The sequence below is a fragment of the Marilutibacter spongiae genome, from assembly GCF_014145325.1.
Classification (GTDB): domain Bacteria; phylum Pseudomonadota; class Gammaproteobacteria; order Xanthomonadales; family Xanthomonadaceae; genus Marilutibacter; species Marilutibacter spongiae.
This window is the reverse complement of sequence record NZ_JACHTF010000018.1, coordinates 1-92,746: the sequence shown is the minus strand read 5'-3', so window position 1 is coordinate 92,746 and position 92,746 is coordinate 1. Positions and strand designations below refer to the sequence as shown.

Below are 92,746 nucleotides of genomic sequence, written 5' to 3'. Positions count from 1 at the left end.
TCCCAAATTACATCGCTTGCATTTGCATGCATTTGAATTGACTTGGTTCCTGTTCGGACGTCTGCGATGGACAACTATCCACCCGCCAGACGGCCGCACAAGTCACCTGCGCACACTGTCAAAGATCATCGGAACCGGCCTCAGCGCCGCGTTCCGCCCCGTCACCAAAGTGCCCGAGGGAGCCGCACATCTTACAGCAGATTTCAGGGCCGTCAACACCTTTCGAAACGACTTTTTCCCGAAATCCCCGCGCCGTTCATCCTACTCGTCCCGGCAGCGGGCCGCGCATCTTACAGCAACTCCCGGAACCGTCAACCGCTTCCCGACAACCGCCTCCAACACACCCCCGACGCCTTCACTCTTACCCGGCAGCGGGGCGCGCATTGTGCACACTCACAAACACTTTGGGAAGCTTTTTTTCACATTCCCTTACGCCGCCCACGGCGTCAGGCGAAGACGCTGCATCCGGCACCGGGCACGGGGACCGGCGGCGGCGTGGCGCGACTAGGCCGCGACCAGGCGCACGCGGGCGAAGTTGCGCTTGCCCACGGCCAGCACGGCCTCGAAACCGGGCTCGAACACGCGCTGGGGGTCCTCGACGACATCGCCGTCGATTCGCACCGCGCGCTCCTTGAGCTTGCGGCTGGCCTCGGAGTTGCTGGGCGTCAGGCCCGCGGCGGTCAGCAGCGCGGCGATGCGCAGGCCTTCGGGCGGCACCACGACGTCGTTGAGCGGCAATTGCGCGGTGTCGCCCTGGCCGCGGACGGCGGCGTTCCAGCCGGCGACAGCGAGCTCGGCGGCGGCGGCATCGTGGAAGCGCGCCGCCAGCTCGCGCGCGAGGCGAAGCTTGACGTCGCGGGGATTGAGTTGGCCGGCCTCGATGTCGCGCTTGAGCGTGGCCGCCTCGGCGACGCCGATGTCGAAGCTCAGCAGGTCGATCCACCGCCACATCAGCACGTCGTCGATCTTCATGGTCTTGGTGACGATGTCGATCGCCGGCTCGTCGATGCCGATGTAGTTGCCCAGCGACTTGCTCATCTTCTGGACGCCGTCCAGGCCTTCGAGCAGCGGCATGGTGAGGACGATCTGCGGTGCCTGCCCGTGGCTTTCCTGCAGGCCACGCCCCATCAGCAGGTTGAACTTCTGGTCGGTGCCGCCCAGTTCGACGTCGGCCTGCAGCGCGACCGAATCGTAGCCCTGCACGAGCGGATACAGGAATTCGTGGATCGCGATGGGCTGCTGGGCGGCGTAGCGCTTGGCGAAGTCGTCGCGCTCGAGCATCCGCGCCACGGTGTGCTGCGCCGCGAGCCGGATCATGTCCGCCGCGCCCATCTGGCCGAACCACTCGGAGTTGAAGCGCACTTCGGTCCGCTCGCGGTCGAGCACCTTGAACACCTGGTCGGCGTAGGTCTGCGCATTGGCGAGGACGTCCTCGCGGGTCAGCGGCTTGCGGGTGGCGTTCTTGCCGGTGGGGTCGCCGATCATCCCGGTGAAGTCGCCGATCAGGAAGACCACCTGGTGGCCGAGGTCCTGGAACTGCCGCATCTTGTTGAGCAGGACGGTGTGGCCGATGTGCAGGTCCGGCGCGGTGGGGTCGAAACCGGCCTTGACGCGGAGCGGCCGGCCCAGCTTGAGGCGGGCTTCGAGCTCGTCGCGCTTGAGGATTTCGTCGGCGCCGCGGCCGATCAGTTCGAGGGCGTCGTGGGTGGACAAGGTGGACTCTCTACGGGTGGCGGCGCCGAACCTGAATGCGACGGCCGGCACGGTTAATGGTTAAAGGGTGGTTAACCCAACTGAAGCTTCGAAAATCCATTCAGCATCAAGGGTTTGACGCGTGTTGCTCGCGTGACTATGGTACCCCCGACACGCTGCTTTCACATCTCGCACAGGGGAGATCGTTCCATGACTGTACCGGGTTCCGGTTCGAACCGGCGCAAGCGCCTCAAGGCACTCCGCGAAGCCGCCCTGCACCGCCCGGTGCTGGCACGTCACCTCTCCGATGGATTCAACGGCCGCTGGTCGCGTCGCCAGTGGATGACCGCCAGCCTGTTCGCGTCGATGGGCCTGCTGGTGGCGGCCATCGTCCCCGGCTTCAACCAGGACGTGACCACGCCGACCGCGGTGCCACGGCAGTCAATGGCACTGGCCTTGCCGCCGCTTCCGGTATCGCACCCCAGGCGGGGCGTGGAAGGCGACAGCTGGCAGATCGTCAGCGTGCGCAGCGGGCAGACCCTGGGCGAGCTGTTCGAGGAAATGGGCGTCCCGGCGAGCACCCTGCACCGCATCCTGGAGCAACCCAGCGCGAAGGCTGCGCTGGGTCGCCTGCGCCCGGGCACCGAACTGGCCTTCGACCTCCCCGTCAACGGCGCGCTGCGCGCATTCCGTTTCGACCAGGACGACATGCATCGCGTCGAGCTGACCCTGGACGGCGACGCCATCCGCGAGAACGTCATCGAGCGCCCGGTCGAAACCCGTACCGCGGTCGCCACCGGCGAGATCACCAGTTCGCTTTACGCCGCCGCGCGCAAGGCCGGCCTGTCGCCCGCGACGATCGCGGTGCTGACCGACCAGATCTTCCAGTACGACATCGATTTCAACACCGACATCCAGCGCGGCGACCGCTTCAGCGTGGTGATGGACGAGACCTGGCGCGAGGGCGAGCGCATCGGCCGCGGGAAAGTGCTGGCCGCGACCTTCACCACCGGCGGCAAGACCTATTCGGGGTTCCGCTTCGAGCACGACGGCACCGCCGAGTACTTCAGCGCCGACGGCCGCCCCCTGAAGAAGGCCTTCATCCGCATGCCGATCCCGTTCGCGCGGGTGACCTCCGGCTTCAGCCGCGCGCGCAAGCATCCGGTGCTGGGGCGCGTACGCCGCCACGACGGCGTCGACTACGGTGCGCGCAGCGGCACCCAGATCATGGCCGCGGGCGACGCCCGCGTGCAGTTCGTTGGCTGGAAGGGCGGTTACGGCCGCACGGTGATCCTCGACCATGGCCGCGGCAACACCACGCTGTACGCGCACATGTCGCGCTTCGGCAAGTACAAGGTCGGCCAGCGCGTGCCCCAGGGCGCCGTGATCGGCTATGTCGGCGCGTCGGGCCTGGCCACCGGCCCGCACCTGCATTACGAATTCCGCGTCAACGGCGTGCACCGCAACCCGCTCACGGTGACGATGCCGCCGCCCGAGCCGCTCAAGGGCGCGCAGCTGGCAGCCTTCCGTGCCCAGACGGGCCCGGCGCTCGCGCGCATCGAGCAGTTCGAGAAGCTGATCTACGCGCGCACAGGTGCCGATGCCGGACAGGTGGCCAGCGCAGAAGCGACGACGCCCGGCGGCAAGGGCTGAAGCCCCGCGCGAACGGTCCCGCGCACGCGGGACTGGCCGGCGGGGCACGCCGGCCTTAGGCTGGCGTCGGCTTTCCCCGCGAGCAGATGCACATGCCCGACCCGTTGGCTCCCGGCACCCCTGATGCCCCCGGTCTCTATGTCGGCCTGATATCGGGCACCAGCGCCGATGGCATCGATGCGGCGCTGGTCCGGTTCGACGACGCTGGCGCCTGCCAGCTGCTGGAGGGCCACACGCATGCCTGGCCGGACGCCCTGCGCCGGCGCCTGGTCGAGATCGGCCAGGGCGCGAAGGTCGAATCCCTGGACGAGATCGCCACGCTCGACGTGCAGGTCGGCGAGCACTTCGCCCTGGCCGCGCTGCAGCTGCTCGGCCAGGCCGGCGTGGAGGCGCGGTCGGTACGGGCGATCGGCTCGCACGGGCAGACGGTGCGCCACCGGCCAGCCGGCGCCGCGCACGATGGACACCACCCCTTCACCTGGCAGATCGGCGACGCGCACGTGATCGCCGAACGCACCGGCATCGCCACCGTCGCCGACTTCCGCCGCCGCGACGTCGCCGCCGGCGGGCATGGCGCGCCCTTGCTGCCCGCCCTGCACGACGCCCTGCTGCGCTCGCGCGACGAGGACCGGGCCGTACTCAACCTGGGCGGCATCGCCAACCTGACGCTGCTGCCGGCCGATCCTGCGGGCGGTGTGCGCGGCTTCGACACCGGCCCGGCGAACTGCCTGATGGACGCCTGGTGCCTGCGCCACACGGGGCAGGGGCACGACGCGGACGGTGCGCTGGCGGCCTCGGGCCGGATCGATGCGGCCCTCCTGGCGCGACTGCTCGAAGAGCCCTGGTTCGCCCTGCCGCCGCCCAAGAGCACCGGACGCGAGCAGTTCCATCTGGACTGGGTAGAGGGCCGCCTGCAGGGCGACGAATCCGTCGCCGACGTCCAGGCCACCTTGATGGAACTCAGCGCGAAGACCATTGCCGACGCCCTCCTCGCCCAGCAGCGCGACACCCGCCGCGTGCTCGCCTGCGGGGGCGGGGTACGCAACCCGCGCCTGCTCGAGCGACTGGCGGCGCACCTGCCCGGCGTGCAGGTCGAGTCCACCGCGGTCCACGGCGTGGACCCGGACCTGGTCGAAGCGATGGGGTTCGCGTGGCTGGCGCGACAGGCGTTGGCCGGTCGCGCGGGCAACCTGCCCAGTGTCAGCGGTGCGCGCGGGCCGCGCGTGCTTGGCGTGGTCCACCCGGCCTGAGCGACCGGCGCCGGGACTTCAGGCCTTCTCGGCCGAAGCCGCGTCGTCGCGCCCGTCGAACATGTCCTGCCGGATCGACTGGTCGGGCCCGGCATCGCCGGGGTGGGCGTCGGGGTCGACGCGGCCGATCATGGCGAAGCCCTGGTCGCTGGGCACCGACTCCATCGCCGCGATCGCGTCCTGCAGCGCGCGGGCGTCGGCGTCGTCGAGGCTGCGCGAAAGCTCGCCTTCGCACACGTAGAGACCCTGCTCGATGATCTGCGCGAACGCCGACTGCTGGCTCCATCCGTGGGCTTCGGCGACCCGGTTGACGCGCTCGAGGAGAACGGCGTCGAAGTCTCTCAGGATGATTTCACTCATGGTGTCGGCAAGGCACTCGCGCGGTCTAGTCGGACGTTGATGGCTCCAACCCGCCCCCCACGGGCGTCCGCGGTCGGCGGACGGTCAATAGTATGCACAACAGCAGGGCCGGTAGGCCAACGACGGCGGTGCCGACGAAGAACAGCGAATAGGCCTCCAGCAGGCTTCGGCCGGTTTCCAGGTGCTCGACCGCAACCCCGGAGAAGCCCTTGAGCACCTTTCCCAACAGGGCATAGAAGGAGCTGAGCAGCGCGTACTGGGTGGCGGTGTAGCCGATGTGGGTCAGGCTCGACATGTAGCCGATCAGCGCGACGCCGGCGTAGCCGCTACAGAAGTTGTCGATCACCATCGCGCCGGCGAACACGCCCGGATCGGCGCCGTGCAGGGCGAGGTAGGCGAACGCGAGGTTGGACCCCGGTCCCAGCACCGCGCCGGCGAGCAAGGTGGGAACGAAGCCGAAGCGCACCGCGCTCAGGCCCGCGGCGGCGATGCCGAGGATGGTCGCGACCAGGCCGATCGAGCCGCGCACGGCGCCAACGGTCTCCTTGTCGATGCCCAGGTCGGCATAGAAGGGATTGGCCATCGGCCCCATCACGAAGTCCGGCAGCCGGTACAGGCTGATCGTCAGCAGCATCAGCAGCGCCCAGCTGCCGTGCTGCCGGAAGAAGGCGACGAAGGGGCCGACCAGCGCGTCGAACAGCCCCTGCGCGGTGAACAGCGCCGGATGTGGGGTACGCGCGGCGACCACGCTGGCGGCGGGCTCGCGGGCGACCAGCACCGCGACCACGCCCACGCCCATCAGCAGCGCCATGACCTCGTAGGACACCACCCAGCCCACCTGCGCGGCCATGATCAGGATCAGCGCATCGGTGACCAGCAGCGCCCCGCGGTAGCCCAGGGTGGCGGCGGAGGTCAGCAGGCCCTGTTGTTCATTGCTGTCGGCGATCTCGATGCGCCACGCGTCGATGACGATGTCCTGCGTGGCCGAAGCAAAGGCCACCACCAGCGCCATCGCACCGAAAACGACGAGGTGGTCGACCGCCATGCCGGCCACCAGCAGCTGGCCCTCGCGCGGCTCCACGAGCGCCATGCCGACCAGGGCCGCCGCGACCACCAGTTGCGACAACAGCATCCAGCCGCGACGCCGGCCGAGCCAGCGGCCGAACAGCGGGGCATCGACCTTGTCCACCAGCGGCGCCCACAGGAACTTGAGCGAGTACGCCAGGCCGACCCAGGACAGGAAGCCGATCGTCGACAGCTCGATCGCGTTCTCGCGCATCCAGAAACCCAGGGTATTGCCCACCAGGTAGATCGGGATGCCCGAGCTGAAGCCCAGCAACAGCATGACCAGCACCTTGGGCTGGCGCAGCCGGGCCAGGACATCGCGCCAGCCCGGTCGGGCCGGTGGTGCCGGGTCGGCCTTGGCGGGCGCCTCCGGTGCCTCGCTCATCCGGCGTATTCCACGCTGAAGGGGGCATGGTCGGAGAAGCGGGGTTCGCGCGCGATCGAGCACGCCAGCATGCGTTCGCCCAGGCCCGGCGTGACCAGCTGGTAGTCCAGCCGCCAGCCCACGTCCTTGGCGTAGGCCGCGCCGCGGTTGCTCCACCAGGTGTAGTCCTCGCCCTCGGGATGCAGGCGCCGGTAGGCATCCACCCAGCCGCCCTCGCGTCCCGGCGTGCCGTCGCTGCCGCCGTCCTCGGCGATCTGCCCGCTGAGCCAGCTTCGCTCGGCCGGCAGGCAACCGGAGTTCTTCTGGTTGGACTTCCAGTTGCGGATGTCGCGGGCACTGCGCACGATGTTCCAGTCGCCGCACAGCACGTAGTCGCGCCCGCTGGCGAGCCATTCGTCCATGATCGGCCGCAGCCAGTCCATCACCTCGAACTTGAAGCCCTGACGCGCCTCGCCCGAGGAGCCGGACGGGATGTAGAAGGACACCACGCTCAGGTTGCCGAAGCGCGCCTCGATGTAGCGTCCCTCGTCGTCGAAGGGCGCCCAGCCAAGCGCGGTGCGCACCTCGTCGGGCTCGCGGCGGCTGTGGATCGCCACGCCGCTGTAGCCCTTCTTGGTGATCGCATCGCGGTAGAAGCAGTGGTGGCCATCCGGCCGGAAGCAGGCATCGGTCAGCTGGTCTTCCTGCGCCTTGGTCTCCTGCATGCACAGGATGTCGGCGTCCTGAGCGCGGAACCAGTCGAAGAAGCCCTTGTTGGCGGCGGAGCGGATGCCGTTGGCGTTGAAGCTGATGATTTTCACGGGAATCGAAAGCCGGGAACGGGATGCGGGAATCCGCCCACCTTAGTCGCTCCGCCGGGACGAAGCGAGGGCCGGAAAGGCCCTCCCGGACGGCTCGGGTATGCTTTTGCATCCCCCGACACAGACCCGTCATCCCCGTGCCCGACCACCGCACCCGCTTCCTCCAGTTGGCGCTGCGCGCCCAGGCCCTGCGTTTTGGCGAATTCACGCTGAAATCCGGCCGGCTGAGCCCCTATTTCTTCAACGCCGGCCTGTTCAACACCGGCGCCGGCCTGGCCGAGCTGGCCGTCTGCTACGCCGATGCGGTCGATGCGGACGGGGTCGACTTCGACCTGCTGTTCGGACCGGCCTACAAGGGCATCCCGCTGGCCACCGCCCTGGCCTGCGAGTACGCGCGCCGCGGCCGCGACCTGCCGGTGGCCTTCAATCGCAAGGAGGCCAAGTCCCATGGCGAGGGCGGCCACCTGATCGGGGCGCCGCTGGACGGACGCCGGGTGCTGATCGTCGACGACGTGATCACCGCCGGCACCGCCATCCGCGAGGCGCTGGGCATCATCCGGGCGGGCGGCGGCCTGCCCGCCGGCATCGTCATCGCGCTCGATCGCCAGGAAGCCGTCGACCCCGCGACATCCCGACGCTCCGCGGCAGAAAGTGTCGCAATTGAGCAGGGCCTGCCGGTGGTCCGGGTCGCGACCCTGGACGATCTCCTGGCGTTCACCGCCTCCGACAGCACGCTGGCGGGCCATCGCGAGCGCCTGCTGGCCTATCGCGAGGCTTACGGGAGCCTCACCCCGCGCTAATCCGCCCTGTTGCAGGCTCATGACGGGATTGGCCCGACTCTTGCGTTAACCCAGTGAAGAGAGAGAAACCAGGGACGAGTGGGGACGCGTCATGAACAAGGCTCATGCATTGATCGCGGTCACGGTGCTGCTTGCGCTGTCGCCGTCGCTGCTGGCGGCGCAGGGGAAGAGCGCCGGCGGCAACAAGAAGCTGTACTGCTGGAACGAGAACGGGCGCAAGGTCTGCGGCGACGCACTCCCGGCAAGCGCCGTGGACAGCGAGCGCACCGAGATCAGCGCCCGCAGCGGCATGACCACCGGGCGCATGGGCCGGGCGCTGACTGCCGAAGAGCGCGCCGAGGCCGCCGAGGCCGCCCGCCAGCAGGCCCTGGCCGACGCGGAGGCCGCCGCGGTGCTTCGCCGCGAGAAGGCGATGGCGGAGTCCTACGCGACCGAGAACGAGCTGCGCCGCGCGTACCAGAACCGCATCGTGCTGCTCGACGAGACGGTCAAGGCGTCGGAGCTGGGCATCGCCGGCCTGCGCCAGAGCCTGGTGCACCTGTTGCGCCAGGCCGGCGAGATCGAACTCAATGGCAAGCCCGTGGGCAAGGCGGTCGCCGAGACCATCCAGGGCCAGCACCAGGAGTTGCTGCGCCAGCAGGACATGCTCATCCAGCAGCGCAACGAGCGCGTCGAGGTGGAAGGCGAGTTCCAGGCCGCGCTCGAGCGCTATCGCGAACTGAAGAACCCCGCGCCCAACGAGCGCGGCTAGTCTCCCGGCGCCCTACCCGAACGCAGAAGCCCCGCTCCGGCGGGGCTTCTGCGTCATGGAACTGCCGGAGGGGCGAGGTCGCGCCGCGCCCTCAGAACGGCAGCTTCAGGTCCGGCTTCAGCGCGAGCAGCTGCTCGCGGAAGGCCGCCTGGATGCGCTTGAGCGCGTCCTTGCTGTCGGCGTCGAAGCGCATGACCAGGATCGGCGTGGTGTTCGACGCGCGCACCAGGCCCCAGCCGTCGGGCCAGTCCACGCGCAGGCCGTCGATGGTCGACAGGCGGGCCCCCTCGAAATGGGCGCTGTCGCGGAACCGGTCGACGAAGGCGTGGGGGTTGCCGTCGGGCGCTTCGACCTTGATCTCCGGCGTCGACACGCCATCGGGAAGCTCGGCCAGCGCCTGGGCCGGCCCCTCCGGGTGCATGGCCAGGATCTCCAGCAGGCGCGCGGCGGCGTAGATGCCGTCGTCGAAGCCGTACCAGCGCTCCTTGAAGAAGAAGTGGCCGCTCATCTCGCCGGCCAGCTCGGCGTCGGTCTCGCGCATCTTGCCCTTGATCAGCGAATGGCCCGTCTTCCACATCAGCGGACTGCCGCCGTGGCGCAGGATGTGCCCCGGCAAGCGTCCGGTGCACTTGACGTCGAAAATGATCACCGCGCCCGGGTTGCGCTCCAATACGTCGGTCGCGAACAGCATCAGCAGGCGGTCCGGGAAGATGTTCTGCCCGTCCCGGGTGACCACGCCGAGGCGGTCGCCGTCGCCGTCGAAAGCGATGCCCAGGTCGGCGTCCAGGCGCTGGACCATCTGGATGAGGTCGGCCAGGTTGTGCGGCTCGCTCGGGTCGGGATGGTGGTTCGGGAAGGTGCCATCGATCTCGCAGTACAGCGGCGTGACCTCGGCTCCAATGGCCTCGAGCACCCGCGGCGCGAGTTCGCCCGCGACCCCGTTGCCGGCATCGACGACGATCTTGAGCGAGCGCTCGATCTGCACGTCCGAGGACACGCGCTCGACGTAGTCGTCGTTGATGTCGCGCTGCTCCAGGCGCCCCAGGGCCGGGGAATCGTGCAGGCGGTCCTCGGCGATACGCGCATACAGGTCGGTGATCGCGTCCCCGGACAGGGTCTCGCCGCCGACCACGATCTTGAAGCCGTTGTAGTCGGGCGGATTATGGCTGCCAGTCACCGAGATGCACGAGCCCGCGCGCAGGTGGTACGCGCCGAAATAGGTGAGTGGCGTGGGCGCCAGACCGATGTCGATCACGTTGCGACCGGCCTTGCGCAGGCCCTTGACCAGGCCTTCGGTGAGCTCGGGGCCGGACAAGCGGCCATCGCGCCCGACCACGATATCCTCGTGGCCCTGCTCGTGCATCAACGATCCCACCGCGTGGCCGATCAGCTCGGCGATGCCCGCGTCCAAGGTCTGCCCGACGATGCCGCGGATGTCGTAGGCGCGGAAGATGCCGGCGTCGATCGCCACGTCGCCGATCGGGGCCTTGGCGTCCTTGTCGACCACCGGCGCCATGGGTGTTGCCTCGACCACCGGCTCGGGCGCGCCGAGCGTCGCCTGGGCCAGGGTCTGCTCGGCCTCCGGCTCTTCGGCGTCCACCGGCTTGCGCCGCAGGCGGAGCTTGTGCGCGATGCTCGCGAAGGCGGCAGCAAGCAGCAGCGCCAGGGCGACGATGAAGCAGCCCAGCGCATCGAGGCCAAAGGGGCCGCCAGCGGCGTCCGGCACGGCGGCCGCGACGCGCCATTCGCTGCCGTCGATCTTTCGCGCCAGCGACTCGGCGCCGTTGTTGAGCGCGGTATCGCCGCGCTCGATCACGCTGTGCGAGCCCTGGCGAAGCGCCAGATAGGTGGCGCCCGGCAGCGAGGCTTCCTGGAAACTGGCGTTGACCTTCGCGATCGGCAGTCGCACGGCGGCGACGGCGACCAGCGCGTCGTCGCGATGCACCGGCGCGGCGAGCTCGATGTGCGCCTTGCCGGCGTCGCCTACGATCCACGCCACCGGCTTGTTCTGCGCGATCGCCGCTTCAAGGGCGGCCAGGCGTCCGTAACCCCCGCCCTGCGCACCCTTGGCGGTCAATACGGCATAGGCGCTTTCAAGGCTCGGCGCGAACACCCGGGCGCCCTCGACGTCCTTCCAGCCCTCGGCCAGGCGAACGCCGGCATTGACCAGGTCGCCGTCGGTCACCGCGTTGCGCACGTCGGGCTTGGCCAGCTGGGTTTCCATGCGGCCGTACTCGGCCTTGAGCATCGATGCGATCGATGCGACCGTCTGGTCCCTTGCCTGCTCGATGCCCGCACGGCGGCTGTCGTCGCGATGCTGCTGCCAGCCGCTCCAGCCGAACCACGCCGCCAGCAGTACGCAGGCGCCCGCGACCAGCAGGCGCAGGAATCGCCCCTGTTCGGCCAACAACTGCGGCCGCTCGATTTTCAGATCCACCATGTCACTTCCCCTGTCAGCGCACGCCGGTATGGCCAAAGCCACCCGCCCCGCGTTCGCTGGTTTCGAATGCGTCGACGACCCGCAGGCTCGCGCGCACGATCGGCAGCACGACCAGCTGGGCGATGCGGTCCCCGGCCTCGATCGTAAAAGGCTCGCGGCCACGATTCCACACGCTGATCATCAACGGCCCCTGGTAATCGGCGTCGATCAGCCCGGTGCCATTGCCCAACACGATACCGTGCTTGTGTCCCAGGCCCGAGCGCGGCAGGATCACCGCGCACAGCGCGGGATCGCCGATGTGGATCGCCAGGCCCGAGGGCACCAGCGCCGCATCCCCGGGCGCGAGCACCAGGGGCGCATCCAGGGCCGCGCGCAAATCCAGGCCCGCGCTTGCCTCGGTCGCATAGGCCGGCAGCGGCCAGGTCTCGCCGAAGCGCGGGTCGAGTACCTTGAGTTCGAGGGTGTGTCGCATCAGGCGTCGGGCGTCCGTGGGGCGGGCTTGAATGGAGTGATGGACGCCGGGGCGGGCACGCCGGTCCGCGATGCAACGGCCCTCATGTCGCGACGGGCCCGGGCGCCGCCAGTCGCTCCACCACCAGGTCGAGCAGCTGATCGGCGAGCTCGGTCTTGGCCGCCGGCCCCAGCGCGCGCTCGTCGTCGTGCCAGAAGACGGACAGTGCGTTGTCGTCGCATTCGAAGCCGCTGCCGGCGACACCAACGCGGTTGGCGGCGATCATGTCCAGCTTCTTGTTCACCAGCTTGCCGCGGGCATAGCCCTCGACGTTGTCGGTCTCGGCGGCAAAGCCGACCACGAGGCGGGGACGCTGCGCATGCACGGCGACGTCGGCGAGGATGTCGGCGGTGCGCACCAGCTCCAGGGTCAGGGTGTCGCTGCCGGGCTTCTTCTTGATCTTGCTCGCCGACATCTCGAGGGGCGTGAAATCGGCGACCGCGGCGGCGCCGATGTAGACATCGGCCGGCAGCGCGGCCATCACCGCCTCGTGCATCTGCGCGGCGGAGCGGACGTTGACTCGGGTCACCGCGTCGGGCGAGGGCAGCGAGACCGGTCCGGCGACAAGCACCGTGTCGGCACCGCGCCGCGCGGCGGCGCAGGCGATCGCGAAACCCATCTTGCCGCTGCTGCGGTTGCCGATGAAGCGGACCGGGTCGATGTCCTCGTAGGTCGGCCCGGCGCTGACAAGCACGCGCAGGCCCGACATGTCGGCCGCGCTCATGCCCGTCTCCCGGTGGCCAGGGCCGCGACGATGGCGGCGGGCTCGCTGAGCCGGCCCGGGCCGAATTCGCCACAGGCCTGGGGGCCATCTTCCGGGCCGACCACCTGCACGCCGCGGCCACGCAGGGTCTCGATGTTCGCCTGGGTCGCCGGATGGGCCCACATGCGGTTGTTCATCGCCGGCGCCACCGCGATCGGGGCAGTGGTCGCCAGGCAAAGCGTGCTCACCAGGTCGTCGGCCATGCCATGGGCGAGCTTGGCCAGGGTATTGGCGGTCGCCGGCGCGACCACGACGCGGTCGGCCCAGCGCGCCAGTTCGATGTGGCCCATCGCCGCCTCCGCGGCGGCATCCCACAGCGAGGTGCGCACGGTGCGCCCGGAAAGGGCCTGGAACGTCGCCTCGCCGACGAAGTGGAGCGCGTCGGCGGTCATCGCCACCTGCACCTCGGCCCCGGCCTCACGCAGCCGGCGCACGAGCTCGGCGGCCTTGTAGGCCGCGATCCCGCCACAGACGCAGAGGAGGACGGAGGTGTCGTCCAGGGTGGGTGGCACAGCCGACATGGTTCAGAAATTTCCTACGGCACAACGGGCGTCTAGCTTACCTGATGCCGCGAGGAAGTCCGGTTGAGCGGCGTCCCGCCCCGGCATCAAATGAGAACCGAGGCGGGGCGGTCGGACTCCCCGGGAACTGCCCCGCGACCCTTCCCTGTCGCGTCCCGCTCCGACCCCCCGCCTCGCCCCCCTGCCCAAGGAAGGACCCGGCCCATGGATGGGCCCGTGCATGCCCCCCGACCACACCCACGACCCCTTCGCGCCCCCGGCCCTGGCCGACGCGCCCGCCCCGTCCAACGTCCCAAGGGGACCGGTCCTGCGCCTGCGCGACTGGCCGGCCGCCGAGCGCCCGCGCGAGAAGCTGCTCGCACGCGGCCCCGGCACCCTGTCGGACGCCGAATTGCTGGCGATCTTCCTGGGCTCGGGACTGCGCGGCCAGGACGCGGTGAGCACGGCGCGGCAGCTGCTCGCAAGCCACGGCCCCCTGCGGGCGCTGCTCGACCGCGGTGCCGCGGGCCTGGCGAAGCTGCCGGGCCTGGGCCCGGCACGGGCCTGCGCCCTCGCCGCCGCGCTGGAGTTGGGCCACCGCCACCTGTCGGCGGAGCTCGAGCGGGGCGAGGCCATGGGCGACCCGTTCGCCGCCGGACGCTACTTCGCGCAGCGCCTGCGTGGGCGGCCGCGGGAGGTGTTCGCCGCGCTGTTCCTCGACACCCGCCATCGCGCCCTGGCCTTCGAGGAGATGTTCACCGGCACCATCGACGGCGCGGAAGTGCATCCGCGCGAGGTGGTGCGCAGGGCGCTGGCCCACAACGCGGCGGCAGTGATCGTGGGCCACAACCATCCCAGCGGCAATCGCGAGCCCAGCGCCGCGGACCGCGCGGTGACCGCCCGCCTCAAGCAGGCACTGGCGCTGGTCGACCTGCGCCTGCTCGACCACTTCGTCATCGCCGATGGACCGCCGGTGTCGCTGGCCGCGCGCGGCTGGGTGTGACGCCGCCGGTCGCCCGCCATTCACGTCGCACGGCCCCCCCGGCACGCGCTCGCGTACAATGGACGGTTCCGCAACATCTCCGGAACCGCCCGTGAAAACCGCCCTCCGCGACCTGGTGCTGCAGGCCATCGATGCCCTGCGCGCCGCCGGCACCCTGCCCGCCGACCTCGAGACCCCCGAGTTCGTCATCGAGCGGCCGAAGAACCGCGCCCAGGGCGATTTCTCGACGAACGCGGCCATGCTGCTGGCGAAGCCGTCCCGCTCCAACCCGCGCGCGATCGCGCAGGCACTGGTGGACGCCCTGCCGGCCAACGACGACATCGCCAGCGTGGAGGTCGCCGGCCCGGGTTTCATCAATTTCCGCGTCGCCGAGACCGCCTGGCGCCGTGGCCTGGGCGAGGTCTTCACCCGCGGCGAGTCCTACGGCCGCAACGACGGCGGCAAGGGGCACGTGGCCGGCGTCGAGTACGTGTCGGCCAACCCGACCGGGCCGCTGCACGTCGGACACGGCCGCGCGGCGGTGATCGGCGACTGCGTCGCGCGGGTGCTGGCCGCCAACGGCTGGGACGTGAAGCGCGAGTTCTACTACAACGACGCCGGCGCCCAGATCAACAACCTGGCGATCTCGGTGCAGGCGCGTGCGCAGGGCAAGGGCCCGGACGACGCCGGCTGGCCTGAGGACGGCTATCGTGGCGACTACATCAAGGACGTCGCCGCCGCCTACCTGCGCGGCGACAGCGTCGAGGTCGAGGGCCATGTCGTCACCGGCACGGGCGATCCGGACGACCTCGATGCGATCCGCCACTTCGCCGTCGCCTACCTGCGCCGCGAGCAGAACCTCGACCTGGAAGCCTACGGCGTCGGCTTCGACGTGTACTTCCTGGAGTCGTCGCTGTACACCGACGGCAAGGTCGAGGAGACCGTGCGCGAGCTGGTCGCCGGTGGCCACACCTACGAAGAGGGCGGCGCGCTGTGGCTGCGCTCGACCGGCTTTGGCGACGACAAGGACCGCGTCATGCGCAAGTCCGACGGCACCTATACCTATTTCGTGCCGGACGTCGCCTATCACCTGAGCAAATGGCAGCGCGGCTACGAGCGCGCGATCACCGAACTGGGCGCCGACCACCATGGCTCGCTTGCGCGCGTGCGCGCCGGCCTGCAGGCGCTCGACAAGGGCATTCCCCTGGGCTGGCCGGAGTACGTGCTGCACCAGATGGTCACCGTCATGCGCGGTGGCGAGGAGGTCAAGCTGTCCAAGCGTGCCGGCAGCTACGTGACCCTGCGCGACCTGGTGGACGAGGTCGGCCGCGACGCCACGCGCTGGTTCCTGATCGCGCGCAAGCCCGACTCGCAGCTGACCTTCGACATCGACCTGGCGCGCAGCCAGTCGCTCGACAACCCGGTCTACTACGTCCAGGTCAGCCATGCCCGCATGTGCGGCCTGCTGCGGCAGCTGGCCGAGCGTGGCCTGTCGTTCGACCGCGAGCGTGGCCTGGCCCAGCCGCTGGCGCTGGACGATACCGCCACCCATGCCCTGGTGACGGACCTGCAGCGCTACCCGGACGTGGTGGAAAGCGCCGGGCGCGACCTGGAGCCGCACCAGGTGGCCGGCTACCTGCTGGAGCTGGCCCAGACCTTCCAGAGCTACTACAACGACCACCAGTTCCTGGTCGACGACGACGCCACGCGCGACGCGCGCCTGGTGCTGGCGATGGCGACCCGGCAAGTGCTGGCCAATGGCCTGGGACTGCTCGGCGTGGGCGCCCCCGAGGTCATGTAGGCGCCCGTGCCGGGCCTTCGTCCGCGGGGCGATTGACTTACACTGGAGCGGTACCGCATCACGTTTTCCCGCCTCGGCGCGCCCGAGGCGACCCACGCAACCAACGAGGACCGCCGCAGGTGGCAGCACGACGCAACAAGACCCAGGCCAAGCGCAACCAGGGCAACGGCCTTCCCGGCTGGGCATGGATGGTGCTCGGCATCCTGCTGACGCTGATCGTCGTGCTGGTGGCGCCGAAATACCTCAAGTCCGGCAGCGATGGCTTCTTCCGCCCGCAGCCCAACCCCGACGCGCAGCCGGCACCGGTCACGAGTGCCGACGACGAGATCCTGCCGCGGCCCGCCAGCCAGGCGGCGAAGACGGAGGCCCCGGCCGACGCGGCGGCCGGCGAGAAGGGCGACGAGTTCGCGTTCTACGACATGCTCACCGGCAAGGAAGTGCCGATGACCGATGCCGAGCTGGCCGCGACGCAGCGCGCCGAGGCCGAACGGCAGGCGGCGATCGAGCGTGCGCAGCAGACGGCCCAGGCCAGCGCGCGCACGCCCGATGCGCTGCCGCAACCGGTCGACCCGGACGCCGCCGCCCCCGCCGCGCCGGCCCCCGCGCCAAAGGCCGCCGACACCGTCGTCGCCAGCGGCAACACGCGCACCGCGGCCGGCGTCGGCGATGGCAGCCGCTACCTGCTGCAGGCCGGCGCGTTCCAGGCCTCCGGCCAGGCCGAGGAACTCAAGGCGAAGATCGCGCTGCTGGGGCTGGGCGCACGCGTCGAGTCGGCACAGATCAACGGCAAGACCATCTACCGCGTGCGCATGGGTCCATACGGCACCGCTGGCGACCTCGCCGACGCCAAGCAGAAGCTGGAAAGCAACGGCCTGGCGCCGCTCGCGATCAAGGCCCGGTAAATACACCGGGCGCCGCCGGCCCCTGGCGGCCGACCGGGCACCCCTCCGCTACGGCCGGCCATCGGAATGCCGACCGCGATCGCTGCGCGCCCCCCGTCGATTGCCTAGACTGCCCGCCGGCGGCCCCGCCCGGGTGCCTGCCGGCCTGCACGCCCGCCATCGGGCCACGGAGGGACAATGGAAAAACGCATCCTGATGGGCAGTGTTGCCGCGCTTGCGGTCATGCTCGGCTTCGAGTGGCTGCTGATCGCGACCGGTCGACCGCTCGACGTGCCGATCGATGCCGGCTTCGGCCCCATCCCGCTCGCCGGCCTGCTGGTCACGGCGGCGGCCATGGCCCTGGGCGGCCGGATCGCCACGCAGGGGTTTCGCATCTTCGCGGTGCTGCTGGCGCTGCTGGTGGCCCTGAGCGGCGCGGTGTCGGTGCAGCTCTCCTCCGCCCTGTCGCACGTGCCCGAGCCGTTCAGCCTCGGTGAGATCCTGCGTTACAACGGTGCAGCGACCGCCGCGAGCATGCTGGCCGCGTGGCTGGGCGCGGCGCTGGGTGAATGGGCGGCGCGGCGCGCTGCGCGCCCGCCGCTGTCCGCCCCGGGCGCCTGATACGCCCCGCGGCTCGCAGGGTCAGCCTTGCGGCTGGCGCTTGAGCACGATCAGCGCCGAGGTGTCGCTTTCGCCATGGCCGCGCTCGAGCAGCTCGTTGTAGTCGGCCACCGCCTGGTCGATGACCGCGGTGCGGATACCGGCGCCGCGGGCGATACCCTGGACGATGCGAAGGTCCTTGAGCATGTGCGCCGACTTGAAGCCCGGTGCGAAGGCATCGCGCAGCATGGTCTCGCCACGCTTGTCGAGGAACCAGTTGCCGGCGGCACCCGCCATCAGGGTCGGCAGCAGGCGCTCGGGATCCAGGCCGAGCTTCTCGCCCAGCGCCAGGCCCTCGCAGACCGCCTCGTTGATGCCCGCGACCAGGACCTGGTTGACCGCCTTGGTCGCCTGGCCGGCACCGGTATCGCCCATGTGGGCCAGCCGCGCCGCATAGGCCTGCAGGACCGGGCGTGCCTGCTCGAGCACGTCGGCGTCGCCGCCGGCCATCACCGACAGCTTGCCGTTGCGCGCGCCCTCGACGCCGCCCGACACCGGCGCGTCGATGAAGCCGATGCCTTCGGCGGCCAGCAACGCGGCGACCCGTTGCGCGGTCTGCACCGAGACCGTGGAGTGGTCGACGACGACCGCGCCCTTGCGCAGGACCGAGGCCAGGGCCGTCGCGTTCTCCAGCACGTCGGCATCGAGCGACACGCACATCGCGACCACGTCGCAGTCGGCGAAGTTGTCCGCGCTGCGCGCGGCGCGCACGCCCAGCTCGGCGGCCAGGGCATCGGCCTTGGACTGGGTGCGGTTACCGACCACCGCCAACAGCCCGGCCGCGTGCAGGTGGCGGGCCATCGGCGCGCCCATCGCGCCCAGGCCGATGAAACCGGTCTTCAATACGGGGGACTCAGTGCTCATGCTTCATGCGTTCCATTCGAAAACGGTCAGGCGCGAGGCGCCGGTCAGGTGCAGCGGGTCGGCATCGGCCAGGGCGCGGGCCTCGGCCAGGTCGGCCGCGCGCAGCACGTAGGCGCCGCCGCTGCTGTCGGAGAAGCCGCCGCTCAACTCCAGCTGGCCACGAGCGCGCAGCTGGCCGATGTAGGCCAGGTGGGGCTCGATGACGCCGGCGTCGAAGCCGGGCTGCCGTATCGCCATGACCAGGTAGCGCCGGGGGGCCGCCGCCATGTCAGATCGCCCGGCCGACGGCGGCACCGCCGTCGTCGAGGTAGGTGTAGCCGGTCAGCCCGGCCTCGAGCGCGGCGAGCAGGCGCGTGGACTCGTCCTCCGGCAGCGCGGCGCCGGCCACGCGCGCGGCGTAGGCATCGCGCAGGTCGTCGAGCCGGTAGCCGACGTAGTCGAGCATGACGTCGGTGGTGTCGCCCCGGCGCTGCTGGCTGATCGCGAAGCCTCGCGCATCAGAGGCGTCCACGCGCACTTCGACCGCGTCGGTGTCGCCGAAGAGGTTGTGGATGTCGCCCAGGATCTCCTGGTAGGCGCCGACCAGGAAGAAGCCCAGGCGGTAGCTCTGGCCGTGCTGCAGTCCGTGCAGCGGAAGCGAGGTGTTGAGCGTCTCGTTCTCGACGTAGGTGTCGATGCGGCCGTCGGAGTCGCAGGTCAGGTCGGCGATCACGCCGCGCCGCGAGGGCGCTTCGTCGAGGCGCTCGATCGGCACGATCGGGAACACCTGCTGGATCGCCCAGACGTCGGGCATGGATTCGAAGACGCTGAAGTTGACGAAGTACTTGTCGACCAGGCGCTGGTTCAGTTCGTCCAGGGTCGCCTGGTGGCTCTTCTCGCCGGGCTTGAGCTGGGCGCGCACGGCATGGGCGATCGCGTAGAACAGGTCGTCGATGCGCGCGCGATGCACCAGGTCGATCTGTCCGAGCGCGTACAGCGACAGGCCTTCGCTGTGGTGGTGCTGCGCCTCGTGGAACAGCTCCACCGCCGGCCGGCTGCCGAGCTCGTCGTGGACCTCGCGCAGGTGGCGGATCACGGCCGGCTCGTCCTCGTGGACGTCGGGCACGCGGCCTTCCGGCGCCTGCTCGACCTCCGAGACGTTGGCCACCAGCACGGCGTGGTGCGCGGTCATCGCGCGGCCGCACTCGGTGACCAGGCGCGGCGGCGCCAGCCCGTGCGCCTCGCAGGCCTCGGCCAGGGGCTGGACGATGGTGCTGGCGTACTGGTTGGCGCCGTAGTTGATCGAGCACTCGCTGCGCGAGCGGGTGCCTTCGTAGTCGATGCCCAGGCCGCCGCCGACGTCCATGAAGCGCACCGTCGCGCCCAGCGCGGACAGCTCGACGAGGTAGCGCACCGCCTCGCGCATGCCGTTGGCGATGTCGCGTACGTTGGAGATCTGCGAGCCCATGTGGAAGTGCAGCAGGCCCAGGCAGTCGGTCATGCCGGCGTCGCGCAACTGCTTCCACAGGTCGAGCACCTGCCGCGGCGAGAGCCCGAACTTGGCCTTGTCGCCGCCGCTGTTCTGCCACTTGCCGGCGCCGAGGCTGGCCAGGCGCATGCGCACGCCCAGGCCCGGCCTGACGCCCAGGGCCTGCGCTTCCTCCATCACCAGGGGCAACTCGGACGGCTTCTCGATGACGATCCAGGTGTCCAGGCCCAGCTTGCGGCCGATCAGGGCCAGGCGGATGTACTCGCGGTCCTTGTAGCCGTTGCAGACGATCAGGCCACCGGGGCGGGACAGCGCCATGACCGCCATCAGCTCCGGTTTGCTGCCCGCCTCCAGCCCGAAGCCGTCGCCGGCGTGCGAGGCCAGCGTGCCGGCCACGCCCTGGTGCTGGTTGACCTTGATCGGGTAGACCGCGGTATAGCCGCCCGGATAGTTCCAGTCGCCCATGGCCTGCGCGAACGCGCCCTGAAGGCGCGCCAGGCGGTCGCCGAGGATGTCCGGGAAGCGCAGCAGCAGGGGCAGCTTGGCGCCCTTGCCGCGGGCCTCGTCGACCAGTGCCGACAGGGCCACGGACGGGCCGGCGTCGCGCTGCGGGCTGACGGTGACGCAACCGGCACCGTCGACGTCGAAATACCCCTCGGCCCAGTGCGGGATCGAGTAGGTCTTGCGGGCCTGGTCGGGGGACCAGTCGGGCATCGGCGGGGACATCGGCGAAACACCAGCGGCGAAGGGGATGCGCATTCTACCGTCCGCGGCCGTGAGGACGCGTGTCCGCGGGCCGGCGGTCACGAGCCGTTGGCGGGGGTCCGCTACAATTCGCGGCCTTGGGGCGCGGGCCGGTCCGCCCGCCCCCGTTCACCGGGACCGGCGCCATGCGGCAGCGGTCCCCTGATCTCGGCACTCTTCGCGGGGCGAACCGGCAATGAACGACAACACCACCTGGCACTACGAGAACTTCGACCCGACCGGCTCGGCGATCGGCTACCGCATCACCCGCAAGCTCGACGAGGTGCAGTCCCCGTTCCAGAAGATCGAGATCTACGAGAGCACCGACTGGGGCAACCTGATGCTCATCGACGGCGCGATGATGCTGACCACGAAGGACAACTTCCTCTACCACGAGATGATGTCCCACCCGGCGCTGTTCACCCACGCGGCCCCCAAGCGTGTCGTCATCATCGGCGGCGGCGACTGCGGCACCCTGCGCGAGGTGCTGCGCCACCCCGGCGTCGAGAGCGCCACCCAGTGCGACATCGACGAGCAGGTCACGCGCATGGCCGAGAAATGGTTCCCCGAGCTGTGCGAGTCCAACGGCGATGCGCGCGCGGAACTGCTGTTCGACGATGGCGTGGCCTACATGGCCAACTGCCCGGCCGGCAGCGTCGACGTCGTCATCGTCGACTCGACCGACCCGGTCGGCCCGGCCGAAGGCCTGTTCAACAAGGCGTTCTACGAAAGCTGCTTCAGGGCGCTCAAGGACGACGGCATCCTCGTCCAGCAGTCCGAGTCGCCGCTGATGCTGGTCGAACTGATCCGCGAGATGCGCGGCGAGATGGGCAAGGCGGGGTTCAACGCTTTCGCGACCCTGCCGTTCCCGCAGCCCTGCTATCCGACCGGCTGGTGGAGCTGCACGCTGGCGCGCAAGTCCGGCGGCTTCGCGTTCCGCGAGGACGCGGCGCGCGAGCGCGGCTTCGCCACCCGGTACTACACCGCCGAGGCCCATGCCGCCGCGCTGGTACCGCCGCCCTTCCTGGCCGAAGCGCTCGCGGGCTGAGCCCGGTCTAATGGGCGCCCGGCGGCGTCGCCGTGCGCTCTGCAGCCTCGCGCTCGCGCCCGGCGACGAGGGCGGGTCCCGCCGGGGCCACCAGGGCCAGCAACTCGCGGTCGCCGATGGGGCGGAAGTCCAGGCCCCACTGGCGGCCGATGAAGTCCAGCAGAGACCCCGCCCAGCGGCCGCTGACCAGGGTCCCGGCATGGCCGTCGGCCAGCGTGGTGTGGAACGGCGCATCACCGAGCGTGTTCTCCACGCGCGTGCCGTCGACGAACTCGAGCGTCCGGTAGGCGCCGTGCCCCTGCGCGTCGCGACCGCCGAAGTGCGCGTGGAACCAGGCCCGGTCGTCGAAGAAGGCGACACGGTCGTCGGCGTCCGCCATCGCGCGCAGCGCATCGTCGAAGCGATCCAATCCCCGCCCCACATTGGCCAGCGCCGCCGGGCTCCAGGCGTGGTCGAAATGCATCGCCCAGTGGGTGTTGTCGAAGATGCCCACGAGCACGACGCGGGTGTCCGGGTGGCGCGCATGCAGCCGGGCGACCGACTCGCGCAAGGCCGACACGCAGGCGTCGATGGCGCCATTGACGCGGGCGTCGCCGGGATCGGCGCCCAGCGCCTCGAGCGCGCGCTGCGTGCCGAAGCTGTTCACCCCGATGCGGAACACGACCGCGCCGTGGCGCCAGGGCACCGGATCGGCATCCATCATCGCCAGCAACGACGGGACTTGTCGGTAGCCTTCGACCAGGTCTTCGCACCCGGCACCGGAGATGGCGAAGTTGTAGTCGTAGTCCTCCTTGCGCGGCGCGCGGGCGGGGATGCCGACGGCGCGCAGCAGCCGCGCGATGCGGCCGCGGGTGCCGCGCACGCCCCATTCGCCGACGTCGAGCTGGTCCGTGCGCAGGCGGGCGAGGATCTCGTACCAGTTGAAGGTGACTGCGCGATAGGCGCCGCCGCGCGCCGGGTCGCCCTCGGGAAAACTGATCCGGTCCTGGTAGGAGTGGCTGTCGGAGTCGCCCACCACGGCGAGCGCGAAGCGCGGCGGCGCGCCCGGGTCGGCCGGGGCCGGCGCGTCGCCACCGTTGCAGGCGGCCAGGGCGAGCAGTGCCACCGTGCAGCCCGTGCGCGACAGCGCGCGCGCGGCCCGGTTCACGGCGCGACCGGGGCCTTCAACAGGCCCGCTGCGCGGCGCCCCACGCGCCAGAGCGCCGACTTGGCGGCCACGCCCGCGGCGTCCATCGCCACCCGCCGGGGGTTCATGCCCAGGCGGGACAGATAACGCCGGGCGTAGTGGTTGAACAGCAGCGCCTGCGTCAGCCGCCGGCTCTCGGACGTCCTGAAGATGATCGACAGCGAGATCGACACGTCCTCGCTGCCGTTGCGGACGTGGTGGCCGGCGGCGAAGGGGATGTGCAGCGCCTGTCCGGGGGTGAACTGGAACCGCTCGCCCAGGGCCGCGGCGCCCTCCCGCCACTCGGGCCGGCGGCCGCTGCGCGCGAAGTAGTGCTCGGCGTCCTCGTCGGCGACCACGCGCGGGTCCCAGGGCGGATAGACCACGACCTCCTTGCACCCGCGCACCTGCATCAGGCAGGTCGAGTAGCGGTCGATATGGAACGGGGTGACGCTGTCGGGCGAGGCGATGAACAGGTACAGCATCGCGTCGTCGAAGTCGGCGCGGATGCCCGCGGCGGCGGCCATGCCCTCGACGTCCGAACACAGCGCGTCATACACGGGGCGGAAGGACGGGTGGGCCTCGGGCTGGCGCACCATGATGTAGGCATCGCTGCCGCGCAGGTCGTCCAGGGCCGCTTCCAGGCCTTGGCCGGGCCTGTGCTCCTTGTGGGCGTTGTCGAAGTCGTCGGCCATGTCCAGGCGCCCGCTGGAATGGAACACCTGTTCGCGCGGCAGGGCCGGGATCACCTCCGACAGATTGCGCAGGGACAGGGCCGGATGCGCTTCCAGGGTGTGCCCGAACACGAAGGCCCGGCGGTCCAGGCTGGCCTTGGCCTGCACCTCTTCAAGCTCACTGAAAACCCGCACGCATGCCCCCTGCCGATCCACGCCGGTCGCGATGGGTGCGCCGGCTCCAGGAGGATCAACGGGCTGGGCGATGGCGACCGGACACGTGGCCCGGTGCCCTCAGAGGGCGTCGCCGTCGAGTTCGCCGGTGCGGATGCGGACCGCGCGCTCCAGGTCGTAGACGAAGATCTTGCCGTCGCCGACCTTGCCGGTGCCCGCCGCCTTGATGATCGCCTCCACCACCAGGTCGGCCTGGTCGTCGGTCACCGCGACCTCGAGCTTGATCTTGGGCAGGAAGTCGACCACGTACTCGGCGCCGCGGTAGAGCTCGGTATGGCCCTTCTGCCGGCCGAAGCCCTTGACCTCGGTGGCGGTGACGCCGGCCACGCCGGCCTCGGCCAGTGCCTCGCGGACATCGTCGAGCTTGAACGGCTTGACCACCGCCATGATCATCTTCATCGCTTCCCCTCTGGACGCTGCGGGACCGGCGGAGATCGCCGGGCGCGCTCAGGATACCCGCTCGCCCGCCGGGCGGTCAGCCGCCGGCATGCGCTAGAATCCCCCGCCGCGCCGCCCTCCGTGTAGGACTTTTCCGACACGACATCGCGGCGCAGGCCGACTGCGCCATCACGACCGGCAGGTCATGCTGGGGCATCGCCGGAGGAACAAGATGATCGACCTGAGCCACATCGACGAACTCGCCCGCCGCCTCAGCAACCTGGTCCCCCCGGGCCTGCGCGAGAGCCGCGAGGAACTGCAGGAAAACTTCCGCACCGTGCTCCAGAGCGGCCTGACCCGGCTGGACCTGGTCACCCGCGAGGAGTTCGAGGTCCAGCGCGAAGTCCTGCTGCGCACCCGGGAGAAACTCGAGGCCCTGCAGCAGACCGTCGCCGAGCTGGAAGCCCAGCTGGGCCACGCGCCGCGCCACTGACCCGGGTCTCCCGACATGAACCTCGCCCTCGTGCACGGACGTGCGCGGTCGGGGGTGCGTGCGCCCGCGGTCCGGGTGGAAGTGCACCTGGCCGGTGGCCTGCCCGCCATGTCGATCGTCGGCCTGCCCGAGGCCGCCGTGCGCGAAGCCAAGGATCGCGTGCGCGCCGCCATCCAGTGCGCGCAGTTCGAATTCCCCGCGCGCCGCATCACCGTCAACCTGGCCCCTGCGGACCTGCCCAAGGACGGCGGCCGCTTCGACCTGCCGATCGCCCTTGGCATCCTCGCCGCCAGCGGCCAGGTCCCGCTGGACGCGCTCGACGGCCATGAATTCCTCGGCGAGCTCGGCCTGACCGGCGAGCTGCGCGCGGTGGACGGGGTGCTGCCGGCCGCGCTCGCCGCGGCCGATGCCGGCCGCATCCTGGTGGTGCCGCCGGGCAATGGCGCCGAAGCGGCGCTGTGCAGTCGTGGCGAGGTCCGCGTGGCCCGTACCCTGCTGGAGGCCTGCGCGCTGCTGCAGGGACGCAAGGCCCTGCCACGCGCCGAAGCCGCCGCGGTGGAGGCCTGCGCCGGTCCCGACCTGGCCGACGTGCGCGGCCAGCCGCACGCGCGCCGCGCGCTGGAAGTCGCCGCTGCCGGGGGCCATCACCTGCTCCTGGTCGGCCCACCCGGCTGCGGCAAGACGCTGCTCGCCTCGCGCCTGCCCGGGATCCTGCCGGAAGCCACGGAACCGGAGGCCCTGGAGGCCGCCGCGGTGGCCTCGGTGAGCGGACGCGGCCTGGACCCGGCCCGCTGGCGCCAGCGCCCCTATCGCGCGCCCCACCACACCGCCAGCGCGGTCGCCCTGGTGGGCGGCGGCGCCGAGCCCCGTCCGGGCGAAGTGTCGCTGGCCCACAACGGCGTGCTGTTCCTCGATGAATTCCCCGAGTGGAGCCGACAGGCGCTGGAGGTGCTGCGCGAACCCCTGGAGTCGGGGGTGGTGACGATCGCCCGCGCCGCGCGCAGCTCGGAGTTCCCGGCCAACTTCCAGCTGATCGCGGCGATGAACCCCTGCCCCTGCGGCTGGGCCGGCGACGCGAGCGGACGCTGCCGCTGCAGCCCCGATGCGGTCCGCCGGTACCGGGCCAAGGTCTCCGGACCCCTGCTGGACCGGATCGACCTGCACGTGGAGGTCCCGCGGCTGCCGCCTGCGGCGCTGCGCGCCGATGCCCCCGCCGGCGAGTCCTCCGCGACGGTGCGCACGCGCGTGGTGGCGGCACGGGAACGGGCGCTGGCGCGCGCGGGGCGGCCCAACGCCATGCTCGATCCGTCCCGCCTGGCCGCGAGCTGCCGCCTCGCCACGGCCGACCAGGACCTGCTCGAGCGCGCGGTCGAGGCCCTGCGGCTGTCGGCGCGTTCCATGCAGCGCATCGTGCGCGTGGCCCGCACCATCGCGGACCTGGCAGGCAGCGACGGGATCGAAACGCCCCACCTCAGCGAGGCGATCGGCTACCGGCGCATGGACCGCGCGCTGGAGTGAGCCCCGCCGGCGCCCGGGGCGCCGGCGGGGCTCGGTTCAAAGCTGGCCGCCGCAGTTCTGGCCGCAGACCTTGGGCCGCTCGAGGTAGGCGCGTGCGCCCTGCCGCGCCTGCAGGCGCTCGGCCTCGGTGCCGCAGCGGGTGGTCTTGCGCTTGGAGCCGGTCACTCGTTCGCGCCAGCACACGGTCTGCCCATCGGCCGCCGCCGCGCTGCCCTGCACGTAGGCGTTGATCTTCTGCAGCGCATTCTCGAGGGCGACCTTCTCGTTGATGTCCAGCTGGTCCAGGCGGGACTTGCCCTCGGTGATCGCGAACACCTCGGCCTGCGCGTCCCGCACGCGATTGTTCTCGCGCGTGGTCAGGCCCTCGATGCCGCCCGCGTCCAGGTGGGCGCGCAGCTCTCGCTGCTGCTCGAGGATGACCTGCAGGCCGTCGACGTCCTCGATGTCGACCGCTGGGGGATCATCGCCCGGGGGCGTTTGCGCGCACACCGGGCCGGCGATCGCCAGGCACAGCATGCAGATGGGCAGCAGGGATCGCACGAACGCTCGCATGTCCAACGCCTCCATCGTCGGCCGGCGATGCCGGCCCTTGCGGTCACGGGGCGGCGGCCCGGCCGGTGCGACCGGCACGGGACGGGCCCCGCATCGGGATCAACGCCCGGTCGCCGGCTCCAGGCCGCGGCCACTGCCGCAGTCGGAGGTGGCGCTGGCGCCGCAGCGCTGGCCGCGGTTGAGGTAGTTGCGGGTGTCCTCCTGGACGGCGCGCATCTCGGCGACGGTCGCGCAGCGGGTTTCCTTCATGGTCGTGCCCAGCTTGCGCTCGCGCCAGCAGTGCTGGCGGTCGTCTTCGTTGTCGGCCAGGACCGCCTTGACCTCTTCCAGCGCGTTGAACAGTTCCGCCTGCTGGTCGGGATGCAGCTGCTCGACCGCGCTGACGCCGTCGAGCAGGCTGAAGATCTGGTCCTGCGCGGCCTCGATCCGGGCCAGCGCCCTGGGATCGAAGCGCGCGTAGTCACCGGTCGAACCCTCGGTCTGTTCGCGGATCTCGCGCTGCTGCTCGAGGATCTGCCCCACCTTGTTCGCGCTGGCCAGGGCCAGTGTCGATGCCAATGCCAGGACCACGCCCAGGCCCACCCTGTATCCGTGTCGGTTCATCGCAGGATTCCATGCTGTGTTGGGGAATCCCGACGATACGCCCGCCCCCGGGGCGCTTCAACCACGCGCCGGACGCCCAACGACGTCGCCCGCGCAGGGCGCGGGCGACGGGTGGGCCACAGCGCGCGGGCGCTGTCGCAGGACGAGTGCGGTGCGACTCAGCCGCCGCCGCCGCAGTCCTCGCAGACACCGCTGCGCTGGAGCTGGGCGCGGGCCTGTTCACGCATCTCGCGCTGCTGGGCGACGGTCATGCAGACGCGCTCGAAGCGATTGCTGCCCAGCTTCTTGCGGCGCTCGCAGACCTGCCGGTTGTCCTCGGCGTCGCGGAGCGTGCGCTCCATCCAGGCCACGTCGTCGGCAACGGCGTCGCGCTGGGCGGCATCCAGCTCGTCCATCGACTGCTTGCCTTCGATCGCCGCGGAAATCCGCGCCTGGCGCTCCAGGACTTCCTGGCGCCTGGCCTTGGACATGTCCTCGTAGACACCGGTGCCGGCGGTGGCGCCGGCCTGGATCCGGGCCTGCTCGCTTCGCAGCGCGGCCAGGTCGATCGCGGCGGTATCCGCGGCCAGTGAAGTCACCGACAGGCCCAGGGCCAGCACGGCCGTACACGACACAACGCACCATTTGAGCATCACACGCATCCATCCGACGACGTAGGGACCTTCGACGCTACCGCAGCTTTGCCGATCCTGTCGACTGCCCCCGGTCATGCCGGTCCCATTCCGGGGGCGGCGGGAGCCCAGACCTCCCCGGCGGGGTCGAGCTCGGCGGTTTCCATGACCGGCCCGCGCCAGCCGAAGCCACAGATCGCCAACGCGCCCTGGCTGACCGGATCGAGGCCGAACGCGCGCTCGAGCTGCTTTTCGTTGATCGCGCCGGTGATGAAGGCGCCCAGGCCGGCCTCGGTCGCGGACAGGTACAGGGTCTGCGAGAGGTGGCCGCCTTCCAGCGCGACGACGCGGTAGCCCTTGGCGTGCTGGCGGTATTTCCAGAAGGTGCGGTCGAAGCGCGGCGACAGCAGGACGACCACGTGGGCGTCGGCGAACCAGTGCTGCTGCGCGACCATGTCCATGACGAAGCGGCGGAGCGCGCTGGGCTCGGCGGGGATCGCCTCGTCGCCCTCGCGGCCGTCTTCGCTGCCGCCAGCTGCATCGGTCGCGCGGAAAGGCAGCGGCTCCAGCGCGTGGTCGGTGGCGTGGTAGTGGTACAGCCCCGGCGCGACGCCCTCCACGTGCTGGACGACGAGGTAGCACTCCATCGGATGCAGGCCGCCGCCGCTGGGGACGTTCTTCTTCAGGAACACGGTGTCCTCGGAGACCCGGACCTCGGCCTGGGCGGCGAACACGCGCTGCATGACCCGGGCGAAGGCCTCGAACGGCAGGAGACGGGAGGGGTCGAAATTGCGACAGGTGGCGCGTCGCGCGAGCAGGCGGTCGAAGTCGTTCGGCGCGATCCTCGGCAGCGCCACGCGCGCATCGTCCTCGGTGCGGGTCGCGGCCTCGACCGGCGGCGCACCGAGCACCTGGCGCATCTCCACCGCGGTCTCGGTGCGGCTGTCCTTGCTGTTCTGCACCGCGTCGACCCCTTCCCAGCGGGTGAAGGCATGCAGGGTCGCGCCGAGCGGATGCCAGTGGACCTCGCGGAAGCGCGCGTCGCGCTCGCGCCAGCCGGCCCGCACGGCATCGCCATCGCTGTCGGCGACGACCAGGCCCTCGGTGAGCAGGCGTGGCAGTGCCGGGGCGAGGTCGACGTCGAGGCCGTCGGCCTCGATCCACTGCCCCGGGCTCAGCTGGCCAAGCAGTTCACGCTCGGTCCCGTCGAGCTCGACCTCCTCGCCGATATGCGGGGCCAGCGCCAGCCAGCGCCGCTCGCGCCGCAGGCCATCGCCGCCGGCAAGCAGCGATTCCAGCTCGAACGCGACGTCCTCGCGGGGTTCAAGGAACACGACGGCGCAGCGGCGGATCTTCATGCGGGCAAATCCAGGAGCGTGGGGCTGGAGTATGCGGACCCGACCCCGCCGCGGCCAGCCGCGGGCCCGCATCGGAGCCCCTCCCGGCACGCGACGCGACTGCCGTCACCGCGGCCTTGCGCGAAGGAGACGGCCCCACCATTCCACACCCCTCTGCCCGCGGGAGTGCCCGCCGCATAGCCTGCCGGGAGTACCCCGCGAATCTGTGACGGTTGCCCATTTCCAGCGGGAACGCTAGATTCTGCCGATGACGGCCTGGCCCAGGCCGCATATGGGGACCCATCGATGAGCACGAAGACCCGGACCGCGCCGCTGTCGCCGGAGATCGCCGATCGCCTGCTGGACCTGCTCGGCAGCGACGACCTGTTCCGCGAACGCTTCCAGCGCGACCACCTCGCCGCTCTGCGCTCGATCGGCCATGAATCGCCGACCCAGGGACAGATGACCGCTTGCGGGTCCCTGCCCATGGCCCAGGCCGAGCCGTTCCGTGACTGCAAAGTGCGGCAACTGGCGTCCAAGGACACCATCAACCAGGCACGCAACGAGATCCGGGCGATGCTGCTGAAGGGGCTTGCCCAGACAACGCCGAACCTCGACGTCGGCGAGATGCCTTAAGGCACTGCCTCAGCGCAGGTACGCGGGGGCGCCGTTGGGCCAAAGTTCTTCGAACTCTGCGAGCCTCGCGGCCGCCTCTTCCGGCCTTCCAAGCGCATCGAGACTGCGGGCCTCCTGCCTTACCGACAGAGTGCTGTCGAAGACGTTCAGCGCCTGCAGGCAATAACCGCATTCCAGCTCGGCATAGGCAAGTCCTCGCCGCTTCTGCAACCAGCCCGCTTCCCTGATCGCCTTTTCGTGGTCGCCGTTTGCCACGTAGGCGCGCATCAGGGTGGCTCGCGTCTGATAGCGCTCCCAGCCCGAGAGCAATCGCTCCAGTTGCTCGATGGCCGCACCCGGCTTGCCCGCGATGATCGACTGCTGGGCGCGCACGACCGTCGCAAGCTCCTCGAGTGGAGGGGTCTCCATCAGCCGGGGGTAACGTGCGACTTCCGAGACAAGGCGCTCCGCCTGCCTCCCCTTGCCTTGCCTGGCCAGCACCAGCGCTGCCGCGAGCACCGTGGCGGCGTCATCCTGGGCGTCGGCGGAACTCTTCTTCGAGAGCGCCTCCAGCGACCCGTCGGCTGCATCCAGCAATCGCTTCTCCGCTCCCGCCTGGTCTCCCGATAGCCATTCGGAAAGCGCCAGCGGAACCTGGAGATACCTGGAGTCAAGCCCACGGCTGTCGCGGAGCGACGTGAGCGCGTTGGCGGCGTGGTTGCGGGCGCCAGCCCAATCCCCTCGATCGACGGACACCGAGGCCATTTCGATGTGCGCGTAAGGATCACCAGGCTCGAGCTGTTTCAAGTACGCATCTGCCTGGGCAAACCTTCGCTGGGCCGCTTCGAGGCCAACAAGGCGACGAATGCTGCCGCCCGACATGCTGTTGGCCCTGCGAAGCGCTGCCGCGGCCTCCTCGTAGCGTTCCAGCGCAAGCAGGATGCGCCCTTCGGTGTCGAACTGGACGGCAAGCAGGGGATTCTGGCTGACGGCGGCCGCACGGACATGGGGAAGCGCCTCTTCGAACCTGTTCTCCTCGTAGAGCCAAAGCGCCGCATTCCCTTGGCCTGGATAGAAGTCCGGATACAGCCTCGCCAGCTCGGTCCATTTCCCGGTCGCATCGGCGGGCGAAAGGAATCGTGCCGCCCACGCTTCCACGTACAACGCTTCGCGCGCCGGAAGGTGTCCGACGAGTTGCTTGGCGCGAAGAAGCGCATCCAGGGCCGCATTTGCATTCACCTGGCTGAAATCGGCACGAACGATTCCCAGCCATGCCAGCGCAAATTGCTCATCCAGGACAGTGGCTCGCTCGAAGAGCCGCCTCGCCTGGTCGAAGTCCCGTGATTCGAAAGCCTCCTGCCCCAGCGCATACGCCCGCAGCGCATCCAGGTTGCCGGTGGTGACCTCCGGCAAAGGTCTGGAGTCCTTGTCGATCTGGGCGACGGCCTCGCCGAGGTCGGCGCGCAGCGCGCCGGTGACTTCGTCGATGGAGGCGAGCACCGACGCCTCGCCCTTGCCGTCGGCGGCGTGGGCGTAGACGGTGGCCTGGCTGTGCGGGTCGACGACCTCGACGCTCATGCGCAGGCGACCGCCCACCTCGGACACGGTGGGCAGGATCACCGCGCGCGCGCCGTCACGCTGGGCAATCTGGGCGGCGATGTCGCGGTCGACGACCGTGTCGGGGGCCAGGCGCATGCGCGCCAGCGTGTCGCGCACCTTGAGGTCGGACAGCACGTTGACGTGGCGCGACTGCTCCAGGCTGATGCGGAACGCCTGCTCGAGGGAGTCTTCCAGCCCGGCGTCGCCGGTGAGGTTGCGCAGGTCGCCGACCACCACCCAGTCGCGCTCGCTGAAGGCGATGGCCGGCGGCGGGCGGGTCGCGAACCAGCCGCCCACCGCGATCGCGGCGACGAGGGCGGCTTCCGCGGCCATGGCCGTCGGGCGCCGCCACAGCGGAACGGCGCGCTGGGCCTTGGCGCTCTCGATGGGCCTGCGCAGTGGCGCGATGCCGGGCTCGCCGACTTCGAACACCTCCTGGGTCTCGGGCATGCCCTTGAAGCGCCAGCGGCCATGCGACTTCCATACCAGGGCCAGGCCGCGCTCGCCCATGTCGCGCACGGCCCGGTGGGTCAGGGACTCGGCCACGGCCGACATCAGGATCTGCCCGGGTCGGGCGATGCTCATCAGGCGCGCGGCCATGGGCTTGGCGAGGCCTTCGACCTCGAGTGGCTTGGCGCCCAGGCGGACGGATTCCTCGCTGTTGCGCCAGGTCAGCAGTTCGCCCACGTGCAGGCCCGCGCGGGCCTTGAGCTCGATGTCGCGCAGCTTGCCGATCCCGGCCAGGCCCTGGCCGTAGTCCAGGGCGAAACCCAGGCCGTCCATGGGCCGCTCGAAAAGCAGCAGCAGGCCGTCGGAACGGTCGATCAGGCGGCCGCGCCAGGCCTGCTGCAGGCGCAGGACCAGGCGGTCGTGCTCGCGGAACAGCTGCGCGGTGGCGGTGTCGCCGAGGCGCTCGACGATGCCGGTCGAGTCGCAGATATCGAGCAGCAGGATGGTGCGCAGGTTGCGGCTGTGGCCGTCCTCGCCAGGCTCGCCCTGGGGCTGGCCGGTGTCGTCGTGCGCGTTGCTGGCGTCGTCCATAACGTCCCCCCTGTCAGGACAGTGGCTCGGATGCATCCTGCCATTCGACGCGATCGCCGCCCAGTCGCTTGGCACGGTAGAGCGCGGCGTCGGCGAGCGCGTACCAGGCATTCCAGTCCAGGTGGGCGTCGACCAGGCTGGCGCCGACGCTGATGGGGCAGATGATCGGCGCCTCGTCGTGGCCGTCGTCCAGCTCCAGCAGGCCCTGCGCGGTGCGCACGATGTAGTGCGCGAAGCGCAGGACCTCGTCCTCGGTTTCGGCCTTCACCACCAGGCAGAATTCGTCGCCACCCAGGCGGCAGGCGATGTCGTCCGGGCCCACCACCGCGCGCAGGATGCTGGCGATGCTCTGCAGCACGCGGTCGCCGACGAGGTGGCCATACTGGTCGTTGACCTGCTTGAAGCGGTCGCAGTCGACGATGACCAGGCCCATGGTCGGCGGCATGCCGATCGCCCGGCACTCCTGCAGGTGCAACATCAGCCCGCGCCGGTTGTAGAGGCCGGTGAGCTCGTCGGTCCGGACCAGTTCCTCGGTCTGGTTGAGCTGGTGGGTGGTCGCGTGCAGGCTGTCCAGCGCGGCCTGCAGGTCGTGGTTGCGGCGGCGCAGGCGGCGGGTCAGGGCCTGCTCGTTGAGCACGACGCGCATGATCGCGCGGCGCAGGAAGCACGACACGACCCCCGGGTCCTGGTCGACCAGGGCCTCGAATTCCTGGTGGTGCAGCTCGATCAGGGTGCAGTCGACGCTGGCGACGGCGCTCGCGCTGCGGGCGTGGTTGCCGATCAGCAGGCCGAGTTCGCCGAAGAACTCGTTCGGTCCCAGGCGCTTGACCTGCAGGTCGTCGCCGAAGTCGAGCTCGATCTCGCCGCGCTCGATCAGGAACATGCTGGTGCCCAGGTCGCCGCGCAGGAACAGGGTGTCGCCGGCCTTGACGTCGCTCAGGTGGCCGACGGCGGCGAAGAGCTCGAACTCCCCGGACGTGAGGACGCTGGAGCTCAGGTCGGCGCCGCGCAGGGCGGCGGACGCGGCGCTCGTCGCGCTACGCACCGGTCGGCCGGACTTTGCGATCACAGCGGTCCTGCGGTTCATCACCACTCCCCATGCCTTTCGCGCCACGTTCCATTTGCAAGGCCTGCGAACCTGAACGACGCAGTCTTACTGAGAATAGCATCACATTGAGCGCCTAACGGGGAAAGCGGGCGCGGGCGGACAGGCGGTCGGGACAGGCGGGCGGCACCGGGGCCGGAAAGCTCGAAAGCGGACGTGCCGCACCCGGCAAGCGCCGGGTGCGGCACGCGTGGACTCAGGCGGCGATCGCCTTCTCGTCCTGGAACTGGGCTTCCTCGGTGGAGCCCTTCAGGGCCACGGTCGAGGACTGGGCGCCCTGGATGGTCTGGGTGACGGCATCGAAGTAGCCGGTGCCGACTTCGCGCTGGTGCTTGACCGCGGTGAAGCCCTTCTCGGCGGCGGCGAACTCGGCCTCCTGCAGCTCGACGAAGGCGCTCATCTGCCGGCGCGCGTACCCGTGGGCGAGGTTGAACATGCCGTAGTTGAGCGCGTGGAAGCCGGCCAGGGTGATGAACTGGAACTTGTAGCCGTAGGACGCGATTTCCTTCTGGAACTTCGCGATGGTGGCGTCGTCGAGGTTCTTCTTCCAGTTGAAGCTGGGCGAGCAGTTGTAGGCCAGCATCTTGCCCGGGTACCTGGCGTGGATCGCCTCGGCGAACTTGCGGGCGAACTCGAGGTCGGGCTTGCCGGTCTCGCACCACACCAGGTCGGCATAGGGCGCGTAGGCCAGGCCACGGCTGATCGCCTGGTCGAGGCCGTTGCGGGTCTTGTAGAAGCCCTCCACGGTGCGCTCGCCGGTGCAGAAGTCCTTGTCGTTGTCGTCGATGTCGCTGGTGAGCAGGTCCGCGGCCTCGGCGTCGGTGCGGGCGACGATCAGGGTCGGCACGCCCATGACGTCGGCGGCCAGGCGCGCGGCGACCAGCTTGTCGACCGCCTCGCGGGTGGGCACCAGGACCTTGCCGCCGAGGTGGCCGCACTTCTTGGCCGAAGCCAGCTGGTCCTCGAAGTGCACGCCGGCCGCGCCGGCCTCGATCATGCCCTTCATCAGCTCGAAGGCGTTGAGCACGCCGCCGAACCCGGCCTCCGCATCGGCGACGATGGGCTGCAGGAAGTCGACGTCGCCACCGCCCTCCGCGCACTGGATCTGGTCGGCGCGCAGCAGGGTGTTGTTGATGCGCTTGACCACCGCCGGCACCGAGTCGGCCGGGTACAGCGACTGGTCGGGGTACATCTGGCCGCCGAGGTTGGCGTCGGCGGCGACCTGCCAGCCGGACAGGTAGATCGCCTTCAGTCCGGCCTTGACCTGCTGCATGGCCTGGTTGCCGGTCAGCGCGCCGAGCGCGTTGACGAAGTCCTCGGTGTGCAACGAAGCCCAGAGCTTTTCCGCGCCGCGACGGGCCAGGGAGTATTCCACCGGCACGGTGCCGCGCAGTCGCACGACTTCCTCGGCCGAATAAGGGCGGGTGATGCCGGCCCAGCGGGGGCTGCTGGCCCATTCCTGGCGCAGCTGGTCGGCGGTGGCGTGGACGTGGGTCATGGCGGTGTTCCTTTTCTGGATGTGCGACAGGCGGGAAACGGAGTGGGCTATCGGGTGGGGGCAGGACGCCCCTGGCCCTCAGTCCAGGCGGGCGTAGGCCGGCAGGGTGAGGAAGTCCTCGAGGGTGTCGGCGTGGGTGAGGCGGTCGAGCACGCCGATCGCCTCGTTGATGCGACTGCCGCCGGGCAGGCGGGCGCGATCTCCCAGGCGGGCCGGCAGGCCGATGAAGGCGCGTTCGAGCAGGGCGAAGTCGACGGGCGTGCCGTCGTCCAGGTGCAGGCCCTCGCCCGGCGGCACCTGGCCGATCGGCAGGCGCGTGTGGTGCAGCCACGACCACAGCTGGGCTCGCGCGATCTCCGCGGTGGCGGCGTCTTCCATCAGGTGGTGGATCGGCACGCAGCCATTGCCGTCGAGCCAGGCCGCGAGGTAGCGCACGCAGACCTCGACGTTGCCCTCGAAACCGGCGCGGGTGATGGTCCCCAGCGAGGGCTTGATGAGATCGTCGCGGGTGACGGTGACTTCGGCCCGCAGCACGTCCTGCTGATGCTTGCCGGGCATGCGCTCGTCGAAGACCTCGCGCGCCAGCGGGATCAGCGCCGGGTGCGCGACCCAGGTGCCGTCGTGGCCGGCGGTGACCTCGCGCAGCTTGTCGGCGCGGACCTTCCCCAGCGCGACCGCGTTGGCCTGCTCGTCGCCGCCGATCGGGATCTGCGCGGCCATGCCGCCCATCGCATGGGCGCCGCGGCGGTGGCAGGTCTGGATCAGCAGTTCGGAATAGGCGCGCAGGAACGGCTGGGTCATGGTGACCTGGCCGCGCTCGGGCAGGACCCGGTCGCGGTGCGCGCGGAAGGTCTTGATGTACGAGAACACGTAGTCCCAGCGCCCGCAGTTCAGGCCGGCGATGCGGCCGCGCAGCGCGTGCAGGATCTCGTCCATCTCGAACACCGCCGGCAGCGTCTCGATCAGCACGGTGACCTTGATCCGGCCCGCGTCCAGGCCCAGGACGTGCTCGACGTGCCCGAGCACGTCCTCCCACAGCTGCGCTTCCTCCATGGACTGCAGCTTGGGCAGGTACAGGTAGGGCCCGCGGTCCTTCGCGGCGAGCACGTCCGCATTGTGGAAACAGAACAGGGCGGCATCGAACAGGCTGCCGGATATCGGCGCGCCGTCGACGCGCAGGTGCTTTTCGTCCAGGTGCCAGCCGCGCGGGCGCACCATCAGCACCGCCTGTTCGGCGAAGGGCTTGAGCGCGTAGGCCTTGCCGGCCTCGCTGGTGAACGACAGCGTGCCGGCGACCGCGTCGCGCAGGGCGCGCTGGCCGACGAGGAGGTTGTCCCAGGTCGGCGCGGTGCTGTCCTCGAAGTCCGCCATGTAGCAGTTCGCGCCGGAGTTGAGCGCGTTGATGACCATCTTCGGATCGACCGGGCCGGTGATCTCCACCCGGCGATCGAGCAGGGCGGCCGGCAGCGGGGCGACGCGCCAGTCCGCATTGCGCAGCGCGACGGTGTCGGCGCGGAAGTCCGGCAGGCCGCCGGCATCGTAGAAGGCCTGGCGCTCGCGGCGGGCGGCCAGGCGCTGCTGGCGGCGCGGCTCGAACCGGCGGTGCAGGTCGGCCAGCAGGGCCAGGGCGTCCGGGGCCAGGATCGGGTCCTGCCCGTGCGGGCCCGCCGGGGCCTTGATCTCCACGCCCTCGGGCACCTGCGGACCGTTCCGCGAGCCATGGCGGGGGTCGTGCTGTTCTGCCATCACTGCCGACATCGTGCGTCTCCTGCGATACGCCCCCACGGGGCGGTTTCTGCGGGTGGTCCAGGCCGGGGACCCGTGTTCTGGCCTTGCACTGCACCATGCGGCGAGGTCTGGTATTTGACAATCAAGTTTTTGCAATGCAATACATAAGCAAACCTAATACGGTGTTCCATCACGCCCATGAAGCCCGCCGCACCGCGCTTTGCCTACAAGGGCGACCGCCTCAAACCCTTGCGCGCGTTCTGCCAGACCGCCCGTCTGGGCTCGGTCTCACGGGCGGCTGAGGCGCTGTATCTCAGCCAGCCGGCGGTCACCCTGCAGCTGCAGGCGCTGGAGCGGGATATCGGCGTCAAGCTGCTCGAACGCAGCGGGCGGCGGCTGGTGATGACCCGCGAGGGCGAGGCCCTGTACGAACTGGCGCGCCCGCTGGTCGAGGGCCTGGACGGCATCGAGGGGGCGTTCCGCGAACGGATCCGTGGCCTCGACGGGGGCGAGCTGAACGTCGCCGCGGGCACCTCGACGATCCTCTACCTGCTGCCGCGGATCGTGGAGCGTTTCAAGGCCGAGCACCCGGAGGTGCGCCTGACCCTGCACAACGTGACCGGCGCGAGCGGCCTGGACCTGCTGCGCTCCGACGACGTCGACATGGCGGTCGGCTCGATGCTCGACGTGCCTGCCGACCTGGACTACGCCCCGGTCTACCGCTTCGAGCCGATGCTGATCACCCCGCCCGACCATCCGTTGGCGGACAAGCCGGACCTGTCGCTGCAGGACCTCTCGCCCTACGGCCTGATCCTGCCGCCCCAGCGACTGACGACATACCGCATGGTCGACCTGGTCTTCCAGCGCAACCGGGTGCCCTACACGGTCGCTCTGGAAGTGGGTGGCTGGGAGATCATCAAGCAGTACGTGGCCATGGGCCTGGGCATCAGCATCGTGACCGCGATCTGCCTGACCGAGACCGACCACGAGCGCCTGGCCGCGCGCTCGCTGGCCGGGTACTTCCCCGACCGCAGCTACGGCGTGGTGGTGCGCAAGGGCAAGTACCTGAGCCCGCAGGCCCGCGCGTTCAGCGAGCTGATCAAGCCCGACCTGTTCGTGCGCGGCGACTACTACGACACCGGGCCTTCCGAGCGCTGAGGCCCGCCCGGCAAGCGGTCAGGCGGCGGCGCGGCGCAGCGCGCGCCCGGGCCAGCGCCGCAACGACGCCAGCACGGTGAACAGCTCGGTCCACAGCAGGCCATGCCGCATCGGCAGGGCGACCACGCCCTTGCCGAGCATGCGCAGTCGCTCGCCCGGCCGGCTGACCAGGGCGAGCGCCGCCAGCCACAGCAAGGCATCGACCAGCAACAGGGCGGCGAGCCAGGACCACGCGGCCATGCAGGCCAGGGCCAGCACCAGCAAGGGCACGAGCACCTTCTCCAGCGCGCCGAAGAACAGGGCCCAGCCGACGGGACGTCCCTGCTGGTGGGTCAGGCGTTCGCCGAACGGCTGGCGATAGGCCTCCACCACGCGCCGGGCGTTGCGCATGTCGTCCTCGCGCAGGCGCGCGGCGCGGCTTCGCTGGCGCCACCAGCGCCGCGGCCATTTGAGGGGCGTGCGCAACAGGGCATCGAAGGCGTGGCAGCTCTGCATGAAGGCCGACGAGATGTGGTGGTGCTCGCGGGCCAGCGCGTGCAGGCCCGCGCCCGGCGCGTGCGCGACCACGTCGGGCAACTGGCTGTTGTGGTAGCCCTCGTTGCACAGGGCCAGGGCGACGAAGAGTTCCGGCCGGCGGGTCAGGCCGTCGCCGTACATCGGTTCGTAGCGGTCGAAGACGTCCTTCAGGTAGCGCCGCCGGTAAGCCGTGGCGGTGAAGGCGGGTGCGCCGACGCTGCCGAACAGCGCCATCTGGCCGCGGTCGAGGAAACGCTGCTGGAAGATGCCGATGCACTCGCGGCAGGTGTCGTTGAACCAGCCCCACACGCCGCTCCAGCGGTCTCGGGGGCGGCGCGGATCGACATGCTCGTCGCCGTCCAGCCATGCGCGGAACTGCGGCGACGCCGACCAGCGCGCGCGATCGGCCATCCGGCTCGGCCGGTGCAGGCCGCGCACGCTGGCGGTACCGGCACCCTCGTACAGTTTTTCCACGCAGCGGGCGATGTAGTCGGGCGACTCGAGCACGACGTTGCCGTCGAGCACGAACATCACGTCGCCATCGAGCTCGCGCGCCTGGCGCTTCAGCGTCGCGCCCTTGCCGATGGTCCACATGCGTTCGATGGCCACCAGCGACAGGCCGTTGGCACGGGCGAATTCGCGGGCAATCTGCACGCTGTGGTCGCGATCGGCGCCGCCGTCGTCGATCAGCAGCACGCGCCCCAGCGGATGGGTCTGGGCCAGCAGCGAGGCCAGGCAGAAGGTGATGTCGGGCTGGTGGCGGTCGACATGGATGACCACGTCCACGCGCGCCTGGCGCCAGTCCTCGGCCGGGGTCGGTTCCACCTGCTGGGGCCCGCGCCACAGGCCGAGCGCGCTGAGCAGCGCGTTGGGTCCCAGGGCGAGCACGGACTGCGACATCGTAGACATTCCCTATCCCTTCCCACGACGTGCCTCGACCGGGCGTGTCGCCCTGCCGGCCAAGGTTTCCCTGTCATGAACTGCCTGCATCGCAGCCTCCCCGCATACCCGCCGGCGCCGGTGCGGCGCCCGCTGGCCATGCAGGAAACGTGACGCAAGAAACATGCCACGAATCGCTCTGGATACGCCGACCGTTCGGCGGCCCGTCGCGGCGGTGGTTTCCGGCGGATGGACGGCGCTACGGGCGCCTGCGACGCGTCGCAGGCGGGGGGCCTATCGCGGCCAGCATGGCCGCCCCGGGTCAGATCGTGCCGCGGTTCCTGCCGATCCAGGGCCGGTACCACTCGCGCACGCGCGCCATGTCGGCGTCCAGGTCGTCGCCGAGGTGGAACAGGTGGCCGATGCCGATGGTGCGCTCGGGATAGTGGAAGTAGGCGGCCATGACCGGCACCTCGGCGGCGCGGGCGATCTTGAGGAAGCCGGTCTTCCACTTCTCGACCGGCTTGCGGGTGCCTTCCGGCGCAATGACGAACCACATGCGATCGGCCCTGCGGATCATGTCGACCGCCTGTTCGATCATGCCGCGCGGCTGCGCCCGGTTGATCGGGATGCCCCCCAGGCGACGCAGCAGGGGCCCCAACGGCCACCAGAACAGCTGGTGCTTGCCGAGCACGCGCACTTCCAGGCCCAGCGCCAGTTTCGCCGCGAAGCCCCAGATCCCGTCCCAGTTCGAGGAATGCGGCGCGGCGATCACCACCGCCTTCGGGATGTCGGGAATCGGCCCGGACACGTGCCAGCCGCCCAGGCGCAGCACGCTGCGGCCCAGCCAGCGGGTGAAGCGGTTGGGCTTGACCCGCGGCATCGACGGCGGGATCTCGGGCAAGAGCGGTTGATCGTCGGCCAAGGCCTACTCCCAGTTCTGCGGCGAGCGGCCGCGCTTGATGGTACTCCGCTGCTTCTTCTCGCCGAGCCGGCGCTCGCGCGCACCTCGGCTGGGACGGGTGGCGATGCGGGTCTTGGGCACGTGCAGGCCGGCCTCGATGAAGTGCGCCAGGCGCTCGCGGGCATCCTCGCGGTTACGCTCCTGGGTGCGGAAACGCTGGGCGCTGATCACCAGCACCCCCTCCCCCGTGACCCGGCGGTCGCGGCGGGCGAGCAGGCGCTCGCGCACCGGCTCGGGCAGGGACGGCGACCCGGCGACGTCGAAGCGCAGTTCCACCGCGGTGGCCACCTTGTTGACGTTCTGCCCGCCCGGGCCGGCCGAACGCACGAAGCGCTCGACCAGTTCGGCATCGGGGATCGCGATGTGGGCGACGACCAGGGACATCGGTATCGGCGGAGGCGGGAAACTGCGCCGATTGTAGTGCGAACGGGAGGCAACGCCGACCAACGCGAGGGAGCGGCTCAGTCCGGCAACTCGCCGAACAGGGCCAGGGCCCTGGCGAACTGGCTATCGAAGGGCGCCCGCACCTCGATCCGCCGGCCGCTGCCGGGATGGGTGAAGGCCAGGCGGCGCGCATGCAGCAGCATCCGGTGGATGCCCATCATCCGGAACTGGCGGTTGTGGCGGCCGTCGCCATGGCTGGTGTCGCCGACCAGGTGGTGGAAGTCGTGCTTGAGATGGCGCCGGATCTGCCGGTAGCGGCCGGTCTCCAGGGTGGCCTCGAGCAGGGCGTAGCGCGAGGTCGGGAAGCCCGCGGAGGGTACCTCCAACTCGGCGGTGGCCAGCCGGCGGAAACGGGTCAGCGCCGGTTTCTTGACCGGTTTGCCCGGACCGCCGTCGAGCGGGTGGTCCACCTCGAAGGCCTCGGCGGGCCAACCGCGGCAGATCGCCCAGTAGGTCTTTTCCACCTCGCGCGACATCATCACCCGGCCCAGCGCCGAAGCGGTGTCGCGGTCGAAGGCCAGCAACAGGCAGCCACTGGTGGCGCGATCCAGGCGATGCACCATGAACACCGGACGGCCGAACTGCGCGCGCAGGCGGTCGGCGGCGAAGTCGCTTTCGCCCCGGGCCAGCGCGCTGTCGTGGACCATCAGGCCCGCCGGCTTGTCGACCACGGCCAGCGCATCGTCGGCATGCAGCACGTGCAGGTGCAGCGCATCGGCCGCGGGCGGCGTCGGCGTCTCGTTCATCGGGGAGCAGGTCTCGTCGGCACGATCGTGGGCGGGCGTGGTCTATTGTCCCCGGCGGTGGCCGTCACGGCCACCGCCGGTCCGCCCGCCCGACGCCATCGACAAGGAACCCGAATGCCGATCCGCCGCCCCCGCACCCGCCCAAGCGCCCCCACGCCCCTGCTGGGTCTTGCGCTCGCCTGCCTGCTGCCGCTGCATGCCATCCCCGCACTGGCGCAGCCGGTGGCGCCGCCGCGCGGCGTCGCGGCCGGTCCCTGCGTGGAGGGCATCTGCGAATACCGCCTCGACAACGGCCTGCGGGTGCTGCTGTTCCCCGACGCCAGCAAGCCCACGGTGACGGTGAACATCGCCTACGGCGTGGGCTCGGTGAACGAGAACTACGGCGAGACCGGCATGGCGCACCTGCTCGAGCACCTGATGTTCAAGGGCACGCCCGACCACGCCGACATCCCCGCGCAGATGAAGCGGCGCGGCATCGAGAAGAACGCCACCACCTCGCTCGACCGCACCAACTACTACGGCTCGTTCCCCGCGAACGATGCCACCCTGGACTGGCTGCTGGGGCTGGAGGCCGACCGCATGGTCAATTCCAACATCGCCCGCGCCGACCTCGACAGCGAGATGACCGTGGTCCGCAACGAGATGGAACGCGGCGAGAACAACCCCGGTGCGGTGATGTTCCAGCGCCTGCGCTCGACCGCGTTCCTGTGGCACAACTACGGCCACTCCACGATCGGCGCGCGCGCCGACGTCGAGCACGTGCCGATCGAACGCCTGCAGGCCTTCTACAAGCGCTGGTACCGCCCCGACAACGCCACCGTGATCGTCGCCGGCCGCATCGACCCGGCCGCGACGCTGGCGCGGGTGAAGGCGCGGTTCGCAGGCATCCCGCGGCCGGCCGCGCCCTTGCCGGTCGCCTGGACCGCCGATTCCACCCAGGACGGAGAGCGCGAGGTGACCGTGCGCCGCAGCGGCGACATGCGCCTGGTCGCCGCCGGCTACCACGTGCCCGCCGCGACCCACCCCGACAGCGCCGCGCTCGCCGTGCTGATGGACGTCCTCGGCGACACGCCGGGCGGACGCCTGCACGAGGCCCTGGTCGACGGCCACCTGGCCGCCGGGACCGGCACCAGCCTCGACACCCTGCGCGACAGCGGGCTGGCAGCGGTGCTGCTGGTGGCGCCCCGCGACACCGACATCGACAAGGCCGAGGCCACGTTGCTGGCACAGGTCGAGGACATCGCCCGCCATCCGGTCACCGAGGAGGAGGTCGCACGGGCCAGGCAGCGCATCGCCAATGGCTACGAGCAGAACTTCAACAACGTCAACGCGGTGGCGATGGCCCTCACTGAGTCGGTCGCCGCCGGCGACTGGCGACTGTACTTCCTGCGCCGCGACAGCATCGCCGCGGTCGACGCCGACGACGTCAACCGCGTCGCCCGCGCATACTTCAAGCGCAGCAACCGCACGCTGGCGCGCTTCGTACCGACCGACGCGCCCGATCGCGCCGACATCCCTGAGGCACCGACCGCGGCCGAACGCCTGGCCGGCTACGTCGGCAGGCAGGCGATCGACGCTGGCGAGACCTTCGATCCCACGCCCGCGCGGATCGATGCGCGCACCGAGACCTTCACCCTCGGCGAGGGCCTGAAGGTGTCGCTGCTGCCCAAGGACACCCGCGGCGATGTCGTCACGGTCAACGCGACCTTCCGCTACGGCGATGCCACCAGCCTGCGCGGCCGCGAGGTGGGTGCGCTGGCAGGCGCCATGCTCATGCGCGGCAGCACCCGCCTTAGCCGACAGGAGATCGCCGACAGGTTCGAGGCGCTGCGCACGACCGGCGGCGTCAGCGGCGGCCTGCAGTCGGCCGGCCTGACCCTGCAGTCGCGGCGCGACACCGTCGGCGAGGCCCTGGCGCTGGCCGCCGACATCCTGCGCCACCCGGCCTTCCCCGAACGCGAGTTCGAGCAGTTCCGCCTGCAGGCGATCACCGGCCTGGAGGCCTCGCTGAAGGAACCCGGCCCGGTGGCCTCCAATGCGCTGGCCGCGCACTTCGATCCCTGGCCCGAGGGCCATCCGCTGCACCAGCAGTCGACCGCCGAATCGCTGGCGATGATCCGCGCCGCCACGCTGGACGAACTCAAGGCCTTCCACCGCGACTTCTACGGCACCGGCGAAGGCGAGATCGCCGTCGTCGGCGACTTCGACCCGGTGGCGATGAAAGCCGAGCTCGAACGCCTGTTCGTCGGCTGGACCTCGCCCCATCCCTACGCGCCCATCGCCACCCGCTTCACCCGGGTCGGCCCGGCCGACGAACGCCTGCAGACCCCCGACAAGGCCAATGCCGTGCTGGTGGCGCGCAGCAACCTGTCGCTCAACGAGGACGACGCCGAGTACCCGGCCCTGCTGGTCGCCAACCAGGTCCTGGGCGGCGATCCGCTCAAGGCGCGGTTGGGCGACCGCCTGCGCCAGCAGGACGGGCTGACGTACGGCATCGGCAGCGGCCTGCGCGCGGATGCCAGCATCGAGGGCCGCGACGATGCCGGCTACCTGGTCATCCAGGCCAGCGCCGCGCCCGGCAACGTCGATCGCCTCGAGGCCGGCATCCGGGAAGAACTGCAGCGCCTGGTGCGCGACGGCATCACCGCCGACGAGCTCAAGGACACGGTCCAGGCCCTGCGCGTGGAGCGCGAACAGGCCCTGGCCGCGGACGGCAACCTGGTGGGCATACTGGGCCGCAACCTGTACCTGGGTCGCACGATGGCCTGGTCGGCGCGCTTGGACGCGCGCCTGCAGGCCCTGACCGTAGACGAAGTCAACGCGGCCATCCGGCGCCATCTCGACCCCGATGCGCTGAGCGTGTTCAGTGCCGGCGATTTCGGCGGCGGCGGCGTGGCCGCGCCAGCGCGGGAGGACGCGCGCTGACAGCGCCCGTGTCGCGCCGCCTCAGCCGCGACGACGCGGCCAGGCGGCCAGCAGGGCCCAGACGCCCCCGAGCCCCGCGACCCAACTCGACGCCGGCACCGACAGCACGGTCGGACCGCCGGCCTCCATCGCATAGAGCATCACCGCCACGATCAGCAGGCCCGTGCCCAGCAGGGCGGCGACGGTACGTCGCTGCAGATCCTTCACCGCGCGGGTGAGCTCGGCCAGGTCGCGCGAGCGCATGTTCAGGCTGTGCGTGCCCTCGACCTGCTGCTGCAGCCAGGCATGCAGCAGGCGCGGCATCTCCGGCGCGCGGGTGACCAGCTCGGGCAGGCGCTTGCGGAACTCGCGCGCCAGCCGTGCCGGGCTGTAGCGCTCGACCAGGATCTTCTGCAGCACCGGGCGCGCGACCGCCCAGATGTCCAGTCGCGGGTCGAGCAGGCGCCCCACGCCCTCGATGTTGAGCAGGGTCTTCTGCAGCAGGATCAGCTGCGGCTGCAAGGTCAGCTCGTAGCGCTGGGCGACGCGGAACAGCTTCAGCAGCACCTCGGCCAGCGAGATCTCGCTGAGCGGCCGGGTGAAGTAGGGCTCGCAGACCGAGCGCGCGGCCGCCTCCAGCTCGTCGATGCGGATCGTCGAGGGCATCCAGCCGGCCTGCACGTGCAACTCGGCGATGCGGCGGTAATCCTGGTTGAAGATCGCCATGAAGTTCTCGGCCAGGTAGTACTGGTCCTCGTCCGAGAGCTGGCCCATGATCCCGAAGTCCAGCGCGATGAAGCGCGGGTTGTCGCGGCGCGCCGGGTCGCTGTCGACCCAGATGTTGCCGGCATGCGCGTCGGCGTGGAAGAAGTTGTCGCGGAACACCTGGGTGTAGAACACCCGCACGCCCTTGGCCGCCAGGGCCTTGCGGTCGATGCCGGCGGCGTCGAGCGCGCGGACGTCGTCGGAGGGGATCCCATGCACGCGCTCGAGGGTCAGCGCGCGTTCGGCGGTGTGCGACCAGATCACCTCGGGGACGTAGAGGTCGTCGCTGCCGAGCCAGTTGCGCCGCAGCACGCTGGCATTGGCGCCCTCGCGCTGCAGGTCGAGCTCGGCGGCCAGGGTGTTCTGGACTTCGTCGACGATCGCCCGCGGGCGGATCTTGTCGGCATTGGGATGGGTGCGCTCGACCAGCGCGGCGACCGCGCCCAGCAGGGCGATGTCGCCGGCGATCTGCTTCTCGATCCCGGGCCTGAGCACCTTGACCACCACCTCGCGACCGGGCTGGCCGTCGACGGCGGGCAGGGTCGCGGCATGGACCTGGGCGATCGAGGCCGAGGCCAGCGGTACGGTGTCGAAGCTGGAGAAGGCCTCCGCCACCGGGCGCTCGAGCGCTTCCTCGACGATGGCGCGGGCACGCTCGCCGTCGAAGGGCGCGACACGATCCTGCAGCGCAGACAGTTCGTCGGCCACGTCCGGCGGCACCAGGTCGCGCCGGGTGGAGAGGATCTGGCCGAACTTGACGAAGATCGGCCCCAGGTCCTGCAGTGCCATGCGCAGGCGCGCGCCGCGCGACTCCGCCGCGATCGCGTCGCTCGCGCTCGGCACGAAGGGCCGGGCGAGCTTCAGCCAGCGCTCGGCGGGGGTGCCGTCGAGGAGGTCGTCGAGCCGGTAGCGCAACAGGACGCGGCCGATGCGCCAGGCCCGCAGCGCCGACTTCATGCAGTGTCTCCGGACGCCGCCTGGCGCAGGCGTCCCACGCGCGAGGCGAGGCGTTCGACGTCGTCGCGCACGGTGTCGACGTCGTCGTGGAAGGCGTTGAGTTCGTCGCGCCCGACCACGTCTCGCGATTCCTCGGTCAGGTACTCGGCCGTGGTCGCGGCCAGGGCGCTGCCGGCCGAACGCGCATGGCGCAACGCGGCGGCGACCGCCTGGGCGACCTGGACGCCGACCACCTCGCCGAACACGGCGACGAAGGGCTGCTGCCAGTCGGGATCGAAGCGTTCGGCCAGGCGCTGCAGGCGGCGCGCGAGGTCGGCGTCGCCTTCGATGCGCATGCGCCCCACCGGCGGTGCGTCGTCGTTGCGCAGGAACGGCAGCTGGGCGATCAGGCCACCCAGGGTACCGCGAACGGAGAGATCGGCCGACCCGGCCTCGTCCACCGGGCCGACCGAGAGGCGCCTGCCGTCGACGACCACCTGCAACGCCAGTGGCGGCGTGGCGAGGTGGAGGGCGACGCGGCGACCGTCAAGGGCCTGCAGGCCCTCGCGGGTGTCGGGATCGAGCTCGAGCGCGCGGTTGAGGGCGGACTCGAGCGCTCGCCCGGCGAGCGGCTTCAATGCGGACAGCGCGGAGGGGGTCTTCGGGGCCATGCGGCATTGTAGCCGCGCCGCGCCGTCCGTCGCGCCGCCGCGTCAGACCTTCTTGCGGAAGAACGACACGATCGCGAGGATCAGGAAGACGACGAACAGGATCCAGGCGATGTTGCTGGCGGCACCGGCGATGCCGGTGAAGCCGAGCACGGCCGCGATCAGGGCGACTACCAGGAAGATGATGGCGTAGTGAAGCATGTGGGCGTTTCCGGTCAGGTGCCCGATTGGCACTGGAAACAGCATTGCCGCAGGCGCATCACCGCGACGTGAGCGCCGCCCGCTCCAGCCAGTCGGCCTTCAGCCTTGTGAGTCCCTCGTCAATGGACACCCGCGGTACGTAGCCGAAGTCGCGGCGCGCCGGCGCCATGTCGTACCAGTGCGTGGTCGCCAGTTGCTCGGCCAGGAACCGCGTCATCGGCGGCTCGCCCTTGAGGTTGAGCAGGGGCCACAGGCCCTCGCAGGCGGCGCCGATGGCGTACGCCACGCCGAAGGGCAACGAGCCGTGCACGGTCGGCGCGCCCGCCGCATCGAGCAACGCGTTGACGATATCGCGCATCTCGCGGGGCTCGCCGTTGCTGATGAAGTAGGCGCGACCGGCGCAGGCGCTGCCGACGGCGAGGTGCTCGAAGGCATCGAAGTGCGCCTGCGCCGCGTTGTCCACGTAGGTGGTGTCGATGCGGTTGTGGCCGCCGCCGACGAAACGCAGCCGCCCGGCGCGCGCGCGTTCGGCCAGGCGCGGCAGCAGCTGGTTGTCGCCCACGCCCCAGATCAGCCGCGGGCGCAGGGCGACGGTGGCGAGGGTGCTGGAATTGGCCGCGAGCACGGCCTGCTCGGCGAGCAGCTTGGTCGACGCGTACGGCGCCTTGAGGTCGCGGCCGTAGGGCACGGTCTCGGCGGTGCCGCCCTCGACGGGGTGGGTGGCGCGATGGGTCACGCTTGGCGTGGAGGTGTAGACCAGGCGGTCGATGCCGTGCACGCGACACGCCGCGATGACGTTGTCGGTGCCGATCACGTTGGCCTCGTGGTAGCTCTCGTAGCTGCCCCAGGCGCCGGCCTTGGCCGCGTTGTGGAACACCGCCGCGCAGCCGCTGGCGGCCGCGATCACCGCGTCGCGGTCGGCCAGGTCGCCCCGCAACTGCTCGACCTGCATCGCGTCCAGGGCCGGGTACTCGCCGCGGTTGAAGCTGACCACGTGGTGACCCTGCGCGCGAAGTCCACGGCACAGGGCCTGTCCGAGAAAACCGCCGCCTCCCGTCACCAGAATCTTCATCGCCACCTCCCCCGTGTGCGTGCCGGCCACTCCCGGCGCGCGACAAGCCTACCCGACCGCGATGCCGGCCGGGAGCGCCGCGCGGCCCGGGTTGCGTCAGTGCCGGTCCTTCGCCCACTGCGCCAGGCGTTCGCGCCCGATCTTGGCGTTGTGGCGGATGTCGACGGGGAAACCGGGGTGGCGCAGGAAGGCGTCGACGGCCGCGGTGCGCGGATGCGCGTCCGCGATCGCGCGCAGTTCGCGCTCGACGCGGGACCACGCGCCGCGGGCCACGCCGGGGGCCAGTTCGACGCACAGCACCGGGCGCTGCGCACCCAGCGGGCCCAGGCCGACCAGGGCGGTACGGCGCACGTCGGGATGGGTGTTGAAGACCGGCTCGACCTGCTCGGTGTACAGCGGCCCGCTGGCGGTCTCCACGCGATGCGACTTGCGCCCGCAGAACCACAGGCGGCCGGCATCGTCGAAGTAGCCGACATCGCCCATCCGGTGCACCACGCGCCCGCCCCCGCCCTCCTCCTCGCGGATCTTCGCCAGGCGGGTCTGCGCATCGCGCCGGAAGTACGTGTCGGTGGCGGTCGGACCGGCCACGGTGATCTCCCCGATCTCGCCGGTAGGCAGGACCTCCGCCCGCGACCAGTCGGGGATCGCGTCGTCGGTGATGCGGATGATCCGCACCTCGTTGGGCGCGACCGGCCGACCGACGCAGGTACCGGCGCCGCTTTCGGTGGCCGCGCGCGTGGCCTGCAGCTCCTGCCCTTCGATGACCGCGACGGGCAGGCATTCGGTGGCGCCGTAGGGCGTCCAGAACTGCGCGTCCTCCGGCAGCAGTTCGCGCATGCGGGCGACGACCGCGGCCGGCACCGGCGCCCCGGCCGAGGTCACCCGCTTCAGGGTCGGCAGCGCCTTGCCGTGCGCGGCGAGCACCGCCATCAGGGCGGGCGAGCCGAACAGCTGGTCGACGCCGAAGCGCGCGATCGCGGCGTGCAGCCGGCGCGGATCGGCGCGCGCGGGCCGCGTGGGGTCCATGTCGGGGATGATGGAGGTCAGGCCCAGCGCGGGATCGAACAGGGCGAAGGGCGGAAAGGTCGGCAGGTCGACCCCGCCCGGCTGCAGGCCGAAGGCCTCACGCAGCATGTCGACCTGGGCGACGAAGTGGCGATGGCGGTAGACCACGCCCTTGGGAACCCCGGTCGAGCCGCTGGTGAACAGGATCGCGGCCACGTCGTCGGGCGCGGTGGCCGCCAGCTGCGCGCCGGCGCCGGCCCCTTGCGCCTCGATCGCGGCCAGGGTGGCGTCGGCCAGCACGGCGCGCCGGCCGGTGGTGACGCGGATGCGCGCCGACTTCGCCCAGCCCAGGACGACCCGCGCCACCTGCGCCAGGGGGATGCCGATGAACGCATCGGCCTCCGCTTCGTCCAGGCACTGGCGCAGTGCGCGGCGATCGATGCCCGGGTCGACCAGGACCGGGACCGCGCCGATCTTGAACAGGGCGAACATCAACAGGAAGAACGCCGGCGACGGCCGCACCATCACCACCGTGCGCGTCCCGCGATCGATGCCCCGTGCCTGCAGGCCGGCGCCAATGGCATCGCTGCGCCCGTCCAGCTCGCGGTAGGTCAAGGTCTGGTCGTAGCGCGCCAGGCCGTCGGCACCCCGCCGCCCGGGGCAGCGCATGGCGACCTGGTCCGGGGCACGTGCGGCCAGTTCGGGCAGTCGCGCGGCGATGTTGCAGGGGGGCGTTCGGCCGCCGGCGGCGGCAGGATCGTGGGCACTCGTCATGGCCGCATTGTCGCCGCTCGCGGCGCCGTCGGGCCAATCGGGGCGCGGCACTTGCGCGCGGCCCGGAAACCCCCACAATTCCGCCACCCCGCGGCGCATGGACGGCCCGCGCCCCTCCCCTGTCCCGAGCGATGGCGGCCATGAGCCACCCCTGCCTGACCTGCGGCGCCTGCTGCGCCCACTTCCGCGTCTCCTTCCACTGGGCGGAGACCACGCCCACCCTCGGCGGCACCGTGCCGGAGGCGCTGACCGAGAAGTTCGACCATCATCGCGTGGTCATGCGCGGCACCTCGACCAAGGCCCCCCGCTGCATCGCGCTCGATGCGGAGATCGGCGTGCGCGCACGTTGCAGCATCCACCCGATCAAGCCGAGCGTCTGCCGCGAAGTACCGGCCTCTTGGGAGTTCGGCGCGGCCAGCGCGCAGTGCGACAAGGCGCGGTTGGCCCATGGAATGCCGGTGCTGACCCGGGCCGACTGGGACTTCCCGACCGAACCCACCGAACCGCCGACCGAGCCGCCGGCGCCGATCGCGCCCCTGGCTGCCTGAGGCGCCTGCCCGCGCTCAGAGCGGGTGGCGGTCGAGGAAGTCTCGGATCATCGGCACCAGCACGCCGGCCTTGTCCTCGAGCACGTAGTGGTTGGCGTCCTCGAAGGCGTGTATCTCCGCCTGCGGCAGGGCCGCGGTGAAGCCGTCGAGGAAATGGCGGTCGAAAACGAAGTCGCGCAGGCCCCAGCCGATGAAGGCCGGCCGGTCGGCGTACTCGTGCAGCACCCGCGCCGATTCGGCGACCGGCGCCCAGGCACGGTCGCCCTCGCCCAGCGGGATGTCCTGCATGAAGCGCAGGGTGCTGATCGCCTGCTTCCAGCCGTTGTACGGCGCCTCGAATGCGCGGCGCACGTCGGCGGGCATGCGCTGCTCGACGCCCAGGCGGGTCGCGCCCCGCGCGAACAGGTTGAGGGCGCGGATCATGAAGCCACCCAGCCTGGAATCGCGTCCCAGCGACAGCTGCCAGGGCATGGGCTTGGCCGGCGGCAGCGGGAAGGCGGCGGTATTGAGCACGACCAGCCGGCGCACCCGCTCGCGGCGCGGCAGGGCCCAGCCGAAACCGATCATGCCGCCCCAGTCGTGCACGGCCAGGGTCACCGGAGCGCTGATGCCCAGGTGCTGCAGCAGGGTCTCGACGTCGTCGATGCGCGACTGCAACGTGTACGCATAGGCCTCGTCGGCGGGCCGGTCCGACAGGCCCATGCCGACGTGGTCGGGGACGATGCAGCGGTAGGCCTTGCCCGTCGCCGGGTCGGACAGGCCGGACACCAGCTTGCGCCAGTAGTAACTCCACGACGGATTGCCGTGCAGCATGAGCACCACTTCGCCGTCGCGCGGGCCCTCGTCGAGGAAGCTCATGCCGATGCCCGGGCGTACCTCGAAGCGCTTGGGGGTGAACGGGTAGTCGGGGTAGGCGGTGGCGGGCATCACGGACTCGGCGAAGGCCTGGGCAGGCCGGGGGCGCCCATTATCCCGCCCCGGGGCGGTTCCGCCCACCGCCTCCGGATTCAGGCCCCGTAGCGCGACCACAGCGCCTCGAACTGGCCACTGAAGCAGCGGACCAGGTGGGCGTCATCGGTCACCGTCAGGTTTTCCTGGTTGTACGCGCTGGCGCTGCGGGTCCAGTTGAAACTGCCATTGGCGAGCAGGCGGCCATCGAACAGCGCGAACTTGTGGTGCATGTGGTGCTCGCTGGCATCCAGCCGCACCACGACCCCCTGGGCCTGCAACCAGCCGATGTCGTTGCCGGTGTCGTGGCGCTTGTCGTTGTCGCTGATCACCCGTACCCGCACGCCCCGCCGGTGGGCCCCGACGATGGCTTCGCGCAGGCGGTCATCGGAGATGGTGTAGACGCAGATGTCGATGCCTTCCCGCGCGCCGCCGCACAGGTCGCGCAGTTTGCGCAGGCACGCATCGCCGGGCGTGAAACAGGCGCTCGATGCCACCGGGGTGGTGTCGCTGGCCACGTCCAGGGTCCTGACGACCTGCTCGAGCCACCTGATGCCGTCAAGCGCGGTCGCGGGATCGTCGTGGAGCAGGTCGCGCGCCATCGCAAAGGCGCGGTTGCGCAGGTAGCGCACGCGCTCGCGGTCGAGTTGCCCGCCGAGCTGGCGCAGGGCGTGCTTCTCGTCGGTGTCGAGCCGATGGTCTTCCACGCTCTCGCGCAGCATCCGGTCCAGGCTGTCGAAATCCATGCGATCTCCGGTTCAGCGGCGGGTGCGCCCGTGCAGGCGGTCGGCGAACTCGGCCAGCGCCTGCTCGAGCTGCTTCTGGCGCTCGGTTTCGCTCAGCGCCGTCGGCGCGACGCCCTTGTCGAGGTGCGCGACCAGTTGGCCAAGCAGCAGCGCCTGCTGCTCCGATCGCGCCTGCAGGCTCTCGGCCAGTGGCGCCAGGCCGTCGAGCCACGCAGCGGCGCCTTCGACGGGCGCGGCCACCGGGGCGACCGGGTCGCGCGAGGCCAGGCGCTCGAGCAGCGCGAGCAGGCTGGACCAGCGCGCGGCCTGCTCCGGATCCGCGGCCGGCGACCGCTCGGCGCGTTGCCCCAGGGCTTTCAGGCCTTCGACGAGGTCCGCGAGCTGGGCGACGACACGACCGCCGACATCGGCATCGTCGGCGCCCATGGCCTTGTTGCGCAGGAAATCGCGCTTGATCTGCGCCCATCGCTCCCGCTGTACGTCGTCCATCACGCCGCGCAGCTCGGCCAGCTTGAGCAGGTTCTCCTCCGCACCGGTCGTGAGCAGTTGCGCCTCGCCCAGGTAGTGGTCGGCGATCAGCTGCTGCAGCTCCGCGTCGTTCATGACCGGGGAGACCTTCTCGGCCAGCTTGTTCATGTTGCGGTAGCTGCCCTGCAGGCGGAACGGCGGCTCGGTGCGGTACTTGTCGGCCTGCGCGGCGCTGGCGATGTACTGCTGGTTGACCCGGTAGACGACGTCGCGGACCTGCAGCAGGCGCTCGAGGGTCGCGGTGATCTCATTGATCTCCGCGCCGCTGTAGGCATGCGAGAGCGCGTTGGCGGAGAACTCGCGGCCCTGGGCACGATCGACGAAGCGGTACAGGTCGGCCAGCTCGCGGGTGGCCAGCGGCGCCAGCACCGGGCTGGACGTCAAGGCGTTCTCGATGTAGCTCAGCGTGAAAGCGTCCTCCATGCCGCCGAGCACGTCGCCCAGGTTGTAGATGTCGGCGCGGTTGGCGAGCATGTCGGGGATCCGGAACACTTCGCCCGACTCGGTGTACGGGTTGCCGGCCATGACCACGCAGAACTTGCGGCCGCGCATGTCGTAGGTGCGCGTGCGCCCCTTCCACACGCCTTCGATGCGCCGGGTGCCATCGCAGAGCGAGATGAACTTCTGCAGGAACTCCGGGTGCGTGTGCTGGATGTCGTCGACGTACAGCATCACGTTGTTGCCCATCTCCAGCGCCAGGTTGAGCTTGTGCAGCTCCTGCGCGGCGGTGGCGTCGGGCGCCTGGGCCGGATCCAGCGAACGCACCTCGTGGCCGAGCGCCGGGCCGTTGATCTTCATGAAGTTCAGCCCCAGGCGGTGGGCCACGTACTCCATCAGCGTGGTCTTGCCGTAGCCGGGGGGCGAAATCATCATCAGCAGGCCCATCAGGTCGCTGCGCCTGGATTCGCCGACGGTGCCCATCTGCTTGGCGAGGTTGTCTCCGATCACCGGCAGGTAGACGTCGTTGATGAGCTTGTTGCGGACGAACGAGCTCAACGGCCGCGGCTTGAATTCGTCCAGGCGCATGGCCTCGCGCTCGCGGGCCACGACCGCCTGGCGCTGCGCCTGGTAGCGCTGGAACCCCGGCACGAAGTGCTCGCGGTGCCACTGCAGGCGCTCGGCGAAGTCGTCCACCGCCAGTCGCATGCGCCCGGCCTCGATGCGGGGATGCTCGCCGAGCAGGCCCTCGACCTCGGCGTGCAGGTCGGCCTCGGTGACGCGCAGCGCCAACGGGTCGGCCAGCAGCAACCATGCGACCGCCTCGTCGACGTGGCGGGCCAGGGGCGCATGACCGGGGTCGGCGCACAGCGCCTGGAAGGCATCGCGTGCCAGCGACCAGCGCGCACCGGGGCGGTCGGCAAGACGCTCGAGCGCCTGTTCGAAGTCATCCCACGCGGGGCCCTCGCCCAGCCGGGTGCGCAGCGCATCGAGCAACTCACGGGCGTGGCGGGTGACGAGGAACCGGGAATGTCGCGCGGCGAGCGTATCCACCAGGTAGACGGCCGCAGGCCTCGCCAGGCCTGCATCGAACGGCATCGCGGCGGCGCGGGCATGCGCGTCGATGGCGTCGGCGACTTCCCCGACCAGGCGATCGATGCCGTCGCGCCGGCCGAGCAGGCGGGCGATGTCGTGCAGGGTGCGTGCACGCTCCGGCCAGCGCGCGCCGGCGTCGTCGTCACGCAGTTGGCCCCAGGCCCACCAGGCCAGTGCGCGCGCACCCGGCGCGTGCACCAGGCTGCCGGCACTGGCCTGCAGCGGCAGGAGCGCCTGCAGGATCAGCGCCGCGTCGTGGTCGTGAATGCCTTTCTCGTAACCCTCGCGGTAACGCGGGGCGGCGAAGTCGCGGATGCGCCTGTCGAGCGCGCCCGCCTTCGCCGCGTCCTGGGCCAGCAGGTCCAGGTCCAGGCCCTCCCGCCCTGCGCGGGCCGCGTCCAGGACCAGGCCGGCGAGGTATTCGCCGCGATAGAGCTGGCTGGACTCCGAGTCCAGCGAGAGCTGCCAGTACGTGCGCGAGTCGTCCAGGGTGGCGTCGTGGAGGGGCTCGAAGTAGTCGGTGCCGGTGAGGTGCAGGGACAGGCCGTCCCCGCGCGGCATCACGGTCAAATCCAGCGGCTGGGTGTTGACGCTGAATCGGTGGCGCGGCCCGAGCTTGATGACGTCGCCACCGGCCTCGAACAGTTCGCTGCGGTCGCGCAGGCCGCGCACCGCCTGGTCGCGCACGCCCTTCAGGCGCGCCTCGACGTCGTCGGCGCGGACGTTGTCGCGCAGGTTGCGCAGGCGCTCGACGAGCTCGCTCAGCTTCAGGATCAAGGGGTCGCCGGCGAAGAAGGCATGCAGTGCGTCGGCCTCCGCGAGGCGGTCGGTGCGGCGCGGGAGGCCGTCGAGGATCCGCAGCGCGGCATCCGCCACCGCCTGCGCCTTGCGCTGGCGGTCGTCGAGCAGGGCCTGCTTGTGCGCCTCGAAGGTCTCGAGCATTTCCTCGCGCTTGGCCAGGATGTCGGCCAGGAACTGTTCGTGCTCGCCGAACTGGCTTTCGAGCTCCTCGAGCTGGACCATCAGGCGCGACAGCTGTTCGTCGCAGCGCTCCGGGTCCTGGGCCAGCGACAGGGCACTGGCGATGCTCTGGCTGAAGAGGCTGAACTGCGCGCCGAACTGCGCCATGGATTCGTTCGCGCCCAGTGCCTTGCGCCGCTGGTCGGCCCGCGCCTTGGCCTGGTTCAGGCGCGCATAGACCCCGGAGATGGACTCGACGATGCGCGTGCGCTGGGTGGCGTCCTCGACCTTCAGGCTCGCCATCAGCTCCGACAGCGTGTCCAGGTCGCTGGACATCGCCTGCATGGCCTCCAGGGCGCCGGACAGCGCGCGGACGCTTTCGGCCGCCTGCGCGTCGCGATCGAGCGCGTCCAGGCGGTCGGCGAAGGGCTGCAGGGCGCGGTCGCTGGCCAGGAAGGTCCCGGTCGCCTCGCCGATGCGCGCCTGCGCGGCCTGCACCTCGGCTTCCATCGCATCGAGCGCGTCCACATCGACGTAGCGCTGCTCGCGCAGGCCGAGCAGGTGGCCGCGGTGGCGCGAGAGCGCACCCAGCGCCTCCACGTAGGGCTGGACGCTGTCCCAGTCCCCGGAGAGCAGGCGGCCCATGAGCGCTTTCTGCCGGGCGGCGGCGTCCGCCATGGCTTCGCGGGACTGCCGGCGGATGCCCTCGACCTTCTCGTATTCGTCGATCACCGACTCGCTGGTGGCGACGATCTCGTGCAACAGTGGTGCGAGCGCGCCGCCCTCCGGGTCGGCGATCCAGTGATGGAGGTCGAACAGGCGCCGGGTGTCCTGCGCAAGCTGTTCGTAGCGCTGTGCGGAGACCTCCTCGGCGCCGATCGCGCGTACCAGGCCGAACAGGTCGGAGATGCCGCGCACCAGTTCGGCATTGCCGATGCGCCCCATGAAGCCCTCGCCGACGGGCTGCCGTGCGGCGAACTCGTCGCTGCTGAACGGCGTTTCCCACACCTGCATCGGATGCACGCGGGTCGGCGCGTCGCTTTCCGAACTGAAGATGACCATGCGGCCATCGTCCAGGCGCGCCATGCCATGGCCCGACATCGGCGGCTGCAGGCGGCGCTCGATCATGTTGTAGGTGAACAGCGCGGTGCGGCCGGCGACGGGCTCGTAGAAGACGTACAGCACGTCCTCGCCGTTGGGCGAGCGCACCGAGCGGCTGAAGCGCATGCCGCGCATGTCCTGCTCGAAGGCCTTGTATTCGCCGTTCTGCAGGTAGTAGCCGCCCGGGAAGACGATGCCGTGGTCCTCGGGCAGCTGGATGCAGGCCTGGCCGATCTCGTCGATGCGCCGCACCTGCCGGGTCAGCGTGTTGTAGACGAGGTATCGCCAGTCGGTTTCCCGGTAGGGCAGGACCTTGAGCAGCACCAGCGTGCCCAGTCGCGCGAACGCGACGCGGGCGTCGTCCAGCGACTGGGTCTTGTCCTCCACCGGTTCGCGGTAGATGCCCTCGCCGTCCTCGGTGTTGTCCTCGACCTTGATCGTGAGGTCGCCGCCGAGGGTTTCCACGAACACCGTGTCGAGGATGTTCAGGTGCGGATGCCGGCCGTTCACCGCCATCTCGCGGGTGGCCTCGGTCCACTCGAAATCGTAGGGCGCCGGCAGGGCGATGTCGCGTTCGCCCCGGTTGTCGATGTAGCGGACCTCGCGCCCTTCGTCGGCGACCGACCAGCGGAATACGCGCAGGTCGTCCAGGCGCTCGCCGATCTGGAACGCGGCCAGCAGCTTGCCGTCGCGCAGTGCCAGCTGCACCAGGCGGGTGTCCTTGTAGTAGGCGTAGAGCTCGCGGAAGTCCTGGACGAAGGACTCCTCGCCAAGGAAGCTCTCGGCGTGCGACACCGGGGTGACGTCGAAGCCGTCGCCCGACTCGACCAGTTGGTAGAGCGAGAACACGTCCTCGACCCGGGTTTCCTTCTTCAGTCCGAGGAAGACGTTGTAGCCGAACAGGAAGCGGCTGCCGACCTGGACGAGGTCGCGGGCCACGCAGTTGTTCTCGGTACGCACGCGCAATCGCCCCAGCAGGGCCATGCGGCTGCTGCCGAAGGTCTCCAGGCGTCGCGCGTTGAGCGCATCGGCGAGGCCGCGCAGGCGCTGGCCCTGGTCCGCCAGGCGCTTGTGCAGCACCTCGTAGGCGCCGCCTTCGGCGACGGCGCGGTCGACGACCCCACGCCCCTCCTCGACCATTCCGTCATCGGCGCGGGAACCCGTACCCTGCTCGGCCATGTTGCTCCTTCCTGTCCCCCCGACCGGGGGCTGTACTGGCGACGATGCCGTCGCCCGGGCGACCACCGCCCGGCATCCGCCGGGTGGGCCGCGTCAGTCCACGTGTCCCGGCCGCGGCCCTCGCCGCGGCCGGGTCGGCGCGATCACGAATCGAGCGGACGCTCGTCCTTCGCGGCCGGGCCCTCGCCCTTGCCGCGGGACATGAGGCGCTCGAGCACGTCCTGCACGATGGGGCTCTTGCCCGCCACGCCCTCGATCGCCTTGCCGACCGACAGTGCCTTGGCGAAGGAGTTGAAGAACTCGCCCTCGCCGCCGACGATGTCGATGTTGGCCTTGCCCAGCGCCGTGGCCAGGACGTCGGCCTGTTCGCGGGCGATGTCCTTGTTGGCCTCGATGCCTGCGATGGCCTGCTCGAAGTTCTTCTCCAGCTGCATGCGGAACTCTTCGTGGCCGCGCGCGTTGTCCGACAGGGCGTCCAGCGAAGCGAACTTCTCTTCCAGGCCCTCGGCCTCGGACTTGAGCTTGGTCAACAGCACTTCGGCTTCCGACAGGCCCACGTCGCGGGTCGCCTTGGCCTTGGCTTCGCCCAGCGACTGCTCGCCGCGCGCCTGCGCACCCAGCTTCTCCTCCAGCACCTTGGCCTCGGTCAGGCCCTTCTCGCGGTCGCCACGCGCCTCGGCGGTCAGCTTCTCGGCGATGACCTTGGCTTCGGCCAGGCCCTCCTTCTCCAGGGCCGCTGCGGTGACTTCCCGGACTCGTGCGTCGGCCAGGCCGGGCGCCGCGCGCTCGGCCTCGATGCCCTCGGCCATCTTCTTCTTGGCCTCGGACTGCTTGGCCGCGGCCTCCAGCTCGGCCTGGGCCAGCACCGTGACCTCGACCGCCTTGTGTCGGGACGCGGTCTCGTCGGCCTCGGCCTGCTTGACCTGGCGCACCAGGTCCTGCTCGGCGCGCGCCTGCGCTTCGAGGATGACCACCTGCTTCTGACGGTCGGCCTCGGAGACTTCGCGCACTTCCTTGATCCGCTCTTCTTCCTGGGCGACGGTCTTCTCGACGGCGACGCGCTCGCGGATGACGTTGGCGATCTCCTTGCGCTGTTCCTCCAGGGCCTTTTCCTTCTCGATCCGCTGCAGCTCGACCTCGCGTTCGCGCGAGACGATCTCGAGCTCCTTGGCGCGGGTGACCTTCTCGACCTCGATCACGACCGCGCGCTGGCGGTTCTGCTGGGCCACCTCGACCTCGCGCAGGCGGTTCTCGTCGCGGATGTCGAGCTGTTCCTGCACGGCGATGCGGGCCTGCTCGGCCTTCAGGCGCTCTTCTTCCTGCACCTTCAGGGTCTCGGCTTCCTCGCGCGCCTTGATGGTCTCGATCTCGCGCTTCTGGCGCGCCTCGGCATCGGCCTGCTGGCGCTCCAGCGCCAGCATGGCCTCGCGCGTCTCGACGTTCTTCTTGGTGATCGCCAGCTCTTCGTTGCGCGAAAGCTCGTTGGTGATGACGTTCTGGCGGGCCGTCAGCTCGGTGATCTTGCGGATGCCCTCGGCGTCGAGGATGTTGCTCGGATCGAGCGAGCCCTTGGGGGTCTGCTCCAGGTAGTCGATCGCCACGTCCTCGAGCACGTAGCCGTTGAGGTCGTTGCCGATCACCTCGATGATGCGGTCGCGGAACTCCTGCCGGTTCTCGAACAGGTTCACGAACTCGATCTTCTTGCCGACGGTCTTCAGGGCCTCGGAGAACTTGGCGTTGAAAAGCTCGTTCACCGCGGCGCGGTCGGAGGCGCGGTCCACGCCGATTGCCTTGGCGACCTTCAGCACGTCCTGCTGGGTCTCGTTGACGCGCAGGTAGAAGGCGACGGTGATGTCGGCGCGCATGTTGTCATGGCAGATCAGCCCGTCCTTGCCGCGCCGGTCGACTTCCAGCGTGATCAGGGAGATCTTCATGAACTCCTGCTTGTAGATCACCGGCAGCACCATGGCGCCGGTGAAGTGCACCTTCGGCGTGGCCGACAGGTCGTTGACGATCAGCGCGGTGCCCTGCGGCACCTTGACGTAGAACGCCTTGACCAGGCCGACCAGGCCCAGCAGCATCGCCACCACGGTGCCGATGATCACCAGCACGGGCAGTACCTGTTCCATCTCGAGTGTCATTACCCCATCTCCCTTTCTGCGTGGGTGGGACCGCGGCGCGAGGTCGGCCGGGCCCGTGTGTGTCCAGGATCCTGGCGCTGGATCAGGTGCCGCGTGCGTCCAGGCGTGCCGCGATGGCGACCAGCGCATCGGCCGTGCGGCGCTGCGCGTCCACCAGGCGCGTGGCCAGCCAGAGTCCGTAGCCGAGGACGCCGAATACGACCCCGGCATATGCCAGCGTGATGATCATGTGGATCGGCATTTCGTGTTCTCCATGTCGTTGCCAGCGGGACGCTCAAGGCCCCCTGAATTCGTCCTCGCCGATCACCCGGTAGGCGTTCTGCGCTTCCAGGTATTCGATCAGCACCACGCGATCGCCGCGCGCGAAGCCCGCGGCCGATTCGTTCCGGACCTGCAGGACCAGCCCGGCGCCGCCATCCTCCACCGCCGCGATGCCCTGCAGGGCATCCACGCGCGGACTGCGAACCGTGCCGACCATGCCCAGCAGCGAACGCGGGGGCTCGGGGCGCAGCTTGTCGTAGACCAGGCGCACGGGGCGCAGGAGCAGGCCGGCGACCGGCACCGCGGCGACGAAGCTGCCGACGACGACGCCGGTGCCGAGCACGAAGCGCACCAGCCCGCCGGGCAGGTGCCGCAGCAGCAGGTAGTCGGCGAAGTAGCTCGCGATCCAGGCGGTCATGACCAGCACGGTCAGCACGATCATCAGCGGCAGGCCGGCCAGGCCGAACTTCGAAAGGATGCCCGCCACGCCACCGCCGTCGACCGCTTCCACGGCGTCGCTGGCATCGGTCTCCAGCCAGCCGTCGAACAGCTCCAGGTCGACCAGCCCCAGCATCGCGACCAGCCAGTACAGCAGGCATACCGCCAGCAGTACCGTGTAGACCACGGTCGGATACGACACAACCATCTGCAGGAATACGTCCATCGGCCCCTCCCCTGCCGCCTCTGCGGTGGAACCCGGGGCGATCGCGCCGTCGGGTCGCCGGGCATCCGTGCCCGGGCTTGATGGCGGAATCCGTGCCGCCACTTGCGTTCGCGCGGCGACCCCGTCGGGGCGCCGGCGCGGGGATCAGCTGCCCGCCTGCTTCTTCAGCCGGTCGAGCACCGACTCCGCGCTGGCGTCGTCGGCGATGATGCCGGCTTCCTTCAGCTTCACGTCCACGCCGTCCTGGCCTTCGTCGCGCGCCAGTTCCGCCGCCGCCTCCATGCGCGCGCCCCGCTCGGCCTGCTTGAGCTTGATCCGCTCGAGCGAATCGACCGCGGTCTGCAGCTTGGACTGCGAGCCGCTGTAGCGGTGCGCGACGGTGGCCTGCGCACGCTGCACGCTTTCGGTGGCCTTGACCGTGTCGACCTGCTGCTTGAGCCGGCGGATGTTGCTTTCGGCCTGGGTGATGGCCTTGCGCAGGTCGGCGACGCTGGCGCTGAACTGCGCCACTTGATCCCGTTCGGCATCGCGGGTGCCCTCGAGCACCGCGATCTTGCCGGCGACCTCGCGGGCCAGCGCTTCGTCGCCGGACTCAAGCGCCTTGATCGCGTAGGCCTCGTACTCGGCGATCTTGTCGTTCGACTTCGCCAGGCTGGCCTCGGACAGCTTGAGCCTGGCCATGATCCCGGCGAGGGCTTCCTTGGATCGCCGCAGTTCGGCGTCGGAGTCGCGGATTTCCTGGTCGAGGATGCGCAGCGCCTGTCCGTCGACGATCGACTCGCCGACCTCGTTGGCCCCGCCGCGCAGCGCGGTCAGCAACTTGCTCCAGATATTCATGGTGTCTCTCCGTGGCTATGCGTGGACGGCGGCGGCTCAGGCCGCGTCGCGCAGGCGGGATTCGAAGGCTTCGGTGACCGAAATGACGTTGTCGGCCAGGGTGTCGATCTCGAACACCACGTTGGACAGCGAGGAACTCGCGTCGAGCGCGCCGAACATGATGTAGACCGGGTCGCCGTCGATCACCTCGATGCCGATCGTCGACAGCGGGAACAGTTTGTGGGTGCGAAGCACTTCTTCGTTGAAGGCCACCGCGTCCTTGACCTGCGATACCGGCCACATCAGCGCCTCGACGATGATCTGCTCGCCGACCACCGCCAGGAAAACCGGCAGGTCGCCGTAGTCGTGCATGACCACATGCAGGCTCGGCTCGGCGCCGTCCAGCAGCTCCACCGATACCGCGCCGGTGCGCACCGCGTCGGTGGCCGCCAGCGCCTCGTGCAGCGCGGCGGCAGTCCAGACCTTGGGCTCGTTCATACCAATCTCCTTCTGGGTAGGCACCGAGCCACGGGGCTGGCGCATGCGTCGTTCCACTGCCGCAAGCTCTTCGGCGAACTCGGGCAGGATCCAAAGCTCCTTCTTCACCAGCCCCATCTCGCGCAGTCGCTCGCGGTGCCGTCGCTGGTAGTAAGCGGAGGTTTTTCGTTCCATGGGATCGACCATACGCATCACATGTGACAGTGTCAATACATCACATGTGACTTTCGGGGAACGTTACATGTAAGCGCGGAATTGCGCCTCCCCCACGCTGCGAGCGCGTGCGGCGCGTTGGGACGGCAGGGCGACAGGGAGGGGGCGATCAGGCCGGGATGGCGTGTTTGCGCCGGGCCTCGGCGATCCGCGTGGCCAGCGCCGGCGACACTGCGCCCTTCTCGGCCTGGGCGAAGACGTTCGCCAGCACGCGGCGCTCGTCCGCATCGACCAGGCGATCGCGCAGGGCGAGGTCGAGCAGACCCTCGAGCTCGGCGACGTCGAGCTGGCCATCGTCGGCGAACACGCGGATCGAGGCCAGGGCGATTTCAAGGTGGCTGGGGGGCGTGCTCATGTCCATGTCCTTATGTGGCGTAGGGCGCCTGCGTCCACTGCGACGGGCACGCCTACAGTAGCGCGAAACACGGCCTGCCCCGAAGTCGTGCAGTATCCCGCGCGGTCGTGGATTGACGCCGATCAAGACCGCATCGCCGGCGCTTCGTAGAATGCACGCATGGACAACTTCATGCGCGCACGCAATTACCTGACCGACCTGCAGGACCGCATCTGCACGGCCATCGAAGCCGCCGACGGCGAGGCGCGGTTCCACGAGGACCGCTGGGACCGGCCCGAGGGCGGCGGCGGCCGCACCCGGGTGCTACGCGAGGGTGCGGTGTTCGAGCAGGCCGGGATCGGCTTCTCCGACGTTTCGGGCACCCGCCTGCCCCCCTCGGCGACCGCCGCGCGACCTGAACTGGCCGGCGCCTCGTGGCGGGCCACGGGCGTGTCGCTGGTATTCCACCCGCGCAACCCGCACGTGCCGACGACGCACGCGAACGTCCGCCACTTCACCGCCGAGCGCGATGGCCAGACGGTGGCCTGGTGGTTCGGCGGCGGCTTCGACCTGACGCCCTTCTACCCGGTCGACGAGGACGTGCTGCACTGGCACCGGGTCGCCCGCGAGCTGTGCGAACCCTTCGGCGGGCAGGCGCGCTACCAGGCGCACAAGGCCTGGTGCGACGACTACTTCTTCCTCAAGCACCGCGACGAGACCCGCGGGGTGGGCGGCCTGTTCTTCGACGACCTGCACGAGGAAGGCTTCGAGCCCGCGTTCGCGTACATGCAGGCGGTGGGCAACGGCTTCCTGGATGCCTACCTGCCGGTGGTCGAGCGCCGTCGCGACGCCCCCTACGGCGAGCGCGAGCGCGATTTCCAGCTGTACCGGCGCGGCCGCTACGTGGAGTTCAACCTGGTCCACGATCGCGGCACCCTGTTCGGGCTGCAGTCCGGCGGGCGCACCGAGTCGATCCTGATGAGCCTGCCGCCGCTGGTGCGCTGGCAATACGGGTACCAGCCCGAGCCCGGCAGCGCGGAAGCGCGACTGGCCGACTACCTGCGTCCGCGCGACTGGCTGGCGGAACTGGGCTGAGGCATCGCGCGCGGGACGGGCCACGCCACGCCACGCAGGAAACGGCGGTTCTCCCGCTGAGGCAAGCATGGCGCACGGTCGCCCGGGGCACCGGGTCGGCACAGGGCTGGGCGCAGGGCGCTTGGCTTGTTGCACGGTAGGCGCCCCTCACGCTGGGGCCCCGGGTGCCCTTCGCTTAGCCGGCTACGGGGCGAGTCGCCTTTGCGGTTGGCTCGCGATCCCATGCCCCTCGCAGGATGGGTCGCGCGAAGCAAAACCCATCGCGCGTCGTGCGTGCAGCTTCGCGACGGTGGGTTTCGCCTTCGGCTCTACCCACCCTACGAGGCTGGGTACCAATCCTGCGCCGTCATCCCAGCGAACGCTGGGATCCAGCTCTTGCTTTCCAACTCTCGGTGGGTGCGCTTCGCGTAGCCGGGCTACGGGGCGAGTCGCCTTTGCGGTTGGCTCGCGATCCCATGCCCCTCGCAGGATGGGTCGCGCGAAGCAAAACCCATCGCGCGTCGTGCGTGCAGCTTCGCGACGGTGGGTTTCGCCTTCGGCTCTACCCACCCTACGAGGCTGCGTCCGCGCGACGGGCTGGCGGCACCGGACCGACACATCGCGCGGGACGAGCCGCGCCATGCGAACATGCAAAAAAACGGGCGCCCTCGAGGCGCCCGTTCCATGTCCAGCCAAAGACGGCCTCAGTCGAAGAGACCGTGCGGGTACTCGGGCTTCTGTTCGCGCGACATCAGCAGGCGAAGGCCCTCTTCCGGCGTGATGTCGCCATGCAGCACCGACTGCACCGCCTGCGAGATCGGCAGTTCGATGCCGTGTCGCTCGGCCTGGCGCATGACTTCGTCGGCGGTCTGGATGGATTCGACCACCTGGCCGATCTCGCGCACGGCGTCCTCGATGCTCTGCCCGCGTCCCAGCGCGAGACCGAGGCGACGGTTGCGCGAGAGATCGCCGGTACAGGTCAGGGCCAGGTCGCCCAGGCCCGCCAGGCCCATCAGCGTCTCGGCCTTGCCGCCGATGGCGTGGTTGAGGCGCAGCATCTCGTTGAGGCCGCGGGTGATCAGGCCGGCGCGGGCATTGAGCCCCAGGTCCATGCCATCGGCCACGCCGGTGGCGACGGCGAGCACGTTCTTCATCGCACCGCCGAGCTCGGCGCCGAGCATGTCGCCGCCGGTATAGGCCCGGAAGGCGGGTCCGTGCAGGGTGTCGGCGACCTGCTGGGCGAAGGCTTCGTCGTCGGAATGCACCGTCAGTGCGGTCGGCAGCCCCGCCACCACTTCCTTGGCGAAGGATGGACCGGTCACGACGGCCAGGGGCACGCCGGGGCCGAAGACTTCGCCAGCCACCTCGTGCAGGAAGCGTCCACTGCCGGGCTCGAAGCCCTTGGTCGCCCACGCCACCCCGACGCCCTCCGGTCGCAGCGGCGCGAGTTCGCGCACCACCTCGGCGAAGGCATGGGAGGGCACGACGACCAGCAGCATCCCGGCGCCCTTGACGGCCTCGGCCATGTCGGTCGTGCCCGTCAGGTTGTCCGGCAGGGCATGGCCGGGCAGGTAGCGCTCGTTCTCGTGGCGCTGGTTGATCGCCTCCGCGGTCGCGGCATCGCGCCCCCACAGCACGGTCGGATGCCCGTGCCGGGCGGCGAGCGCCGCCAGGGCGGTGCCCCAGGACCCCGCGCCGAAGACGGCGACCGGCGAACGGGCGCCGGTCACGTCGTTGCTGGCGGCCATGCAGCGCGCGCGCCCGTCGCTCAGGCGTTGCCCGCGGCGTCGGTGCTGGCGAGGCTGTCGCCCGCCGCCTGCTGCGCCTGGCGCTGGCGCAGGCCTTCGGCGTACAGCGCGTCGAAGTTGATCGGCTGCAGGTAGAAGGGCGGGAAGCCACCGGCCTGGATCAGGTCGCTGACCAGCTGGCGCGCGTACGGATACAGGATGCTCGGGCAATGGCTGCCCAGCAGGCCGTCTAGGGTCTGCGGGTCGAAGCCCGACAGGCCGAACACGCCCGCCTGCTTGACCTCGGCGAGGTAGATCGACTTGTCCTCGACCTTGCAGGTCAGGGTCAGCGACAGCACCACTTCGTAGGCGTTGTCGTTGAGGCGCTGGACGCCCTGGTTCATGTTCATCTGCAGCTGCGGCTGGGCCTGTTCGTTGAACACGCCGGGGGTGCCGGGGGCTTCGAAGGACACGTCCTTGGCGTAGATCTTCTCGATCGAGAAGCTCGGACCGTTCTCGGTGGCGGCATCGGCCGGCGCGGCCGCGCCGTTGTTCAGTTCTTCAGCCATTTCGGCAACTCCAGGAAATAAGGTTTGAGTGGAAATCAGGGTGGATATTGGGATGCGGAAGGATCGCATGTGCCCGGATCGGCCCCGGTTTCGCCCCGCCCCTGTCAGTGCAGGTTGGGGTCGCCCGGTCCGGTTGCAAGCCCCGTCCGGCGGGCCGTGGACCGGCGGCAGGGGACGCCGGGCGAAAACGTGACCGGCTGCGCGGCGTCAGCGACGCCCCTTGACCAGCGGCAGGTCGGCCTGCTGCCAGGCCTGGACGCCGCCCTCGAGCCAGTAGACCTGCTCGAAACCCGCCTTCTTCAGGCGCTGCGCGGCGGCGGCCGAGGCCGTCCCGTTGCGACACACGACGGCAACCGGCAGGGCCTTGACCCCGGCCAGAAGCTTGCTCTCGGGGTCGAACTGGCTGGGCGACACCGATCGACTCCCGGCGATATGCCCCTTTTCGTAGTCGTTGCTGGAGGACAGGTCCACCACCAGCGCGTTCTCGCGGTTGATCAGCCCGGTCAGTTCCGCCGGACGCAGGGCCTTGTAGCCCCTGAACAGGCGGGCCACCTCGGTATAGGCCAGGGCGACGGTGATGCCGGCAAGGCCCAGCGACAGGAGGGTGTGGCGGCCGGCGAACGCCAGCAGTTCTTCAAGGTTCACGGAGACATCCATGAAAGCGGGGCCGGGATTGTCGCCCAGCGCCGCCCCCGGCGCAAAAACGGGGGGCGCCGCGCGCTACTGGCCCTTCCAGAAGTCCGGCATCCCGCTGGTCAGCCACCATTGCCTGGCCTCGGCGTCGTAGCGCCACTCCTCGCGGTACTGGGCGGTGCGCTCGGCCATGGTGTGGCGGTTGATGACGCCGATCTCGATGTCGCGCGCGGCGTATCCGCCCTTGAGGTCGGCGGTGGACGCGATCTCCCGGTACGAGGAGACCTGGAGCTGCGCGTAGCGCTCGAGTTCCAGCTCGGTGAGGGGCTGCTGCTCGCGCAGGCCCGGCTCGACCAGGCCGAAGGCGCCTTCGAAGTCGCCCCAGCGGATCGCACCCGCCCAGGCGTATTGGCGCTTCTGAAGGCTGTCGTTGACCGGTCCGAGGCTGCTGGCACACCCGCCCAGCACCAGCACGGCCGCGGCGAGGAGAAGGAAGAAGCGGCCCTGGAAGCGGGCGCTGGCGGACGGTTGCATCGGGACTCCCGGCAATTGCAGTGATGCCGGCATCCTACCGGTTCGCGTCGCCATCGGGACCGTGCCGGATCTACGGTTTGGCGATGGCGACGTAGCGTGCGGCAAACTCGGTGGCGCTGCCGCCCTCGGGCAGGCGTGCGTGGGCGACGATGCCGATACGCGCGCGACCGCGGTTGCGCAGGGTGGCGATGAAGGTCTCCCAATTCGCGCCCGGCGCGGCTTCGGCCTCGACCGCGAGGTCGGCGAACAGCGGCGCGAGGTAGCCGATCTGGCTGTCGGCGACGAAGACATCGGCCTTCAGGCCCGCGCGCTCCAGGTGCAGCGAGACGACGCCCCAGGACGCCAGCGTCATCATCGAGGCCAGGCTGCCCCCGAACGCGCAGCCCTTGTCGTTGACATGGCGGGCCAGCGGCGCGCTCAGGCGCAGGCAGTGGCCATCGTAGCCGTCGATGCGGATGTCCATCGCCGCCACCGGGGGCATCGACCGGTAGTGGTCGGCCAGGCGGGCGAGCGCGCCATCGGGATCGGCCGGGACGGACGGCGGGCGGAGCGGGTGGACGGACATCGGCGAACAGGGCGGGGGTGGGGTGCGTGAGCGTACAGGCTTATCGCGACGGCGGCGCCTGTACGACAGGGTATGGACGACGCCGGCGACGGCCAGCTGTGCCAAGCTTCCACGCATGCAAACGCCTTTGTTTCCCCGATGGCACCTGATCTCGTTGCGCCCGCAGGGGCGGCACGACGCATTGCGTGCGGCGGCGCGGCGGCACGGCGGCGGCGTGCTCGCGCTGTCGACCTGCCGGCTGGAACCGATCGACGATGCACGTACACGGGCCGGCCTGGCGGCGGCGCTGGCGACGGGACTGGCGATCTTCACCAGCCCGGCCGCGGTCGCGGCGGCGAATGCCCTTCAGGCCCTGGACGAGGTGGCGGGATTGCATGCCGTCGCCGTCGGCGAAGGCACGGCCGCCGCCCTGCGCCGACTGGGCACGGCCAGGACGAGCCAGCCCACGCGGATGGACAGCGAAGGCCTGCTGGGCCTGCCCGTGCTGCAGCACGTCGACGGGCGGAAGATCGGCCTGGTCACGGCCCCCGGCGGTCGTGGCCTGCTGCAGCCGCAACTGGAGGCACGCGGAGCGAAGGTGCTGCGCGCGGACGTATATCGACGCCGACCCGTCGCCCCCTCGCCACGCGCGCTCGCCGCGCTGGCCCGGCTGCGCCCCCCGGCCGTGGTCGCGCTGACCAGCGGCGAGGCCCTGGCGCAGGCCTTCGCGCAGGTTCCGGACGACCAGGCGGCGCGGCTGCGCGCGCTGCCCGCGGTCGCCAGCAGCGCGCGCCTGGCCGACAAGGCCCGCGAAGCCGGGTTCGGGACGGTCGGCGTCGCCGCCGGGCCGCGACCGGCGTCCCTGGTCGAGGCCGCGCTCGCCCTGCTGGGCGAGTACCCCGGCGCCTGAGCCCACGCCGCGGCACCACGCGCCCTGCACGCGGTGAACAGGGCCTTCCGGTAGCATGCGTGTCTCCCCCTGTTCCGTGACGTGCTGCCGTGTCCGACCCCCATCCTTCCGCTCCCGCACCTGCCCGCCGTCGCGGCGGTGGCGGCTTCGTGCTGTTCCTCGTCGTCCTCGCCGCCCTGCTCGCGGCCGGCGTCTACGCCTGGCGCCAATGGCAGGCGCAGGAACAGCGCCAGGCCAGCGAGCGGGCGATGGTCGCCGATGCCGACCATCGTATCGACGCGCTCAACGAACGCCTCAACGCCCTGCGCGCCGACCAGAACGCGCAGAGCCAGCGCCTCCAGCAGGCCGACGCGACCAACCGCATCGTTCGCGACGAACTGCTCGGCATCGGCCAGCGCGCGGCGCTGCTGGAGGACAGCGTCATGCAGCTCAGCGATCCCGCCCGCACCGGCGTGCAGGCGCTCCGCCTGGAGGAAGTCGAGTTGATGCTGATGCTCGGCGAACAGCGCCTGCGCGTCGCCGGCGACCTCGAGGGCGCGCGCCGCAACTACGCGATGGCCGCCGATGCGCTGGACACCATCAAGGACCCGGCGAACGTCGACCTGCGCCAGGCCCTGATCCAGGAACGGCAGGCGCTGGACGCGCTCGAAGCCGACCCCCGCTCGCAGGTGCTGGCCGAGATCGCTGCGTTCGGCGACGCGCTGGGACAGGCGCCGGTCGCGAACCGCGAGCGCCCCGAGCTGGCGTCCGCACCCTGGTGGAAGCGCGCCTTCGCCAACGTCTTCGACATCCAGCCGCGTGAGCGCGTGATCGCCGAGTTGCCGTCCGACCGCGCCGACGCGATGGCGGCGCTGCAGCTGGAGCTGACGCTGGCGCGGGTCGCCGCCGAGCGCCGCGACGGCGACGCCTACCGCGCGGCACTCGCGCGCGCCGACACCTGGCTCGGCCGCCTGTGGCCGCCGTCGGCCGAACTCGATGCCCGGCGCCAGGCGCTCCAGGCGATCGCGGCACGCCCGGTGACATTGTCGATTCCCACCCTGGGCAGCACGCTCGACCAGCTCCGCCAGTCGCGCGGCAGCCACCCGGAGGCGCCATGAACCTGTTCCGCAGCCTGTTGTTCTGGATCATCCTCGCCCTGGCCGGCGCCCTGGTCGCCCAGTTGCTGGCGCAGGACCCGGGCGAGGTCATCGTCAATTTCTCCGACTGGAGCTACCGCAAGTCGCTCTCCTACACCCTGCTGCTGCTGATCGTCGCGGTCATGGCGATCTGGGTGGCGTGGCGGGTGTTGAGCGCACCGTTCGTGATCCTGCGCCGCCGCCGCAAGAAAGCCGCGCGCATGCGACTGATCGACGGACTGGAAGCGGTCCACCAGGGCCACTGGAGCCGCGGCGAGAAACTGCTGGACGATGCCGCGCGCGATCGCGAGGTGGCCACCGTCGCGCGCATCGGCGCGGCCCATGCCGCGAGCGGGCGCGGCGACCTGCAGGCGTCGCGCAGGCACCTGGCGCCATTGCTGGAACAACACGCCGCCGCGCATGCGGTGGCCAGCGCCGAGCTCGCCCTGGCCGAAGCACGCCCGGCCGACGCGTTGGCGGCGCTGGACGCGCCCGCCGCCCAGCCGCTGCCGCCGCGCGGCCTTGCGCTGCGCGCCGACGCGCTGGTCGCGTTGGGACGGGCCGGCGACGCCTATGGCCTGCTCGGCGCGCTGCGCCAGCAGCAGGCCTTGCCGGCCGCGCGGCTGGAGGCACTGGAAGCCCGCTGGGCCGAGGCCGGGCTGCGCGAAGCGGCCGATGCCAATGTCCTCGCCGACCGCTGGGAAGCCCTGCCCAAGCCGCTGCGCAGCGATGCCGCCGCGGTGGCCGCCTATGCCGAGCGCGCCGCGGCGCTGCGTTGGGAGGACGCGGCCGCGCGCAGCGTCGAACAGGCGCTGGACGCACGCTGGAACGATGAGCTCGCGCGGCTGTACGGGCGCCTGCCGATCGGCCGCATCGACGAGCGCCTGGGCCACGCCGAGCGCTGGCTGCAGGCGCACCCGGCCAGCCCGGGCCTGCTGCTCAGCCTGGCGCGCCTGCATCGCAGCAAGGGCCAATGGTCGCAGGCCGAGGCCTACCTGCACCGCGCCCTGGCCCAGGGCGGCAATGCCGAGGCCTGGGAAGAGCTCGGCCACGGCTTCGCCCAGGCCGGCGAGGACACCCGTGCCAGGCAGTGCTACCAGAACGCCTTGCGCGTCGCCCGCGGCGAAGCCCCGGTCGACATACCCGGCCGCGACCTCAAGCAGAAGATCTACGACCAGGCCGCGATCGAGGAACGCGACGAACACGGCCTGCCGCGCCTGCGGGAGTAAGCCCCGCCACCCGGGCGGGGTTCAGCGCTCCCGGATCGCCTCGTACAGCGCGACGGACGCGCCGATGGCCCGGTCGTTGGTGATCGGCGCCAGCTCCTCGACCTCGCCCAGGTAGAGGCCGCCGGCCGTGGCGATGATCGTGGTGGGGCCGATCACGACCTGCGGGCCCACGATGCCCAGTGGCGCGGCCGGATCGAACGAGCGGTCCATGGTCACCACGTAACCACCGATGGCCTCCGCGCGGGGATCGTCGAAGACCATGCCCATCCCGCGCATGATCGCTTCATCGTCCGGGTCCCGGGGGAGTTCGCTGACGGTGATGCCAACCGCGAGCGATCCGCCCTTCACCGCTTCGAAGGCGTTGTCGCTCCTGGTGCGCGGCGTCAGCCACGTGCAGCTCACGCCGTAAGTGTAACTGTCGCCATGCTTGCCCTGACCGCTTTCCGCGCCGTCCGCCGGCACCAGCCCATCCACCAGGCCGCCCAGCAGCAATGCCATTTCATCGCAGTCGGGCAGCGCCTCGAAGGATGGGGCTTCTTCAGGCGAAAGCGCCCTGGCGGTGGGTGCCGCGTCGGGGGCATCCGCGCCACAGGCGCACAAGGCGCAGGCGGTCAGCACGACGCCCGCGATCCATTCGGCACGCCTGCCCGTCCTTGTTGTCATCCGTTTTCGTCCTTGATCGGTCCCACGTGCGCGCAGGGTACGCGTCAGCGCTCCAGGATGGCCACCACGCCCATGCCGCCGGCCGTGCAGATGGAGACCAGGCAGCGGCCGCCACCTCGCGCCTTGAGTTCCTTGGCCGCGGTCGCGACGATGCGCGCGCCGGTGGCCGCGAACGGATGCCCGGCGGCGAGGGAGGACCCGTTGGGGTTGATCTTCTCCGGATCGATCGCGCCCATCGCGCCGTCCAGTCCCAGGCGCGTGCGGCAGTATTCCTCGCTCTCCCAGGCCTTCAGCGTGCACAGCACCTGCGCGGCGAATGCCTCGTGGATCTCGTAGATGTCGAAGTCCTGCAGCGTCAGGCCGTTGCGCTTGAGCATCTCGGGCACCGCCACGGTCGGCGCCATCAACAGGCCCTCGCCATGGACGAAGTCCACCGCCGCGACCTGGGCATCGCGCAGGTAGCACAGCACCTCGTGGCCGTTGTCGCGGGCCCAGTCCTCCGAGGCCAGCAGGCAGGCGGAGGCGCCGTCGGTCAGTGGCGTGGAATTGGCGGCGGTGAGGGTGCCGCGACCGGATACCTTGTCGAAGGCCGGCTTCAGGGTCGCCAGTTTCTCCATCGTCGAGTCGGGCCGCAGGATGTTGTCGCGGGCGACGCCGCGGAAGGGCACCACCAGGTCGTCCATGAACCCGCGCTCGTAGGCCGCGGCCAGCTTCTGGTGGGACGACAGGGCCCAGGCATCCTGGGCCTCGCGGCTGATGTCCCACTGCTTGGCCATGTCCTCGCAGTGCTGGCCCATGCTCTTGCCCGTGCGCGGCTCGGCGACGCCCGGGAACTCGGGCTTGAGCTCGCGCAGCGAAAATCCCTTGAAGGCGGCCAGCTTGCCCTTGAAGTCGCGCGCGGCATTGGCCGCGAGCAGGCGCCGGCGCAGCGACTTGCCATAGACGATCGGCACGTCGGAGGTGGTGTCGGAACCGCCGCCGATGCCCGACTCGATCTGTCCGGTGGCGATCTTGTTGCCGATGGTGATGATCGAGTCCAGCGAGGTGCCGCAAGCGCGCTGCAGGGTGATGCCCGGCGTCAGCGGCGACAGCCCGGAGGACAGCGCGGCCTCGCGGCCGAGGTTCCAGTCGCTGCTGTGCTTGATCACCGCGCCCATCGCCACTTCGCCCAGCTGCTTGCCGTGCAGGCCGAACTTCTCGACGAGCGCGCCGAGCGTGCGCACCGACATGCCGAGGTTGCCGACGTCCGAGTAAGCGGTGTTCTGGCGGCAGAACGGAATGCGGACGCCACCAAGCACGGCGACGGGACGGGTTTGGCGCATCGGGACACCTCTTGGGACGGATGGTCGGGCCGGAGGCACAGGATGCCTTTCACGGCGTGGGGGCATAATGAACGTGCGAGCGATGCCCCGGGCGCACCGGGGCATCGGCGAGTGTAGCGCCGCCCCCTCCATCGACCAAACGGTACCGTATCTTTCGCCCATGACCGACGCCCCCGACCCCGTCCGCGACGCCGCCCTGGCCCCCCTGCACGTGCTCGGGGCGCTCGCGCTGGAGCTGACCGCGGGTGCCGACGTGGCCCGCGACCGCTTGCCGCAGGGTGATGCGGGGGCGCTGGCCGCGCTGATCGCCTCGGACCTGGCCGGCTTCGACCCCGACGCCGCCGCGCTCGACCTGGTCGTGGTCGGCGCGCATTACGATCCGGTGGAACTGCTGCGACCCGGCTGGCCGCTCCACCGGGAACTGGACGATCTTGCCGCGCGCGCGCCCCGCGACGGCCTCGAGGGCGGACGGGTGATCGCCTTCGGCAGCCACGAAGACCGCCTGCCCGGCGCACTGTCGCCCTCGGCCGACTACCCGGGCGGCACCCTGCGTCTGGTGCCCTTCGCGCTGTCGGGCCCGCCTTCGCGGGTGGCCGCCGTGGGCGACCGCTTCGAGGCCACCCTGATGGAACAGGGCATGGCCAGCGCCGAAACCGCGCTGGAGGCGCAAGTGGCGTTCGGCGTGCGCGTCGAGCACGCGCGCTACCTGACCCTGCACGACCTGGCGGCGATGACGTCCATGCAGTACGACCATGCCGGCCTGGGGCCCTTGTGGCCGGTGCTGGAAACCGCCCTGCTCGAGCCCGACGGCGAGGCCTGGCTGGACGCGACCCCCGAACCGCTGGTGCACTACGTCGCCGGCGAGGCCCGCATCGCCCTGTTCCCGCCGCGCGCATGGCACGCGCGCCATGCCCCCGCCGAACCCTGCGACACCGACGCCTGCCGCGAGCGCCTGGAGCGCCAGTACCAGCACTTCCAAGGCCGGCAACGGCAGTTCGCCGCCGTGCTGGCCGCACACGGGGTAGCGGTCAACTTCGTGCACTGCGAGGACGCGGCGGGGGCGCGCGACGCCCTCGCCTGAGGCGGCCCCTCAGAACTCGACTTCGAAGATGCGGTAGCCCGCGTCGTCCATGCCCAGCGCACGGTAGGTACGCTGGGCATTCTCGTTATCGCGTTCGACGTACAGGCGCAGGCCGACCACGCCCGAGGTGTCGCGGGCCTGCCGTTCGACATGGCGGTAGAGCGCGGCGAACACGCCCTGGCGCCGATGGGCCGGGGGCACGTACACGCTCTGGATCCACCACCACTCGCCGTTGCGCCAGTCGCTCCACTCGCGCGTGAGCATGAGGGTGCCGACCGGGACCGAGACCAGCTCGTTCCCGGCAAGCGGCGCGTCGCGCATGGCGACCAGGTAGCGCGCACGCGCCGGATCGGCGATCCCGGCGCGCACGCCGGCCAGCACGGTGTCGGCGTCGAGCCGCTTGTGCTCGGTCTCGCGCGCCATCGCCGACGCCCATTCGGCGAGCAGCGCTGCGTCGGCGGCCTGGGCGTCGCGGATCCTGAGCGCGTGCGGCATCGGTACGGTTCCTGGTTTACTCGGTGACCTTGATGATGCCGCAGGCGACCCGCTTGCCGGCATTGCCGGAGGGCTGGCTGGTGTAGTCGTCGCCGGCGGCATGCACGATCACCGCGCGACCGGCGACGTCGTTGAACGCGCCGCCGCCAAGCGTCACGCCCTCGGCGTGCACGTTGACCTGGGCGACGCCTTCGCCATTGGCATTGATGTTGTCCATGTCGCCACCGTGGTGGGCACCCTGCCCGACCCGGCCGTGCGGGCTGCCGGCGGGATTGAAGTGGCCGCCCGCGCTGCTTGCGTCGACCGCGCTGCAGTCGCCGTTCTCGTGGATGTGGATCGCATGCAGGCTGCCCGGGGTCAGGCCGCCGATCTCGCCGCCGAGATATACACCGTCCGCGCCCGGGCGCACGTTGAGCTTGCCGCTCACCAGGCTCGCCGAAGCCGCGGTCAGGACGACTTCGGCGGCCTTGGCGGTGGAAACCGGCGCGGGCGCGGGTGCCGGCGCGGGCTTCGGCGCCGGCGCGGTGCTGCAGGCGGCCAGCAGGCCCAGGCTGGCGAAGGCGGCCGCGGCCAGGCCTTGGCGTCGGAATCGGGGGGTGGCGTGGATCATTGGAACCTCCTTGCGGTTCGATCGGAATCTCGGGGCGTGGACGCCCGTGCGCCCCACGTTACGCAGGGGCGGGTTCAATGCAGGTGAACCGGAGCAGGCGACGCCGCGCCTCATGTCCGGCGGGGCCGGCCACCGAGCTTTCGCGTCAGTGTGTTGCGGCCCAGGCCCAGGCGCTGGGCCGCTTCGGCGCGCCGGCCACCGGTATGCGCGAGCGCGGCGTCGAACAGGCAGGCCTCCATCCGCGCCAGCGCGCGCGCATGGATGTCGTCGCGCCCCGCCTCGAGTTCGGAGCGCGCCCAGTCCGCCAGGCGCGCGTCCCAGGGATCGGCCTCGCCACCGGCCAGGCGTTCGCCGGCGCCCAGGGCGGCTTCCACGTCGGCCACGCCGATGCTGTCGGTGGGCGCCAGCGCGGCCAGCCGCCAGCACAGGTTCTCCAGTTCGCGCACGTTACCGGGCCAGTCGTGCGCCTCCAGGCGCTGCAGGGCGGCGCGCGACAGGCGCTTGGGCGCGGCGTTGAAGCGCTGGGCGGCGGACTGCAGGAAGCGCTCGGCGATGCGGGCGACGTCGCCGCGCCGATCGCGCAGCGACGGCAGGTGCAGGCGCACGACATCGAGGCGGTGCAACAGGTCGGCGCGGAAGCGCCCCTGCTCGACCAGCGCGTCCAGGGCCTGGTGGGTCGCGGCGATGACGCGCACGTCCACGCGGATCAGCTCGCGCCCGCCGACCCGGAAGAACTCGCCCTCGGCGAGCACGCGCAACAGGCGCGTCTGCAGCGGCAGGGGCATGTCGCCGATCTCGTCGAGGAACAGGCTGCCGCCATCGGCCTGCTCGAAACGCCCGATGTGGCGGCGTTGCGCGCCGGTGAACGCGCCGGCTTCATGGCCGAAGAGTTCGCTCTCCAGCAGCTCGGCCGGGATCGCGGCGGTGTTGAGGGCGACGAAGGGGCGGCCGGCCCGTGGCGACTCGCGGTGCAGCGCGCGCGCGACCAGTTCCTTGCCGGTGCCGGTCTCGCCGGTGACCAGCACGGACAGGGGCGCCTGCGCCAGCCGGCCGATCGCGCGGAACAGCGTCCGCATCGCCGGTGTGTCGCCGATCAGCGCATCGTGCGTGCCGTCGTGCGCCATCGTCCCGCCCGCGTCCGCGTTCGCGTCCTCGCCGGCATCGTCGACGCCCAGTGCCCGCTCGGCCAAGGCCACCGCCTCGTCCAGGTCGAAGGGCTTGGACAGGAATTCGTGGGCGCCGCCGCGGAACGCCCCGGCGGTGCTGGCCACGTCGGTGTAAGCGCTCATCACGATGACCGGCAGCCCGGGCAGCAGCTGCTTGAGCTTGTCGAGCAGCACCAGTCCGTCGTCGCCGGGCATGCGCACGTCGGTGAACAGCAGCTCGGGCGCCTGGCGCGTGTCCAGCGCCGCGAGGGCTTCGGCGGCACTGGCGAAATCCTCGGTCGCATGCCCCGCCTGGCGCAACGCCGAGGCCAGCACGAAACGGACGCTGCGATCGTCGTCGACGACCCAGATGCGATGGCTCATGCCGCGGCCTCCGTCGCCGCCGGCATCGGCAGCAGCAGGGTGAAAACGGTGTGGCCGGGCCGCGAGCGATAGGCCAGCGAACCGCGGTGCTCGCGGGCCACCTGCTGCGCGAGCGCCAAGCCCAGGCCGCTGCCTTCCGCGCGCCCGGACACCAGCGGCAGGAACAGGCGTTCGGCCAGTTCGTCGGGAATGCCGCGGCCGTCGTCGATGATCTCCAGCCGCAGCGCCATCGGATGCACGTCCTCGCCGATGCGCACGCCATGCTCGGCGCGGGTGCGCAGGCTGACGTGGGTGGCGCCGGCCTCGATCGCATTGCGGGCGAGGTTCCAGACCGCCTGCACGAGGCGGTCGGCGTCGCCCATGACATCGGGCAGGCTGGGATCGTAGTCGCGCAGCAGGCGCACGGCCCAGCCGGCGTCGCTCTCGGCCAGGCGCAGGACGCGCTCGAGCACGGCATGGATGTTGATCGGGCCATGCGGGCGCGAGGGCGCCGGGCTCAACAGCTGGTCGAGCAGGCCGGTCAGGCGCGCGACTTCATCCTCGATCAGGCCGACCAGCTCGCGCGACTCGCCATCGTCGACGCGACGCGCCAGCAACTGCGCGGCGCCCTTGAGCCCGGCCAGGGGATTGCGCAACTCGTGGGCCAGGCCCTTGAGCGAGGCCGACAGCGCCGAAGGCAGCAGCAGCGCGGGGTCGTCGCCCGGGAATTCGTCGACCGGGTGGACTTCCATCCGCCAGCCGCCCTCGACGACGCGGGTCAGCCAGACATCGGCGAAGCATTCTTCATGGTCGGTGAAGCGCAGGCGCGCGCGGCGCACGCGCAGGGGGGCGTCGACCTCGACCGGCCGCGACAGGGCTTCGGCGAGGCGACCGTCGCCGGCATCGAGCGCGGCCATCGGCCAGTCCTTCAACCGCCGCGCGCCGACCCCGAGCCAGCGCGACATCGCCGCATTCGAGCCGACGATCCGGCCTTCGCCATCGCTCCAGGCCATGGGCGTCGTCAGGCTGTCGAACGGGGCTTCGGGCGGGAGGGTCGGGGCCATCGCACCATCTTAGTGCACGGCCGGGACGATAGACTCTCCCCATGGACCATGACGCCGTCGCCCAGGCCCACCACCTGCTCCGCCGCGGCGACGTGGGGGCCGCCATCCGCCATCTCGTGCCCGCGCTGGACGCATCGGCATCGCGACCGCAATCGCTTCGCCTGTTGGCGCGACTGGCCCTGCACCAGCAGGACACCGCCCTCGCCTCGCGCACGCTGCAGGCCGCCTTGGCCGCATCGCCCGATGATGCGGAGCTGCATGCGCTGCGCGCGGCGGCAGCCAAGATCGCCGGCGACCCCGATGCACTCGAGGGCGCCGCGCGCCGCGCGGTCGCGCTCGACCCCGGGGAGCCGCTGGCCACCGCCCTGCTGACCGAGGCCCTGCGCGAGCGGCTGCAGGTCGGGGAAGCCATCGAAGTGGCCAGTGCCTGCCTGGCCCGGCGTCCCGACGACTGGGGCACCCGGCTGGCCCGCGCCGACGCGCTGCAGTTCGCCGGCGAGGCGGAGGCCGCCGAACGCGATGCGCGCCACGCCGCAGGCACCGGCGGTTCGTTGCAGGCCGTGCAGATGGCCTGCTCGACCTTGCTTTACCTCGATGAGCCCGCGCCGGACACTCCCGCAGGGGCTGCCCGGCCCGATGCTGCGACCGTGCTTGCTCGACATCGCGAACTGGCGGCTGCGATACCGCCACTGCGGCTCCCGCCCCCACCCCGGGGCGGCGACGCACCCGGCACCCGCCCGCTGAGGGTGGCACTGCTGTCGCCCGACCTGCGGCGCCACCCCGTCGGGCAGTTCGTCGAACCCCTGCTGGCCGCCTGGGACCGGGAACGCATCCGCCCGTTCTGCTACAGCGACGGCGTGCCCGACGCCGCGAGCGCGCGACTGCGGGCGCGCTGCAACGATTGGCGCGACATCCGCGGCGAACACGACATGCGAGTCATCCAGCGCCTGCGCGAGGATCGCATCGACGTGCTGGTCGACCTGGCCGGGCACACGCATGGCAGCCGTCCGCAGGTGCTGGCATCGCGCTGCGTGCCCCGGCAGTTCGGCTACCTGGGCTACCTCTTCGACACCGGTTTCGAGACCTGCGACGGGATCATCGGCGATGCCTTCAACCTGCCGCCCGCCACCCGCTCGGCGCGCCGTCCGCTGCGCCTGCCGGGCAGCTTCCTGTGCTACTCGCCTTCGGCGGACGCGCCGGCGGTGGCCGCGCGCGCAGCACGTGGCGAGCGGGTCTTCGGCAGCTTCAACCACCTCGCCAAGCTCTCGACCCGTACCATCGCCCTGTGGACCCGCACGGTCCTGGCCGTTCCGGGCGCGCGCCTGGTGCTGTGCGCGCTTGGCCTGGCCGACCCGGCGACGCGCGAACGGATCCAGGCACGCTTCGCCGAAGCCGGCCTGCCGGGGGGCAGGCTCGAACTCCGACCGCCGGTGACCTCGAGCCTGCCGGCGTTCCTGGCGCAGTACGCGGACGTGGACATCGCCCTCGACCCGCTTCCGTTCAACGGTGGGACGACCACCCTCCAGGCGCTGTGGCAGGGTGTCCCGGTGCTGACGCTGCCGGGCCAGCGCATGGCCGCGCGCAGCGGGCTGTCGATCCTCGCCGCGGCAGGGCTGTCGGACTGGGTGGCGGAAACCGAGGACGACTTCGTGAATCGCGCGTGCCACCTCGCCGACGACGGGCAAGCACGCATCGCATGGCGTCGGGGCCTGCGGGACCGCCTGCGCGACGCGGGCAGCTGCGACGCGGGCCGGTTCGCCGATCGTTTCGCCCGCCTGCTCGAAGACGCCGTGGGCGCCTAGTCGGCCGCGCGGCGCGGCGCAGCGGGACTACTGCAGGGCCCCGGCCAGGGCGGCATAGGTCGCGAAGGCCAGCCAAGAGAGCAACCAGCGCATCCGCTGCCACATCTGGCGCCGATGCATGGAGCGTCGGCGTCCGATCCCGGCCTCGTGTTGTCGCGCGTCTGGCAGGGGCATGTGCATGGCGTTCGGTCCTCTGGCGTGCTTATCGCACGCAACGGATCATCGGCACGTGATGGCCGCCGCGGCCGGGACCGATCCGGGCGGCGACTCGCGCCGCCCGGATCGCCCTCGGGCCGGACAATATCCCCGGCCCGTCCCCTGTATCAGCCCTCGTAGGCCGACTCGCCGTGCGAGGTGATGTCCAGGCCCTCGCGCTCGGCCTCCTCCGGCACGCGCAGGCCGATCGTGACCTTGACCAGCATGAAGGCGACCACCGAGACCAGCGCCGACCAGACGATGGTGATGACGACGCTGAGCGCCTGCACGCCCACTTGCGACCCGATCGAGAAGTCATCGCCGCCGGTGCCGCCCAACGAAGGCGCGGTGAACACGCCGGTGAGGATCGCGCCGATGATGCCGCCCAGACCGTGGACGCCGAAGACGTCCAGGGAGTCGTCGGCATTGAGCAGCCGCTTGAGGCCGGTCACGCCCCACACGCAGATCGAACCGGCGAGCAGGCCGATGACGATCGCGCCCATCGGGCCGACCGAGCCACAGGCCGGGGTGATCGCGACCAGCCCGGCCACCACGCCCGACGCAGCGCCGAGCACGGACGGCTTGCCCTTCAGGACCGCCTCCACGCCACTCCAGGCCAGGGCCGCCGCGGCCGGGGCCAGCAGGGTGTTGAGGAAGGCCAGCGTCGCGCCCGAGGTCGCCTCGAGGTTGGAGCCGGCGTTGAAGCCGAACCAGCCCACCCACAGCAGCGAGGCACCGACCATGCAGAAGGTCAGGCTGTGCGGCTTGATCGCCTCGCGCCCGTAGCCGGTGCGCTTGCCGACCAGCCAGGCACCCACCAGGCCGGCGACGCCGGCGTTGATGTGCACGACGGTACCGCCGGCGAAGTCCAGTGCGCCCTTGTCGAGCAGGTAGCCGCCTGCGCCCCAGACCATGTGCGCGATCGGCAGGTAGGCGAAGGTGAACCACAGCACTGAGAACACCAGCACGGCGCGGAACAGGATGCGTTCGGCGAAGGCACCGACGATCAGCGCCGCGGTGATGCCCGCGAACGTCGCCTGGAAGGCGATGAAGGCGTACTCGGGCAGCTTCACGTTGTCGGTGAAGGTGTCGGCGAGCGAGTCCGGCGTGACCCCGGCCAGGAACAGCTTGTCGAAGCCGGCGATGAAGGTGCCTTCACCGCCGAACGCAAGCGAGTAGCCGTAGATCGCCCACAGCAGCACGATCACCGAGAACACCGCCAGCACCTGCATCAGCACCGACAACACGTTCTTGGCGCGCACCAGGCCACCGTAGAACAGGGCCAGGCCGGGCACGGTCATCAGCAGCACCAGCAGGGTGGAGGTCATCAGCCAGGCCACGTCGCCCTTGTCGACGATCGGCGCGACCGCCTCGGCCGTCGCACCCGCGACGTCGGCGGCCTGGGCCAGGTCGACCTCCTGGGCATGCGCGCCGCCGGCCAGGGCGAGCAGGGCAAGCGGGAGCGTGGCCGCGGCCACGCGGGTCCACGGTCGGACCGGGGGTGCCGGCGTCCCCCGACGCGGCAGCGGGTTCAGGGCGTTCATCTCGGACCTCGTGGTGTCGGTGTCAAAGCGCGTCATCGTCAAGCTCCCCCGTGCGGATTCGGATCGTGGCCTCGAGGTGGCTGACGAACACCTTGCCGTCGCCCACCTTGCCGGTCCTCGCACCGGCCTGGACGGCCTCCAGGGCGGCGTCGAGCATGGTGTCGGGCACGGCGCACTCGACCTTGAGCTTGGGCAGGAAGTCGACGACGTACTCGGCCCCCCGGTAGAGCTCGGTGTGGCCCTTCTGCCGACCGAAGCCCTTGACCTCGGTGACGGTGATGCCGGACACGCCGACTTCGGTAAGCGCTTCGCGCACCTCGTCGAGCTTGAATGGCCGGATGATGGCGGTGATCAGTTTCATGCACATGCTCCGTAACGTTGTTGCGGTCTGTCGAAACGTGGGTCAGAACGACTTGGTGACGGCGAAGGTCCAGGTTTCGTCCGGGCCGATCAGGTCGTTGTCGTTGTAGGCGACGGCGATGTCGAAGCCGTTGTCGAAGCTCTTGCCCGCGCCGACCTTCCAGTAGGCGTAGTCGCCGCCATCGACGTTCTCCACCCACTGCTTGCCCACGGCGGCGTCGAGCGACCAGCCGGGCGCGACTTGCCAGCTCGCGCCCAGGTCGAACGCGCTGCTGCCGTCGGAGTCGGGGATGCCGAACAGGTCGGTGACCGCATAGGAGTACTTCGCGGACAGGAACGACCAGCCCACGCCGAAGTAGACCTCGGTGGTGTCGGCGCTGTTGAAGCCGGACGGATAGTCGCCGGGGTACCAGTAGTAGATCGCGCCGACGTCGTAGCCGACGCCGCTGTCGCCGAAGTCGCCCCGGTAGCCGAGGTAGCCGTCGAGCTCGACCTGGCTGGAGATGTCGGGATCGGAATCCGACAGCCAGCTGATGCTGCTGCCCCATGCGCCGGCGTAGAAGCCGCTGTCGGCGGCGTATTCGATGCCGCCCTGCAGGGCCGGTTCTTCGTTGGTCTGGGTGATGCCGCGGAACAGGTAGTCACTGGTCAGCGTGATCGACCCGGAGACCTCCCCGGCCTCCGCGCGCGCCATCCCCATGGCGGCGAACATCGCCATCAGCAGGACCGATGGCATTCCCCTGGTCGCGAACTTGCTTGCAACGCTCTTGGTGTGAGACGACATGACGCAGGCTCCTCATAAGCGGTGGCCCCTCCCGGTGTCATTGGTTCGTGCTCTGGCGGCGCCGGCGATCTTCGCGCCGTGCGCTTTTTCCGGGCCGCAGTGGCCCGCGGCGGGCAGGGCCCGTCGTTCGAAGTCCTCCTGTCGTTGCAGGGCGGTCGTCCCGCCGGAACGGGCGCCGCGGCCGGATCGTCGCCCGGTCCGTGGCGCCCCTTGAAGCAGCACGGCCGCATCTTTCGATGCGGCCGTGCGGGGTTCGATCAGTTGGCGTAGTAGAGCTGGTACTCGAGCGGGTGGGTCGCGGCGCGGAACTTCGTGACCTCCTGCATCTTCAGCGCGATGTAGCCATCGATGAAGTCGTCGGTGAACACGCCGCCGGCCTTGAGGAACTCGCGGTCCTTGTCCAGCGCCTCCAGCGCCTGGTCGAGGCTGTGGCAGACGGTGGGGATGTTCTTCTCCTCCTCCGGCGGCAGGTCGTAGAGATCCTTGTCGCTGGGCGCGCCCGGATCGATCTGGTTCTTGATGCCGTCCAGGCCGGCCATCATCAGGGCGGCGAAGGTCAGGTAGCCCGACTGCATCGGATCCGGGAAGCGGAACTCGATGCGGCGCGCCTTCGGGTTGGACACGTACGGGATGCGGCAGCTGGCCGAGCGGTTGCGGGCCGAGTAGGCCAGCATCACCGGCGCCTCGAAGCCCGGGACCAGGCGCTTGTAGCTGTTGGTGGTGGCGTTGGTGAAGGCGTTGATCGCGCGCGCGTGCTTGAACACGCCGCCGATGTACCACAGCGCCATCTGGCTCAGGCCGCCGTAGCCGTCGCCGCTGAAGAGGTTGTTGCCGCCCTTGGCCAGCGACTGGTGGACGTGCATGCCGCTGCCGTTGTCGCCGACGATCGGCTTGGGCATGAAGGTCGCGGTCTTGCCGTTGCGGAAGGCGACGTTCTTGATGATGTACTTCATCATCAGCAGCTCGTCGGCCTTCTTGACCAGCGAGTTGAACTTGGTGCCGATCTCGCACTGGCCGGCGTTGGCGACCTCGTGGTGGTGGACCTCGACCTCGATGCCGACTTCCTCGAGGATCTTGCACATCTCGGCGCGGATGTCGTGCAGCGAATCGACCGGCGCGACCGGGAAGTAACCGCCCTTGATGCCGGGACGGTAGCCGCTGTTGCCGCCTTCGTACTCCTTGGCGGAGTTCCAGTGCGCTTCCTCGGAATCGACGTGGAAGAAGGTGTTGCCCATCTCGTTGGCGTAGCGCACCGAGTCGAAGATGAAGAACTCCGGCTCCGGGCCGAAGAAGGCCTGCTCGGCGATGCCGCTGGCCTTGAGGTAGGCCTCGGCGCGCTTGGCGACGCCGCGCGGATCGCGCGAGTACGACTGCATGGTGGCCGGATCGAGGATGTCGCAGGTCAACACCAGGGTCGGATCGGCGGTGAACGGGTCCAGGTAGGCCGTGCTCGCGTCGGGCAGCAGCACCATGTCGGACTCGTTGATGCCCTTCCATCCGCTGATCGAGGAGCCGTCGAACATCTTGCCGTCCTCGAACAGCGATGCGTCGACGATGGACTTCGGGTAGGTGACATGGTGCTGCACGCCACGCATGTCGGCGAAGCGCAGGTCGACGAATTCGACCTTGTGGTCACGGACAAGCTTTTCGACATTCTCGAGCGACATGGGATTACGGCCTTCCAATTGGGGTGGATACCCAAGCTATCGCAAGGGGCGTGCCAAGCCGATGACGTCGGCAAATCATTGATTTTCATCGATGTAGTTTCCCCAGGAACCACAGACCGCACCGTTTTGGTGCGCACGGGACGGCGGCCGCACCACCACGATGCGTCGCGGCGGGCCGCGCCGGTTACACTCCCGCAGTCGGCAAACAGGCAGGAACCCGCCCTCGATGGCCCGTAAATCCAAGGTGACCTCCCTCGACATCGCGGAGCGCGCGGGCGTGTCCCAGGCCACCGTCTCGCGGGTGCTGTGCGGTAGTCCTCTGGTCAATGTCGAGACCCGCAAGCGGGTGGAAGAAGCGGTACGCGAACTGAACTACAAGGTCGACCGCCACGCCTCCAGCCTGCGCACGCAACGCTCGGGCACGCTCGCGCTGTTGCTGTTCGAGGATCCGACCCCGGACGACTCGCACATCAACCCGTTCTTCCTGTCGATGCTGGGCTCGATCACGCGCGCCTGCGCGCGCCACGGGCACGACCTGCTGGTCTCGTTCCAGCAGCTCTCCGACGACTGGCACGCCGACTACGAGGACAGCATGAAGGCCGACGGCCTGATCCTGCTCGGCTATGGCGACTACCTGGCCTACCGCGGCAAGCTCGACAGCCTGGTCGAGCAGGGCACGCATTTCGTGCGCTGGGGCGCGGTGCTGCCCGGCCAGCCGGGCATCTCGATCGGCTGCGACAATCACCACGGCGGCCGCCTGGTCGGCGAACACCTGGCGGGGCTGGGACGCAGGCGCATCGCCTTCCTCGGCGATGCCTCCAGCCACTACCCCGAGTTCTTCGACCGCTATCGCGGCTGCGACGCTGCGCTTCAGGCGCAAGGGCTGCGCATGGAGCCGGCGCTGCAGGTCGACGCGGTGAGCTCGGAGGAAGCCGGCTACGAGGCCGCGCGCAGCCTGATGGCGCGGCAGGAGCCGTTCGACGCGGTATTCGCCGCCAGCGACCTGATCGCCATCGGTGCGATGCGCGCATTGACCGAGGCCGGCCATCGCGTGCCGGAGGACATCGCGGTGGCCGGCTTCGACGACATCCCCATGGCGCGCTTCGCACAGCCGGCGCTGACCACGGTCTACCAGGACACCTCGCGTGCCGGCGCCCTGCTGGTGGAATCGCTGCTGGCGCAGATCGGCAATCGTCCGGTCCAGAGCACCACCCTGCCCGCGTCGCTGGTGGTCAGGCGCTCCAGCGGGGCGGGCTGAGGGGAGCGGGCCGCGCCGGCCCGGGGACGGGCTCAGTTCGCGGGTCCGCCCAGGCGGTGGGCCATTGCCTGGTCGAGCGCCTCGCGCAGGTCGTCACGGCGCACCGGTGCATCGAGCACCCAGACCTCGACCCCATGCGCGGGCACCGTGTCGCGCAACACACCGCCTGCCCCGACGTCCTGCGTGCGGCCGGACAATGCCGCGCGCCACGCACCCGGCTGCAACCAGCGCGAGACCTCGACGTCGACGGGGGCATCGCCCTTGTTGAGCATCACCAGCGCGAGCTGGGCGAAACGCCCCTCCTGCAACACGCGATAGAACACCGCCCGCTCGCCCTGCATCGCGACGTCGAGCTGCAGGCCGCGCTGCAGCGCCGGGGTCGCTTCGCGGACCCGGGCGATCCGGCGCAGCGCATCGTGGATCGGGTTGCCGGGCGCGGCGTCGATGCGCGCCTGGCCCAGGTAGTTGCGGTTGCCCGCGTGCTCGGCGGCCCCACGCATGAAACCGATCTCCGAGCCCTGGTAGATCACCGGGATGCCGCGCGCGGTGAACAGGAAATTGTGCGCGTCGATGAAGCCCTCGTCGCTGGCGTCCATCCGCGGCATGTCGTGGTTGTCGTAGAAGGTCATCAGTTCGTAGGGGTTCGCGTACGGCCCGTCGGTCAGGTAGAGCCGCTCGGCGATCGTCTCGTAGCCCTGGCGCTGCCGGCCGAACACCGCGTCGATGCGCTCCTTGAGCGGGAAATCCAGCACGCTCACCTCGCCGCCGCCCGGCCAGGTGAACGGCGCGATCTTGTCGGCGTCGTGGTCGAAAGCCTCGCCGAACATGAAGAAGCCCGGGTGCGTGTCGCGGATGCAGTCGCTGAAGCGCTGCCAGAAGGCCGGCGGCATGTGCCGGATGGTGTCGATGCGAAACGCGGCCGCGCCTTCGCCGATCCACTTCGAGTACGCCCGGCAGTAGTAGTCGAGTACATCCGGATTGCTGTCGTCGTTGTTGGACAGCTGAGCCAGGTCGGGCTCGGAGTGGAAGAAACGATGCAGCGGATTGCCGGCCGGATCGAGATCCGCCGGAGCCAGGTTCTGGTGGTCGGCAACGAGGCGTCCATCGTCGTAGATCTCGCCGAACTTCGGCTGGTCGACCGGCATCGTGAACGACGGCGAGCCGTGGTTGCCGACGATGTCGAGCACGGTCTTCAGCCCATGCTGGCGCAGCCCGGCGGTCAGGCCAGCGAAGTCGAGTCCGGCGCTGGGCAGGTGCTCGTCGAGACGGAAGAAGTCCACGCCCCAGTAGCCGTGGTAGCCGGTCTTGCCGCGGTCCTTGAAGAAGGCCTCCGACCCGATCGGATCGCCGCCGGTGAAGGCCTCGTCGGGGTTGTCGACGATCGGCGTCAGCCAGACCGCGCCGAAGCCCATGTCGGCGATGTAGTCGGCATTGTCGAGCAGGCCGCGGAAGTCGCCGCCCAGGTAGCCGATGTTCGCGCCGTTGGCGTCGCCCGGCACCGGCCGGTCGAAGGTCCGCAGCGCCGGATCGCCGCCGCCCTGGCCGCGCTGGTCGTTGGCCGGGTCGCCGTTGACGAAGCGGTCGGTCATCACGAAGTACACCGCATCCGAGGCGAAGGGCTCGAGCGTGCCGTAGTAGTCCGGGCGCAGGCTGGGCACGGGCAGCGGCGACGGTGCGGGATCGGGGGCATGGGCGCAGGCGGCAAGCACCGCGGCCACCGTGGCGCCAAGCATGGCGCGCGACGCCCGGCTCATCGGGCCACCCCCGCCACCGGCGCGACCGGGGTGGCGACGCGGACCCGGAGCGTGAACAGGCCGGCGACCAGCAGGCTGGCGCCCCCGACCGCGAGCGCGTTGATCGGTGCGTCGCCGAGGAACTGCCGCAGCAGGAAGCCCAGCAGGCTGGCCGCGACGAGCTGCGGGATCACGATGAAGAAATTGAACAGTCCCATGTACACACCCATTTTCGCGGCCGGCAGGCTGTCGGACAACAAGGCATAGGGCAGCGACAGGATCGACGCCCAGGCGAAACCCACCCCGACCATCGACAACAGCAGCCAGTGCGGGTCGCGGATCCACAGGAAGGACAGCAGGCCCAGGCCGCCCAGGCCCAGGTTCACCAGGTGGCTGACCCGCAGCCCCCACAACCGCACCATCACCGGGATCGCGATCGCGGCGAGCGCAGCGAAGCCATTGTAGGCCGCGAACAGCACGCCGACCCAGTTCGCGCCCGCGTTGTAGGCCGCCGAGCCGGTGTCGCTGCTGCCGAAGTGCACCCCGGTGACCGCACCGGTGGTGTAGATCCACATCGCGAACAGCGCGAACCAGGAAAAGAACTGCACCACCGCCAGCTGCACCATCGTCACCGGCATGTCGTAGAGATCATCGACGATGCGGGCGAAGCCACTGTCGCTGCCCAAGCGCTGGCGCAACAGCATCGCCAGGCCCAGCGCCGCGACCAGGCCACCAAGCACGGTCAGCGCGCGATCCAGGCCGAAGTGGAGGATCGCCGCGATCGCCGCCGCGCCGAGCACCAGGCAGGCCGTGCCCACGCGACCCAGCAGCACGTCGTTGCGCGGGCGCCGCGGCAGCGCCGGCGCTTCGTCCCAGCGCGCGTTGAGTTCGGGCGGGTACTCGCGCGTGCTGACCACGGTCCAGCCCACCGCCAGCAGCAGCACCGCACCGCCGAAGTAGAACGCGTAGCGCACCGTGGGCGGCACCTCGCCGGGGGCGGCGGTGTTGGCCACGCCCAGGTGCTCGAGTACGAAGGGCAGCAGGCTGGCCACCACCGCGCCGACGCCGATGAAGAAGCTCTGCATCGCGTAACCGCTGGCGCGCTGGCGCACCGGCAACTGGTCGCCGACGAAAGCGCGGAAGGGCTCCATCGAGATGTTGATCGACGCATCGAGGATCCACAGCGTGCCCGCCGCCATCCACAGCAGCGGCGCGTTGGACATGGCGAACAGCGCCAGCGTCGACAGCACCGCGCCCACCAGGAAGTACGGCCGGCGGCGGCCCAGCCCGGTCCAGGTGCGGTCCGACAGGTAGCCCACGATCGGCTGCACCAGCAGGCCCGTCAGCGGCGCGGCGATCCAGAGCATCGGGATGTCGTCCATCGACGCGCCCAGCGTCTGGAAGATGCGGCTGGCGTTTGCGTTCTGCAGGGCGAACCCGAACTGGATGCCGAGGAAGCCGAAGCACATGTTCCAGATCTGCCAGAAAGACAGGGCGGGCTTGGCCGGCGGGGTGGCGGGAAGCGATGCAGCTGGGTTCATGCAGGGTCCTTGGTGGGCGTCGCGGACGGCGCCGGATGAAGCGGTGGGTGGAGCCCCGGGACGGCAAGCCGCCCGCGGAATGCCGGGAACGCGGCATCCGCCTGTCTGCACGACGTTCCCGGCAGGCACGCGGACGCATTCGCCACGTCCGGCAAAAGCATGGACGCATGCTAGACAGGCATCGCACTGCAACATGGACGGTGCAAACGTATTCACGCCCCGCAGGGCCCGATCGCACGCGCCGCGGGCATCGCGGCATGGAATAGTGACCTCCCAAAATGGATGGCCTGGGGACGGGAATGACAACGGCTTCATGGTGGCGCGGCGCGGTGATCTACCAGGTCTATCCGCGCAGCTTCCTCGATACCAATGGCGATGGCGTGGGCGACCTGCCGGGCATCGTCGAGAAGATCGACTACATCGCGCGCCTGGGCGTGGATGCAATCTGGATCTCCCCGTTCTTCAAGTCGCCGATGGCCGACTTCGGCTACGACATCGCCGACTACCGCGACGTCGACCCGCTGTTCGGCACGCTCGAGGACTTCGATCGACTGCTCGCGCAAGCGCATGCGCGCGGGATCAAGGTCATGATCGACCAGGTGCTTAGCCACACCTCGGTCGAGCACGCCTGGTTCCAGGAGAGCCGCCAGAGTCGCGACAACGACAAGGCCGACTGGTACGTCTGGGCCGACGCCCGCGCCGACGGCACGCCGCCCAACAACTGGCTGTCGATCTTCGGCGGCGTCGCCTGGCAGTGGGAGCCGCGGCGCGAGCAGTACTACCTGCACAACTTCCTGACCTCGCAGCCGGACCTGAACTTCCATTGCCCCGCGGTGCGGCAGGCCACCCTCGACAACGTGGCGTTCTGGCTCGACCGGGGCGTCGACGGCCTGCGCCTGGACGCGATCAACTTCTGCTACCACGACGCCCAGCTGCGCGACAATCCGGCCAAGCCCGCGCACCTGCGCGTCGGCCGCGGCTTCAGCGCCGACAATCCCTACGCCTACCAGTACCACTACTACAACAACACGCAGCCCGAGACGCTGGACTTCATGGAGGCCCTGCGCGCACTCATGGATCGCTACCCGGACGTCGCGGCGCTGGGCGAGTTCTCGTCGGAGGATTCGCTGGCGACGATGGCCGAGTACGTCGGCCGGCAACGCCTGCACATGGGGTACAGCTTCGAGCTGCTGACCGACGACTTCAGCGTCGACTACATCCGCGGCACCGTCGAGAACCTGGAAGCGAAGATGCCGCATGGCTGGCCGTGCTGGGCGATCTCCAACCACGACGTCGAACGCGCGGTGACCCGCTGGGGCGGCGGCCAGGCCTCCGACGCGCTGGCCGCCCAGCTGGTGGCGCTGGTGTGCTCGCTGCGTGGCTCGGTCTGCCTGTACCAGGGCGAGGAACTGGGCCTGGCCGAGGCGGACGTGCCCTACGAGGCCCTGCAGGACCCCTACGGCATCTCCTTCTGGCCCAACTTCAAGGGGCGCGACGGCTGCCGCACGCCGCTGCCGTGGACGGACGGCCACAACGCGGGCTTCAGCACCGGCTCGCCCTGGCTGCCGATCCCGGAAACGCACCGGGCGCGCAGCATCGAGGCCCAGGAACATGACCCCGGCTCGGTGCTCAACCTCAGCCGGCGTTTCCTGGCCTGGCGCCGAGATCTACCGGCCCTGGTCGAAGGCAGCATCCGCTTCCTCGACACCCACGCGCCGGTGCTGGCCTTCGTGCGCGAGCACGGGGCGGACGCGCTGCTGGTGGTCTTCAACCTCTCCGCCTCGGACGTCGACTGGCGCCTGCCCGACGACATGGAGGCCAGCGCGCTCGACGGCCACGGCCTGGTCGCCGGCACGCTGGACGCGGGCGAGCTGCGCCTGCCCCCACGCGGCGTGTTCTTCGCCCGCCTGTCCTGAGCCTGCCACGCGCACTCGCGCACTTTCTTCCGACCCGGGAGTCGCCATGCCCTGCCTCCGCCTGCCCCGCCTTGCCCTGCTCCTGCTCCCGGCGCTGTTCGCCAGCTTCGGCGCGCATGCCGGGACCGTGGCCCACGTCGATTCGCCGGGCAAGGTGCTGCGGGTCGAGCTGGACCTCAGCGAGGGGCGCCTGGCCTATCGCGTCCTGCGCCTGGGCGAGCCGGTGATCGACGACTCGCGCCTGGGCTTCCGCCTGCGCGAGGGCGGCACGCTGGAGCGCAACCTGTCGCTGGTGTCCACCGATACCGCCAGCGCCGACACGACCTGGGAGCAGCCCTGGGGCGAGAACCGCTTCGTCCGCGACCGCCACCAGGAACTGCGCGCGCGCTTCGCCGAGACGATCGCCCCGCACCGCCGCTTCGACATCGTCGTTCGCGTGTTCGACGACGGCCTCGGCTTCCGCTATGAGTTCCCGGAGCAGCCCGGCCTTGCACGGGCGACCATCGACGACGAACTGACCGAGTTCGCGGTGCACGCACCGGCCACCGCATGGTGGATCCCCGCCGGGGAATGGAACCGCTACGAGTACCTCTACCAGCGCACGCCGCTGGATGCCGTCACCCAGGCGCATACACCGATGACGGTACGCACCGCCGACGGCCTGCACATCGCCTTCCACGAGGCCGCCCTGGTCGACTACGCCGGCATGTGGCTGCGCCGCGCCGAGGGCCAGCGCTTCCGTGCCCAGCTGGCACCCGCGTCGGAGGGCTGGAAAGTCCGTCGCACCCTGCCGTTCGCCACGCCCTGGCGGACGCTGCAGATCGCCGATAGCGCGGCCGCCCTCTACGCCGCGTCGGACATCACCCTCAACCTCAACGCGCCCAACCGGCTCGGCGACGTCGGCTGGTTCAAGCCGGCCAAGTACGTCGGCATCTGGTGGTCGCTGCACCTTGAGCAGGAAAGCTGGGCGACGGGACGCAAGCACGGCGCTACCACGGCGAACACGAAGCGCTATATCGACTTCGCGGCGGAACACGGCTTCCGCGGCGTGCTGGTCGAGGGTTGGAACCCCGGCTGGGACGGCCAGTGGTTCGGCAACGGGTACGACTTCGATTTCACCCGCGCCACGCCCGACTTCGACATCGAGGCGCTGTCGGCCTATGCCGCGTCCAGGGGCGTGCATCTGATCGGCCACCACGAAACCGGCTGCGCGGTCAGTCACTACGAAGACCAGATGGAGGCCGCCTTCGCACTCGACGCGCGCCTGGGCATCGATGTGGTCAAGACCGGCTACGTCTGCGACGCCGGGCAGATCGAACGTCGCGACGCCAACGGTGACATCGTGCGCGAGTGGCACGACGGCCAGTGGAACGCGAACCACCACCTGCGCGTGCTGGAAGCCGCCGCACGCCATCGCGTCGCGATCAACAGCCACGAACCCATCAAGGACACGGGCCTGCGCCGCACCTACCCCAACTGGGTGTCGCGCGAAGGCGCCCGCGGCATGGAGTACGCCGCCTGGGCCAGGCCCACCAACCCGCCGGAACACGAAGCCAACCTGGTGTTCACGCGAATGCTCTCCGGCCCCATGGACTACACCCCCGGCATTCTCAGCCTGCAGGGCCGCGGCCAGCCCATCCAGACCACCCTGGCCAAGCAGCTCGCGCTGTACGTGGTGATCTACAGCCCCGTGCAGATGGCCGCCGACCTGCCGGAAAACTACGAGAAGCACCTCGACGCCCTGCGCTTCATCGAAGACGTTCCCGCGGACTGGGCTCAGACCCGCGTGGTCGACGGCGAAGTCGGCGACTTCGTCACCTTCGCCCGCAAGGACCGCGCGAGCGAGGACTGGTACCTGGGCAGCGTCACCGACGAGCAGGGCCGCGTCCTCCAGGTCCCCCTGTCCTTCCTCGAACCCGGCCGCCGCTACACCGCCCAGCGCTACCGCGACGGCGACGGCGCGCACTGGCGAGACAACCCCACCGCATTCGTGCGGGAAGAGCGCGACGTCACCAGCGCCGACACGCTGACCCTGAAGCTCGCCCCCGGCGGCGGCGAGGCCATCCGCTTCGTCGCCCACTGAAGGGGGACGGTCGGCAGGATTGCGAAGGCCGATGCGGTGAAGACGAGGGCCCCAGGCACCCGAGACCCCGGCCCGGCGCCGGCCCGCGAGCGAGTCCTCTGTGAGCCTCCTCACGGCAGGGCGGCGATTCGCCTCCAATTAGCACCCCAAATATGAGCGTCCCGTCGATATCACCCCGAATTCGCCTGATATCCAGGACACATGCCGGGACGCCTTGCGGCAACCTGCCGCTAACCCTTTGATGCAACGGGCGTTGCGCCGTTGACGCCGCACTCGCCCAACACCGAGAATCCGTTATCACCCCATTTTTGGGGTCTACTTGGTGTTAGGCCACGGCATGAGCAGCCTCGCATACGAAGATGGCAGCCCGATCTTGGTAGGCGACCGTGTGCTGCACGAGAGCGGCAGAACTCCGGCGGTCGTAGAGGCCGTTGCAGTCTCAGCCTCGGAACTCGCTGCTATTGGCGTTGAGGAGCCAGGCGTCATGCTCGCGTCGCCACCGTTCGGGCTCGTCTACCTGCCAGTATGGTCGCTTGTGCAAGACCCGCTTAAGCTTGTTGCGCGCGGGCCGCTGGCCTAACAATTCGTGTATGGACTCCTCCGTCAAGCAGGGCTGCCTTAGCTGATCTTCGATCGTCGGGAAGTGGTGCGGTTGCAGTCGTGTATTCGGCCTTGGGGTGGACGTTGATCGTCCGGGCCATCATGGAATCCGCG

The 92,746-nt window shown here is 70.4% G+C and carries 80 protein-coding genes and 1 pseudogene; 24 read left to right on the top strand and 57 right to left on the bottom strand.

Annotated features, from left to right (window positions below):
- Positions 1 to 504: 504 nt before the first annotated feature.
- The gene (gene tyrS / locus H4F98_RS14570; RefSeq protein WP_182688564.1) at positions 505 to 1,713 is read right to left on the bottom strand and encodes a tyrosine--tRNA ligase; all 1,209 of its coding nucleotides are present in this window, start codon (positions 1,711 to 1,713) and stop codon (positions 505 to 507) included.
- A 189-nt stretch (positions 1,714 to 1,902) separates the two neighbouring features.
- Between tyrS and H4F98_RS14565 the strand changes: the two genes are divergently transcribed.
- Together H4F98_RS14565 and H4F98_RS14560 are read left to right on the top strand one after the other, a co-directional pair.
- Complete coding sequence (locus tag H4F98_RS14565) at positions 1,903 to 3,345, top strand: peptidoglycan DD-metalloendopeptidase family protein (RefSeq protein ID WP_182688563.1); 1,443 nt, start codon at positions 1,903 to 1,905, stop codon at positions 3,343 to 3,345.
- Between the two features lie 92 nt (positions 3,346 to 3,437).
- Positions 3,438 to 4,595 (top strand): anhydro-N-acetylmuramic acid kinase, encoded by a 1,158-nt coding sequence (locus H4F98_RS14560; RefSeq protein WP_182688562.1) that lies wholly within the window; start codon positions 3,438 to 3,440, stop codon positions 4,593 to 4,595.
- A gap of 18 nt (positions 4,596 to 4,613) precedes the next feature.
- On the opposite strand, the gene H4F98_RS14555 is transcribed toward H4F98_RS14560, so the two are convergent.
- Genes H4F98_RS14555 through H4F98_RS14545 form a run of 3 tightly spaced genes read right to left on the bottom strand, consistent with a single transcriptional unit; the run spans position 4,614 to position 7,205 of the window.
- Positions 4,614 to 4,955 (bottom strand): hypothetical protein, encoded by a 342-nt coding sequence (locus H4F98_RS14555; protein WP_182688561.1) that lies wholly within the window; start codon positions 4,953 to 4,955, stop codon positions 4,614 to 4,616.
- Between the two features lie 25 nt (positions 4,956 to 4,980).
- Complete coding sequence (locus tag H4F98_RS14550) at positions 4,981 to 6,405, bottom strand: AmpG family muropeptide MFS transporter (protein WP_182688560.1); 1,425 nt, start codon at positions 6,403 to 6,405, stop codon at positions 4,981 to 4,983.
- On the bottom strand, positions 6,402 to 7,205 hold the full coding sequence (locus H4F98_RS14545) for an exodeoxyribonuclease III (RefSeq protein WP_182688559.1): 804 nt from the start codon (positions 7,203 to 7,205) through the stop codon (positions 6,402 to 6,404). Before H4F98_RS14545 ends, H4F98_RS14550 begins: the two co-directional genes overlap by 4 nt.
- Positions 7,206 to 7,342: 137 nt before the next feature.
- On the opposite strand from H4F98_RS14545, the gene pyrE reads away from it, so the two are divergent.
- Together pyrE and H4F98_RS14535 are read left to right on the top strand one after the other, a co-directional pair.
- Positions 7,343 to 8,005, top strand: a complete 663-nt coding sequence (gene pyrE, locus H4F98_RS14540) for an orotate phosphoribosyltransferase (protein ID WP_182688558.1) — start codon at positions 7,343 to 7,345, stop codon at positions 8,003 to 8,005.
- A 91-nt stretch (positions 8,006 to 8,096) separates the two neighbouring features.
- Positions 8,097 to 8,756 carry a hypothetical protein gene (locus H4F98_RS14535; RefSeq protein ID WP_182688557.1) on the top strand — a complete coding sequence of 220 codons (660 nt, stop codon included), beginning with the start codon at positions 8,097 to 8,099 and terminating at the stop codon, positions 8,754 to 8,756.
- 91 nt (positions 8,757 to 8,847) lie between these two features.
- On the opposite strand, the gene H4F98_RS14530 is transcribed toward H4F98_RS14535, so the two are convergent.
- The 3 genes and pseudogenes from H4F98_RS14530 to coaBC form a co-directional block, all read right to left on the bottom strand.
- Positions 8,848 to 11,196, bottom strand: a complete 2,349-nt coding sequence (locus H4F98_RS14530; RefSeq protein WP_182688556.1) for a phosphomannomutase/phosphoglucomutase — start codon at positions 11,194 to 11,196, stop codon at positions 8,848 to 8,850.
- Between the two features lie 13 nt (positions 11,197 to 11,209).
- Positions 11,210 to 11,668, bottom strand: coding sequence for a dUTP diphosphatase (dut, locus tag H4F98_RS14525; RefSeq protein ID WP_182688555.1), 459 nt, complete (start codon positions 11,666 to 11,668; stop codon positions 11,210 to 11,212).
- Between the two features lie 82 nt (positions 11,669 to 11,750).
- Positions 11,751 to 12,991 (bottom strand): annotated as a pseudogene (coaBC, locus tag H4F98_RS14520) (bifunctional phosphopantothenoylcysteine decarboxylase/phosphopantothenate--cysteine ligase CoaBC).
- Between the two features lie 307 nt (positions 12,992 to 13,298).
- Here coaBC and radC point away from each other — a divergent pair.
- The 4 genes from radC to H4F98_RS14500 all read left to right on the top strand — a co-directional run bounded on the left by radC (position 13,299) and on the right by H4F98_RS14500 (position 17,255).
- Positions 13,299 to 13,973: a RadC family protein gene (gene radC / locus H4F98_RS14515; protein WP_246373260.1), complete on the top strand. Its 675-nt coding sequence runs from the start codon at positions 13,299 to 13,301 to the stop codon at positions 13,971 to 13,973.
- A gap of 91 nt (positions 13,974 to 14,064) precedes the next feature.
- Positions 14,065 to 15,753 carry an arginine--tRNA ligase gene (argS, locus tag H4F98_RS14510; protein ID WP_182688553.1) on the top strand — a complete coding sequence of 563 codons (1,689 nt, stop codon included), beginning with the start codon at positions 14,065 to 14,067 and terminating at the stop codon, positions 15,751 to 15,753.
- 119 nt (positions 15,754 to 15,872) lie between these two features.
- A complete protein-coding gene (locus tag H4F98_RS14505; RefSeq protein ID WP_182688552.1) occupies positions 15,873 to 16,655 on the top strand; it encodes an SPOR domain-containing protein in 783 nt (260 codons plus the stop codon).
- 177 nt (positions 16,656 to 16,832) lie between these two features.
- Entirely contained in the window at positions 16,833 to 17,255 is a 423-nt protein-coding gene (locus tag H4F98_RS14500) for a hypothetical protein (protein ID WP_182688551.1), read from the top strand.
- Between the two features lie 21 nt (positions 17,256 to 17,276).
- Here H4F98_RS14500 and H4F98_RS14495 read toward each other — a convergent pair whose 3' ends face one another.
- From H4F98_RS14495 to speA, 3 genes are read right to left on the bottom strand one after another with little or no spacing between them, the layout of a single operon-like run.
- Positions 17,277 to 18,158 carry an NAD(P)-dependent oxidoreductase gene (locus H4F98_RS14495; RefSeq protein WP_220479234.1) on the bottom strand — a complete coding sequence of 294 codons (882 nt, stop codon included), beginning with the start codon at positions 18,156 to 18,158 and terminating at the stop codon, positions 17,277 to 17,279.
- Positions 18,159 to 18,161: 3 nt separating this feature from the next.
- Positions 18,162 to 18,425 (bottom strand): YciI family protein, encoded by a 264-nt coding sequence (locus tag H4F98_RS14490; RefSeq protein WP_182688550.1) that lies wholly within the window; start codon positions 18,423 to 18,425, stop codon positions 18,162 to 18,164.
- Position 18,426: 1 nt separating this feature from the next.
- The gene (gene speA, locus H4F98_RS14485) at positions 18,427 to 20,340 is read right to left on the bottom strand and encodes an arginine decarboxylase (protein ID WP_182688549.1); all 1,914 of its coding nucleotides are present in this window, start codon (positions 20,338 to 20,340) and stop codon (positions 18,427 to 18,429) included.
- Positions 20,341 to 20,566: 226 nt separating this feature from the next.
- On the opposite strand from speA, the gene speE reads away from it, so the two are divergent.
- Positions 20,567 to 21,418, top strand: coding sequence for a polyamine aminopropyltransferase (gene speE, locus H4F98_RS14480; protein ID WP_182688548.1), 852 nt, complete (start codon positions 20,567 to 20,569; stop codon positions 21,416 to 21,418).
- A 7-nt stretch (positions 21,419 to 21,425) separates the two neighbouring features.
- Here the strand turns inward: speE and H4F98_RS14475 are convergent, their stop codons facing one another.
- From H4F98_RS14475 to H4F98_RS14465, 3 genes are all read right to left on the bottom strand, one after another.
- Positions 21,426 to 22,565, bottom strand: coding sequence for a GDSL-type esterase/lipase family protein (locus H4F98_RS14475; protein ID WP_182688547.1), 1,140 nt, complete (start codon positions 22,563 to 22,565; stop codon positions 21,426 to 21,428).
- On the bottom strand, positions 22,562 to 23,452 hold the full coding sequence (locus tag H4F98_RS16990) for a cupin-like domain-containing protein (protein ID WP_182688546.1): 891 nt from the start codon (positions 23,450 to 23,452) through the stop codon (positions 22,562 to 22,564). Before H4F98_RS16990 ends, H4F98_RS14475 begins: the two co-directional genes overlap by 4 nt.
- Before the next feature lie 99 nt (positions 23,453 to 23,551).
- Positions 23,552 to 23,890 carry a P-II family nitrogen regulator gene (locus H4F98_RS14465; protein WP_141519366.1) on the bottom strand — a complete coding sequence of 113 codons (339 nt, stop codon included), beginning with the start codon at positions 23,888 to 23,890 and terminating at the stop codon, positions 23,552 to 23,554.
- 211 nt (positions 23,891 to 24,101) lie between these two features.
- Between H4F98_RS14465 and ubiK the strand changes: the two genes are divergently transcribed.
- Both ubiK and H4F98_RS14455 read left to right on the top strand, forming a co-directional pair.
- Positions 24,102 to 24,362: a ubiquinone biosynthesis accessory factor UbiK gene (gene ubiK / locus H4F98_RS14460; protein ID WP_141519365.1), complete on the top strand. Its 261-nt coding sequence runs from the start codon at positions 24,102 to 24,104 to the stop codon at positions 24,360 to 24,362.
- 15 nt (positions 24,363 to 24,377) lie between these two features.
- Positions 24,378 to 25,880 (top strand): YifB family Mg chelatase-like AAA ATPase, encoded by a 1,503-nt coding sequence (locus H4F98_RS14455; RefSeq protein ID WP_182688545.1) that lies wholly within the window; start codon positions 24,378 to 24,380, stop codon positions 25,878 to 25,880.
- Positions 25,881 to 25,916: 36 nt separating this feature from the next.
- Here the strand turns inward: H4F98_RS14455 and H4F98_RS14450 are convergent, their stop codons facing one another.
- From H4F98_RS14450 to H4F98_RS14435, 4 genes are all read right to left on the bottom strand, one after another.
- Complete coding sequence (locus H4F98_RS14450; protein WP_182688544.1) at positions 25,917 to 26,432, bottom strand: hypothetical protein; 516 nt, start codon at positions 26,430 to 26,432, stop codon at positions 25,917 to 25,919.
- 99 nt (positions 26,433 to 26,531) lie between these two features.
- Positions 26,532 to 27,035: a hypothetical protein gene (locus tag H4F98_RS14445; protein WP_182688543.1), complete on the bottom strand. Its 504-nt coding sequence runs from the start codon at positions 27,033 to 27,035 to the stop codon at positions 26,532 to 26,534.
- 158 nt (positions 27,036 to 27,193) lie between these two features.
- Complete coding sequence (locus tag H4F98_RS14440; protein WP_182688542.1) at positions 27,194 to 27,649, bottom strand: hypothetical protein; 456 nt, start codon at positions 27,647 to 27,649, stop codon at positions 27,194 to 27,196.
- A gap of 92 nt (positions 27,650 to 27,741) precedes the next feature.
- A complete protein-coding gene (locus tag H4F98_RS14435) occupies positions 27,742 to 29,004 on the bottom strand; it encodes a putative peptide maturation dehydrogenase (RefSeq protein ID WP_182688541.1) in 1,263 nt (420 codons plus the stop codon).
- 285 nt (positions 29,005 to 29,289) lie between these two features.
- Between H4F98_RS14435 and H4F98_RS14430 the strand changes: the two genes are divergently transcribed.
- Positions 29,290 to 29,619: an NHLP-related RiPP peptide gene (locus tag H4F98_RS14430; RefSeq protein ID WP_182688540.1), complete on the top strand. Its 330-nt coding sequence runs from the start codon at positions 29,290 to 29,292 to the stop codon at positions 29,617 to 29,619.
- A gap of 9 nt (positions 29,620 to 29,628) precedes the next feature.
- On the opposite strand, the gene H4F98_RS14425 is transcribed toward H4F98_RS14430, so the two are convergent.
- The 4 genes from H4F98_RS14425 to aceB all read right to left on the bottom strand — a co-directional run bounded on the left by H4F98_RS14425 (position 29,629) and on the right by aceB (position 36,599).
- Positions 29,629 to 32,238: a putative peptide modification system cyclase gene (locus H4F98_RS14425; RefSeq protein WP_182688568.1), complete on the bottom strand. Its 2,610-nt coding sequence runs from the start codon at positions 32,236 to 32,238 to the stop codon at positions 29,629 to 29,631.
- A gap of 13 nt (positions 32,239 to 32,251) precedes the next feature.
- The gene (locus H4F98_RS14420; protein ID WP_182688539.1) at positions 32,252 to 33,325 is read right to left on the bottom strand and encodes a GGDEF domain-containing protein; all 1,074 of its coding nucleotides are present in this window, start codon (positions 33,323 to 33,325) and stop codon (positions 32,252 to 32,254) included.
- 214 nt (positions 33,326 to 33,539) lie between these two features.
- Positions 33,540 to 34,841, bottom strand: a complete 1,302-nt coding sequence (gene aceA / locus H4F98_RS14415; RefSeq protein ID WP_182688538.1) for an isocitrate lyase — start codon at positions 34,839 to 34,841, stop codon at positions 33,540 to 33,542.
- A 78-nt stretch (positions 34,842 to 34,919) separates the two neighbouring features.
- Complete coding sequence (gene aceB / locus H4F98_RS14410; protein ID WP_246373242.1) at positions 34,920 to 36,599, bottom strand: malate synthase A; 1,680 nt, start codon at positions 36,597 to 36,599, stop codon at positions 34,920 to 34,922.
- Between the two features lie 168 nt (positions 36,600 to 36,767).
- Here aceB and H4F98_RS14405 point away from each other — a divergent pair, with 168 nt between their 5' ends.
- On the top strand, positions 36,768 to 37,727 hold the full coding sequence (locus H4F98_RS14405; RefSeq protein WP_182688537.1) for a LysR family transcriptional regulator: 960 nt from the start codon (positions 36,768 to 36,770) through the stop codon (positions 37,725 to 37,727).
- 18 nt (positions 37,728 to 37,745) lie between these two features.
- Here the strand turns inward: H4F98_RS14405 and H4F98_RS14400 are convergent, their stop codons facing one another.
- The 4 genes from H4F98_RS14400 to H4F98_RS14385 form a co-directional block, all read right to left on the bottom strand.
- Positions 37,746 to 39,152 (bottom strand): glycosyltransferase, encoded by a 1,407-nt coding sequence (locus tag H4F98_RS14400; protein WP_182688536.1) that lies wholly within the window; start codon positions 39,150 to 39,152, stop codon positions 37,746 to 37,748.
- A gap of 292 nt (positions 39,153 to 39,444) precedes the next feature.
- The gene (locus tag H4F98_RS14395; protein ID WP_281368153.1) at positions 39,445 to 40,047 is read right to left on the bottom strand and encodes a lysophospholipid acyltransferase family protein; all 603 of its coding nucleotides are present in this window, start codon (positions 40,045 to 40,047) and stop codon (positions 39,445 to 39,447) included.
- Between the two features lie 3 nt (positions 40,048 to 40,050).
- Positions 40,051 to 40,470, bottom strand: a complete 420-nt coding sequence (arfB, locus tag H4F98_RS14390) for an alternative ribosome rescue aminoacyl-tRNA hydrolase ArfB (protein ID WP_182688535.1) — start codon at positions 40,468 to 40,470, stop codon at positions 40,051 to 40,053.
- A gap of 77 nt (positions 40,471 to 40,547) precedes the next feature.
- Positions 40,548 to 41,276 (bottom strand): pseudouridine synthase, encoded by a 729-nt coding sequence (locus tag H4F98_RS14385; RefSeq protein ID WP_182688534.1) that lies wholly within the window; start codon positions 41,274 to 41,276, stop codon positions 40,548 to 40,550.
- A 114-nt stretch (positions 41,277 to 41,390) separates the two neighbouring features.
- Here H4F98_RS14385 and H4F98_RS14380 point away from each other — a divergent pair, with 114 nt between their 5' ends.
- The gene (locus tag H4F98_RS14380) at positions 41,391 to 44,201 is read left to right on the top strand and encodes a M16 family metallopeptidase (protein WP_182688533.1); all 2,811 of its coding nucleotides are present in this window, start codon (positions 41,391 to 41,393) and stop codon (positions 44,199 to 44,201) included.
- A 21-nt stretch (positions 44,202 to 44,222) separates the two neighbouring features.
- On the opposite strand, the gene ubiB is transcribed toward H4F98_RS14380, so the two are convergent.
- The 5 genes from ubiB to oleC all read right to left on the bottom strand — a co-directional run bounded on the left by ubiB (position 44,223) and on the right by oleC (position 49,601).
- Positions 44,223 to 45,902, bottom strand: a complete 1,680-nt coding sequence (gene ubiB, locus H4F98_RS14375) for a ubiquinone biosynthesis regulatory protein kinase UbiB (protein ID WP_182688532.1) — start codon at positions 45,900 to 45,902, stop codon at positions 44,223 to 44,225.
- A complete protein-coding gene (locus H4F98_RS14370; protein WP_182688531.1) occupies positions 45,899 to 46,552 on the bottom strand; it encodes a ubiquinone biosynthesis accessory factor UbiJ in 654 nt (217 codons plus the stop codon). Before H4F98_RS14370 ends, ubiB begins: the two co-directional genes overlap by 4 nt.
- A 42-nt stretch (positions 46,553 to 46,594) precedes the next feature.
- Positions 46,595 to 46,750 (bottom strand): DUF1328 domain-containing protein, encoded by a 156-nt coding sequence (locus H4F98_RS14365; RefSeq protein WP_182688530.1) that lies wholly within the window; start codon positions 46,748 to 46,750, stop codon positions 46,595 to 46,597.
- Positions 46,751 to 46,808: 58 nt separating this feature from the next.
- Entirely contained in the window at positions 46,809 to 47,822 is a 1,014-nt protein-coding gene (oleD, locus tag H4F98_RS14360; RefSeq protein WP_182688529.1) for a 2-alkyl-3-oxoalkanoate reductase, read from the bottom strand.
- A 96-nt stretch (positions 47,823 to 47,918) separates the two neighbouring features.
- Complete coding sequence (gene oleC, locus H4F98_RS14355; protein WP_182688528.1) at positions 47,919 to 49,601, bottom strand: olefin beta-lactone synthetase; 1,683 nt, start codon at positions 49,599 to 49,601, stop codon at positions 47,919 to 47,921.
- A gap of 140 nt (positions 49,602 to 49,741) precedes the next feature.
- On the opposite strand from oleC, the gene H4F98_RS14350 reads away from it, so the two are divergent.
- Positions 49,742 to 50,149 (top strand): YkgJ family cysteine cluster protein, encoded by a 408-nt coding sequence (locus tag H4F98_RS14350; protein WP_182688527.1) that lies wholly within the window; start codon positions 49,742 to 49,744, stop codon positions 50,147 to 50,149.
- Between the two features lie 15 nt (positions 50,150 to 50,164).
- On the opposite strand, the gene H4F98_RS14345 is transcribed toward H4F98_RS14350, so the two are convergent.
- The 9 genes from H4F98_RS14345 to H4F98_RS14305 form a co-directional block, all read right to left on the bottom strand.
- Positions 50,165 to 51,076 (bottom strand): alpha/beta fold hydrolase, encoded by a 912-nt coding sequence (locus H4F98_RS14345; RefSeq protein WP_182688526.1) that lies wholly within the window; start codon positions 51,074 to 51,076, stop codon positions 50,165 to 50,167.
- Positions 51,077 to 51,156: 80 nt separating this feature from the next.
- Positions 51,157 to 51,843, bottom strand: coding sequence for a phospholipase D-like domain-containing protein (locus H4F98_RS14340; protein ID WP_182688525.1), 687 nt, complete (start codon positions 51,841 to 51,843; stop codon positions 51,157 to 51,159).
- A gap of 12 nt (positions 51,844 to 51,855) precedes the next feature.
- A complete protein-coding gene (locus tag H4F98_RS14335; RefSeq protein ID WP_246373241.1) occupies positions 51,856 to 57,144 on the bottom strand; it encodes a DNA repair ATPase in 5,289 nt (1,762 codons plus the stop codon).
- A 143-nt stretch (positions 57,145 to 57,287) separates the two neighbouring features.
- A complete protein-coding gene (locus H4F98_RS14330) occupies positions 57,288 to 59,285 on the bottom strand; it encodes a flotillin family protein (protein ID WP_182688524.1) in 1,998 nt (665 codons plus the stop codon).
- An 82-nt stretch (positions 59,286 to 59,367) separates the two neighbouring features.
- Entirely contained in the window at positions 59,368 to 59,526 is a 159-nt protein-coding gene (locus H4F98_RS14325; protein WP_182688523.1) for a DUF8066 domain-containing protein, read from the bottom strand.
- 33 nt (positions 59,527 to 59,559) lie between these two features.
- Positions 59,560 to 60,210, bottom strand: coding sequence for a hypothetical protein (locus H4F98_RS14320; RefSeq protein ID WP_182688522.1), 651 nt, complete (start codon positions 60,208 to 60,210; stop codon positions 59,560 to 59,562).
- Positions 60,211 to 60,354: 144 nt separating this feature from the next.
- Positions 60,355 to 61,047, bottom strand: coding sequence for a PspA/IM30 family protein (locus tag H4F98_RS14315; protein WP_182688521.1), 693 nt, complete (start codon positions 61,045 to 61,047; stop codon positions 60,355 to 60,357).
- Positions 61,048 to 61,083: 36 nt separating this feature from the next.
- On the bottom strand, positions 61,084 to 61,698 hold the full coding sequence (bacA, locus tag H4F98_RS14310) for a biofilm formation regulator BacA (RefSeq protein WP_182688520.1): 615 nt from the start codon (positions 61,696 to 61,698) through the stop codon (positions 61,084 to 61,086).
- A 148-nt stretch (positions 61,699 to 61,846) separates the two neighbouring features.
- Positions 61,847 to 62,092, bottom strand: coding sequence for a hypothetical protein (locus H4F98_RS14305; protein WP_182688519.1), 246 nt, complete (start codon positions 62,090 to 62,092; stop codon positions 61,847 to 61,849).
- Positions 62,093 to 62,251: 159 nt separating this feature from the next.
- Between H4F98_RS14305 and hemF the strand changes: the two genes are divergently transcribed.
- A complete protein-coding gene (gene hemF / locus H4F98_RS14300) occupies positions 62,252 to 63,166 on the top strand; it encodes an oxygen-dependent coproporphyrinogen oxidase (protein WP_182688518.1) in 915 nt (304 codons plus the stop codon).
- 683 nt (positions 63,167 to 63,849) lie between these two features.
- Here hemF and H4F98_RS14295 read toward each other — a convergent pair.
- The 5 genes from H4F98_RS14295 to H4F98_RS14275 all read right to left on the bottom strand — a co-directional run bounded on the left by H4F98_RS14295 (position 63,850) and on the right by H4F98_RS14275 (position 67,173).
- On the bottom strand, positions 63,850 to 64,893 hold the full coding sequence (locus tag H4F98_RS14295; RefSeq protein WP_182688517.1) for an NAD(P)H-dependent glycerol-3-phosphate dehydrogenase: 1,044 nt from the start codon (positions 64,891 to 64,893) through the stop codon (positions 63,850 to 63,852).
- Positions 64,894 to 64,913: 20 nt separating this feature from the next.
- Positions 64,914 to 65,441: a protein-export chaperone SecB gene (secB, locus tag H4F98_RS14290; RefSeq protein ID WP_182688516.1), complete on the bottom strand. Its 528-nt coding sequence runs from the start codon at positions 65,439 to 65,441 to the stop codon at positions 64,914 to 64,916.
- A gap of 207 nt (positions 65,442 to 65,648) precedes the next feature.
- Positions 65,649 to 66,086, bottom strand: a complete 438-nt coding sequence (locus H4F98_RS14285) for a rhodanese-like domain-containing protein (protein WP_182688515.1) — start codon at positions 66,084 to 66,086, stop codon at positions 65,649 to 65,651.
- Positions 66,087 to 66,161: 75 nt separating this feature from the next.
- Complete coding sequence (locus H4F98_RS14280; RefSeq protein WP_182688514.1) at positions 66,162 to 66,608, bottom strand: hypothetical protein; 447 nt, start codon at positions 66,606 to 66,608, stop codon at positions 66,162 to 66,164.
- A gap of 70 nt (positions 66,609 to 66,678) precedes the next feature.
- Positions 66,679 to 67,173 (bottom strand): YiiD C-terminal domain-containing protein, encoded by a 495-nt coding sequence (locus tag H4F98_RS14275; protein ID WP_182688513.1) that lies wholly within the window; start codon positions 67,171 to 67,173, stop codon positions 66,679 to 66,681.
- Between the two features lie 115 nt (positions 67,174 to 67,288).
- Between H4F98_RS14275 and H4F98_RS14270 the strand changes: the two genes are divergently transcribed.
- The 3 genes from H4F98_RS14270 (at position 67,289) to H4F98_RS14260 (ending at position 70,406) form a co-directional block, all read left to right on the top strand.
- Positions 67,289 to 68,062, top strand: coding sequence for a uroporphyrinogen-III synthase (locus H4F98_RS14270; protein WP_182688512.1), 774 nt, complete (start codon positions 67,289 to 67,291; stop codon positions 68,060 to 68,062).
- Positions 68,063 to 68,151: 89 nt separating this feature from the next.
- Positions 68,152 to 69,159 (top strand): uroporphyrinogen-III C-methyltransferase, encoded by a 1,008-nt coding sequence (locus H4F98_RS16870; protein WP_182688511.1) that lies wholly within the window; start codon positions 68,152 to 68,154, stop codon positions 69,157 to 69,159.
- The gene (locus H4F98_RS14260; protein WP_182688510.1) at positions 69,156 to 70,406 is read left to right on the top strand and encodes a heme biosynthesis HemY N-terminal domain-containing protein; all 1,251 of its coding nucleotides are present in this window, start codon (positions 69,156 to 69,158) and stop codon (positions 70,404 to 70,406) included. Before H4F98_RS16870 ends, H4F98_RS14260 begins: the two co-directional genes overlap by 4 nt.
- Positions 70,407 to 70,427: 21 nt before the next feature.
- On the opposite strand, the gene H4F98_RS14255 is transcribed toward H4F98_RS14260, so the two are convergent.
- The gene (locus H4F98_RS14255) at positions 70,428 to 71,069 is read right to left on the bottom strand and encodes an LbetaH domain-containing protein (RefSeq protein WP_182688509.1); all 642 of its coding nucleotides are present in this window, start codon (positions 71,067 to 71,069) and stop codon (positions 70,428 to 70,430) included.
- A 44-nt stretch (positions 71,070 to 71,113) separates the two neighbouring features.
- Complete coding sequence (locus H4F98_RS14250; protein ID WP_182688508.1) at positions 71,114 to 72,391, bottom strand: acetyl-CoA C-acetyltransferase; 1,278 nt, start codon at positions 72,389 to 72,391, stop codon at positions 71,114 to 71,116.
- A gap of 160 nt (positions 72,392 to 72,551) precedes the next feature.
- Between H4F98_RS14250 and H4F98_RS14245 the strand changes: the two genes are divergently transcribed.
- Positions 72,552 to 73,472 (top strand): hypothetical protein, encoded by a 921-nt coding sequence (locus tag H4F98_RS14245; protein WP_182688507.1) that lies wholly within the window; start codon positions 72,552 to 72,554, stop codon positions 73,470 to 73,472.
- 9 nt (positions 73,473 to 73,481) lie between these two features.
- On the opposite strand, the gene H4F98_RS14240 is transcribed toward H4F98_RS14245, so the two are convergent.
- The 4 genes from H4F98_RS14240 to H4F98_RS14225 all read right to left on the bottom strand — a co-directional run bounded on the left by H4F98_RS14240 (position 73,482) and on the right by H4F98_RS14225 (position 77,149).
- Positions 73,482 to 73,967 (bottom strand): GNAT family N-acetyltransferase, encoded by a 486-nt coding sequence (locus tag H4F98_RS14240; RefSeq protein ID WP_182688506.1) that lies wholly within the window; start codon positions 73,965 to 73,967, stop codon positions 73,482 to 73,484.
- 16 nt (positions 73,968 to 73,983) lie between these two features.
- A complete protein-coding gene (locus H4F98_RS14235) occupies positions 73,984 to 74,577 on the bottom strand; it encodes a superoxide dismutase family protein (protein ID WP_182688505.1) in 594 nt (197 codons plus the stop codon).
- Between the two features lie 110 nt (positions 74,578 to 74,687).
- A complete protein-coding gene (ntrC, locus tag H4F98_RS14230) occupies positions 74,688 to 76,106 on the bottom strand; it encodes a nitrogen regulation protein NR(I) (RefSeq protein ID WP_182688504.1) in 1,419 nt (472 codons plus the stop codon).
- On the bottom strand, positions 76,103 to 77,149 hold the full coding sequence (locus tag H4F98_RS14225; protein WP_182688503.1) for a two-component system sensor histidine kinase NtrB: 1,047 nt from the start codon (positions 77,147 to 77,149) through the stop codon (positions 76,103 to 76,105). The genes ntrC and H4F98_RS14225 overlap by 4 nt, the downstream gene beginning before the upstream one ends.
- A gap of 41 nt (positions 77,150 to 77,190) precedes the next feature.
- On the opposite strand from H4F98_RS14225, the gene H4F98_RS14220 reads away from it, so the two are divergent.
- Entirely contained in the window at positions 77,191 to 78,951 is a 1,761-nt protein-coding gene (locus H4F98_RS14220) for an O-linked N-acetylglucosamine transferase, SPINDLY family protein (protein ID WP_182688502.1), read from the top strand.
- A 27-nt stretch (positions 78,952 to 78,978) separates the two neighbouring features.
- On the opposite strand, the gene H4F98_RS14215 is transcribed toward H4F98_RS14220, so the two are convergent.
- The 5 genes from H4F98_RS14215 to glnA all read right to left on the bottom strand — a co-directional run bounded on the left by H4F98_RS14215 (position 78,979) and on the right by glnA (position 83,501).
- On the bottom strand, positions 78,979 to 79,131 hold the full coding sequence (locus H4F98_RS14215; protein WP_182688501.1) for a hypothetical protein: 153 nt from the start codon (positions 79,129 to 79,131) through the stop codon (positions 78,979 to 78,981).
- Between the two features lie 143 nt (positions 79,132 to 79,274).
- Positions 79,275 to 80,690, bottom strand: coding sequence for an ammonium transporter (locus H4F98_RS14210; protein ID WP_182688500.1), 1,416 nt, complete (start codon positions 80,688 to 80,690; stop codon positions 79,275 to 79,277).
- Between the two features lie 22 nt (positions 80,691 to 80,712).
- Positions 80,713 to 81,051 carry a P-II family nitrogen regulator gene (locus tag H4F98_RS14205; protein ID WP_182688499.1) on the bottom strand — a complete coding sequence of 113 codons (339 nt, stop codon included), beginning with the start codon at positions 81,049 to 81,051 and terminating at the stop codon, positions 80,713 to 80,715.
- Between the two features lie 42 nt (positions 81,052 to 81,093).
- Positions 81,094 to 81,834, bottom strand: a complete 741-nt coding sequence (locus H4F98_RS14200) for a TorF family putative porin (RefSeq protein WP_182688498.1) — start codon at positions 81,832 to 81,834, stop codon at positions 81,094 to 81,096.
- Between the two features lie 257 nt (positions 81,835 to 82,091).
- The gene (glnA, locus tag H4F98_RS14195) at positions 82,092 to 83,501 is read right to left on the bottom strand and encodes a type I glutamate--ammonia ligase (RefSeq protein WP_182688497.1); all 1,410 of its coding nucleotides are present in this window, start codon (positions 83,499 to 83,501) and stop codon (positions 82,092 to 82,094) included.
- Between the two features lie 226 nt (positions 83,502 to 83,727).
- On the opposite strand from glnA, the gene H4F98_RS14190 reads away from it, so the two are divergent.
- Positions 83,728 to 84,759 (top strand): LacI family DNA-binding transcriptional regulator, encoded by a 1,032-nt coding sequence (locus tag H4F98_RS14190; RefSeq protein WP_182688496.1) that lies wholly within the window; start codon positions 83,728 to 83,730, stop codon positions 84,757 to 84,759.
- 32 nt (positions 84,760 to 84,791) lie between these two features.
- On the opposite strand, the gene H4F98_RS14185 is transcribed toward H4F98_RS14190, so the two are convergent.
- Both H4F98_RS14185 and H4F98_RS14180 read right to left on the bottom strand, forming a co-directional pair.
- On the bottom strand, positions 84,792 to 86,513 hold the full coding sequence (locus H4F98_RS14185; protein WP_182688495.1) for an alpha-amylase family glycosyl hydrolase: 1,722 nt from the start codon (positions 86,511 to 86,513) through the stop codon (positions 84,792 to 84,794).
- Positions 86,510 to 88,033, bottom strand: a complete 1,524-nt coding sequence (locus tag H4F98_RS14180) for an MFS transporter (RefSeq protein ID WP_182688494.1) — start codon at positions 88,031 to 88,033, stop codon at positions 86,510 to 86,512. The genes H4F98_RS14185 and H4F98_RS14180 overlap by 4 nt, the downstream gene beginning before the upstream one ends.
- A 299-nt stretch (positions 88,034 to 88,332) precedes the next feature.
- Between H4F98_RS14180 and H4F98_RS14175 the strand changes: the two genes are divergently transcribed.
- Complete coding sequence (locus H4F98_RS14175) at positions 88,333 to 89,949, top strand: alpha-glucosidase family protein (protein WP_182688493.1); 1,617 nt, start codon at positions 88,333 to 88,335, stop codon at positions 89,947 to 89,949.
- 46 nt (positions 89,950 to 89,995) lie between these two features.
- Positions 89,996 to 92,032, top strand: a complete 2,037-nt coding sequence (locus tag H4F98_RS14170; RefSeq protein WP_182688492.1) for a glycoside hydrolase family 97 protein — start codon at positions 89,996 to 89,998, stop codon at positions 92,030 to 92,032.
- Positions 92,033 to 92,746: the final 714 nt, after the last annotated feature.

What these genes read in the sequence shown, in the direction of transcription:
- H4F98_RS14190 (WP_182688496.1), top strand. Translation starts at nt 83,728, where the DNA reads ATGGCCCGTAAATCCAAGGTGACCTCCCTCGACATCGCGGAGCGCGCG.
- H4F98_RS14305 (WP_182688519.1), bottom strand. Translation starts at nt 62,092, where the DNA reads ATGAGCACGCCCCCCAGCCACCTTGAAATCGCCCTGGCCTCGATCCGC.
- H4F98_RS14270 (WP_182688512.1), top strand. Translation starts at nt 67,289, where the DNA reads ATGCAAACGCCTTTGTTTCCCCGATGGCACCTGATCTCGTTGCGCCCG.
- H4F98_RS14565 (WP_182688563.1), top strand. Translation starts at nt 1,903, where the DNA reads ATGACTGTACCGGGTTCCGGTTCGAACCGGCGCAAGCGCCTCAAGGCA.
- H4F98_RS14370 (WP_182688531.1), bottom strand. Translation starts at nt 46,552, where the DNA reads ATGGCCCCGAAGACCCCCTCCGCGCTGTCCGCATTGAAGCCGCTCGCC.
- H4F98_RS14535 (WP_182688557.1), top strand. Translation starts at nt 8,097, where the DNA reads ATGAACAAGGCTCATGCATTGATCGCGGTCACGGTGCTGCTTGCGCTG.
- aceA (WP_182688538.1), bottom strand. Translation starts at nt 34,841, where the DNA reads ATGACCCACGTCCACGCCACCGCCGACCAGCTGCGCCAGGAATGGGCC.
- H4F98_RS14350 (WP_182688527.1), top strand. Translation starts at nt 49,742, where the DNA reads ATGAGCCACCCCTGCCTGACCTGCGGCGCCTGCTGCGCCCACTTCCGC.
- H4F98_RS14320 (WP_182688522.1), bottom strand. Translation starts at nt 60,210, where the DNA reads ATGGACGTATTCCTGCAGATGGTTGTGTCGTATCCGACCGTGGTCTAC.
- H4F98_RS14495 (WP_220479234.1), bottom strand. Translation starts at nt 18,158, where the DNA reads ATGAGCACTGAGTCCCCCGTATTGAAGACCGGTTTCATCGGCCTGGGC.
- speE (WP_182688548.1), top strand. Translation starts at nt 20,567, where the DNA reads ATGAACGACAACACCACCTGGCACTACGAGAACTTCGACCCGACCGGC.
- H4F98_RS14465 (WP_141519366.1), bottom strand. Translation starts at nt 23,890, where the DNA reads ATGAAGATGATCATGGCGGTGGTCAAGCCGTTCAAGCTCGACGATGTC.
- H4F98_RS14235 (WP_182688505.1), bottom strand. Translation starts at nt 74,577, where the DNA reads ATGATCCACGCCACCCCCCGATTCCGACGCCAAGGCCTGGCCGCGGCC.
- ntrC (WP_182688504.1), bottom strand. Translation starts at nt 76,106, where the DNA reads ATGAGCCATCGCATCTGGGTCGTCGACGACGATCGCAGCGTCCGTTTC.
- H4F98_RS14180 (WP_182688494.1), bottom strand. Translation starts at nt 88,033, where the DNA reads ATGAACCCAGCTGCATCGCTTCCCGCCACCCCGCCGGCCAAGCCCGCC.
- H4F98_RS14220 (WP_182688502.1), top strand. Translation starts at nt 77,191, where the DNA reads ATGGACCATGACGCCGTCGCCCAGGCCCACCACCTGCTCCGCCGCGGC.
- H4F98_RS14530 (WP_182688556.1), bottom strand. Translation starts at nt 11,196, where the DNA reads ATGGTGGATCTGAAAATCGAGCGGCCGCAGTTGTTGGCCGAACAGGGG.
- H4F98_RS14170 (WP_182688492.1), top strand. Translation starts at nt 89,996, where the DNA reads ATGCCCTGCCTCCGCCTGCCCCGCCTTGCCCTGCTCCTGCTCCCGGCG.
- H4F98_RS14175 (WP_182688493.1), top strand. Translation starts at nt 88,333, where the DNA reads ATGACAACGGCTTCATGGTGGCGCGGCGCGGTGATCTACCAGGTCTAT.
- H4F98_RS14200 (WP_182688498.1), bottom strand. Translation starts at nt 81,834, where the DNA reads ATGTCGTCTCACACCAAGAGCGTTGCAAGCAAGTTCGCGACCAGGGGA.
- oleC (WP_182688528.1), bottom strand. Translation starts at nt 49,601, where the DNA reads ATGACGAGTGCCCACGATCCTGCCGCCGCCGGCGGCCGAACGCCCCCC.
- H4F98_RS14405 (WP_182688537.1), top strand. Translation starts at nt 36,768, where the DNA reads ATGAAGCCCGCCGCACCGCGCTTTGCCTACAAGGGCGACCGCCTCAAA.
- H4F98_RS14435 (WP_182688541.1), bottom strand. Translation starts at nt 29,004, where the DNA reads ATGAAGATCCGCCGCTGCGCCGTCGTGTTCCTTGAACCCCGCGAGGAC.
- aceB (WP_246373242.1), bottom strand. Translation starts at nt 36,599, where the DNA reads ATGTCGGCAGTGATGGCAGAACAGCACGACCCCCGCCATGGCTCGCGG.
- H4F98_RS14255 (WP_182688509.1), bottom strand. Translation starts at nt 71,069, where the DNA reads ATGACAACAAGGACGGGCAGGCGTGCCGAATGGATCGCGGGCGTCGTG.
- H4F98_RS14385 (WP_182688534.1), bottom strand. Translation starts at nt 41,276, where the DNA reads ATGAACGAGACGCCGACGCCGCCCGCGGCCGATGCGCTGCACCTGCAC.
- speA (WP_182688549.1), bottom strand. Translation starts at nt 20,340, where the DNA reads ATGCCCGACTGGTCCCCCGACCAGGCCCGCAAGACCTACTCGATCCCG.
- H4F98_RS14555 (WP_182688561.1), bottom strand. Translation starts at nt 4,955, where the DNA reads ATGAGTGAAATCATCCTGAGAGACTTCGACGCCGTTCTCCTCGAGCGC.
- H4F98_RS14280 (WP_182688514.1), bottom strand. Translation starts at nt 66,608, where the DNA reads ATGCAACCGTCCGCCAGCGCCCGCTTCCAGGGCCGCTTCTTCCTTCTC.
- H4F98_RS14335 (WP_246373241.1), bottom strand. Translation starts at nt 57,144, where the DNA reads ATGGCCGAGCAGGGTACGGGTTCCCGCGCCGATGACGGAATGGTCGAG.
- H4F98_RS14215 (WP_182688501.1), bottom strand. Translation starts at nt 79,131, where the DNA reads ATGCACATGCCCCTGCCAGACGCGCGACAACACGAGGCCGGGATCGGA.
- H4F98_RS14445 (WP_182688543.1), bottom strand. Translation starts at nt 27,035, where the DNA reads ATGAACCGACACGGATACAGGGTGGGCCTGGGCGTGGTCCTGGCATTG.
- H4F98_RS14205 (WP_182688499.1), bottom strand. Translation starts at nt 81,051, where the DNA reads ATGAAACTGATCACCGCCATCATCCGGCCATTCAAGCTCGACGAGGTG.
- H4F98_RS14425 (WP_182688568.1), bottom strand. Translation starts at nt 32,238, where the DNA reads ATGGACGACGCCAGCAACGCGCACGACGACACCGGCCAGCCCCAGGGC.
- H4F98_RS14185 (WP_182688495.1), bottom strand. Translation starts at nt 86,513, where the DNA reads ATGAGCCGGGCGTCGCGCGCCATGCTTGGCGCCACGGTGGCCGCGGTG.
- H4F98_RS14250 (WP_182688508.1), bottom strand. Translation starts at nt 72,391, where the DNA reads ATGCGCCAAACCCGTCCCGTCGCCGTGCTTGGTGGCGTCCGCATTCCG.
- H4F98_RS14225 (WP_182688503.1), bottom strand. Translation starts at nt 77,149, where the DNA reads ATGGCCCCGACCCTCCCGCCCGAAGCCCCGTTCGACAGCCTGACGACG.
- H4F98_RS14330 (WP_182688524.1), bottom strand. Translation starts at nt 59,285, where the DNA reads ATGACACTCGAGATGGAACAGGTACTGCCCGTGCTGGTGATCATCGGC.
- H4F98_RS14420 (WP_182688539.1), bottom strand. Translation starts at nt 33,325, where the DNA reads ATGAACCGCAGGACCGCTGTGATCGCAAAGTCCGGCCGACCGGTGCGT.
- ubiB (WP_182688532.1), bottom strand. Translation starts at nt 45,902, where the DNA reads ATGAAGTCGGCGCTGCGGGCCTGGCGCATCGGCCGCGTCCTGTTGCGC.
- H4F98_RS14260 (WP_182688510.1), top strand. Translation starts at nt 69,156, where the DNA reads ATGAACCTGTTCCGCAGCCTGTTGTTCTGGATCATCCTCGCCCTGGCC.
- H4F98_RS14345 (WP_182688526.1), bottom strand. Translation starts at nt 51,076, where the DNA reads ATGCCCGCCACCGCCTACCCCGACTACCCGTTCACCCCCAAGCGCTTC.
- H4F98_RS14240 (WP_182688506.1), bottom strand. Translation starts at nt 73,967, where the DNA reads ATGCCGCACGCGCTCAGGATCCGCGACGCCCAGGCCGCCGACGCAGCG.
- ubiK (WP_141519365.1), top strand. Translation starts at nt 24,102, where the DNA reads ATGATCGACCTGAGCCACATCGACGAACTCGCCCGCCGCCTCAGCAAC.
- H4F98_RS14560 (WP_182688562.1), top strand. Translation starts at nt 3,438, where the DNA reads ATGCCCGACCCGTTGGCTCCCGGCACCCCTGATGCCCCCGGTCTCTAT.
- H4F98_RS14210 (WP_182688500.1), bottom strand. Translation starts at nt 80,690, where the DNA reads ATGAACGCCCTGAACCCGCTGCCGCGTCGGGGGACGCCGGCACCCCCG.
- H4F98_RS14295 (WP_182688517.1), bottom strand. Translation starts at nt 64,893, where the DNA reads ATGGCCGCCAGCAACGACGTGACCGGCGCCCGTTCGCCGGTCGCCGTC.
- H4F98_RS14450 (WP_182688544.1), bottom strand. Translation starts at nt 26,432, where the DNA reads ATGCGAGCGTTCGTGCGATCCCTGCTGCCCATCTGCATGCTGTGCCTG.
- H4F98_RS14365 (WP_182688530.1), bottom strand. Translation starts at nt 46,750, where the DNA reads ATGCTTCACTACGCCATCATCTTCCTGGTAGTCGCCCTGATCGCGGCC.
- dut (WP_182688555.1), bottom strand. Translation starts at nt 11,668, where the DNA reads ATGCGACACACCCTCGAACTCAAGGTACTCGACCCGCGCTTCGGCGAG.
- H4F98_RS14490 (WP_182688550.1), bottom strand. Translation starts at nt 18,425, where the DNA reads ATGGCGGCGGCCCCCCGGCGCTACCTGGTCATGGCGATACGGCAGCCC.
- H4F98_RS14325 (WP_182688523.1), bottom strand. Translation starts at nt 59,526, where the DNA reads ATGCCGATCCACATGATCATCACGCTGGCATATGCCGGGGTCGTATTC.
- H4F98_RS14340 (WP_182688525.1), bottom strand. Translation starts at nt 51,843, where the DNA reads ATGGATTTCGACAGCCTGGACCGGATGCTGCGCGAGAGCGTGGAAGAC.
- H4F98_RS14400 (WP_182688536.1), bottom strand. Translation starts at nt 39,152, where the DNA reads ATGTCTACGATGTCGCAGTCCGTGCTCGCCCTGGGACCCAACGCGCTG.
- H4F98_RS14550 (WP_182688560.1), bottom strand. Translation starts at nt 6,405, where the DNA reads ATGAGCGAGGCACCGGAGGCGCCCGCCAAGGCCGACCCGGCACCACCG.
- H4F98_RS14430 (WP_182688540.1), top strand. Translation starts at nt 29,290, where the DNA reads ATGAGCACGAAGACCCGGACCGCGCCGCTGTCGCCGGAGATCGCCGAT.
- H4F98_RS14245 (WP_182688507.1), top strand. Translation starts at nt 72,552, where the DNA reads ATGACCGACGCCCCCGACCCCGTCCGCGACGCCGCCCTGGCCCCCCTG.
- oleD (WP_182688529.1), bottom strand. Translation starts at nt 47,822, where the DNA reads ATGAAGATTCTGGTGACGGGAGGCGGCGGTTTTCTCGGACAGGCCCTG.
- H4F98_RS14500 (WP_182688551.1), top strand. Translation starts at nt 16,833, where the DNA reads ATGGAAAAACGCATCCTGATGGGCAGTGTTGCCGCGCTTGCGGTCATG.
- hemF (WP_182688518.1), top strand. Translation starts at nt 62,252, where the DNA reads ATGGACAACTTCATGCGCGCACGCAATTACCTGACCGACCTGCAGGAC.
- arfB (WP_182688535.1), bottom strand. Translation starts at nt 40,470, where the DNA reads ATGTCCCTGGTCGTCGCCCACATCGCGATCCCCGATGCCGAACTGGTC.
- bacA (WP_182688520.1), bottom strand. Translation starts at nt 61,698, where the DNA reads ATGGAACGAAAAACCTCCGCTTACTACCAGCGACGGCACCGCGAGCGA.
- glnA (WP_182688497.1), bottom strand. Translation starts at nt 83,501, where the DNA reads ATGTCGCTCGAGAATGTCGAAAAGCTTGTCCGTGACCACAAGGTCGAA.
- H4F98_RS14275 (WP_182688513.1), bottom strand. Translation starts at nt 67,173, where the DNA reads ATGTCCGTCCACCCGCTCCGCCCGCCGTCCGTCCCGGCCGATCCCGAT.
- secB (WP_182688516.1), bottom strand. Translation starts at nt 65,441, where the DNA reads ATGGCTGAAGAACTGAACAACGGCGCGGCCGCGCCGGCCGATGCCGCC.
- H4F98_RS14315 (WP_182688521.1), bottom strand. Translation starts at nt 61,047, where the DNA reads ATGAATATCTGGAGCAAGTTGCTGACCGCGCTGCGCGGCGGGGCCAAC.
- H4F98_RS14455 (WP_182688545.1), top strand. Translation starts at nt 24,378, where the DNA reads ATGAACCTCGCCCTCGTGCACGGACGTGCGCGGTCGGGGGTGCGTGCG.
- H4F98_RS14380 (WP_182688533.1), top strand. Translation starts at nt 41,391, where the DNA reads ATGCCGATCCGCCGCCCCCGCACCCGCCCAAGCGCCCCCACGCCCCTG.